Consider the following 95478-nt stretch of genomic DNA (forward strand, 5'->3'; position numbering starts at 1 on the left):
GCCTCCCGCCCCTCAGTTCAGCAGTTGTCCCCGGCGGCTCAGGAGGAATTTTTTGAAGGCCGCCACCGGGGGTGTGTCGACGTGGCCGTCGAGCCAGGCGACGCCGATCTCGCGGACGGCGCGGGGCGCGGTGACGGTGAGTTCGACGACGCCGGGGCGCGGTACCGGCGGGGGCGGCAGGAGGGCGACGCCGAGGCCGGCGGCGACCAGGCCGCGCAGCGTCTCGGCCTCCTCGCCCTCGAAGGCGACCTTCGGGGTGAAGCCGGCCTCGGCGCAGAGCGCGTCGGTGATGCGGCGCAGCCCGAAGCCGGGTTCGAGGCTGACGAACAGCTCGTCGGCGGCCTCGGCCAGCCGGATGCGCTTGCGCCCTGCGAGCGCGTGATCGTCGGGCACGACCAGGCGGAGCTTCTGCTCGTCCAGCCGGCGCGCGACCAGTTCGGGCGCGTCGGGGACCGGGGAGGTCAGGCAGAGGTCCAGGTCGCCGGCGCGGAGCCGGTCGAGCATGGCCTCGCCGTAGGTCTGTACGAGCTGGAAGCGGACCTTGGGGTGGTCGGCGCGGAAGGCGCGCAGCAGGCCCGGTACGGTCTCGGAGCCGAGGGTGTGCAGGAAGCCGAAGGCGACCTTGCCGGCGGCCGGGTCGGCGTCGGCGCGTACGGACTCCGCGGCGCGCTCGATGTCGCTCAGCGCGCGTTCCACGGAGGCGAGGAAGGCGCGGCCCGCGGGGCTGAGGGAGAGCGTGCGGCCGTGCCGGGCGAAGAGCGCGACGCCCAGCTCCTCCTCCAGGCGGACGATCGCGCGGCTGAGGGTCGGCTGCGGCATGCCGAGCTCGTACGCGGCGCGGGTCACGTGCTCGTGCCGGGCCACCGCCTCGAACTGGGCGAGGCGCGGGGCGAGGGCCAGCGCCCAGGACGAATCGAGAGTGTCTTTTCTGTTGCGAACCTGCAACAGAGGACGCTGTGAGCTGTGGTCATGCGGCATGGCATCGATTATGGCGTTTCAATGCATTGGACGCATGAACCGGCACGGCCGTACGTTCGAGACATGCCTCCTGCTGATACCAGGGCGTCCGCCACCACCCGCGCGGACGCCTCTGCCCAGTCGTCCACCACCGTCGATTCCGCCGCAACCGCTGCCGACCCCGAGGCCGGCAAGCTGCGGCCCGGGGGCCCCGGCTACCGCCGGATGAGCTTTGCGCTCTTCGCGTCCGGCATCTCCACCTTCGCCCTCCTGTACTCCACGCAGGCGCTGCTGCCCGCCATCTCCGACGACCTCGGGGTGACGCCGGACCAGGCCAGCTGGACCGTGTCGGCGGCGACCTTCGGCCTGGCGCTCGCGGTGCTGCCGCTGAGCGCGTGTTCCGAGCGGTTCGGCCGGCGCACGATGATGACGGTGTCGCTGTCCGTCGCCGCGGTCGTGGCGATGCTGGTGCCGTTCGCGCCCTCGCTCGGCGTGCTGATCGCCCTGCGCGGCGTCCAGGGCGTGGCGCTGGCGGGCGTACCGGCCTCGGCGATGGCCTTCCTGGCCGAGGAGGTACGGGCGAAGGCGCTGGTCGCGGCGGTGGGACTGTTCGTCGCGGGCAACAGCATCGGCGGCATGTCGGGCCGGATCGTGACCGGCTGGGTCGCGCAGGCGTGGGGCTGGCGCGCTGCGCTGGCCGCGGTGGGCCTGATGGCCGTGGTGTGTGCGGTGGTCTTCCGGCTGATGGTGCCGAAGCCGCGGCACTTCGTACCGAAGGCGGTCGGCCCGAAGGCGCTCGGCAGGACGATCCTGGGGCACCTCTCCGACCCGCTGCTGTGCCGGCTGTACGCGATCGGCGCGCTGTTCATGACGGTCTTCGGCGCGGTGTACACGGTGATCGGTTACCGCCTGGTCGGGGAGCCGTTCTCGCTGCCGCAGGGCATCGCGGGCTCGGTCTTCCTGGTGTACCTCGTCGGCACGGTCTCGTCGGCGGCGGCCGGACGCCTGGTCGGCCGCCTGGGCCGGCGCGGGGCGCTGTACCTGGCCGTCGGCACCACGGCGGCGGGCCTCCTCCTGTCCCTGGCCGACGTCCTGGTCCTGGTCGTCCTCGGCCTGGTCCTGATCACCGCCGGCTTCTTCGCTGGCCACGCGGTGGCGTCCGGGGCGGTCAGCCGTACGGCGAAGACGGCGCGTGCGCAGGCGTCGGCGCTGTACCAGAGCGCGTACTACGTCGGCTCCAGCGTGGGCGGCGCGCTCGGCGCCGCGGCCTTCCACGCCGGCGGCTGGGCGGCCACGGTCGCCCTCGGCCTGCTGGCCATGGTCGGGGCGGCGTCGGTCACCCTGTACGCCACCCGCAAGGCGGTCGCCGAACAGCGCGTCCTGCGCATGCAGAAGGCCGCGTAACGGCGCGCCGGCGCCGCATTTCAAGCCCGAAGGGGCCGCCCCGCCACCTGTCCTGGCGGGACGGCCCCTTCGTCTCAGCCGACGGGAAACAGCGACGTATCGATCGTGACGTCGAACGGCGCGGGCAGACGCAGCTGATCGCCGTACTTCACCGTGGCGAGTACCCGGTAGGTCCCCGCCTTGGGCTCCCCGTACAGCGTCGCGGTCGGTTTCCCGGATTGCCAGGGGTCGAGCAGCTACTGGGCGAGATGGCGGTGGGCGCAGCCGGTGCCGACGGCCTCGCTGCCGTGGGACTTCCAGGTGACCTTGTCGCCCTTGGCGAGGTCGTCCTCGCGCTGCCGCTGCTTCTTCTTCCGAGCCATGCGGCCAGGGAAACACCGGAGCGCGGGCGGCGCGCGGCGGGCGGCCCCGCTCGGAGCGCCCGCCGCCCGCCGCGCGGGGCTATGCGATGCGGTCCAGGACGATCGGGTCCGGGGTGAAGTCCGTACCGGGCGGGGCGATCAGTACGCCGCCGTCCAGCGCTTCGAGGGCCGCGGGGAACTTCTCGGGGGTGTCGGTGTGCAGGGTGAGCAGCGGCTCGCCTGCGCGGACCTCGTCGCCGGGCTTGGCGTGCAGCTCGACGCCCGCCCCGGCCTGCACCGGGTCCTCCTTGCGGGCGCGGCCGGCGCCGAGGCGCCAGGCGGCGAGGCCGACGGCGTAGGCGTCGAGGGTGGTGAGGACGCCGGAGGTGGCGGCGTTCACGACGTGCTGCTCGCGGGCGACCGGGAGGGGCGCGTCGGGGTCGCCGCCCTGGGCCTGGATCATGCGGCGCCAGTGGTCCATCGCGGAGCCGTCGGCGAGCGCCTTGGCCGGGTCGGCGTCGGGGAGGCCGGCCGCGGTGAGCATCTCGCGGGCGAGGGCGAGGGTCAGTTCGACGACGTCGGCGGGGCCGCCGCCGGCCAGCACCTCGACGGATTCGCGGACTTCGAGGGCGTTGCCCGCGGTCAGGCCGAGGGGGGTGGCCATGTTGGTGAGGAGGGCTGTGGTGCGTACGCCGTGGTCGGTGCCGAGTTCGACCATGGTGGCGGCGAGTTCGCGGGCGTCGTCGAGGTTCTTCATGAAGGCGCCGGAGCCGACCTTGACGTCGAGGACGAGGGAGCCGGTGCCCTCGGCGATCTTCTTGGACATGATGGAGGAGGCGATCAGGGGGATCGACTCGACCGTGCCCGTGACGTCACGGAGGGCGTAGAGCTTCTTGTCGGCGGGGGCGAGGCCCGCGCCGGCCGCGCAGATGACGGAGCCGACATCGTGCAGGACGGCCAGCATCTCGTCGTTGCTGAGGTCGGCGCGCCAGCCGGGGATGGCCTCCAGCTTGTCGAGGGTGCCGCCGGTGTGGCCGAGGCCGCGGCCGGAGAGCTGGGGCACGGCGGCGCCGCAGGCGGCGACGAGGGGCGCCAGCGGGAGGGTGATCTTGTCGCCGACGCCGCCGGTGGAGTGCTTGTCGGCGGTGGGCCGGGTGAGCGAGGAGAAGTCCATCCGCTCGCCGCTGTCGATCATCGCGGCGGTCCAGCGGGCGATCTCCTTGCGGTTCATGCCGTTCAGCAGGATCGCCATGGCCAGGGACGACATCTGCTCGTGGGCGACCTCGCCGCGGGTGTACGCGTCGATGATCCAGTCGATCTGCTCGCCGGTGAGTTCGGCGCGGTCGCGCTTGGCGCGGATGACGGAGATGGCGTCCATCGGCTTCCTTTCCACGAATGCAGCCTTTCCATGGCTGTCACCCCCATGTCTACACGCATAGAAAGGGTGCGGGAAACGGTTCAGCGGGCCAGGTGTTCCGGCCCGAACGCGTCCGGGAGGAGCGCGCTCAGCGGCCGGATCCCGGCCTCGGTGTCGACCAGCAGGTCCGGACCGCCGTGCTCGTACAGCAGCTGGCGGCAGCGGCCGCAGGGCACCAGGACCTTGCCGTGCCGGTCCACGCACGCGAACGCGGTGAGCCGGCCGCCGCCGGTCGCGAACAGGTCCGAGATCAGGCCGCACTCGGCGCACAGGCCGAGGCCGTAGGAGGCGTTCTCCACGTTGCAGCCGGTGACGGTGCGGCCGTCGGCCACCAGGGCCGCCGCACCGACGGGATAGCCGGAGTAGGGGGCGTAGGCCCGGGACATCGCGTCCCGGGCCCGTTCGCGCAGCTTCTCCCAGTCGGGAGCCTCGGTCACGTGCGCCGGCCCCCTCGCTGTACGTCGGTCACTTGCCCTGACCCCTTCGGTACGCCTTGCCGATGGCCTTCGGTGCCCGCAGCCGCTGGGCGGCGAGCGACAGGACCAGCAGCGTAGCGATGTACGGCGCGACGGAGACGATTTCCAGCGGGACCGTGTCGGTCGTGGCGTACCAGAGCGCGAGCAGCACGGCGACGACGATGCTGGCGATGCCCTGGAGGCGGTGGCCGCCGCGCAGCTTCCAGACCGCGAGGCCGACGAGCAGCACCGCGAGCAGGAGCAGCAGCGCGTGCACGGTCGTGCCGCCGCCGCGCAGCTGGAAGGCGTCCATGAAGCCGAAGAGGCCCGCGCCCATGGCGACGCCGCCGGGCCGCCAGTTGCCGAAGATCATGGTGGCGAGGCCGATGTAGCCCCGGCCGCCGGTCTGGCCGTCCTGGTAGATGTGCACGTAGATGGCGAGGAACGCGCCGCCGAGGCCGGCCAGCGCGCCGGAGACGACCACCGCAGCGTACTTGTACGTGTAGACGTTGACGCCCAGCGATTCGGCCGCGACCGGGCTCTCCCCGCAGGAGCGCAGCCGCAGTCCGAAGGACGAGCGCCACAGGACGAAGAAGCTGACGGCGAAGACCGCGACTGTGGCCACGGTCAGCCAGGAGACGTTGGTGACCAGCGAGCCGAGGATGCCGGCCAGGTCGGAGACCAGGAACCAGTGGTGCTTCTCCACGGACAGCAGCCCGTCGGAGAGGCCCGGCACGGTGAAGGTCGGCATGTTGTCCATCGGCGGGGACTGCTTGTCGTTGCCGCCCGCTGCCGCCGCGGCGCTGCCGTCCGCGCCGAACCACAGCTTGGCCAGGAACTGGGTGAGGCCCAGCGCCATGATGTTGACCGCGACGCCGGAGATGATGTGGTCGACGCCGAAGGTGACGGTGGCGAGGGCGTGGATGAGGCCGCCGAGCGCGCCGCCGAGGACGCCGGCCAGCGCCGCCGCCCAGGGCCCGTACTGCCAGCCGATCCAGCCGGCCGAGAACGCGCCGAGCATCATCATGCCTTCGAGGCCGATGTTGATGACGCCGGAGCGCTCGGCCCACAGGCCGCCGAGGCCCGCGAGGCCGATCGGCACGGCGGCGTTCAGCGCAGCGGTGTACTGGCCGGAGCCGGTGAGGTCCGTGGCGCCGGTGACGACGCGGAGCAGGGAGAGCAGGACGAGGGCGCCCGCGAGGATCAGCAGGACCTTGGGGTAGGTCAGCCTCGCGCGGGCCGCGGCGAGTTTGCCGCCCTTGCCGCCGGGGTCCTTCGCGACCGGGGCCGTGAGGTTCTGGCTCACGCGGACACCTCCGCCTTGTCGGTCCTGCCGGCCTGCGCGGCGAGTTCCTCGCCGACCCTGCGCTGCTGGAGCCGCAGGCCGTAACGGCGTACCACCTCGTAGGCGATGACCACGCACAGGACGATGACGCCCTGCATCACGCCGACGATCTCCTGTTCGTAGTCCTCGAACTCCAGCTGGGTGCCGGTGCGTTCCAGGAAGCCCCACAGCAGCGCGCCGGCGGCCATGCCGAGGGGGTGGTTGCGGCCGAGCAGCGCGATGGCGATGCCCGTGAAGCCGATGCCGACGGGGAAGTCGGTGCCGTAGTTGTACGAGACGCCGAGCAGGGTCGGCATGCCGATCAGGCCGGCCGCGGCGCCGGACAGCAGCATGGACGTGATGACCATGCGCTTGACGCTGACGCCGCCGGCCTGTGCGGCGGACTCGGACCGGCCGACGGTCCGCAGGTCGAAGCCGAAGCGGGTGCGGCCGAGCACGAACCAGTACGCCACGCCCGCGACGGCCGCGACGACGAGGAAGCCGTCGAGCGGGTCGGGCTGGGTCGGGATCGTGAAGAAGTGGCTGGACGCCGGGATGTCCGGGGTGTGGAAGAGGTTGCCGTCCTTCACCGCGAGCCGGCCTTCCTGGAGGAAGTAGCCGATGACGGCGGCCGCGATGGAGTTCAGCATGATGGTCGTGATGACCTCGCTGACCCCGCGGGTGGTCTTCAGTACGCCCGCGATACCCGCCCAGACCGAGCCGACCAGCATCGCCACGATGATGATCAGCGGGATCTGGAGGAACCCGGGGAGGGTGAGCGCGCCGCCGACGACCGCGGCGAAGAAGGCCGCGATGCGGTACTGGCCGTCCACGCCGATGTTGAAGAGGTTCATCCGGAAGCCGATGGCCACGGCCAGCGCGGACAGGTAGTACGGCACCGCCTTGTTGATGATCCAGACCTGGCTGTCGCTCTTGGAGCCGAAGTCCGCCATCACGGCGTAGGCGTGCAGCGGGTCCTTGCCGGTGGCCAGGATGATCACCGAGGTGATGACCAGCGCGGCGACGATGGCGAGCACCGGGGCCGCGATGCCCAGGGTGAGTTTGGTGCGGTCGATTCTCTTCACTCCCGGCCGCCCCCTTCCGCTTCCTCGTGCTCCAGGTGTCCGCCGGCGGCGCCTGTCATGGCCGAGCCCAGCTCCTCGGGGGTGACGGTGGCGGGGTCGGCGTCCGCGACCAGCCGGCCCCGGTACATCACCCGCAGGGTGTCCGACAGGCCGATCAGCTCGTCCAGGTCGGCGGAGATCAGCAGGACGGCCAGCCCCTCGCGGCGGGCCTCGCGTATCTGGTCCCAGATCTGCGCCTGCGCGCCGACGTCCACGCCGCGCGTGGGGTGCGCCGCGATCAGCAGCTTGGGGTGGTGGCTCATCTCGCGGCCGACGATCAGCTTCTGCTGGTTGCCGCCGGAGAGGGAGGCCGCGGTGACCTCGATGCCGGGGGTGCGGACGTCGTACTCGGCGACGATCCGGTCGGTGTCGGCGCGGGCCGCCTTGAGGTCCAGCAGCCGGCCCTTGGAGTTGGGCTTCTCGGTGACGTGGCCGAGGATGCGGTTCTCCCAGAGCGGGGCCTCCAGCAGCAGGCCGTGCCGGTGCCGGTCCTCGGGGACGTACCCGATGCCGTCCTCGCGCCGCTTGCGGGTGGGCGCGTGGCTGATGTCCGCGCCGTCCAGCGTGATGGTGCCGCCGTCCGGGTCGCGCATGCCCATGATGGCCTCGACCAGTTCGGCCTGGCCGTTGCCCTCCACGCCGGCGATGCCCAGGACCTCGCCCTTGTGGATGGTGAAGCCGATGCCGTCCAGGACGGCGCGCACGACGCCGTCGGGGTCGGTGGCGCTCAGGTGCAGCGCGTCGACCGTCAGCATCGGGGTGTCGGTGACGGTGGACTCGCGGGTCTCCGGCGAGGGCAGCTCGCTGCCGACCATCAGCTCGGCCAGCTGCTTGGGGGTGGTCTCCGCCGGTACGACGGAGGCGACGGTCGTGCCGCGCCGGATGACGGTGATGTCGTCGGCGACGGACAGCACCTCGCCCAGCTTGTGCGAGATGAAGAGGACGGTGAGGCCCTCGGCCTTCAGCTCGCGCAGGTTGGCGAAGAGCGCGTCGACCTCCTGCGGTACCAGCACCGCCGTCGGCTCGTCGAGGATGAGCGTACGGGCGCCGCGGTAGAGGACCTTGAGGATCTCCACGCGCTGCCGGTCGGCCACGCCCAGATCCTCGACCAGCACGTCGGGCCGTACGTTCAGGCCGTACCGGTCGGAGACCTCCAGGACGGCCGCGCGGGCCGCCGCGCCGATGCCGTGCAGCTTCTCGGCGCCCAGGACGATGTTCTCCAGGACGGTGAGGTTGTCGGCGAGCATGAAGTGCTGGTGCACCATGCCGATGCCGCGGGCGATGGCGTCGGCGGGGCTCGCGAAGGAGACCTGCTCGCCGTCGACCGTGATGGTGCCCTCGTCCGGCTTCTGCATGCCGTAGAGGATCTTCATCAGGGTGGACTTGCCCGCGCCGTTCTCACCGACCAGGGCGTGCACGGAACCGCGCCGGACGGTGATGTCGATGTCGTGGTTGGCGACGACGCCGGGGAACCGCTTGGTGATGCCCCGGAGTTCGACGGCGGGGGCGCGCTCCGCCGGGGGGCTGCTGGACGCTGTGATGGCGCACTCTCCTGGGAGAGAAGGAAAGAGGGAGGGCGGGGCGGCCGGGAGGCCCCGCCCTCGGACCGGGCTCGTGGAGCCCTGACGGGCGCTTACTTGGCGGGCGTCTCGGGGACCTTGACGTCCCCGGCGACGATCTTCTTCCGGGCCGCCTCGATCTTGCCCTTGATGTCGTCGATGTAGCCGCCGGAGGTGGCCAGGCTGACGCCGTCCTGCTTCAGCGTCAGGTGGACGGTGCCGGTCAGCGGCTTGCCGTCCTTGACGCTCTTGATCACGTCGTAGACCGCCACGTCGACGTTCTTCACCACGGAGGTGAGGATGTGGTCCTTGTACTTGGCCAGGCCGGGCTGCGCGTACTGGTCGGAGTCGACGCCGATGGCCCAGGCGCCCTTCTTGCCGGCGACCATCTCGATCGAGCCGGAGCCGGACTGGCCCGCCGCGGTGTAGATGACGTCGTTGTTGTTGTCGAGCATGCCCTTGGCCTTGCCCTTGGCGGCGGCCGGGTCGTTGAAGCCCTTGTCGTCGTTGGCGTAGAGGTACTGCGCCGTGACCTTGACCTTCGGGTCGGTGTCCTGGACGCCCTTCTCGAAGCCGGCCTGGAACTTCTGGATCAGCGCGTTGTTCACACCGCCGATGAAGCCGACCTTCTTGGTCTTGGTCTTCAGCGCGGCGGCCACGCCGGCGAGGTAGGAGCCCTCGTTCTCGGAGAAGTTGATGCCGTAGACGTTCTTGGCGGCGGACGGCGCGTCCACGACCGCGAAGGTGGTCTTGGGGAACTTCTTGGCGACCTTGTTGACGGAGTTGCCGTAGTTGAAGCCGACGCCGATGACGGGGTTGTAGCCGGCCTCGGCGAGGGAGGTGAGCCGCTGCTCGCGGTCGGCCTCCGTCTCGCCGTTCTTCGCGGTCATGAGCTTGGACTTCACGCCCAGCTCCTTCTCCGCCTTGTCGGTGCCGCGGGCCGCCGCCTCGTTGAACGAGTGGTCGTCCCGGCCGCCGACGTCGAACGCGAGGCCGACGCCCTTGTTCTTGCCGGCGGCCTCGGTGGAGGATTCGCCACAGGCGGTGAGCGAGAGAGCGAGAGCCGCGGAGGCTATGCCCGCGGCAGCGATCTTGGTTACCCGGCGCACGAGGGGTCCCCTTCGACTCGTAGCGCCTCCTACGGCGCTGATTCCGCCGCATCGTAACGCGCGTAGATGCGAGAAAAAGGGGTGTCCTGAAGCCGTTATCGGATCGTCGCGAAGCGGAGCCTACGGCTGGGTTTACAGCGCGTTCCGGTCGAGCAACGCGGCGGCTGTGAACAGCTCGACGCCCACCCGGATCGCCTCCTCGTCCACGTCGAAGTCGCCCTGGTGCAGGTCCCGCCCGGTCGGGTCGCCGACCGGCTTCACGCCCAGCCGGGCCATCGCGCCGGGCACCTTCTCCAGGTACCAGGAGAAGTCCTCGCCGCCGAGGGACTGCTCGGTGTCCTCCACGGCCTCCGGACCGCGCCGCGCCGCCATGGCGTTCTGCAGCAGCTGCGTGGTGAGCGGTTCGTTGACCACTGGCGGCACCCCGCGCACGTACGTGATCTGCGACTTCGCGCGGTGCAGCGTGGCCACCTCGTCGATCGCCGCGTACACCAGGTCCGGGGCCTGTCGCCAGGCCTCCAGGTCCAGGCAGCGGACCGTGCCGGACAGCTCGGCGCGCTGCGGGATGACGTTGCACGCGTGCCCGGACTCCAGCCGGCCCCAGGTCACGGCGAGCCCGGCGCGCGCGTCGACCCGGCGGGCGATCAGCGAGGGCACGTCGACCGCGACCCGGGCCGCTGCGGTCACCAGGTCGGTGGTCAGGTGCGGCCGCGCCGTGTGGCCGCCCGGCCCCTCCAGCGCGACCTCCAGCCGGTCGCAGGCGGAGGTGATCGCGCCGGTGCGCAGCCCGATCCGGCCCACCTCGACCTTGGGGTCGCAGTGCACGGCGAGGATCCGGCCGACGCCCTCCAGCGCCCCGGAGTCGATGGCGTCGGTGGCGCCGCCGGGCAGCACCTCCTCGGCGGGCTGGAACAGCAGCCGTACCGGGCCCGGCAGCAGCCCCTGCGCCGCGAGGTCGGCGAGGACCAGGCCGGCGCCGAGCACGACGGTGGTGTGCACGTCGTGGCCGCAGGCGTGGGCGCGGGCCGGCACCGTCGAGCGGTAGTCGACGGTCTTGGTGTCCGGGATGGGCAGCGCGTCGATGTCGGCACGCAGTGCCAGCATGGGGCGGCCCGCGTCCGGTGTCGTACCGGGGTCCCTGCCGATGTCGCAGATCAGGCCGGTACCGGTGTCCAGGACACGGGGGGCCAGACCGGCCTTCTCCAGCCGCGCCTTCAGTGCCGCCGTGGTCCGGAACTCCTGGTTCCCGAGCTCCGGATGCATGTGCAAGTCCCGCCGGAAGGCGATGAGTTCGGCGCGCAACTCCTCGGTGAGCGCTCCGGGCAGGGTCCCCCGTGCGGGGCTGGCATCGGCTTCGGGTCCGCGGGACATCAGTTGGTTCACCCGCTGAAGGTTACGGGGCCGGGCGGGGCAACTGTCCGTCGATCAACAAAAGTTCAGCCCGTTAGGGGAAGACAATCTAGGCCGCCCGGCGCATGGACAGGTCATCAAGGGGGTATGACGTAGGGTTTCACGCGGCGGCGAATCCCAAACCCCGATCTTGTGGACCGGCCCCCTGCGCGGCGGCCTCAGCCGGCTCCGGCGAAGGTGAGTCGCTGCACGTCACGGGCGGTGCCGGTGACGCCCGAGAGGAAGCCCTGGGCGCGCGGCGATGCCTTCGTGGTGAGCCAGGCGGGATCGACGTCGCAGACCGCGACCTTCACTCCGGTGCCGGCCAGCGCGAGCGGCAGGGTGTGCACCACGGTGGACGGGAAGCTGAGGATCGTCCGGCCGATGGGGCCGCGCCGGGCGATCAGTTCGAGCGGCAGGTCGGGCCGGACGATCTCCAGTCCGGTGACGGCCTCCAGCGCGTGCAGCTTCTCGGCGCTCTCCCTGCGGTGCGCGAAGTAGCGGGTGGCGCCGTGCGTACGGGCCAGGGCGCGGACGGCCGTGAGGTAGTGGTCCGGGTCGACGACGCCGGTCTCGACCAGGGACGTGCCCACGATGTCGGTGCCGCGGGTGAGCCTGGGCGGGCCGAAGCGGGCCCGGGTCCAGGCGAAGTCGTTGGCGGTGACGCGGACGCCCGGCGGGGATTCGACGGGCATGGAGGAGAAGACGCCGACGGTGCGGCGGTCGTTGTCGGGTACCGGGGTCAGCCGGCGGCGCGCGGCCGCGGAGAACGGCGCGAAGACCAGGTCGCGGGCGCCCCGGCTGCCGCCGCTGCGGTGCCAGCGCACCAGCCGCTCGCCGCGCGCCAGCTGGGAGATGAACTCCATGGTGGCCGTGCCGTCGTCGACGACGACCAGGTCGCGCGCCCGGGTGAGCGTCAGCAGCAGCTGGACGTAGCGCGAGAACGGGTCGCCGATGACGATGCGGCGGGCGCGGCGGAGCAGCGGGGACAGGCCCCCGATGGTCCGCAGGGGGGCGGCAGCGCCGCCGCGCGCCTCCTCCCAGCGGACCGTGCAGCCCTCGTCCCGGGCCAGCTCCGCCATCCGGCGCAGCTGGCCGCGGGTCATGGGGTCGTGCGGGGAGAGCACGACGACGGTGAGCGCGCCGGTCCGCCCGGCGTCCGACGTCCGCTCCAGGTACGCCCACTCCAGGACGTTGAGCAGCTGTACCGGGCTCTCGACGAAGGCGAGGGTGGTACCGGCGGTGTCCGGGTTCCGCCGGAACACCCCGCCGGGTCGGCGGGCCGGCCTCCGGGAGCCGGGGCCGCCCGCCGCCTGGGCCGGGCCCCCATGCCCGGCCTCGGGGACAGGGCGCCGGGCCCCGTCTGCTGCGCTCACGGTGTCGTCGCGCTTCCTGTTCAGACCGAGACCGGCTCGCGGTCGGCCTCGGCGGCCTCGGCCTCGGCGACGACGCCCGCGACGCGGCGGAGCTTCTTCATCGGGCCGAGCTCGCTCTCGTACACCTTCTTGACGCCGTCACCGAGGGACTCCTCGATGGTGCGGATGTCGCGGACCAGGCGGGTCAGGCCCTGGGGCTCGACGGAGGCGGCCTGGTCGGAGCCCCACATGGCGCGGTCGAGGGTGATGTGGCGCTCGACGAAGGTGGCGCCGAGGGCGACGGCGGCGAGGGTGGTCTGCAGGCCGGTCTCGTGGCCGGAGTAGCCGATCGGGACGTTCGGGTACTCGTCCTGCAGGGTGTTGATCATCCGCAGGTTGAGCTCCTCGGCCTTGGCCGGGTAGGTGGAGGTGGCGTGGCAGAGGACGATGTTGTCGCTGCCCAGGACCTCGACCGCGTGGCGGATCTGCTTCGGGGTGGACATGCCGGTGGAGAGGATGACCGCGCGGCCGGTGGCGCGCATGGCCTTCAGCAGCTCGTCGTCGGTCAGCGAGGCGGAGGCCACCTTGTAGCAGGGCACGTCGAACTTCTCGAGGAAGGCGACGGACTCCACGTCCCACGGGGAGGCGAACCACTGGATGTTGCGCTTCTTGCAGTAGTCGTCGATGGCGCGGTAGCCGTCCTCGTCGAACTCCACGCGGTGGCGGTAGTCGATGTAGGTCATCCGGCCCCAGGGGGTGTCGCGCTCGATGTCCCACTGGTCGCGCGGGGTGCAGATCTCGGGGGTGCGCTTCTGGAACTTCACCGCGTCGCAGCCGGCGTCGGCGGCGGCGTCGATGAGCGCGAAGGCGTTCTCCAGGTCTCCGTTGTGGTTGATGCCGATCTCGCCGGTGACGTAGACCGGGTGGCCCGGGCCGACGATCCGGTCGCCGAGGCTGCGGAGGCGGTTGTTGCTGGTCATGAGGAGAGTTCCTTCGTTGTCGGGTGTCTCTCGCAGAGACGGGGGACGGGTGTTCCGGAGCGGGTCCGGCGGGTGTGTCCGGGTCGGTTCCGGGACGGGGTGCCTCAGAGAGACGGGCCGAGGAGCCAGGAGGCGATCTCGCGGATCGCCCCGCTGCCCCCGGGAGTCGAGGTGACGGCGCGGGCTGCGCCGCGTACGACGTCGTGGGCGCTCGCGACCGCCACGGGCCAGCCGACGAGGCCGAAGCACGGGAGGTCGTTGGCGTCGTTGCCGACGTAGAGCACGCGCTCGGGCGCGATGCCGTGGTCCTCGCACCACTGCTTGAGCGCGAGGTCCTTGCGGTCGATGCCGTGCAGGACCGGGATCTGGAGCTTCCGGGCCCGGGCGGCGACGACCGGGTTCTGTTCCGTGGACAGGATGAGCAGCTTCAGCTCCGTCTTGCGGAGCGCGCCGATGCCGAGGCCGTCGCCGCGGTGCACGGAGACGAACTCCCGTCCTTCGGAGTCGATCAGCACCCGGTCATCGGTCTGGGTGCCGTCGAAGTCGAGTACGACCGCGTCCACGTCGTCCAGCGTGGGGAGCGCCCCCGGACGCGGGGCGTCCAGCAGCGGGGCGAGGGCGCGGGCGCGGGCCAGGTCGTGCGGGTCGTCGACCTCCAGCACGCGGGCCGGATCGGTGCGCACCAGTTCGGTACGGCCGAAGAAGCGGTGGCCGGCGGCACGGAAGCCGGCCGCGTCCATGGCGTAGGCGGCGCCGGTCTCCAGGAGGTCCTGGGGCCGGTCCTGGCGGCGCGGCCGGAAGGACTTGTCGTGGTTGACGCCGTAGCCGCCCTCCCGCGTGGCGGTGACGGTGGCCACCGGCGCGTCCGGCCCGTCCGCGGTGCGCGCGTCGCGGTCGGCGCCGATGCCCGAGGCGGCGTCGTCGGCCGCGTCGCGCCACACGAAGCCGTGGAAGGGGGCGACGGTGAGCGCGGAGTCGGCGCCCTGCTCGACGACGGCCGCTGCCACCCCGTCGATGTCCTCGCGGACGAGGAAGGGGCTGGTGCACTGGACGAGGAGGACGGCGTCGACGGCGGTGCCGTGCTCGGTCTCGTAGGCGTCCATGGCGTGCAGGACGGCGGCCTCGCTGGTGGCGGTGTCGCCGGCGATCGCGGTGGGCCGGCGGACGATCACCGCGCCGGCGCCGCGGGCGGCCGCGGCGATCGCGTCGTCGTCGGTGGAGACCACGACGTCGGTGATCAGGCGCGCCGCCAGGCACTCGCGCACCGCGCGGACCACCAGGGGCGCGCCGCCGACGGCGGCCAGGTTCTTGGCGGGCACGCCCTTGGAGCCGCCTCTGGCGGGAATGACGGCCACCACGGTGGGCCGGTCGGACTGCGGCATCTCAGGCTCCTTCCGGAGACCGGTCGAGGGGGGATTCACAGCTGTCCCCAGCGGCGGATGGCGGGGGCGACGCGCTGGACGCCGTGCCGGTAGGCGCCGCGGGCCGCCTCGCGGACGGTGTCCCGGGCCACCCGGCGCAGCCCGGTCGGCTCCGCCGCGCCGGGCTCGTAGCCGGGCAGCGGGTCGCCGTGCGGGTCCAGGCCGTGCCGGGCGAGGATGCCGGGCAGGTAGCCGGGGGCCGTGCGGGGCGTGTAGTACGGGGCGAGCGGCGGCAGCTCGGGGGCGTCGCACAGCTCGGTGACGCGGGCGCGCGCCGCGTCGAAGGCCTTCTCGTACGATCCGTCGGCGCACACGCCCTGGGCTGCGACCCACTCCGGGTCGGGCTCGGGCAGGTGGCCGGCGTCCAGCTCGTCCCAGGAGGCCAGGCAGCCGGAGCCGAGGAAGTGGTGGTTGCCGAGGGCCTCGCGGATGCCGAGGTCGGTGAGGACGGCGGTGGGGATGCCGCGGTGCAGGGACTCCAGCGCGGCGGTCGAGGAGACCGTGACCATCAGGTCGGTGCGGTCCAGGACCTCGCCCATGTTCCCGTACACCAGGCGGCAGTTGGCGGGCAGACCGCCGGGGACCTTCGCCGCCAGCTTCTGGTACGGCAGTTCCTCGATGTGCGTGGTGTGCTCGCCCGGCTTGCTGCGGAGCTTGATGAGCACCTCGCGCCCGGGGTGCCGGCGGGCGTGCTCGACGGCGCGGCGCAGCAGGTAGGCGCGGTCGTTGCGGTTGTCCGGCACGGAGGGCTGGACGGCGAAGACGACGGTGCGCACCTCGCTGCCGCCTTCGTGGCGGGCGCCGCCGAGGAAGGGCAGCGCGCACTCCACCACGCTGCGGTCGTCGGCGTTGACGCCCCGGTAGACCGCGCGGAAGCGGTCCGCGTCGTGCCGGGAGTTGGCGAGCACCACGTCGGCGCCGTGCCGCAGCAGCAGCCCGTCGGCGAGCTTTTCGTAGACCACGCCGACGTAGCCGGTGACGACGGCGGGGCGGCGGCCGCTGCCCTCCCAGGCGCGGGCCAGGCCGTGCAGCATCGCCTGCACCGCGCCGCCCACGCAGGACAGCAGCACCACGTCGTACGAGGTACGGTCGACGGACCGCACGAAGTCGACCCCGCGGATCTCGCGCAGCGCGTCCGCACGGGCCCCGACCTCGTCGAGCTGGCGGACGGTGGGCGTGGCACGGCCCCGGAGCAGGAAGCCGTCGAGCCGGCAGCCGGGCTGGAGGCGGTGCGCCGTGAGGGCGCCCCACTTCCACCGGGTGTCCGAGTCGGCGAGGACCGCGACCCGTGGCGTGGAAGGTGTACGTGATGGCACGTCGAAGACGCTAGGAAGGCATTTCGATTCGCGGGCCAACTGAGACGCAACAAAGGGTTAACAGCACGTCGACGAACGGGGAACCGGCAGGCCGGAAAGGGCGGTTAACCATTCCGCCATTCTTCGTTCACCCTGGCGCCCGCGCGCGGTAAAGACGAATGCCGGAGCCGCACCTAACGTCACGTGAGTGGTTAAGCTCTCCGTCATCGTGCCGTTCTACAACGTGCAGACATACGCGCCCGACACCCTGAGAAGTCTCGCGGCCAACGCGCGGGACGACTTCGAATTCCTTCTCGTCGACGACTGCTCGCGCGACGGGACGCCGCAGATTCTGGAGCGTGCCGAGCGTGAGCTGCCGGGTGCCCGGCTGCTGCGGCACGAGCAGAACGGCGGCCTGGCCACCGCCCGGAACACCGGCCTGGACGCGGCCCGCGGTGAATACATCACGTTCCTGGACGGGGACGACTGGCTCGCGCCCGGTTATTACGAGCGGCTCCTCGGCGCGATCGAGGAGCTGGGCTGCGACTTCGTCCGCACCGACCACGTGCAGTGCACCGCGCGGGCCCGCTCGGTCCACCGCGTGCCGCACGGCCGGCGCGACGTCGTCATGGACCCGCGCGACCTGATCCTGCCCGCCGACCGCTCGACCTCGGTGGACTACGCGTTCGCCTGGGCCGGGATGTACCACCGGCGGCTGCTGGACGACGGGGTACTGCACTTCCGGCACGGGCTGCGCACCGCGGAGGACCGCCCCTGGATCTGGCGGCTGCACCGCGAGGCGAAGTCGATGGCGGTCCTCGGCATGCTGGGCGTCTTCTACCGGCGCGGCGTGGCCTCGTCGCTGACCCAGATCGGCGACGTCCGGCAGCTGGACTTCATTCGCGCGTTCGACCAGGTCATCGAGGAGACGGCGCGGGACCGGGACGCGGCGGCGCTGCTGCCGAAGGCGGTCCGGACGTATTGCGCCATCATTTCCCACCACCTCGGTTCCATCGAACGGTTCGAACCGCAGGTGGCCCGTAAATTGCGTTCGATGAGTGCCGCGGCGTTGAAGCGAATGCCGCAGGACGTATTGAAGGAAGCTCTGGATTCCATGGATGTACAGCGTGCTTCCCGGCTGCGTCGGCTGCGCCGCAAGCCGGTTCCCGCGGAGGTGGCCGCCTGATGTCCGCCACCGGATTCTCCGCGCGTTCCGCGCGGCCGCGCACGCAGATCTTCTTCGCGTCCACGCTGTACGGCGCCGCCACGCTGGCCGCGGCCCTGGACGCGGACCGTTTCGAGCCGGCCGGCCGGCGGATCCTCCTGGTCAGCAACAATGCCGCCATTCCCGAGACCACTCCGGCGCTGGACACGATGCCGGGCTTCGAACGGCTGCGGGGGCGGTTCGACGAGGTGCGCTCCTGGAACGAGACGATCTCCCCGTTCCACCCCGGCGGCTGGTCCCCGCGCGGTGACGACGCGCCGCTGTGGGAGCGCCACCTCCGCCTCCTCTGGGACCTCGGCGACTCCCCCGTCGAGCTGATCGTGGAGTCCATCCAGGTCAACCCGGCCCTCGCCCTCTGCCAGATCTTCCAGGGCGCGCCGGTCGAGGTGTACGCGGACGGTCTGATGAGCTACGGGCCGACCCGCTCCAAGCTCGACCCGCTGGTCGGCACCCGCATCCGGCGGCTGCTCCACCTGGACCTGGTACCCGGGCTGAAGCCGCTCCTCCTCACCGAGTTCGGGGTGCCGGCCGAGACCGTGCCGACCGAGCCGTTCCTGGCCGTCCTCGCCGAGCTGGCCGAGTTCGCCGGCGAGCCGGGCGGTACGGCAGCGGTACCGGCCGAGGGCGGCGCCCTGCTGCTGGGCCAGTACCTCTCCGCGCTCTCCATCCTCACGCCCGAGGAAGAGGAGGAGCTGCACGTCCAGATGTTGCGCGGGGCCGTGGACCTGGGCCACCGCCAGGTGGTCTTCAAGCCGCACCCGACCGCGCCCGCGCGCTGGTCGCAGGTGCTGGAGCAGGAGGCGGAGCGGCTGGGCGCCGAGCTGACCGTGGTGGACACGCCGCAGCTCGCCGAGGTGCTGTACCAGCGCATGAAGCCCGCGCTGGTCGTCGGCTGCTTCTCCACCGCACTGCTGACCGCCACCGCGTTCTACGGGCTGCCCGCGGCCCGGATCGGCACCGACCTGCTGCTGGAGCGGCTGGCCCCGTACCAGAACAGCAACCGCATCCCGGTCACGATCGTCGACGCGCTGCTGCCGCCGCTGACCGACGCGACCGCGGTGGCCCGCTGGACGCCGCCCACCGAGGGCGAGGTGGCGCGCGACCTGACCGGCCTGGTCAAGGCGGTCGGGTACGCGATGCAGCACCAGATCTACCCGCACCTGCGCCCGTCCGCCGAGCGGTACCTCGCCGCGCATCTGGACGAGCACACCTGGCGCTACTTCAAGCGGCGCCGGCTCACCGCGCTGGCGCTGCCCGGCGGGGTCCCGGTGCAGCTCGCGTTCATCCCGCGCAACGCCACGGTCCGCCGGGTCGCCCGGCAGGCCCGTGCCGTCCAGCGCAGGCTCAAGAAGCGGGCCGCGTTCGGATGACGACCGCACCGGCACCCCCCACGCGCCCGGCGGCCGAGCGGCCGGGCGCGCCCGTGACCCTGCGCGCGGTCGGCCCCACCCGGCTGCGCGCCCTGGACGGACTGCGCCTGCTCGCCGCCCTGATGGTGGCCGCCTACCACTACGGCGGCCGGGACGGCGAGATCGGCGACGCCTGGGGCAGTTCGCCCGCCGACCAGTTCCCGACCGCCTCGGGCTTCTTCGCGTACGGCTGCCTGGGCGTCCAGATCTTCTTCGTCATCAGCGGGTTCGTGATCTGCATGAGCGGCTGGGGCCGGCCGCTCAGGGCGTTCTTCGCGTCCCGCGTCTCGCGCCTCTTCCCGGCCTACTGGGCCGCTGTCCTCCTGGTGACGATCGTCTTCGCGCTGCCCTGGGTGGCGTACGAGGCGGTCTCCCCCACCGACGCGCTGACCAACCTGACCATGCTGCAGATGCCGCTGGGCGTGGACCGCGTCCTCGGCGTGTGCTGGACGCTCTGGGCGGAGCTGCGCTTCTACGCGCTCTTCGCGCTCTGCGTCGTGCTGCCGGGCGCCACCCGCGGCCGGGTGGTGATGTTCTGCGCGGGCTGGACGCTGGCGGCGGCCGTGGCCGAGGCGGCGAACAGCTCCGTCCTCGACATCGTCCTCATGCCCGAGTACGCGCCGTTCTTCATCGGCGGCATCGGCTTCTACCTGATCCACCGCTACGGCTCCCGGGACACCACCGGCTGGGCGATCGTCGCGGTGAGCTGGCTGATCGGCCAGCACTACGCGGTCAGCCGGCTGTGGCACCCGGCGGACATGCCGGACGCGTTCTCCTACCGGCCGTCGTTCGGCATCATCGCCGTCGTCACCCTCGGCTACCTCCTGGTGGCCGCCGTCGCCCTGGGCAAGCTCCGCTGGGCGAACTGGCGCTGGCTGACCGTCGCCGGCGCGCTGACCTACCCCTTCTACCTGATACACGAGCACCTGGGCTGGGTCGTGGTCCGCTTCCTGCACCAGGACCTCGGCCTCCCCGCCGCGGCCACGTTCCCGCTGACCCTGGGCCTGATGCTGGCCCTGGCCTGGTCCCTGTACCGCTTCGTCGAACGCCCCCTGACCCCTCGGCTGAAACGATCCCTCATGGGGTGAACGGCCGGCCGGGGCGGCGGCGTGCGGCCGCGCCCGGCCGGTCTCAGGCGGTGTCGCCGCGCGGTACCGCTGCCTCGATGCCTGCGACCACGATGCGCAGGCCCGTTTCGAAGGCGCGGTCGAAGTCGCCGAAGAACGCGCGGCCCACGGCGGCCGCGAGCGGATACCGGTCACCGAGCCGGCGCTCGCGGTCGCCGAGGTCGTAGGCCGGGTCGCGGGACTCGGGGCCGCGGTCCTCCGGGGCGCCGGGCTCGGGGAAGACCGACTGCTCCTCGATGACCAGGCCGATGGTGAAGTTGTAGGCGGCCCACCAGGCGTGTGCCGCGTCGGTGAGCGTGAAGCCGGCGTCCGTCAGCTCCCGCAGCAGGGCGTCCATCGGCGCGGCGTAGCTGTCGTCGGTCATCCGGGTACCGGAGAAGACCTTGCCGCCGTCGCGGTAGGCCAGCAGCGTACGGCGGAGCGTGCGGCAGCTTGCCCGGAGCATCTCCTGCCAGGTCGCGTCGTGGCCGCCCGGCGGGCCGTCGGCGAACTCCGCCGCCATCCGCCGGAACATCTCGGTGGCCATCTCGTCCAGCAGTTCCTGTTTGTTCTTGAAGTGCCAGTACAGGGCCGGGGCCTGGACGTTCAGCTCCTTCGCGATGCGGCGCAGGGTGAGCCCGTCCAGGCCCACGTCGTTCAGCAGCCGCAGTGCGGTGTCGACCACCTGCGTCCGGTCCAGTCGGGTTGCCATGTTGACAATTTAACACCGTTAAGCCCATGCTCGGCGCGAGGCGACTTAACAACGTTAAGGACAGGGGTGCCGTCATGGACACAGCCGTGGACGTACTGATCGCCGGGGCCGGGCCGACCGGTCTGGCGCTCGCCGTCGACCTCGCCCGGCGGGGCGTGCGGGCGCTGCTCGTGGAGCGGCAGGACCGGCTCTCACCCGGCGCCCGCGGCACCGGGCTGCAGCCGCGCACCCTGGAGGTCTACGACGATCTCGGAGTGCTCCCGGCGGTGCGCGCCGCGGGCGGCCCCTACCCGCCCATGGCGACGTGGCGGGACGGCCGGATCGCGGAGACGTTCGAGATGGTCGAGCGGGTGGCGCCGACGCCGCACACCCCGTACGCGAACGTGCTGATGGTCCCGCAGTGGCGCAACGCCGAGCTGCTGCACGCGCGCCTGGCCGAGCTGGGCGGGAGCGCCCTGCTCGGCACGGAGCTGACCTCGTTCCGGCAGGATGCGGACGGCGTCACCGCCGAGCTGACCTCGCTCGCCGACGGCACGGTCCGCACCGTGCGCGCCCGGTACCTGGTCGGCGCCGACGGCGGCCGCGGCGTCGTCCGCCGCCGGCTGGGCGTCCCGATGAGCGGCCCGGACCTCGAGCCGGGCGCCGCACTCCTCGCCGACCTGCGCGTCGACGGCCTGGACCGGGACCACTGGCACCTCTTCCCGCAGCCGGACGGCGGCTTCGTCACGCTGCTGCCGCTGGCCGGGACGGACACCTTCCAGAGCATCACGGCGCTCTCCGGCGGCGCTCCGGACACCGATCCCGAGGCCGTGCGCGCGACCCTCGCCGCGCACACCCGTCTCACCGCCGGGCAGATCCGCGAGGTGCTCTGGACCTCGGTCTTCCGGCCCCGCGCCGGCATGGCCGAGCGCTTCCGGGACGGCCGGGTCTTCCTGGCCGGGGACGCGGCCCACATCCACTCCCCCGCCGGCGGCCAGGGCCTGAACACCAGCGTGCAGGACGCCTACAACCTCGGCTGGAAGCTGGGCCAGGTGCTGCGGCACGGGGCGCCGGACGCGCTGCTGGACACGTACGAGGCGGAGCGGCTGCCGGTCGCCGCGGGCATCCTGGAGACCAGTACCCGGCTGCACCGCACCCGCTCGCTCCGGCGCGGCCGCGACCTGCACCAGCTCACGCTGGCCTACCGCGACTCCCCGCTGACCGGCGAGCACCGCGCCGGTCTCGCACCGGACGCGCTGCGGGCCGGCGACCGCGCGCCCGACGCCCCGTGCACGGGGCCCGACGGCACGCCGTTCCGCCTCTTCGACGCCTTCCGCGGCCCGCACTTCACCCTGCTCGCCTTCGACGGCGCCGAACCGCCGCGCCCGGCCCCCGAGTGGGCCGCGCACGTCCGCACGTACCGGATCGGCGGCCCGTCCCCCGACCTGACCGACCCCGACGGCCACGCCCGCCGCGCGTACGGCGAGAACACCCTCTTCCTCGTCCGCCCGGACGGCTACATCACCACGGCCGCCACCACACCGGACCCGGTCACGACAGCGCTGACCGGCTACTTCCCCACAGCCGACGCGTCCCGGGCGGCGGCCTGAGCCCGGAAACCCGGGTGCGCGGCGGGCGGCCGTGCAGCAGAGTGCCGCACCATGGAGCGAACGGAAACGGAGCGGGCCGTACTGCGGAGGGCCGTGGCGGCGGACGCGCCGGCGGTGGCCGAGGTGTGGCTGCGGTCCTGTGCCGCCGCGCTGCCGGGCGTACGCCGCGCGCACTCGGACGACGCGGTACGGGCGTGGTTCCGCGACGTGGTCGTACCGGAGCGGGAGACCTGGGTCGCGGACGCGGACGGCGAGATCGCCGGGCTGATGGTGCTGCACGGCCCGCGCGAGCTGGACCAGCTCCACCTCGCCCCGGAACGGCGCGGCCAGGGCCTCGGGGACCGCTTCGTCGCACTGGCGAAGGAGCGCAGGCCGGGCGGTCTCGCGCTGTGGACCTTCCAGGTCAACCGGCCGGCGCAGCGCTTCTACCTGCGCCACGGCTTCCGCGAGCGGTGCCGTACGGACGGCCGGGACAACGAGGAACGCGAGCCGGACGTGCGGTACGTCTGGCTGCCGGAGGGCTGATCCGGTGGGCCCGGCGGGGTGGCCCGCGCCGCCTGCTGGTCGGCCTCCCGGTCGGTCTACTGGTCGGCTGTTACGTACGCCTCGGGCAGGAGGGACCGGATCGGCAGGGCGCGGGGGGTGTCGCGGGGGCCGAGGAGGACGGTGAGGGACGGGTAGTAGTCCAGGAGGACCTGGCGGCAACGGCCGCAGGGCGGGAGGATGCCGCGGCCCTCGTCGGCGACGGCGACGATCTGGCGCAGGTCGTACGCGCCCTGTGCGGCCGCTGCGCCCATGACGACCAGCTCGGCGCAGGGGCCGCCGGTGAAGTGGTAGACGTTCAGGCCGGTGACGATGCGGCCGTCGGCGGTGCGGGCCGCGGCCGCCACGGTGTGGTCGTCGCCGCGCGCGTACGCCGCCACGGCCTCCTCGGCCGCGTGCAGCAGGGCGTGGTCGACCGGTACGCCGCTGTCGGTGGTCATGGGTCCGCCTCTCGTACGGGAAGGGCCGTACGGACGCTATCCGTCCGTACGGCCCTTCCGCGATGCCCTGTGTCCCGGCGGGTTACAACACCAGGGACAGCAGCAGCACGCAGATGATCGAGACGACGGAGATGACCGTCTCCATCAGCGACCAGGTCTTGACCGTCTGGCCGACCTTCATTCCGAAGTACTCCTTCACCAGCCAGAAGCCCGCGTCGTTGACGTGGCTGAAGAAGAGCGAGCCGGCGCCGACGGCGAGGACCATGAGCGCCGCGTGGGTGGTGCTCATGTCGGCGGCCAGCGGGGCGACCAGGCCGGCGGCGGAGACCGTGGCGACGGTCGCGGAGCCGGTCGCGAGGCGGATGGCGACCGCGATCAGCCAGGCCAGCAGCAGCGCGGGCAGGCCCCAGTCCTTGGACAGGTCCAGGATCATGTCGCCGACGCCGACGTCGACCAGGGTCTGCTTGAAGCCGCCGCCCGCGCCGACGATCAGCAGGATGCCGGCGATCGGGGCGAGGGACTTCTCCACGGTGGAGGAGAGCCGGCCGGCGCTGAAGCCGGCGGCCTTGCCGAGGGTGAACATGCCGACCAGCACGGCCACCAGCAGCGCGATCAGCGGCGAGCCGATCACGTCGAAGACGCGCTGCACGTGGTCCTTCGGGTCATCGACGATGATGTCGACGAGGGCCTTGGCGAGCATCAGCACGACCGGCAGCAGCACGGTGGAGAGCGTCGCGCCGAAGCTGGGGCGCTTCTCCAGCTCCTCGGAGGGGCGCTGGGGGATCATCTTCTCCGGCGGGGCGATGTCCACCCAGCGGGCGGCGAAGCGGGAGAAGACCGGGCCGGCCAGGATCGCGGTGGGGATCGCGACGATCACGCCGAGGGCGAGGGTGACGCCGAGGTTGGCCTTGATCGCGTCGATGGCGACGAGCGGGCCGGGGTGCGGCGGGATCAGGCCGTGCATGACGGAGAGGCCGGCCAGGGCCGGGATGCCGATCCGCATGAGGGAGAAGTTGCCGCGCTTGGCGACCAGCAGCACGACCGGGATCAGCAGCACGATGCCGACCTCGAAGAAGAGCGGCAGACCGACGATCGCGGCGATCAGGACCATCGCCCAGGGCATCATCCGCCGGCTGGACTTGGCGAGGATGGTGTCGACGATCTGGTCGGCGCCGCCCGAGTCGGCGAGCAGCTTGCCGAGGATCGCGCCGAGCGCGATGAGCACGCCCACACCCGCGACGGTGGAGCCCAGACCGTTGGTGAAGCTGGTGATGGCCTTGTCCAGCGGCGCGCCCGCCACCGCACCGAGCACCAGCGAGCCGATGGTCAGTGACAGGAAGGCGTGCAGCTTGAACCGGGTGATGAGCAGAACGATGACGGCGATGCCGACAAGTACGGAGATGCCCAGCTGAGCGTTGCCGGCCGAGGTGATCGGCTCGGCCGCGTCCGCTGCCATCATCTCGACGCTGAGATGGGTCACGGCGTGTCCTTCGGTTGGAGCCCGGTCGCGTGATCGGAGCTCGGGGGTACGGCTCGGGACCGGGGCCCCGGGGGAAGGGGCGCCGGTTCAGAACTCGGGGAGAAGGCTCCTGATCAGAGCTCGGTGGTGGCCGGGGTGGTGCCTTCGTCGAGCCGGCGCAGCGCGGCGACGGCCCGCTCGGTGATCTCTTCCGGGGTGCCGGAGACGTCCACCGCCACGCCCCGCTCGTCGTCGGCGAGCGGCTGCAGGGTGGCGAACTGGGAGTCCAGGAGCGCGGTGGGCATGAAGTGGCCCTTGCGCTCCGCCATCCGGCCCGCGATCAGCTCGCGGGAGCCGGTGAGGTGCAGGAAGACGATGCCGGGCGCGGCGGCCCTGAGCCGGTCGCGGTAGATCCGCTTCAGCGCGGAGCTGCTGACCACCCCGCCCTTGCCGGCCCGCTCGTGCGCCCAGGCGCCGATGGCGTCCAGCCACGGTTCGCGGTCGGCGTCGTCGAGCGGGTGCCCGGCGGACATCTTGGCGATGTTGGCCGGGGGATGGAAGTCGTCGCCCTCGGCGTACGGCACGTTCAGCGCTTCGGCGACGAGCGGTCCGATCGTCGTCTTGCCGGTGCCGGCGACTCCCATCACGACGATGACAGGGGGGGTGCTCATCGCGGTCTACCTCGCTCGTTCGTCCTCATTGACTTGGCGTGACGAGCCACCTCGGTGGCTCGAATGCATCGCCCCACTGAAACCCATTAGGTACGACGTATTCAAGAGTCTGTGACGCAAACGTCATACTTAATATTCCCGAGACCCGGGAACGTAGGCTTATCGCATGGACAACGCGGGGCAGGGACTGCATGCGAAGGTGCTGGAGTCTCTCGGGCCGGAGATCGCAGCCGGCGAGCACCGGCCGGGCACGGTGCTGCGCACCGACGAGCTGGCCCAGCGCTACGACGTCTCCCGGACGGTCATCCGGGAGGCGGTACGCGTCCTGGAGTCGATGCACCTGGTCGAGTCCCGGCGCCGGGTGGGCGTGACCGTACGCCCCACCGAGGAGTGGAACGTCTACGATCCGCGGGTCATCCGCTGGCGGCTGGCCGGCTCCGACCGCCCCCGCCAGCTGCGCTCCCTCACCGTGCTGCGCTGCGCCATCGAGCCGGTCGCGGCCGGGCTGGCGGCACGCAACGCCACGCCCGAGCAGTGCGCCGACCTCACCGAGCGGGCCATGGGCATGGTGGCCACCTCACGCGGCCAGCAGCTGGAGGCGTACCTCGTCCACGACACGGCGTTCCACAAGATCCTGCTGACGGCCTCGGGCAACGAGATGTTCGCGCGGCTGCACGAAGTGGTGGCGGCGATCCTCACCGGCCGCACCCACCACCACGTGATGTTCACCGACCCCGACCCGGCAGCCGTCACCCTGCACGTCCAGGTCGCCGAGGCGATCCGGACCGGGGACGCGGCCCGCGCCGAGGAGCTGACCCGCGAGATCACCGTCGGCGCCATGGCCGAGCTGGACATCCTGGCGCCGTAGCGGCGGGCCGGGCGCACGGCCTCAGAACAGCGGCTGCTGGCCCGGGAACGGCGGCTCCTCCGGGTCGAACAGCTTCTCCGCCGGCGCCATCATGGGCGCCATCCGCCGCGACCCGGGGCAGGAGATCAGCTCCAGCCCCGTACGCCGCCCCGGCGGGTCGTGCCGGGCGAACCGCCCGCCGACCACGGCGATGTCTCTGGTGCACACGGGACAGGTACGACGCGGTGAGGACATGACACCAGTGTGACGCAGCGCGCGGACCAGGTTCCGCGCCCCGCGTCAGAACACGTCGCCGGGGACGTACGCGCCCCACACCCCGCGCAGGGTGTCGCAGACCTCGCCGACCGTCGCCTTCGCCTTCAGGGCCGCCTTCATCGGGTACAGCACGTTGTCGGTGCCCTCGGCCGCCTTCTTCAGGTCGGCCAGCGCCGTGTCCACCGCGGCCTGGTCCCGCTCGGCGCGCAGCTTCTTCAGGCGCTCGGCCTGCTGCGCCTCGATGGCCGGGTCGACGCGGAGCGGCTCGTACGGCTCCTCCTCGTCGAGCTGGTAGCGGTTGACGCCGACGACCACGCGCTCGCCGGAGTCGGTCTCCTGCGCGATGCGGTACGCGCTGCGCTCGATCTCGCTCTTCTGGAAGCCGCGCTCGATGGCGGCGACCGCACCGCCCAGCTCCTCGACCTTGCCCATCAGTTCGAGCGCGGCGGCCTCCACGTCATCGGTCATCTTCTCGACGACGTAGGACCCGGCGAACGGGTCGACGGTGGCGGTCACGTCCGTCTCGTACGCGAGGACCTGCTGCGTACGCAGGGCCAGCCGCGCCGACTTGTCGGTGGGCAGCGCGATGGCCTCGTCGAAGGAGTTGGTGTGCAGCGACTGCGTACCGCCGAGGACCGCGCCGAGGCCCTGGACCGCGACGCGCACGAGGTTCACCTCGGGCTGCTGGGCCGTCAGCTGCACGCCCGCCGTCTGCGTGTGGAAACGCAGCATCATCGACTTCGGGTTCTTGGCGCCGAACTCCTCCTTCATGATCCGGGCCCAGATCCGGCGCGCGGCACGGAACTTGGCGACCTCTTCGAGGATCGTGGTGCGCGCGACGAAGAAGAACGACAGCCGGGGCGCGAAGTCGTCGACGTCCATCCCGGCCGCGACGGCGGTCCGTACGTACTCGATGCCGTCAGCGAGCGTGAAGGCGATCTCCTGCGCGGGCGAGGCACCGGCCTCGGCCATGTGGTAGCCGGAGATCGAGATGGTGTTCCACTTCGGGATCTCGGCCCTGCAGTACTTGAAGATGTCGGCGATCAGCCGCAGCGAGGGCTTGGGCGGGAAGATGTACGTACCGCGGGCGATGTACTCCTTGAGCACGTCGTTCTGGATCGTGCCGGTGAGCTCGGCCGGGTCCACGCCCTGCTCCTCGCCCACCAGTTGGTACAGGAGCAGCAGCAGGGCGGCCGGCGCGTTGATGGTCATCGAGGTGGAGACCTTGTCCAGCGGGATGCCGTCGAACAGCACCCGCATGTCCTCGATCGAGTCGATCGCCACGCCGACCTTGCCGACCTCGCCCGAGGCGATCGGCGCGTCGGAGTCGTGGCCCATCTGGGTCGGCAGGTCGAAGGCGACCGAGAGGCCCATCGTGCCGTTCTCGATCAGCTGCTTGTAGCGCGCGTTGGACTCCTTGGCCGTGCCGAAGCCGGCGTACTGGCGCATCGTCCAGGGGCGTCCGGTGTACATCGTGGGGTACACGCCGCGGGTGTAGGGGTACGCGCCGGGCTCCCCCAGCTTCTCCGCCGGGTCCCAGTCGCCGAGGGCGTCCGGACCGTAGACGGGCTCGATGGGCACACCGCTCTCGGTGTGCCGGGAGCTGCCGGACTCGCGCGCCATGGTGCTGCCTCCCGCTGTGCTGCTGAACAGTCTTGCTGGGCTACTACCCGGTAATGACGGACCTTCGCGACGGACTGTAGTGGCGGGCGTGCGCGCCGTGGAGGGGCACGCCCTGGGACCTTGCTCACAGCATGACCGCAGGTTCGGCGGGCCGCAGCGCCGGGAACGAATGAGAGGGGCGGGTGAGACCACAGGGGTGGGATATGCGTCGCAGCAGGGCCTTCCGCACGCTGACCGGGACGCTGGCACTGACCGCGGTGCTGACGGCGGCCGCCGGCTGCAAGGAGATGCGGATACGCGTCGACGACGGCAAGGGCGCCGGGCACGCGGCGCCGCGCACGGCCGCCCCGGCGGCGCCGGCCGCGCCCGCGTCCTCCCCTCCCGCGGCGAAGCCGCCGGAGCCGTCGACGGCTCCGAAGCCGCGCCCGAAGCCGGTACTGGCGCCGGGCGCCCGCGGCGAGCAGGTCCGCGACCTCCAGGCCCGCCTGCGCCGCCTGAAGCACTTCGACCGGAACCCCACGGGGTACTACGGCTCCGTGACCGCCGCCGCGGTCTCCGCCTTCCAGCGCGACCGGGGCCTGCCGCGCACGGGCACGGTGGACGGGGCGACGCTGAGCGCCCTGCACGCGCGGACGGGCAGGCCCGCGCGGAGCGAGCTGTACCCGCTCACCACCCGGCCGGTCGCGGCGCCCGACAAACGGTGCCTGCGGGGCCGCGTGATCTGCATCAGCAAGACGAGTGACACGCTGGCATGGATGGTTGACGGCCGCGTCGTGTCGGCGATGGACGTGCGCTTCGGCTCGCAGTACACGCCCACGCGTGAGGGCACCTTCGCGGTGACGTTCAAGAGCCGCCACCACGTCTCGACGATCTACCACACGGCGATGCCGTACGCGATGTTCTTCAGCGGCGGCCAGGCGATCCACTACTCGGCGGACTTCGCGGCCCGCGGTTACTCCGGCGCCTCGCACGGTTGCGTCAACGTCCGCGACAGGAAGCAGATCGCAACACTGTTCGCGCAGGTCAGGCCGGGTACGAAGGTCGTCATATACAAGTAGCGCACAAGAAAGGGCGCGAGCGGGGCCGGGGGAACGTGCCCCGCTCGCGCCGACGCGCGGTGCCGTAGGTACGGGGGGAACCCCGGCTCCCGCGCAGCCGATGACCAGTCGGCTTCAGTACGTACAGCGTCACCGGCTCCAAAAACGTCACACCGGTTGGTCAGGAGGGGGGTCAGCCGGTCGGGGACGGTGTGGCGGAGGGGGTCGCCGCCTGCTCCGGCGAGGCCGTCTCCGACGGTGACGGGTCGGCCGACGAGTCCTCCAGCGGCGACGGGGAGACGCTCACGCCCGGCGCGTAGCCCTGGTGGCTGCCGTCGTCGTCACCGCCCTGGCCGCCCGAGCTCTGGTCCTCCCCGGTGCCCGCGGAGCCCCCGGTGTCTCCGCTGCCGCCGGAGCCGCCGTCCCCGGACGAACCGCCGTCGGACGAGCCGCCGTCGGAGGAACCGCCGGTCCCGCCGGTCGTCGTGTGGGAGCCGCCGAGCCCGCCCCCGGTGAGGCCGTTCTTCTGGACGTACTGCTTGCAGAGCAGGCGCAGCTTCTCCGTGCCGCCCGCCGCGCGCTCCAGTCCGCGCACCCGCTCGGGGTCGGCGGCCGGGGTGCGGCCCGCGGCGTAGTCGCGGCAGAAGGCGAGTGCGGCAGCGCGCCGTTCGGCCTTGTCGCCGCCGTCCAGCCCGCCCCCGCCGGGGGTGAGGTCGGGGACCGGCAGCCGTACGGTGCCGTCGCCGGGGCTCGGCCGGCCGCCCGTGGCGCCGGGTGACGCGGGCGTGGCCGGGTCGGCGGACTCCGGGTCGGCCTGCGGGGAGCGGGTGCCGCCGTCGGGTCCGTCGGTGTCGTGCGCCCGGCTCTCCAGCGGGCTCGGGGTGACGGCGGCCGAGACGCTGGGGGACGGCGCGGGCTCGCCGCTGTGGAAGGGGGTGGGGAGGACGCCGGTACCTGCGGCCACCGCCACGCCGCCGAGGGCGCAGCCGGCCAGGGCGACGGCGAGGCCGCGCCGGAAGGGGCGGCCGATGCGGGAGCGTTCGGTGCGGGACGCGCCGCCGGGCACGCGCCGCACCACGGGTATCCCGTCCTCCGCCGCTTCCTCGGCCACGTTTCCCGCCGCGGCAGTGTCGCGCGTAGACCGGCCCGCCGAAGCCTGCCGGAAGGCGGCGACGGCGGCCTCCTCGCCCGGGAGCGCCGTGCCGGGGGCGGGCGCCGCCGCGGTCATGGCGGCCGCGGAGAGCAGGTCGTCGAGCTCCCGTGCGCCGTGGCCGCGTCCGGCATCGACCCGTTCGCCACGCAGCAAGCGCTCCGCGGCGTCCTCGTCGAGCCAGCTGTACCGGTCGTCGGCCATCACATGTCCTTCTGCGTACGTGCGGCCGTTTCCGTCACACCGGGTACGCACGGTTCCGTTCCCCCGGACCGGCCCCCGCGGCGCTGCAGAGGCACCTCGCCCACGGGCCCGCCGGCCGGCCCCTTCCCTGGTGAAGGACGGTCGGGAAGGTGTTCGGGTTGCTCCGCCGGAACACCGGCTTCAGCGGCCTCCTGGCCCTCGCCCGGCCCGGTGATCAGCTCGGCGAGGCGGCGCAGTCCGCGGTGGGCCGCCGTGCGCACGGCCCCCGGGCGCTTGCCGAGGACGCCGGCCGCGGACTTGGCGTCGAGCCCGACGACCACGCGCAGCACCACCGCCTCGGCCTGGTCCTGCGGGAGCTGGGAGATCAGCCGGAAGGCGCGCCCCGTGCCGAGCGACTCCAGGGCCTCGCCGACCGTGTCTGACGGGCCCGGCTTGTCGGCCAGTTCGGTCTCGTCACCGCCGATGGCCGGGCGGCGGCCGCGCATGCGGATGTGGTCCAGGGCGCGGTTGCGTGCGATGCGGGCGGCCCAGCCGCGGAAGCGGTCGGCGTCACCGCTGAACCGGGCGAGGTCACGGGTGATCTGCAGCCAGGCCTCGGAGGCGACATCCTCTGCGTCCGCTTCGCCCACCAAAGTCCGTACATATCCGAGAAGACGCGGATGTACGGCTCGGTAGACGGTGCGGAAGGCCGCCTCGTCGCCGTCCTGTGCCGCCTGTACGGCGACCGTCAACCGGCTGTCGTCCGGCTGAGTGTCGTCCCCTTGCACGGGTCCATCCTGTCGCACGCGGAACATCCGCTGCCCGGTCGTTGCTGCCTGCGTCTGCTGCCGGCGCCCGGCTACCGCAGGTAAAGGAACTGCTGCTGGCGCCGACGGTATCCCGTGGTGCCCCGTACGCCGAAGTAAGTACGCCCGGCCGTCCGCCGGCCCCGCCGGGCCGCCGTATGACGCGCGACGGGCGCACCGACCGGCGCGGACCTGCACGTTACGGGCATCGGCCGCCCTGCGTCCAGAGTCGCCGGGATGCGGCCGTCCGCACGGCGCGTGACGCGGCTGTGACGCTTTCGGCGCCGTCGGCGCTGTAGAGGGTGAGGGCGCGACGCCGCCCTCCCTGAGCGACGGCCGGGGCCTCTCCTGTGGGGGGTGGCGGCCCCGGCCGTCCCCTTCCTCACTTCTCCCGGTGCCCGCGCCCGTTCTCCGGCGCGGCGGACCGCTCGGCGCCCGGAGCCTTCTTCCCGCGCTCGTCCTTCTCCGCCCCGCGCTCGTCCTGCTTCGTCGGGCGGTCCTGCTTCGGCCGGCGGGCCTGCCGGGCCTTCTTCGCCTTCGCCCGCCGTTCGGCCTGGGCCGCCTTCTCGGGCTGCTTCGCCGACTGCGGGTGCGCGGGCCCGTCCGGCTTCGTGTGGCCCTGGCTCCTGCCCGGCTCACCCGGCTGCTCGTGGCCGTGGCCCGTGCCCTGGCCGCCGTCCCGGCCCTTGCCCTGGTCGCCGTGGCTGCCGTCCCGGCCCTTGCCGTGCTTGCCGTGCTCCCCGTGGTTGCCGTGCTTCCCGTGGCCCTTCGCGCCGTGCTGCTTCTCGCCGTGCCCCGGCAGGTGGCCCGGCGGTACGGGCGGGGGCGAGACGAGCGGGATGACGGGGTCCGTCGACGAGTCGGGGCGCAGGGACGGTGGCGTGGCGCTGCCGGGCGCCGTGTGCGAGGGGCGGGGCCGTTCCGGCGTGCTGCCGGGGAAGGTGCCCATGGCCGCCGCCGCGACGCCGCCCAGCGTCACCGACGCCAGCAGCGCGCCGACCGCGGCGCGCACCGGCAGTCCGGCGCGCCGGACCGTACGCGGGCGCCAGTCGTCCCGCCGCCGGGTGCCCGCCGCCTGCTGCCGGGCCTCCTGGGCCGCGCGGAACGCGGCGACCGCCCGCCGTTCCCCCTCGGGCGTGACGGGGGAACCGGCACGCACCGCGGCGCCGAGCAGTTCGCCCAGCGCGGCGGGGCCGCCCCCGTCGTCGTCACCGGACGCCGCGCCGGCGCTCCTGGAACCGCCACCCATGCGTGGCCCCTCACCTTCTCCGTTTGTTCCTCGTACCGCTTCCGTCGCCCCCGTCCGCGCCGCCGCCCAGCTCCTCCGCCAGCCGCCGCAGCCCGCGGTGGACCGACGTCCGCACGGCGCCGGGGCGCTTGCCCAGGACGCGGGCGGCCGCCGGGCCGTCGAGACCGACGACGACGCGCAGCAGCACCGCCTCGCCCTGCTCGCGCGGCAGCCCCGCGATCAGTGCCAGCACCCGTTCGGTCGAGAGGGTCTCCAGGGCCTGCTCGAAGGTGCTGTGCGGCCCCGGCAGCTCGGCCAGCTCCGGTTCGAGCCCGGCCGCGCGCGGCCGTGCCTTCTGCCGGCGCAGCAGGTCCAGCGCCCGGTGCCGGGCGATGGTCGCGGTCCAGCCGCGGAACCCCGCGCCGTCCCCGCGGAACCGCCCGAGGTCGCGGGCGATCTCCAGCCACGCCTCGGCCGCCACGTCCTCGGCCTCCTCGCCGACGAGTCCGCGCAGGTAGCCGAGGAGTCCCGGCTGCACCAGGCGGTACGCGGCCGCGAAGGCGGCCTCGTCGCCCTGCTGCGCCCGTGCCACGGCCGCGCCCAGCTCCGCGTCGCGCGCCTGCGCGCGACGGGATTCCCCTCGGCCCAACCGCTGTCCTCTTCGTACGTGTGGGTCCGCGCCACCCGTGGGGGCATGACCCGGATCAGGGCGTCTGCGCCCCCGATGACATCAGCGTCGGGACAGACGGAAATGTCACAGTGTTACGCGTGCGACGCCGGGGGCCGACCGCACGGCCCGGCCGCACAGCATCATCGGACGGCGCCGCTCCGACAGCACGGTCGGACGGCGCCCGTCAACGGGACCGCACCGGTCGGCCGGACCACACCGGCCAGTCAGACGACGCCCGTCAGCCGAACAACACCGGTCAGCCGGACGGCACCCGTCAGCCGAACAACACCGGCCGGACGACGCAGGTCCGACGGCACCGGCCCAGCGGCGCCGGCCCGACGGCACCGGCCCGGCGGACCGGTCCGTCGCGGCACCAGGCAGGCGCCGCACCGCTCAGACGGTCCCGCGGGCCTGGCGGGAGCAGACCGCGCGCATGACCCGGCGGCCCTCGGCGGAGATCTCCACGGCCTGGCGCAGGCCGACGGGGTTCTCTCCGGCCAGCAGTTCCAGGATCGTCGTCTGGCGGCGCAGTTCGGCCTCGACCAGCGGGGTCATGCCCTCCGTACGGCCCGCGCGGCGGTCCTCCAGGGACGGCGCGTCCTCGTCCGCCCGGCCCGCGGGGTCCAGCAGGTGGTGGATGCGGAGCGCCGCGAGCGAGCAGTCCTCGGCCCAGGCGCGGAGCGCGGCCTCGTCGGTGCGGCTGGCCGGCGCGGCGTCCACCATGCGCTGGGCCAGCAGGGCCGGCTCGGCCTCGCCCGGCGCGGCGTCCGCCGGTCCGTCGGGCAGCAGGGCCCGTACCGCGGTCAGCTGGGGCCCCCACGCCGCGCCGTCGGCCGCGAGGCTCGCCCACAGCGGGCGCAGCGCGTCGTCGCCGGCGCCGAGGAGCGGCAGACAGCGGTCCAGGCAGGCGAGGCCGCTCGCCGCCAGCCCGCGCGCGTCCGCGCGCGACCAGTTCCACCAGGCTCATGACGTACGCCTTCCCCTTCGCCGGGCAGTCCCTTGCTGGGCCGTACTGCGTGCCGGGGCGCGGGAACGTCACAGCGGACCGTGACAGACCGGGAGGAAGGCGTACGTCCGTCTCCGCTCAGCGCGCGGGCGCCACCGTGGCGGCCCGTGCCTTGAAGTCCGGCCAGGACAGCTGCGGCTTCCGCGGGTCCCAGACCTTCTGGGCGAGCGCGGCGAGCGGCATCCGGATGCCGCGGGCGACCTGGTCGGCGGTCTGGGCCTGGGCGAGGTCGCACCAGACGCCGAGCCGGGCGCCGGGCACCCGGTCGGGCCCGGCGAGCGAGGCGGGCACGGGCTTGGTGCCGCGCAGCACCGCCGGGGTCCACTCCTTGTAGATCCGCTCGCCGGTCGGGTACGTGAAGTCGTTCGGCTGGCCGAGCACGTAGTAGAGGTACTCGTCGTTGAGGTTCACGACCTTGCGTCCCTCCTCGAGGAACGCGGCCGGGTCGTTCGCGCCGATCTCCTTGCCGGTCCAGTACGCCACCGTGCGGTCCTTGGCCGGGGTGGTCACCTTGCTGTCGTGGAAGCCGTCGTTCCACGCCTCGATCTGCCGCACGCCCGCCTTGCGCAGGGTCTTCTCGCGGTCGTTGAGCCAGCCGGTCGTCAGGTCCTCCACGGTCGCCTTCGCGCCGTACTTCTTCGTGGCGGCGCGGGCGAGCTGCGGGTAGGTGGTGCCGGGCGACTTCACGGTGAGGGCGCGGTACTCGTCGCCGCCCAGGTGCCAGTGCGGTCCGGGCACGCCCTCCTCGGCGAACAGCTTCGCGTACTCCCGCATCAGGTCGTCGACGATCCGGGCGGCCTCCGGCTCGGAGATGTCGATGGCGCCGCGCTGGGCGGTGCCGGCGGCGCTGCGCAGCTGGAGCGAGGGGTGCTTGTCGATCACCGCGCCGAGGTGGCCGGGCGAGTCCAGCTCGGGGATGACGGTGATGTGCAGCTCGCGGGCGAGCCGTACCAGGTGGCGGACCTGGTCCTTGGTCAGGTGGTCCTTGGAGACGATCTCCGGGTGGCTGGCGCTCTCGATGCGGAACGCCTGGTCGTCGGAGAAGTGCAGCTGCAGCTGGTTGAGCTTGAGGTCGGCCATCTCGCGGATGCGCTTCTCCAGCCAGTCGGCGGTGAAGTGCTTGCGCGCCGTGTCCACGAGCAGGCCGCGCTGGGCACGGTCGGGCCGGTCCTCGATGGTGCCCTCGGGGACGCCCTTGGTGGCGCGTACGGACTGCAGGACCGTGCGGGTGGCGTTGAAGACGCCGGTGTCGGTGGGCGCGGTCAGGGTGAGCCGGGTGTCCCTGGCGATGATCGTGTACGCCTCGTCGGCGGTGCTCGCGGGGGCCGCGTTGTTCTGTCCGGCGGCCTTGCCCTTGCCGGAGATCTCCAGCTCGATGTCGCCGGGCCGGGCGTCGTCCCGCCAGGACAGCCGCAGGCCGCCCAGCTCGGCGGCGAGCCGGCGGGCCTCGTCGGCGAGCGGACTGTCCTGGCCGGCGGGGACGACGACGCGGGCGTTCTTCGAGACCCGCCAGCCGCGCCCGTCGGCCGCCTTGAAGGAGCGGACGGCGGGGACGGTGCGCGGTGTCCCCTTGACCGGGGCCCAGCGTGGCGTGGGCGCGGCCGAGGACGCGGCGGACGTGGGCGACTTCGAATCCTGGCTGCCGCTGCCGCCGCGCTGTCCGGAGTCGGAGCAGCCGGTGATGGTCACAGCGGAGGCGGCCAGGGCCACCCATGCCGTCAACTTCCTCATCTACGCAAACCTCCCTTTCCAGGGCGAAGTATTGCCAGCCAGAGAAACGTCACGTCCACTACGCGCGCGAAAGCTCTCTCATCCGGGTGAAATTCGCGCATCCGTCGGACAAGGTCCGTCTCGCGTCGTTACGGTGACGACTCACCCGAACTCCACCCCCAGAAGCACCGTCAGTCTCTCGTTCCCCAGGGATCTCGCCACCCCCGGCGTGGCGTTCCCGGCGCGACGCGCCGCCCTGACCGCCCGAGGAGATCGCCCTGTCCGACGAGTCCCCGGCCCGGCCCGGCACCCTGCCCGCTCCCCGGTCCGGCATACCCTCGCAGACGTGCCGGCCGCCGCGGGTGGCACCGGACGGCGCGCCGGGGCTCGACCGCTTGAATTCGGCCGACGCCGGAGCCGCCGAGACCGCGCTGCTGGCCTGCTGCGGCAGCCGCCGCTGGGCCCGCAGGCTCGCCGCGCACCGCCCGTATCCCGACCTGGACGCACTGCTCGCCGCCGCCGACGAGGCCAGCTACGACCTCAGCCCCGAGGACCTCACCGAAGCCCTCGCCGAGGAGTCCGTCTCGCCGCAGCCGCTCGCGGGCGCCCGCGGCCGCGGCACCCTCGCGGCCCACACCGCGCTGCGCGCCGCGCACGCCGAGTACGAGCGCCGGTTCCGCCATGTCTTCGTGATCTGCCTGGACGGGCTGCGCGAGGACGAGCTGCTGGACCACGTGCTGAGCGGCATCCGGGACCGGCTGGCGCACGAGCCGGAGGAGGAGCGGGCCGTCGTGGCCGAGGAGCTGCGCCGGATCGCCCGGGGGCGCCTCGCCCATCTTGTGGGCCATCGTCCGTGATGGACTGTTTCCTCCCTGTCCGATAGCCCGTCCGTGCTTGTTTGATCACACCTGAGGACCCCGGCGCGAGTAACCGACAAGTCGTCGCTACGATGGCCAGGGCCGGTGGACCGTACCCGGCCGGGCCAGACCGACAGTGAAGCCGGCAGGCCCCAGTCCCCGCTCCCGGAGGGTTTTTCCGTGCCGGCTGGAACGCTGTATCGCGGCCGGGAAGGTATGTGGTCCTGGGTGGCTCACCGAGTCACCGGCGTCCTCATTTTCTTCTTCCTGTTCGTGCACGTGCTCGACACCGCTCTCGTTCGCGTCTCCCCCGAGGCTTATGACGACGTCGTCGCCACGTACAAGACGCCCCTCGTCAACGTGATGGAGTACGGCCTGGTGGCCGCCATCCTCTTCCACGCACTCAACGGCCTGCGCGTCGTCGCCGTGGACTTCTGGTCGAAGGGCACCAAGTACCAGAAGCAGCTGCTGTGGACCGTTGTCGGTGTCTGGCTGGTCCTGATGGCCGGCGCCTTCTACCCCGTGCTGCAGCACACCCTGCGCACGCTGTTCGGGAGCTGATGAAGCGCGATGTCCTCTGCTGAGACGACTCCTGTGAACGACTCCGTGTCCCTGTACGACGTGGACAACCCGGCTCCCGTCATCGAGCCGCCCCGCGCCCGTACCAAGAAGACCCCGCGGTCGACCCGGACCAACTTCGAGCTGTACGGCTGGCTCTTCATGCGGCTGTCCGGCATCGTGCTCGTCGTCCTGGTCCTCGGTCACCTGCTGCTCCAGCTGGTGCTGGACGGCGGCGTGAGCAAGATCGGCTTCGCCTTCGTGGCCGGTCGCTGGGCCTCGCCGTTCTGGCAGGCCTGGGACCTGATCATGCTGTGGCTCGCGATGCTGCACGGCGCCAACGGCCTGCGCACGGTCATCAACGACTACGCGCAGCGGGACAACACCCGCTTCTGGCTGAAGATGCTGCTGTACGCCGCCACGGTGTTCACCGTCCTTCTGGGCACGCTGGTGATCTTCACCTTCGACCCGAACATCCGCTAAAGCCGGGGCTGACTGGAACAATGAAGATCCACAAGTACGACACCGTCATCGTCGGCGCGGGTGGCGCCGGCATGCGCGCCGCCATCGAGGCGACGAAGCGCAGCCGCACCGCCGTCCTGACGAAGCTCTACCCCACCCGCTCCCACACCGGCGCGGCGCAGGGCGGCATGGCCGCCGCCCTCGCCAACGTCGAGGAGGACAACTGGGAGTGGCACACCTTCGACACGATCAAGGGCGGCGACTACCTGGTCGACCAGGACGCCGCCGAGATCCTCGCGAAGGAGGCCATCGACTCCGTCCTCGACCTGGAGAAGATGGGCCTGCCGTTCAACCGCACCCCGAACGGCACGATCGACCAGCGCCGCTTCGGCGGTCACTCCCGTAACCACGGTGAGGCCCCGGTCCGCCGGTCCTGCTACGCCTCGGACCGCACCGGCCACATGATCCTCCAGACGCTGTACCAGAACTGCGTCAAGGAGGGCGTGGAGTTCTTCAACGAGTTCTACGTCCTGGATCTGCTGCTCAACGAGGTCGACGGGGTCCGGAAGTCCGCCGGTGTCGTCGCCTACGAGCTGGCGACCGGCGAGATCCACGTCTTCCAGGCGAAGTCGATCATCTTCGCGTCCGGCGGCACCGGCAAGTTCTTCAAGGTGACCTCCAACGCGCACACCCTGACCGGTGACGGCCAGGCCGCCGCCTGGCGCCGCGGGCTGCCGCTGGAGGACATGGAGTTCTTCCAGTTCCACCCGACCGGCATCTGGCGGATGGGCATCCTGCTGACGGAGGGCGCCCGTGGTGAGGGCGGCATCCTCCGCAACAAGGACGGCGAGCGCTTCATGGAGAAGTACGCGCCGGTCATGAAGGACCTCGCCTCGCGTGACGTCGTCTCGCGCTCCATCTACACGGAGATCCGCGAGGGCCGTGGCTGCGGTCCCGAGGGCGACCACGTCTACCTCGACCTCACCCACCTGCCGCCGGAGCAGCTGGACGCCAAGCTGCCCGACATCACCGAGTTCGCGCGGACCTACCTCGGCATCGAGCCCTACACGGACCCGATTCCGATCCAGCCGACCGCGCACTACGCCATGGGCGGCATCCCGACCAACGTCGAGGGTGAGGTGCTGGCCGACAACACCACCGTCGTGCCGGGCCTGTACGCCGCCGGCGAGGTCGCCTGCGTCTCCGTGCACGGCGCCAACCGCCTGGGCACCAACTCGCTGCTCGACATCAACGTCTTCGGCCGCCGCGCGGGCATCGCCGCCGCGGAGTACGCCCACAAGAACGAGTTCGTCGAGCTGCCCGAGGACCCGGCCAAGCAGGTCCAGGACCAGGTCGAGCGGCTGCGCAACTCCAACGGCACCGAGAGCGTCGTCAAGCTCCGCACGGAGCTGCAGGAGTGCATGGACGCCAACGTGATGGTGTTCCGCACCGAGCAGACGATCAAGACCGCGGTCGAGAAGATCGGCGAGCTGCGCGAGCGCTACATGAACGTGTCCATCCAGGACAAGGGCAAGCGCTTCAACACCGACCTGCTGGAGGCCATCGAGCTGGGCAACCTGCTCGACCTGGCCGAGGTCATGGCGGTCTCCGCGCTGGCCCGCAAGGAGTCCCGCGGCGGTCACTACCGCGAGGACTACCCGAACCGCGACGACGTCAACTTCATGCGGCACACCATGGCGTACCGCGAGGTCGGCGCTGACGGCAAGGAGTCGATCCGTCTCGACTACAAGCCGGTCGTCCAGACCCGCTACCAGCCGATGGAGCGTAAGTACTGATGAGCACCCCCACGCTTGACAAGCACTCGGCGGCGCTGGACGCGGCCGAGAGCACCGCACTCCAGAAGATCACTGTGACCTTCCGGATCCGCCGGTTCAACCCGGAGGTCTCGGCGGACGCGTCGTGGCAGGACTTCCAGCTGGAGCTGGACCCCAAGGAGCGCGTGCTCGACGGTCTGCACAAGATCAAGTGGGAGCAGGACGGCACGCTGACCTTCCGCCGCTCCTGCGCGCACGGCATCTGCGGCTCCGACGCCATGCGGATCAACGGCAAGAACCGGCTCGCCTGCAAGACGCTGATCAAGGACATCAACCCTGAGAAGCCGATCACGATCGAGGCCATCAAGGGCCTGACGGTCCTCAAGGACCTGGTCGTGGACATGGAGCCGTTCTTCCAGGCGTACCGCGACGTGATGCCCTTCCTGATCACGAAGGACACCAACGAGCCGACGCGCGAGCGCCTGCAGTCCGCCGAGGACCGCGAGCGCTTCGACGACACCACCAAGTGCATCCTGTGCGCCGCGTGCACGTCCTCGTGCCCGGTGTTCTGGAACGACGGCCAGTACTTCGGCCCGGCGGCGATCGTCAACGCGCACCGCTTCATCTTCGACTCGCGTGACGAGGCGGGCGAGCAGCGCCTGGAGATCCTGAACGACAAGGACGGCGTCTGGCGCTGCCGTACGACCTTCAACTGCACCGACGCGTGCCCCCGTGGCATCGAGGTCACCAAGGCGATCCAGGAAGTGAAGCGCGCGCTGATCACGCGTCGCTTCTGATCCAGGTCCGCCTGCCGAGGGCCCCTGTCCGGAATTGGTTCCGGGCGGGGGCCTTCGCGTAGGTACGCCCGTCGTGCCGGGGAATGCTCTCCCGTATGACGAACGACACCACCCCCCTCTCCCCGCACCGGCCCCTGCCCCCGCTCTCCGCCACCGTCACCGGTTCCGGCCCGGGCGTCGTCCTGGCCCACGGCGCCACCGGCAGCATCGACGACAACTACGCCCGGCTGTTACCGGCACTCGCCGCCTCCGGCCACACCGTGGTCGCGCCCGACTACCCCGGCTCGGGCCGCACCCCGCGCGCCTCCGGCCCGCTCACCCTGGATGCCCTCACCGACGCGGTGGTGGACGGCGCGGTGGCGGCCGGGCTGGAGACCTTCTCGGTCGTCGGGTACTCGCTCGGTGCCGCGGTCGCGGTGCGCGCCGCGACCCGCTATCCGCAGCGGGTCAGCGGGCTGGTCCTCACCGCGGGCCTGGCGGCGCCCGACCGCCGTACGGACCTCTGGCTGGCCCTGTGGCTGCGGCTGCTGGAGCAGGACGACTACGCGGGGCTGGCGCTGGCCCGCACGCTCAGCGGCTGGTCCCCCGGCCACCTCGACGAGCTGCCGGACCGTGACGTCGACACGCTGCTGGACCCCTGCCCCGAGCTGGTGCCGGCCGGTTCGGCGGACCAGGCGGCGCTGGTGCGGACCCTGGACACGCGGGCGGATCTGCCGCACGTCGCCGTCCCCACCCTCGTCATCGCCACGCTCCACGACCAGCTGGTCGACCCCGCGCACTCCCGTTACCTCGCCGATCACATCCCCGGCGCGCGGTACGCCGGGCTCGCCGCCGGCCACGTGCCGATGCACGAGTGCCCCGAGGAGTGGGAGCGGCTGATCACCGACTTCCTCGCCGAACACGGTCTCTGACGCCCCGCGGCGCGCCCGCACTTGAACATGTTCAAGAACAGGTCTACGGTCAGCACAACGGGGATTTGAACACGTTCAGAAAGGCCGTCCCATGGACCTCACCGTCGTTGCCTACGCGGTCTACCTGCTGGTCAGCATCGCGCTGACCGTCTGGGTCGCCCGCACCCTCAGCCGGCACGGCCGGATCTTCCTGGCCGACGTGCTGCGCGGGAACGAGAAGCTCGCCGACGCCGTGAACCACCTGCTCGTCGTCGGCTTCTACCTGGTCAACCTGGGCTTCGTCGCGCTGTACCTGCGCGCTGCCGCCCCCGTCACGACCGCCCGCGCCCTCGTCGAGACACTGTCCGTGAAGCTCGGCGTGGTCCTGCTCGTGCTGGGCGTCCTGCACCTGGCCAACGTCTACGTCCTCGGCCGCATCCGCCGCCGCGGCGCCATGGACCGCGAGCCGCTGCCGCCGGTCGAGCCGCAGGGCTTCACCGCCCCGGCCGGAGCCTGAGGCCATGACGGCCACGGCGGCCATGACAGCCACAGCGGCCACGGCGGCGCGGGCCGGGGCTCCGCTGCGGAGCATCACCGTGCTCCACGACCCGGACTGCCCGCTCTGCGCCTCCGTACGGGACTGGCTGACCCGGCAGCGGCAGCTGGTCCCCCTGGTCCCGGTCCCGGCCGGCTCGGCCGAGGCCCGTCGCCGCTTCCCCGACCTGGACCATGCCGCCACCTGCCGCGAGATCACCTGCGTCGGCGACGGCGGCCAGGTCTACCGGGGCGCCGCCGCCTGGATCGTCTGCCTCTGGGCGCTGGCGGGCCACCGCGCGACGGCCCACCGCCTCGCCACCCCGGCGGGCGCCCCGCTGGCCAGGGCGGCGGTGCTGGCCGCTGCGAAGTACCGCGCCGCGCACCACCCCACCGGCCCCGCGCGGGAGCGGGCCGCAGGCTGGACGTACGACCGGGCACGGGGCTGGTCGTACGTCCCGGAGCGACGGGCCGACGGGAGCGCCGCGGTCCCCGGCTAAGGTCGGACCCTGTGAGCGACGAGACGACCGGGGCGCCCCGGCCCGCGAAGGGCGAACAGACCCGCACCCGCATCCTCCAGGCCGCGATGGCCCTGTTCGAGGAGCGCGGGTACGACAGGACCACCATGCGGGCGATCGCCCAGGAGGCCGGGGTCTCGGTCGGCAACGCCTACTACTACTTCGCGTCCAAGGAACATCTGATCCAGGGGTTCTACGACCGGATCGCCGACGAGCACCGGGCGGCCGCCGCCGAGGTGCTCGCCACCGAGAAGGAGCTGTCGGCCCGTATCCGCGGGGTGCTGCTGAGCTGGCTGGACGTGGCGGCCCCGTACCACCGGTTCGCCGCCCAGTTCTTCAAGAACGCCGCCGACCCCGACAGCCCGCTCAGCCCCTTCTCCGACGCCTCCGAAGGCCCCCGCGAGGCCGCCATCGCCCTGCACCGCGAGGTCCTGGCGGGTGCGGACGTGAAGTCGGCGCCCGAGCTGGCCGACCAGCTCCCCCGGCTGCTCTGGCTCCAGCAGATGGGCCTGGTGCTGTACTGGGTGCACGACCGCTCCCCCGACTGCGCCCGCAGCCGCGCCCTGGTCACCCGCACGGCCCCGCTCGTCGCCCGGCTGATCGCCGCCTCCCGCTTCCGCGTGCTGCGCCCGCTGGTCCGCGAGCTGACGGAGCTGCTGAACGACTTCCTGGTACCGGGTCAGGCGTCCGGCCCGGAGCCGGCGTCCGAGTCCGCTCCGGCGTCCGGCTCGGCGTCCGTGTCCGACAGCTCATCGGCTCCCGGCCGGCCCCGGTCCGGGTAGCCGCCAGCGCCCCTGCGGGTGACCCGCAGCATCTCGTGCACCGCGTCCGCCGTGCCGATGATGTCGTCGAACAGCGCGTGCATGGCCGCCCTGGTCTCCTCGAACCACGTCTCGAACGCCTTGCGGTCCGCCTTCGGCAGCTCGTTGTCGCGTAGCTGGGTCCGCGCCACCTGGTCGATGATGACCGACTCCAGCGCGGCGCCGCGGTACCGCTCGAGCGCCGCACCGCCGTTCCACTGCCGCGTGCCGCAGGTGCCCACCGCGGCCATCACCGCGTTCGACAGCTCCGAGTAGTCGCGGGAGTTCTGGTCACCGCCCGCGTCCTTCGCCGCGCCCTGCATCGCCGAGCGGAACCGTGGGTGGTCCCGCTTGGCCCCCGCCGCCTCCGCGTGGGTCCTCAGGTGCTCCAGCCGTTCCTTCACCCCGGTCTGCGCCTTCGCGCGGCCCGCCTGCTCGCGGCTCAGGGACTTGCTCTTCACCTGCTCGTTCAGCTCGCCGACGCGCCGCTCCCGCATGTCCTTCAGCGTCGTGTACACCTTCATGGCCAGCGCGTCGAGGGCGTTGAAGACGTGCTCCCCCTGCTTGGACGCACCGGCGCCCGCGCCCCGCACGCGCTGGACCGCACGGGACACGGCGGCGTTCCCGGCGGCCCGCTGGAGGGCGAGCACCGACGCCTCGGGCCCGGCGGCACGTACCGGGACCCGGCCGGCGGGCCGGGTGGGAGTGCCGTCGGTGGCCTTGCTGGTGTCCCGTGCGTGCATGGGGACCTCTCTCGCGAGTGGGCAGATCCTCCCTGCATACGGGGGCCGGCACCGTACGGCCAGGGTTGTCCGGGCAGAGATCGGTGAACGACCGGCCGCCCGAACGGCCACCCGGCGGGTCAGCCCTGCTCGCGCCCCTCGGTGACCTTCGCGAGGAAGGCGTCCAGGTTGGCGGTCATCCGGGCGACCTTCTCCTCGACCCCGAGCTGCTCCTCGTAGCGCGCGGCGAGGTCCGGCTTCTTCTTGCCGCGCAGGTAGAGCGAGCAGGCCAGGTCCGCGCAGACGTACGCGCCCACGGTGTTGCCCTGCCGGCCCGCCGCCCCCGCACGGGGCGCGGCGAGCAGGCTCACCCCCGAGCCGCCGTGCCCGGTCAGGCAGAACGAGCAGACCGTGGTCTTGGTGAACGTCCGGCGGATGTTCTGCGGGCGGCGCAGCGCCACGCCGAGCGGCCCGCCCTCCCGCGGCGCGACGAGATAGGCCCGGTCGGGCGCCTGCGGGTCGCGCCAGCCGAGGAAGTCCAGGTCGTCCCAGGGCAGCCCGTCCAGTCCCGCGGGGATGTTCAGCCGCCGCGCCTCCCCCTTGGAGCAGTTCACGAAGGATGCGCGGATGTCGGATTCGGACAGAGGTTCCATGATTCGGAAGCTAACAGCCCGGCTGACCTGGCGTCGCGCGATTTTCGTGCGCCTCGCGGTGGTGGTGGCGCAGCAGGACCCGGGCGTCCGTCTCCCGGCTCCGGTCGTGGGCCGCCCGGGCGGCCCGTTCCATCCGCGCCAGCCGCTCGCACTCCTCGCAGTCGGGCAGGGGCGGCGGGGACGGCAGGGGCAGGGACGAGGGGGGTTGTACGGCCAGCATGCGGAACTACTCCTTCGAGGGGTGGAGCCGGACTCTCACCCCCCAGCCTGGCCCGGCGTCCCTACGCTCAGTAGCGGGTGACACGTGACAACGGGTCCGTCACCGGAGGGGGTTGGCCACATGCTGGGTGAGGGGATTCCGGAGTCGCGTTCGGCGTACGGCACGGAGCTGAGGCAGCGACGCGAGGCAGCCGGACTGACGCAGGAGGCACTGAGCCAGCGGGCGATCATGTCCCGCACGCACATCGCCCACATCGAGGCGGGACGTCGTAAGCCGTCGCTGGAGGATGCGCGGCGGTTGGACCAAGTCCTGGACACGGGTGGGTTCTTCGAGCGGTTTCTGCCGACGTTGAGTCCCCGGTCGCTCGCCGACTATTTCGCGGAGGCGGCCGGGCTGGAACAGCAGGCCCTGATGATCCGCGCGTACGAGTCGTCGCTGGTCCCCGGCCTGTTGCAAACCGAGGCGTACACGCGGGCCGTGCTGCGTACGTACTACCCGCGCAGAACCGACGAGGCGTGTGACAAGGTCGTGGTCACACGGCTGGAGCGGGCCCGCATCTTCGACGACCCCGTGCGGCCGGTGATGTGGTTCCTGCTCGACGAAGCCGTACTGCGGCGCCCGGTCGGCGGCCCGGCCACCATGGCCGCCCAACTTCGGCACATCGCCGAGCTGGGCAGCCGCGAGCGCATCCGCGTGCACGTGCTTCCGTTCGCGGTCGGCGCCCATCCGCTCCAGGAAGCGAGTTCGGTCATGCTGATGTGGTTCGAGGACGCGGCACCCATCGTCTATGCCGAGGGCCTGCACACTGGGAACATCGTCGACCTCCCCTTCGCCGTGCACCAGTGTCAGACGTTGTACGACCAGGCCCTGGGGGACGCGTTGTCGCACAAGGAATCGCTGGCCCTCATAGCGGCTGTGACAGAGGAGTACGCACATGTGGCGTAAGTCGAGCTACAGCGGCGCCGACGCGGGCAACTGCCTTGAGGTCCACGACAGTTACGGGCCCGGCGTCGTCCCCGTGCGCGACAGCAAGAACCCGGACGGGCCGGTGCTGATATTCGGGGACGCCGCCTGGGCCGCGTTCCTGGCCGCCGTTCGCGAGGGCGGTGCGGTCAGTCGATCGTTCCCCAGGCCCGGTACGGCCGTTGCGGCGCCTGCGGGGAGGCGGCCTGCCCCGCGCCCGTCGCCGGTGGCCCGGAGCGCTGCCCTCGCAGGGTGAGCATCACCGCGAGGAAGATGACTACGGGAAGAAGGAGCACGGTGGCGAACACCAGGCTGAAAACCGCCGCCGCCGTCTTCCCGTCCTGCACGGCGCCGATGCCGGTGACGGCGAAGACGACGGACAGGACGACGGGCGGCAGCGCCCAGGGCCACGGGTGGGGCTCGGGAACGGGCCGGGCGGACCGCCCCTCCTGGAAGGCCGCGTACCAGTAGCGGGCGCTCCACCAGGCAACGGCGTACGCCGAAAACGCAGCCGAACCGAAACCGAGCAACGGCCCGGGTTGCCCGGACACACTGATGGCCGTGGCACTCAGCGCCACGCCCACCAGGGTCAGGAACGGCGTGAGGATCGACCCCACGGCCAGGCGGTGCCGACGGCTGCCGCTGAGAGCGCGGGAGGGCAGGAACATGATCAACACCCTATCCGCGTGCGGCGAGTTGGACGACCGTGACGTCCGGCGGTGCGCCGACGCGTACCGGTGGGCCCCAGGCGCCCGCGCCGCGGGTGACGTAGAGCTGGGTGTCGCCGTAGCGGTCCAGGCCCGCGACGGTGGGGTTGGCCGCCGCGGCGACCAGGTTGCCGGGCCAGAGCTGGCCGCCGTGGGTGTGGCCGGAGAGCTGGAGGTCCACGCCGTGCCGTACGGCCTCGTGGATCATCACGGGCTGGTGGGCCATGAGGACCGAGGCGCGGGCGGGGTCGCGGTCGCCCAGGGCGCGGGCGTAGTCGGGGCCGTCGGCGTGGTTCTCGCCGGAGATGTCGTTGACGCCGGCGAGGTCGAAGCCGGGCAGCTCGACGCGGGCGTTGCGCAGCGGGTGGACACCCAGCTCGCGTACGTGGTCCACCCACTCCTGCACGCCGGAGAAGTACTCGTGGTTGCCGGTGACGAAGAAGGAGCCGTGCCGGGCCTCCAGCCGGCGCAGCGGTTCGGCGGCCGGGCCGAGGTCGGCGACGGTGCCGTCCACCAGGTCGCCGACGATGGCGATCAGGTCGGGGCCGGTGCGGTTGACCGCCGCGACGACCCGCTCGGTGTGGGCGCGGCCGAGGATCGGGCCGAGGTGGATGTCGCTGACGACGGCGATGCGGTAGCCGTGCGCGGCGCGCGGCAGCTTGGCGAGGGGGACGGTGATCCGCTTGGTGCGCGGCCCGCTGAGCACGCTGTACGTGCCGTAACCGACGGTGGCAGCGGCGGCGGCCGACGCGCCGACGGCCACCGAGCGGGCGACGAAGAGGCGGCGTGAGGGGGACGCGGCCGGGGACTCCTCGGCGGCCGGGGACTCCTCGGCGGCCGGGTGGCGCTCGGCGCGCGGTGCCGCCCCGGCGGCCGGGGACGCGGCCGGAGATGCCCCCGCTGCCGGGGGCGCCGGCGCGACGGGCAACGCGGCCCGCTCCCCCGCGTCCGCGCGGCGGGCCGGCAGCCGGAGCCATACCGCGCGTACGGCCTCGCCCGCGAGCAGCGCGAGCGTGAGGTAGAGGACGAGGGCGAGCCAGAGGTAGCCCGGCCAGGCGAAAGCCTGCTGGAGGGGGAACGGGGCGCCCGCGCGGGGCGCGACGAACGCGGCGAGGACCAGCAGCGGGAGCACGACGGCGAGCACCGTACCGGTCCGGCGCGCGGCCCCGCCGGGGGCGGTCGTGTCGCGGACGAGGCGGCGCCAGAGGTACCGGTGCACCGCGCCAAGCAGCGCGAAGATCGCCGCGATGACCAGGACGAAGATCACGTAGCGGACTTCTCGTCCGCCGGGGCCGCGGCCTCGCGCCGCAGGGCCCGTACGCCACGGAACCCGATCACCCCGATTGCCGTCCCCAAGAGAAAGGACGTCACGGCGAGCGCCAGATGCACCCAGAAGTAGGCAGTCGGGTCACCTGCGTCATCGAAGGCGAGACCACTTCCGTCCTTGACCAGATTCTTGACGAAAGTGATCCAGATGAACCAGCTCCAGACCCCGAAGGCGAGCAGGAACCAGGAGACGGGGCGCGAGAGCTTCATGCCTTCCAGTATGGGCGGCGGGTCCGTGGCGCCGTCGGCAGGGGCGGTGTCACCCGGGTCGGCGACTGCGGCGCAGGCCGCTGCGGGTACGTTCACCGACGTGCCGACGACTTCCCCCTCCCCCGCGCTGTCCCCCGCCGCCCGTCCCCTCTCCCCCGCCGCCCGCCGCCGCACCGGGCGCCGGGCAGCGGCCGCCGCCCTGGTGTGCGCCGCGCTGACCGCGCCGCTGGCCGTGGCGGCGCCCGCGTACGCCGACGACAAGAAGCCCACGAAGCAGCCCGAGCCGCCCGCCGTGATGTCCCACGTGGGCGGGGACCGGCTCGCTGAGCCCGGTACCCAGGTGCAGCTGAAGGACGGCGCCCCGAAGCTGCCGAAGGGGCTCTCCGCGCGCTCGTGGATCGTCTCCGACCCGGAGTCCGGCGACGTGCTCGCCGCGCACAACGCGCACTGGCCGCTGCCGCCCGCCTCCACCCTGAAGATGCTCTTCGCCGACACCCTGCTGCCGAAGTGGCCCAAGACCGAGAAGCACACGGTCGAGCCGGAGGACCTGGCGGGCATGGGCGAGGGCAGCAGCCTGGTGGGCATAAAGGAGCACCAGACCTACACCGTCCACGACCTGTGGCTGGGCGTCTTCCTGCGCTCGGGCAACGACGCGGTGCACACCCTCGCCGCCATGAACCACGGCGTCGAGCAGACCGTCCGGGACATGCAGAAGCACGCGGACGAGCTGAACGCGCACGACACCCACGTCGTCACGCCGGACGGCTACGACGCGAAGGGGCAGGTCTCCAGCGCGTACGACCTGAGCCTCTTCGCCCGCTCCGGGCTGCAGAACGCCGACTTCCGGGAGTACTGCTCGACGGCGTTCGCGCAGTTCCCCGGCGAGGCGAAGAAGGGCAAGAAGCGCCCGACCTTCGGCATCCAGAACACCAACCGGCTGCTGACCGGCGTGTACGGCGGGAAGCCGTACAAGGGCATCGCCGGCGTGAAGAACGGCAACACCACCAACGCGGGCGCCACCTTCACCGGCGTCGCGCAGCGCGGCGACAAGGTCCTCCTGGTCACGGTCATGAACCCGCAGAAGAAGGAGGCGAACGAGGTCTACAAGGAGACCGCGGCGCTCTTCGACTGGGGCTTCGCGGCGCGCGACAAGGTCGAGCCGGTGGGCCGGCTGATCGGCCCGCAGAGCAAGGAGGGCGACGCGAGCAAGCACAGCCCGGCCAAGGCGGGCGGCAAGCACTCCGCCGCGCACCTGGCCGCCACGGACGGCCCCGGGGACGGCGGCGGCGCGTGGACCGCGCTGGGGATCGCGGGCGGCGCGCTGATCGTCCTGGGCGGCGTGGCCGTCGCGGTGCACCGCCGCTGGCCGCTCCCCGACCTGGTCCGGCGGCGCGGACGCTGAGCCGGCGGGCGGGGCCGGGAGCGCCCGGGGCAGCCGGGGAGCGCGCCGGGCGGCCGGGAGCGCGCAGGCGGCCGTGGGAGGCGTCAGGCGGCGTCCTCCGCGGTCCCGGCCCCCGTGCCGGCCGGCGGGACGTCCGGCACCTCCACCGGCTCGTCGGCCGGCTCCTGGGTCGCCGTCCACGCCGCGCAGAAGACCAGCAGCTTCGCGGTGAAATTGATCCACAGCAGCAGCGCGATCGGGGTGCCGAACGCGCCGTACATGCTCTTCGCCGCGACACCCTGCAGATAGCCGCTGAGCGCGTACTTCAGCACCTCGAAGCCGACCGCTCCGATCAGTGACGCGACGACCACGGCGCGCCGCGGCGGCTCGGCTCCGGGCAGCTGCGTCAGCACGTACGCCAGCAGCAGGAAGTCGGCGAGCACGGCGATCAGGAAGCCCAGCAGCTTCAGCAGGAGGCTGCCCGCGCCGTCCTCCGGGATGCCGAGCCCGTGCGCCACCCGGCCCACAGCGGCCGAGGCGAACGCCGAGCAGCCCAGCGAGACCACCGCAACGCCGCCCAGGCCCAGCAGCAGCGCCCCGTCCCTGGCCTTGGCCAGGAAGAAGTTGCCGTCCTCGTCGTCGGTCTCCCAGACCGCGCGCAGGCAGTCCCGCAGCGACTGGACCCAGCCCACGCCGGTGAAGAGCAGCGCGGCGGCGGCGATCACCCCGACGGTGCCCGCGTTGTCCACCAGCTTCCCGATGTCCAGCTGCGCCGCGATGCCCGGCACCTGCTCGGTGAGCTGGTGCTGGAACTGGCGCAGCTGCGCGTCGCTGAGCAGCGCGGCGCCGATCGCCGCCGACACCGTGAGCAGCGGGAAGAGCGCGACGAAGCTGGTGAAGGTGAGGGCGGCGGCGAGCCGGGTCCAGTGCACGCGGTCCATCCGCTGGTAGGCCCGCCACAGGTGGGTGCGCATCAGCCACACCACGGCAGGACCGATCAGTGGCAGCCTGGTCAACCACTCCATGAGCCGCGTGTACCCCCTCCGGCCGGCGTCCCGTCCGGCGGAACACTATCCTCCGGATGGCGGTACGCCCGGGACGACGCGCGCGGGGCGGCGCAGGCCGGGAGGGGCTAGCGGGACGGGGCCGGCGGCCGGGTCAGGTCCGCCTGCCGGGGCACCCCCGCCACCGGGGCGCCGAAAGGGTAATTGCGCTCCAGCCGCCACACCCCGTCCGGGCCCTGCTGGTAGAGCGCGAAACCGCCGATCGTCCAGGCGGCCTCGAAGTCGGCCAGCTCCCGCTGCGCCCGGTCCATCGCCTCCTCGGAGATGCCGTGCGCGACGGTGACGTGCGGGTGGTACGGGAACTGCAGCTCGCGGGCGCAGGGCCCGGACGCGGCGCGGATGCGTTCCTGCAGGGCCGTGCAGCCCGCCTTGCCGTCGACGAGTCTGACGAAGACCACCGGCGAGAGCGGGCGGAAGGTGTCCGTGCCCTTCAGGCGCAGCGTGAAGGGGCGGAAGTCGGCCGCCACCTCGGCCAGGTACTTCTCGACCCGCGGCAGGTCGGCGGGGTCGGCCTCGGTGGGCGGGAGGAGGGTGATGTGCGTGGGGATGGCGTGCGCGGCCGGGTCACCGAAGCCCGCGCGCTGCTCCTGGAGGAAGCGGCCGTACGGCTCCGGGACCGCGATCGAAACGCCGAGCGTTACGGTCCCCACTGCGTTCTCCTCCCTGAAACGGATGGTGTCCCCGGATGCCAGTGTGCCGGGTGCGCCGCCTTTACGGCGAGCGTCGTCGGTCCTGCCGCCGCCGGGACCTCCGGCCCCCGCGCGGGGGCCGGGACGGTCCCGTGCGGACCGTCAGTGCTTGGCGGGCAGGAAGCCGATCCGGTCATACGTCGTGGCCAGGGTCTCGGCGGCCACCGCGCGCGCCTTCTCGGCACCCTTGGCCAGGATCGAGTCCAGCGTCTCGGGGTCGTCCAGGTATTCCTTCGTACGGTCCCGGAAGGGTGTGACGAAGTCGACCATGACCTCGGCCAGGTCCGTCTTCAGCGCGCCGTACATCTTGCCCTCGTAGTCCTTCTCCAGCTGCGGGATGTCCGTGCCGGTGAGGGTGGAGAGGATGCTCAGGAGGTTGCTGACGCCCGGCTTGGCCTCGCGGTCGAAGCGGATCACCGTGTCCGTGTCGGTCACCGCGCTCTTGATCTTCTTGGCCGTGACCTTGGGCTCGTCGAGCAGGTCGATGATGCCCTTCGGCGAGGACGCCGACTTGCTCATCTTGATCGTCGGGTCCTGAAGATCCTGGATCTTCGCGGTCTCCTTGACGATGTACGGGTTCGGGATCGTGAAGGTGTCGCCGAAGCGCTGGTTGAAGCGGTCCGCGAGGTCGCGGGTCAGCTCCAGGTGCTGGCGCTGGTCCTCGCCGACCGGGACCTGGTTCGCCTGGTACAGCAGGATGTCGGCGACCATCAGCACGGGGTACGTGAACAGGCCGACCGTCGTCCGGTCCTGGCCCTGCTTGGCCGACTTGTCCTTGAACTGGGTCATGCGGGAGGCCTCGCCGAAGCCGGTGAGGCAGTTCAGCACCCAGCCGAGCTGTGCGTGCTCCGGCACGTGGCTCTGCACGAAGAGGGTGCACCGCTCGGGGTCCAGCCCGGCCGCGAGCAGCTGGGCCGCCGCGACGCGGGTGTTCGCGCGCAGCTCCTTCGGGTCCTGCGGCACGGTGATCGCGTGCAGGTCCACGACCATGTAGAACGCGTCGTGGGACTCCTGGAGCGCTACCCACTGGCGGACGGCGCCGAGGTAGTTGCCGAGGTGGAAGGAGCCGGCGGTGGGCTGGATACCGGAGAGCACACGCGGACGATCGAGAGCCATGGCACACATTCTCTCAGGTCCGCGGGGCGTCCTGGCCGCCGGTGGGAATTCCCGCAGCGCGGCCGGGCCCGCCGCGGGAAGCGGGGGTCAGCGGCCGCCCGCGACCCGGAGGACCGTTCCCGTGGTGTACGAGGCGTCCGGGGAGAGCAGCCAGGCGATGGCGGCGGCGATCTCGTCGGGGGCGCCGGGGCGGCGGAGCGGGATGCCGGGGGCCGACTGCGCGGCGCGGTCGGGGGCGCCCATGGCGGCGTGCATGTCGGTGTCGGTGATGCCGGGCGCGACGGCGTTGACGCGGATGCCGTCCGGGCCGAGCTCCTTGGCGAGCCCGACGGTCAGCGCGTCGACGGCCGCCTTGGAGGCGGCGTAGTGGACGTAGTCGCCGGGGCTGCCGAGGGTGGCGGCCGCCGACGAGACGTTGACGATCGCGCCGGTCCCGTGCGCCGCCATGTCCTGTGCGGCCCGGCGGCAGCAGAGCAGGGTGCCGAGGACGTTCACGTCGAGGACGCGGCGCAGCACGTCGGTGCCGGTGTCGGCGAGCCGGCCGAGCGGGCCGGAGACGCCGGCGTTGTTGACGAGCCCGGTGACCGGCCCGAGCTGCTCGGCCGCGGTGTCGAACAGCCGGTTGACGTGGGCCTCTTCGGCGGTGTCGGCCCGCACGGTGACGCAGCGGGCCCCGGCCTCGCGTATCGCCTCGGCCGTCCGCTCGGCGGCCTCGGCGTTCTGTACGTAACTCAGGGCGATGTCGTGGCCCAGGCCGGCGAGCCGGCGGCAGGTCGCGGCGCCGATGCCGCGGCTGCCGCCGGTGACGAGCGTGACGGGACGAGTGGTGGTCATGGGTCTCCTCGGAAGGCGGGCTGAGCAGGTCAGGGGGCCGGCGGCAGGGCCTTGAGCAGGGCGCCGAGCGCCCCGGAGAAGGCGTGGTCCGGCGGGTGGCCGTAGCCGACGACCAGCGCGTCGCGCAGCTCGGCAGGCCGCGTCCGCTCGGCCCCGGCGGGCTGTCCGGGCGCGGTGAAGGCCGCCAGGCCCTCGACGGCGAGGCCCTCGCGGCGGGCGGCCTCCAGGGTCGCCGGTTCGGTGCCCGGCGGCAGGCCGATCACCGCGTGCAGGCCCGCGGCGAGGCCGGTGACCCGGATGTGCGGCGCGTGCGCGGCGAGCGCGGCGGTGAGCTGGTCGCGGCGGCGCCGGTAGCGCAGCCGCATGGTGCGGACGTGCCGGTCGTAGGCGCCGCCGGAGAGGAATTCCGCGAGGGTCAGCTGGTCGAGGCCGGCGGTCTGCCACTCGCCGGTGCCCTTGAGCGCGAGCAGCGGCGCGACGAGCCGCTCCGGCAGGACCAGCCAGGACAGCCGGAGCGCGGGCGCGAGGCTCTTGCTGGCGGTGCCGAGGTACACGACGTGGTCCGGGTCCAGACTCTGCAGGGCGCCCACCTGCCGCCCGTCGTACCGGAATTCGCCGTCGTAGTCGTCCTCCAGCACCAGCCCGCCGGTCCGCCGCGCCCAGTCAACGGCGGCGGCCCTGCGGTCGGGGTGCAGCGGCACGCCGGTGGGGAACTGGTGCGCGGGGGTGAGCAGCACGGCGCCGGGTCCTGGCCGGGCGGCGAGCGTGTCGGTGCGCGCGCCGTGCGCGTCGACCGGGAGCGGTACGGGGCGCAGCCCGGCGCGGGCCAGGACGTCGCGGTGGAAGGGCAGCCCGTAGGACTCCACGGCCGCCTCGCGGGCGCCGGACTGGCGCAGCAGCCGGGCGAGCAGCGCCAGGCCCTGCATGAAGCCGGTGCAGAGGACGATGCGGTCGGGGTGGGCGTGCACGCCGCGGGCGCGGGCGAGGTAGTCGGCGAGGACGGCGCGCAGTTCGGGCCGCCCGGCCGGGGTGCCGTAGCCGAACGCCTCGGCCGGAGCCGCGGTGAGCGCCGTACGGGCGGCGGCGAGCCAGGCGGTGCGGGGGAAGGCCGAGACGTCAGGGGTGCCGGCGGTGAGGTCGTAGGCCGGCGGGGGTGGCGCGGCGGGCGGCTGCGCCCGCGTGCGCGCCGCCGCGGGGGCGGCCGGGCGGCGTGCCACGCGCTCCGCCACTCGGGTGCCCGATCCCTGCCGGGCGGTGAGCCAGCCCTCGGCGACCAGTTCGGCGTAGGCCTCGGCGACGGTGTTGCGGGCCAGACCCAGGTCGGCGGCGAGGGTGCGGGAGGACGGCAGCCGGGTGCCGGGCGCCAGCCGCCCGGTGCGCGCCGCGTCCCGCAGCGCGTGCACGAGGGCGGCACGTTTCCCCTGGGTACGCGGGAGATCCAGATACAGATCAGGCCCGAAATCGGCCCAGGAATCGCTCATGGAAATGGACCATACCCAGCGGCCCGCACCGTCGTAGCGTCGAACCCATGACGACGAACACCACGACCGGCGACGGCGCCGGCACGCACGGTCCCCGCCTGAACTGGTCGGAGCACGCCCCCGAGGTCTTCAAGGCCATGCTCCGGCTGGAGACGGCGGCCAAGAAGGGGCTGGACCCCGCACTGGTCGAGCTGGTCAAGATCCGGGCCTCGCAGCTCAACCACTGCGCGTACTGCATCGACATGCACATCACCGACGCCCGCAAGGCCGGCGAGACCGAGCAGCGGATCTACTTCCTCAACGCGTGGGAGGAGGCCGCCGACGCGTACAGCGAGAAGGAGCGGGCCGCGCTCGCGCTCACCGAGGCGGTCACGGTGCTGACGGACGGCTTCGTGCCGGACGCGGTGTACCAGCAGGCCGCGGCGCAGTTCGAGGACGCCGAGCTGGCGCAGCTCATCGCCCTGATCACCACCATCAACGCCTGGAACCGCTTCGGGGTGACCTGCCGGCTCACGCCGGAGTCCCTGAAGTGACCGCGGCGCGGCTGCGCGCCCTGCACCACGGCCGGGCGCCGGGCGATCCGCTGGTGCTGCCCGGCCCGTGGGACGCCGCGAGCGCGCGGGTCTTCGCGGAGGCCGGTTTCGAGGCGCTGGCCACGCCCAGCGAGGGGATCGGCGAGTCGCTGGGGTACGGGGACGGGCACACCCCGGCGGACGAGATGTTCGCCGCGGTCGCCCGGATCACCCGGGCCGTGGACGTGCCGGTCACCGCCGACGTGGAGGCGGGGTACGGCCTGCCCGCCAAGGAGCTGGTCGACCGGCTGCTGGAGGCGGGCGCCGTGGGCTGCAACCTGGAGGACTCGGACGCGGCGACCGGCACGCTGCGGGATCCGGAGCGGCAGGCGGACTGGCTCGCGGAGGTGCGGGCCGCCGCCGGGGACGCGCTGGTGATCAACGCGCGGATCGACACGTTCCTGCGCGGCGTCCCGGGTGCCGAAGCGGCCGTGGAGCGGGGCCGGCGGTACGTCGCGGCGGGCGTGGACTGCGTGTACCCGATCCTGGCGCCGCCGGAACTGCTGGGCGAGCTGGCCGCCGGCATCGGCGCGCCGGTCAACGCCCTCGCCCGGCCGGGCGGTCCGGCGCCGCGCGAGCTGGGGGCCGCGGGCGCGTCCCGTGTCACCTTCGGCGGCGGGCTGCACCACGGGGCGGTGGCGGCACTGCGCGAGGTGGCCGCGGCGCTGCGCGCGGGCTGAACCGACTGACTCGGGCCGGACCGGGCTGACCCGGGCCGATCGCACGCGGTGGCCGCTTCCGTACTGGTCGTACGGAAGCGGCCACCGGGCCTGTTATCGCGGCAGGCCGTACGTCACTGGCCGGCGAACTTCTTGCTGATCGCGTCGAAGACGCCCTTGGCCTCGGCGCCGAGGTGCGGCCCGGCCAGCCAGGTGTGGTCCAGCGAGCCGATGGAGCTGTTGGAGACCAGGGACAGCTTGCCGTCGTGGTCGGCGAGCCAGCCGCCGCCGGAGGTGCCGCCGGTCATGCTGCAGCCGATCCAGTGCATGGCCGGGGTGCTCTGAGCCATCGTCAGCCGCACGGGCCGGTCGAGGCAGTTCATCATCTTCGCGCCGTCGTAGGGCGGGGCCTGCGGGTAGCCGATCGCCTTGACGCCGTCGAGGCCGGTGACGCCGCTGCCCTGGGGCGCGCCGAACCAGACCGGGACCGAGGCGCCGACGGTCTCCTCCAGGGACTTGCCGCCGCCGTTCTCCGGCTTCACGTGCAGCACGGCGAAGTCGTAGGCGGACGCGGCGTTGCCGCTGTGCGCTCCGCCGTCGATCCACTGCGAGGAAGTCTGCGACCAGTCGGCCCACCAGGTGCCGTACGGGGTGACGTTCTGCTGCGAGGAGGCGGAGACCTGGTTCGCGGGCAGCCCGTTGTCGTTGTACGAGGGCACGAAGACGATGTTGCGCATCCAGCCGCCGCTCCTGCCGGAGTGCACGCAGTGGCCCGCGGTCCACACGAGGTTGGACTTGCCGGGGTTGGCCGGGTCGGAGACGACGGTGCCGGAGCACACCATCGGGCCGTCGGGGCTGTCGAAGAAGATCTTCCCGATGGGCGCCATGTGCTGGTGGTACGGGCGCTCGACCTGCTGCGCGGTCACCGGGCGCGGCTCGGGGTCGGTGGTGCCGGGCCCGCCGCCGGAGCCGGCGCTCTGTGCGGTCACCGCGGGGGCGGCCTCGGCCTTCGCCATCCGGGACGGCTTCCACAGGTCCTTGATGACCGGGTTGGCGAAGTCCTTCGCCTTGCGGGCCCAGGTGTCCTTGTCCCAGTTCTTCCAGCCGCCGTTCTCCCACTTCTTCAGCGAGTCCAGGCTCTTGGGCAGGCCGTTGGGCAGCTTGGCCGCGTCGGACGGTCCGGTGCTCTCCGCCGCGCTGTCGGCGCCGGCGGCCTTGGTGTCCTCCGGTCCGCAGGCGGTGGCGGTGACGAGCAGCGCGGCGACCGCCACGGCGGCTGCTGCGGTACGACGTATGGATGGCATGTGCCCTACTCCCCGTTATGAACTGCAATGCGACTGCCAAATTGTCATGACCCCATTCAGGGCCCGCCCTACTATGCCGCCAACAAGGGGTTGACGCGCGAGTAGGGGACTGTGATGCACGTCTTACTGGAGACGGAACGGCTGCTTTTGCGCGCATTTACGCGGGCGGACCTGGACGATCTGCGTGAGCTGCACGCGGATTCCGAAGTCATGCGATTTCTGGACAGCGGGCACCCGGAACCCGAACTGCTCGTCACGGAGTACGCGGACCCCGGCTCATTCGGCTACTGGGCCGCGGCGGAAAAGGCCGGCGGCGGGTTCCTCGGCTGGTTCGAATTCCGGCCCGTGCGGGCCGGCCGCCGGGACGAGGTCGAGCTGGGATACCGGCTGCGCCGCTCCGCCTGGGGAAAGGGATACGCGACGGAAGGCGCCCTGGCGCTGCTCCACGAAGGGTTCACGGCGTGGGGCGTGCGGCGGGTCGTGGCCACGACGATGGCCGTGAACACCGCTTCCCGGCGGGTGATGGAGAAGTGCGGACTGCGGTATGTCCGCACGTTCCACGTGGAATGGCCGGACCCGCTGCCGGGCGCTGAGCACGGTGAGGTGGAGTACGCGCTGACGGCCGCCGAACGGGCGCGGCCGGACACCCCGTGAGGGATGTCCGGCCGCGTCGTCGCCCGGCGGGCCTCACTACTTCGGCAGCCACTTCCGCCAGGTGTCCGGGTGGCTCTTCACCCAGTCGGCGGCCGCGTCCTCCGGGGCCATGTGCTTGTCGGCGATGCGCTCCGAGACGTAATTCTGGTCCTTCACGGTCCACTTGAAGTTCTTCAGGAACTTCGCTGCCGAGCTGTTGCCCTTGGCGAAGTCGGCGTTGAGGAACTTCTGCAGCGGCGTGGTCGGATAGGCGCAGTCGATCGACTCCGGGTCCTTGGTGCCCTTTTCCGCACACTCATCGGTGTACTTCGGGAGCTTGACCTCCTTCAGCGGCAGCTGGTTGAAGAGCCAGTGCGGTGCGTACCAGTACGTCAGGAAGGGCTTCTTCTCCTTGGCGAACTGCTGCATCTGCGTGATCTGCGCCGCCTCGGAACCGGCGAAGACGACCTCGTAGTCCAGCTTGAGGTTCTTCACCAGCGCCTTGTCATTGGTGACGTAGGACGGCGAGCCGTCCATCAGCTGGCCCTTGCTGCCGCTCTCCGCGGTCTTCAGCTGCTTGGCGTACTTGTTGAGGTTCTTCCAGTTCAGGACGTCCGGGTGCTTGTCGGCCCAGTACTTGGGGACCCACCAGCCGATGTGGCCGTCCACGCCCAGGTCGCCGCCGTTGACGATGGTCTTCTTCTCGTCGACGTACAGCTTCTCCTGGGCCGGGTGGCCCCAGTCCTCCATGATCGCGTCGACCCGGCCCTGGCTGAGCGCGTCCCAGGCCGGGGTCTCGTCCACCTGGACGGTGTCGACCCGGTAGCCCAGCTCGTGCTCCAGCAGGTACTTGGCGACCGCCACGTTGGACTGCGCGCCCACCCACGTCTGCGTGGACAGGGTGACCGTCTTGGTGCCGGCCGCCGCGGCGAACGGCGACGTCTGCTTGGTCATGTCGGCCTTGCCGCAGCCGCTGAGGGCCAGCAGCAGGGCGCCGGTCAGCGCGGTCGCGCCGACGGCCGTGGCCGTGGTCCGCATGCGCGTACGGGTACGAGTCATGGTCAGGCTCCCTTCCCCGCGCGGCGGTCCGTCGGCTGCGTCACCCGGTCCAGCATCAGGCCCAGGCAGACGATGGCGATACCGGCGATCATGCCGAGGCCCAGGTCGCCCTTGGACAGGCCGGTGACCACGTCGTAGCCGAGCGCGCCACCGCCCACCAGGCCGCCGATGATGACGACGGCGAGGACCAGGACGACGCCCTGGTTGACGGCCAGCAGCAGCGCGGGCCTGGCCAGCGGCAGCTGCACCTGGCGGAGCTGCTGCCAGCGGGTCGCGCCGAGCGACTGCGCGGACTCCATGGCGGCCGGGCTGACCTGGCGCAGGCCCTGGGTGGTGATGCGGATGACGGCGGGCAGCGCGTAGACCACGGCAGCGGCGGCGGCCGGGGCGCGGCCCACGCCGAACAGCGCGACCACCGGGATCAGGTACACGAACTGCGGCATGGTCTGGCAGACGTCCAGCACGGGCCGGAGGATGCGCTCCATGCGGGCGCTGCCGGCCGCGAGCACGCCCACGCCGATGCCGACGACGAGCGTGACGACCAGCGCGGCCAGCACCTGCGACAGGGTGTTCATGGACGGCACCCAGACGCCGAGCACGCCGATGACGGCGAGCGCGACGGTCGCGGTGAGCGCGGTGCGCCAGGTGCCGATGATCCAGGCCAGCGCGGCGACGATCAGCAGCGCGCCCCACCAGGGCAGCGCGGTGAGCCCGTCGCGCAGCGGGTTGAGCACCCAGGAGGTGAAGCCCGCCGCCCAGTCGGCGGTGCCGCCGATGACGGGGATGCCGGAGTAGAGGTGGTCCACCATCCACTCCTTGAAGTGGTTGACCGGCGGCGCGATGTCCACGACGGCCGCGGTCGGCCAGACCGGCGAGCCGGCGGCCCGGCCGGCGACGGCCAGGACGGCCGTCACGACGGCGACCGCGGGCCAGACGAACCGGCCGCGCAGCCACGCGGGCCCGCCGGCCTGCTCGGCGCCCAGCCGTTCGCCCGCCTTGGCGGTGGTGCGGTCCATGACGATGGCCAGCAGCACGATCGGGATGGACGCGGCCAGCGCGGAGCCGACGTCGACCGAGGCCAGCGCCTGGTACACGCGGTCACCGAGACCGGCGGCGCCGATCATCGAGGCGATCACGACCATGGACAGCGCCATCATGATCGTCTGGTTGACGCCGAGCAGCAGCTCCTTGCGGGCCAGCGGCAGCCGGGCGGTCAGCAGCCGCTGCCGGCCGGTGGCGCCGAGCGAGGAGACGGCCTCCAGCACGCCGGCGTCGGCGCCGCGCAGGCCGAGCGCGGTCAGCCGGGCCATCGGCGGGGCCGCGTAGATCACGGTGGCCAGCAGCGCAGCGGGGACGCCGATGCCGAAGACCATGACGAACGGCAGCAGGTACGCGAAGGCGGGCAGCACCTGCATGGTGTCCAGGACCGGGCGCAGCAGCCGGAACATCCGGTCCGACAGGCCGCCGGCGAGGCCGAGGGCCGCGCCCACGACGATCGAGACGAGGACCGAGACGACCATCAGGGCGATGGTCTGCATGGTCGGCACCCACATCCCGAGCACGCCGCTGACCAGCAGCGAGACCAGCGCGGTCGCGGCGATGCGGAGCCCTGCGACGCGCCAGGCGACGAGCGTGACCAGCGCGGTCACGCCGGTCCAGCCGAGCGCGAGGAGGCAGAGGTAGACGGCGCGTACGGAGACGACCACGCCGTTGGAGAGGTGGCCGAGGAAGTAGACGAAGAACCAGTGCGAATCGCGGTTGTTCACGATCCAGGTGCTGGCGTCGCCGAACGGACCGGAGAGGTCGACGGTCAGCGCGTGCGGCCAGACGCCGCTCGCCCACTTGGCGTTGACGAGGGGTACCAGGACGGCGGCCGCGACGGCGAGCACGAGGAGCTTGCCGAGGGCGCCGTGCCGCAGCGAGGCGGCGACGCGCGAGGGGCCCTGAGAAGCGGTGCCCGGCGCGGTGGCGGTGGGGCTGGTCGTGGCGGCGCTCATACGCGCCCCCGCTTCGCGGTACCGGTCGGCACGTTCAGCGCGGCGGCGCGCTGGGCCTCGTGCCAGTACCGGCGGGCCGCTGCGCGCAGCCCCCGCAGGGTCAGCGGCCGGGCGGCCGCGGCACGTGCTCTCGGGTCCAGTGTCACGGGGACGGTGGGAACGGTACGGGGATGCATCAGGCGGCCGCCTCTTCCTCGGCGGGGCCGCCTTCGTCGAGCCGGGCCACCACGTTGAGCAGGCAGGCGTGGTCCACGACGCCCAGGCAGCGGCCGTCCTCGACGACGCGCGCCGCACCGCCGGAGCGGGCCACGGCCTCGATGGCGTCGGAGATCAGCGTGTCGGGGGCGAGCGCGGCGCCCTCGTCGGCCTCGCCGGACTCGGCGGGCCGCATGGCACGGCGTACGGTCAGCACCTGCTCGCGCGGCACGTCGCGGACGAAGTCGCGGACGTAGTCGTCGGCCGGGGAGCCGACGATCTCCTCGGGGGTGCCGAGCTGGACGATCTTCCCGTCCCGCATCAGGGCGATGCGGTCACCGAGCAGCAGGGCCTCGGCGAGGTCGTGGGTGATGAAGACCATCGTGCGGCCCTCCTCCTTGTGCAGGCGGATGACCTCCTCCTGCATGTCGCGCCGGATGAGCGGGTCCAGCGCGCTGAAGGGCTCGTCGAAGAGCAGGATCTCGGGGTCGACGGTGAGCGCGCGGGCCAGGCCGACGCGCTGCTGCTGACCGCCGGAGAGCTGGCCGGGACGGCGCTGCTCCAGTCCGCCGAGGCCGACCTTCTCCACCATCTCCATGGCCCTGGCGCGGCGTTCGGCCTTGCCGACGCCCTGGATCTCCAGCCCGTACGCCACGTTGTCCAGCACCGAGCGGTGCGGCAGCAGGCCGAAGTGCTGGAAGACCATGGCGGCGCGGTGCCGGCGCAGCTCGCGCAGCGAGGACTTGTCCATGCCGCGCACGTCCTCGCCGTCCATCTCCAGGTCACCGCTCGTCGGCTCGATGAGCCGGGTCAGGCAGCGCACGAGGGTGGACTTGCCGGAGCCGGAGAGGCCCATGACGACGAAGACCTCGCCCTTCTTGACGTCGAAGGAGACGTCCCGGACGGCGGCGGTGCAGCCGGTCTTCTCGCGCAGCTCCTGCGCGGACAGGTCGGTGAGGGAGGCGTCCCCCGGGACCTTGTCGGCCTTGGGCCCGAAGACCTTCCACAGCTTGCGGACGGCGAAGACGGCGTCCTGCTCGGGCGCCGAACCGGCGGACTCGGCGGGGGACTTGTCGCTGGCGGATGCGTCGATGACGGTGCCGGCCATCACGCATCACCTCCCTGGGTCGGGGTCTCGGTGAGAATTTCGGCGCACTTCTCCCCCACCATCAGCACGCCGATCATCGGGTTCACGGCCGGCATCGTCGGGAAGACGGAGGCGTCCGCGATACGGATACCGCTCAGCCCGCGAATCCTCAACTGCGGGTCCACAACGGCGAGTTCGTCGTCCGCTGCACCCATCTTGCAGGTGCCGGCGGGGTGGTAAACGGTGTGCGCGGCCTTGCGGACCAGCTCGCTGATCTCCGCGTCCTCGGTCACGTCCGGACCGGGGAAGACCTCGCGCTTGAGCCACTTCTTGAACGGCTCGGCCTCGGCGACCTTGCGCGCCAGCTTGATGCCGTCGACGAGGGTCTGCCCGTCGTAGTCGCCCTCGTCCTCGAAGTACTTGAAGTCCAGGGCCGGCTTGACCTCGGGGTCGGCGGAGGTCAGGTAAAGACGGCCGCGCGCACGGGACTTGGGGATGTTCGGGGTCATCGACACGCCGTGCTCGGGGCGTTCGTAGCCCAGCCGCTCGGGGTTGTCGGTGAAGGGGATCTGGTAGAAGTGGAACATCAGGTCCGGACCCTTGTGGTCCGGGTCCCGCTTCACGAAGAGGCCCGCGTCGGAGTCCATCGCGGAGTTGCCCGGGATCGGCCCGTTGGTCTCCCAGACGATCACCGACTCGGGGTGGTCGATCAGGTTCTCGCCCACGCCCGGCAGGTCGAGCTTGCACTCGATGCCCAGCGCCTCCAGGTCCTTCTTCGGGCCGATGCCGGAGTGCAGCAGCAGCCGCGGGGTGTCCACCGCACCGGCGCAGACCAGCACCTCGCGGCCGGCCTCCAGGTAGATCTCCTCGCCGTCCTTGGTGCGGACGTGCACGCCCTTGGCGACGGTGCCGTCCAGCTCCAGCTGGTACGCCCAGGTCTCCAGCAGCAGCGTGAGGTTCGGCCGGTCACCGGCCTCCATGTGCGGGTGCAGGTAGGCGACCGAAGCGGAGGACCGCTTGTTGTTCTCCGGGTGGTAGGAGAGGTCGAAGAAGCCGACGCCCTCCTCGAAGGGCTGGTCGTTGAAGCCGACGACCTCGGGCACGCCGAGGGCGGTCTTGGCGGCCTCGATCCAGTCGGTGGCGATCTCGTTCTGGTCCTTCTTCGCCACCCGCACGATGTTGTTGCGCAGCTTGCCGAAGTACGGGTCCATGGCCTTGGCGTTCCAGCCGGTGGCGCCCGCGGCCTCCCACTCGTCCCAGTCGGACGGCAGCGGCTTGAAGGAGATCAGCGTGTTGTGCGAGGAGCAGCCGCCGAGGACCTTGGCGCGGCTGTGCAGGATGTGCGAGTTGCCGCGCGGCTGCTCGGTGGTCGTGTACTCGTAGTCCAGCTCGCCGCCGAGCAGGCCGAGCCACTTGCGCAGCGTCAGCACGTCCTCGCGGTCGATGTCGGACGGGCCGCCCTCGATGACGGCGACGGTGACGTCGGGGTCCTCGGTCAGGCGGGAGGCGATCACCGAACCTGCGGTGCCGCCACCGACGATGACGTAGTCGGCGGACATCTTCTTCGCAGCGGGAGGCATGGGTAGCTCCTTGTTTTTTCCAAAGTGCGAGCGGATGCGCAGTGCTTCGGAGCGGGTGTGCTCGGCGGGGCTGCGGATCCGCTGGGCCGCTTCCTTGCGGCGGGGGAGTCCAGAAGGGGGGAAGGGGGCGGGCCTGCGAGGGGGTGGGGGGTGCGGCCGGGCCCCGGGGGCCGGGCGGGCTGCACGGTGCGGCGGCCCGCCCGGTCGTGGCGGGCGGGTCAGCCCGCGAACCAGCGCACCGGCTCCGGGCGCAGGTTCTCGTAGATGTGCTTGCTCTCGCGGTACTCGTCCAGGCCGGCCGGGCCCAGCTCGCGGCCGATGCCGGACTTGCCCATGCCGCCCCACTCCGCCTGCGGCAGGTAGGGGTGGTAGTCGTTGATCCAGACGGTGCCGTGGCGCAGCCGGGCCGCGACCCGGCGGGCGCGCGCGGTGTCACCGGACCACACCGCGCCGGCCAGGCCGTACTCGGTGTCGTTGGCGAGCGCGACGGCCTCGTCCTCGGTGGTGAAGGTCTCCACCGTCAGGATCGGCCCGAAGGTCTCCTCGCGGACGACCTTCATGTCGCGGTGGCACTGGTCCAGGATGGTCGGCTGGTAGAAGTAGCCGCCCTCGGGCCGGACGTCGGACGGCTTGGGGCGCGAGCCGCCGCAGCGTAGCCGGGCGCCTTCCTTGAGCGCGGACTCGACGTACGCCTCGACCTTCTCCAGCTGCTGCTGGGAGACGAGCGGGCCGCACTCGACGCCTTCCTCGGTGCCCCGGCCGAGCTTGATCCGCTCGGCGCGGCGGGCCAGTTCGGCGACGAACCGGTCCTTGACCGACGCCTGGATGATCAGCCGCGCACCGGCGGAGCAGACCTGCCCGCTGTGAATGAAGGCGGCGTTCAGCGCCTGGTCCACCGCGGTGTCGAACTCCTCGTCGGTGGCGCACGCGTCGGCGAACACCACGTTCGGGTTCTTGCCGCCCAGCTCCAGCGCGATCTTCTTCGCGCCCGACACCGCGGCCGCACCGGCCTTGGTACCGCTGACCAGACCGCCCGTGAAGGAGAACAGGTCCACGTCCGGGTGTTCGGCCAGCCGCTGCCCGACGGGCACGCCGGCGCCGGTGACGATGTTCGCGACACCGTTCGGCAGCCCGGCCTCCACCAGCAGCTTCACCAGGTGCACGGTGGACAGCGGCGTGACCTCGCTGGGCTTGATCACGAAGGTGTTGCCGGCCGCCAGCGCCGGGGCGACCTTCCAGCTGGCCTGCAGCAGCGGGTAGTTCCAGGGCGTGATCATCGCGCACACGCCGACCGGCTCGTACACGACGACGCTGTGCACGTCCTCGCTGCCCGCGTCGACGACCCGGCCGCCGCTCTCGTTCATCACGAGGTCGGCGAAGTACCGGAAGGCGTTGGTCACGTCGTCGACGTCGACGCGCCCCTCCTCCAGGGTCTTGCCGGTGTCGCGGCTCTCGATGAGCGCGATCTCCTCGCGGTCCCGCTGCAGGAGGTCGGCGACGCGGCGCAGCAGCGCGGCCCGCTCGGCCGCCTGCGTACGCGGCCACTCCCCCTGCCCGCCGTCAAAGGCCCGGGCGGCCGCGGCGACCGCCGCGTCCACGTCCTCGACGCCGCCTTCCGACACGGTGGCCAGCACCGTCGCATCGGCGGGGTCGAGGACCTCCCGCGTGGCGTCGGATGCGGCAGCCCGCCACACCCCGTCTACGTGAATGGTCTCGATTGCCGACACGTCCGCTCAGCCTTCCACTTTCCTAGCCGTCCTGTGCCTGCCGGTTCACACCAGCAACATCGACCCCTCCCCCCTTATCCGGCCCTCATGCCTAAAACTTCACGGAAGGTGACGGGGGTCACGAAAGTGCGAGCATTACGTCCGAGTTTGCGGTGTTTTCGCGGATAGGTGGGGTCTACAGAGGGGTGTCATGAGCGTCGGCCGGGACACTCCACGCACGGAGACCGGCGTGCGTCTCCGCCGCCCGCGCGATGTCCAGGAGCAGGTGCTCGCAGCCGTGCGCGGCCACGATATGGAGACCCACCGGACAGCCGTCCGCGCCGAAGCCCGCCGGAATGCTCACCGCGGGGTGGCCGCTGAGGTTGAACGCCCACGTCAGCGCCGTGCTGTACCGATCACCCGGTCCTTCGTGCCCATGCGGCTGATTCGGGGTGACCGGGGTCAGCAGGAGCCGGGCCCGCGCGAAGACCGCCGCAAGACGACGGTCGTTGCCGGCCCGGACCGCTTCCGCGGCGGCCGGGTCGGCGCCGGGCGTCCGCAGTGCGAGCCAGGCGTCCGCCGGATCGGCGAGCGCCACCGTCACGTCCTCCACCGGCCGCACGATCCCGGCCGCGGCCAGCCGGTCCGCCGCACGCCGGGCGACCGCCACCGGCTCCGGGTCCGGCGCGGCGAAGCCCAGGTCGGCGGACCAGACGGCGGGGACGGGAGACTCCGTACCGGCCCCGCCGTCCCGCGCCCCCCGCACGCAGCGCCAGTACGCCGCCGCGTCGGACGCGCACCGCGCGAGCACGCCCGGAGCCGCGAGCCCCGTACGGTCCGGCGAGGAGAGCAGACCGTTGGTGGCCTTCAGGCCGAACACGCCGCACCAGGCGGCCGGGATGCGTACCGAACCCGCACCGTCACTGCCCGTGGCCAGCGGTACCAGCCCCGCCGCCACCGCGGCGGCCGAGCCGGCCGAGGACCCGCCGGGCGTCCGGTCCGCGCGCCAGGGGTTGCGGGTACGCCCGCCCCGCCCCAGGCCCCAGGTCTGCCAGGGCGTGCCCGGCCCCGGCACCGACGTCGCCCCGACCGGCACACAGCCGGCCGCCGTCAGGGCCCGGGCGGCGGCGGACCGCGCGCCCCGGACACCCTTGACGCCCAGCGGCACCCCGGCGAGCGGCAGCCGCGCCCCCTCGGCCACCAGCCGGTCCACCTCGCGGGCCCGGGCGAGCGCCTCGTCCCGCCACACCTCGGTGAACGCGTGCAGCTCCGGATCGGCCTCCTCGATCCGTGCCAGTGCCGCGGCCACCACCTCGGACGCGCCGAGGTCGCCTGCCTGCACGGCCGCGGCGACCTGCCCGGCGGTGAGCGCGGCGTACGCTGCCGGTTCCATCAGCGGCCGGGCCCGCCGGACGGCCCGGACGGCGGGCGGGGAATGTGCGGCCGGGCCGGCGCCGCCTGCGGGCGCGTGGCCTGCTGCCCGACCGCCGGTCCGGCCTGCGGTCCCTGCGCCGACTGGCTCCTGAGCCGCGCCGCCTGGGCCACCGGGGCCTGCTGCCCCTGCGCCGCGCCGGGACCGGCGGTGGACAGGGCCCGGCCGGACTGCTCGCGGGTCAGGTACGGCTTCGGCTGCACCTGCCACGGCGTGACGTGCGGATCGACCTCCTTGCGCACCACCCGTTCCATGAGGGTGGCCATCTCCACCGGTCCGATGCCGCCGGGCACCGGCGTGAGGTGCTGCGGGATGTCGTAGGCGTCGCGCCGCACGTCACCGCGGACGCTGCCGTCCGGCTGCGGCACGAAACCGGAGTCGACCACCAGCCGGTGGTGCGGCCGCAGGTGTTCGGGGCCGAGGATGCCGGGGTTGCCGGTGACCGAGACGACGATGTCGGCGTCCCGGACGCGGCGCAGGTCGTCCCCCGCGTCGAGCTCGACGGGGCGGTGGCCCATCTCCTTCAGCTGCGTCACGACGCCCTGGCCCACGAAGCCCTTGGCGCCCACCACCGCGATGGCCGGGTTGTCCTGCGCGAAGGGCTCGACGACCCGGCTGATGCCTTCCGCCGTGGCGCAGGCCCGGTACGGCGACCGGTCCTTCAGCAGCGCGTCGATGTCCTTCTGCGGGTCCATCCGCTGCACCAGCGGCATCAGGTGGGCGGGCGGCGGGAACTGCACGATGACCGCGCGGGTGCGGTCGTCCTGGTTGCACCGCTCCAGCACGTCGGCGAACTGCGCACGGCCGGCACCGGGCGGCAGGACGATGTGGTCGGCGTGGAAGCCCAGGTGCTCGAAGCTCTTCACCTTCTGCTCGGCGGAGACCCTCGATGCCTGGAGGCGCGCCTGCCACTCGGGCGGATCGGTCGCGGCGGGTTCGAAGCGGATGATCGCCACCCGCTTGCCGGTGGGCGCCACGGCGTCCCGGTAGTGCTGGTACAGGGAACGGGCCTGCCCCAGCACCTCCCTGCCGGATACGTGTTCGGTCATCTTCAGCCGTCAGCCCTGGCGTCCCAGCGCGGTCAGCACCTGCGGAACCGGGTCGAGCCGCCGGCCCTTGAGCAGCGCTTCCACCTCCTGCGCCGACAGTGCCCGGTCGCCCCGCAGGTCGTCCTGGTGCCCGCTGCCGGCGTCACCGGTGACCTCGATGCGGTGGAAGGTCTCAGGACCGGTCGGGTCGTCGTAGGAGAACTCCCCGAAGTGGGCGATCCACACGACGGTCCCCAGGTCCTGCGCCAGCTCACCGCGGAGCACGGGCACCACGGCGTCCGCCACGCTGCCGAAGTCGTCGGTGATGCCCCGGTCGGCGGGGTTGCTCGCCAGTTCCGAGACGACGACGACCGTCTGCCGGGCGGCGGGGTCGTGGACCGCGCGGACCAGGGAGTGCGCGGCGCCCGCCCGGCGGTGCCGCCAGTCGACGACGCCGGTGAAGTGGGGGAAGGACGCGTGATTCATGAGTGCTCCCGTTGACACGTGCTTCAGTACTTCTTGAGGGCGGTGACGAGCAGTCCCGCGCCATTGTTCCGCGTGACGAAGAGCCCCGAGTCCTTCAACGGCTGCAGGGGCAGCTCCGTTCCGGCGGGAAGTGCCTCGGCCCTTCCGTCCGCGACCCGCACCTGCGCGACGGTGCCGTCCGTGTCGGCGGCCGGCACGGTTCCGTACGCGATGCCGTCGTCGCGTACGGCGCTGACCAGGATGCCCTTGCGCTGCGTGTCGCCCGCCAGGCACACGCCCTTGTGCTCGCGGAGGTCGAAGACCACGGAGCCGTAGGCCACGTACCGCCCGTCGGCCGAGGTCGCGACCCGTGGCCCGCCCCGGCTGCCCTGGGAGTCGACGTCGGCGGGGGAGCAGGAGGTACTCGCCTGCACCCGGCCGGTCGCCGAGTCGTGCACGGACCAGACCCGGTCCCCGCCCTGGTCCTCCCCCTTGGGCGTCCATTCGGCGACGAGGTGCGTGCCGGCCGTGCCGACGACGTCGCCGTTGAGCTTGTCGTTCGAGCGCAGGTGCCCGGTGGCGGCCCCGTCCGGGGTGACGTCCTGGCTGCTCCACCGCTTCGGCACCCCGAAGCCGCCGTTCAGCGTGCTGACGGCGACCGGGCCCCCGGCCGTGGTCGCGGCGACCCACGCCGTGCACGTGCCGGTGTCGCACTCGGTGCCCAGCTTGCTCCCGTTGCCGTAGCTGGTGACCTTCCCGCTCGCCATGTCCACCGAGGCGCTGTACGTCGCATAGCCGTCCCAGTGAAGGACGAGCCCCGCGCCGCCGTCGCTGACCTCGAGGTCATCGGGGTCGGCGTTGACGGAGGTGGAGCCGTCCTCGTCCTTGAGGGGCACCGCGACCCGGTGCGCCGGGGCGACGTTCTCACCGGAAGCGTCGAGGGGGAAGATCTGCAGCTCCACGAGCTCCTTGCCGCTGTTCAGTTCGTCCTTGCCCCGGACGCCGTGCGCCCAGGCGACCACGTAGTCGCGGCCGTCCTGGTGCACCGTGGTCACCCCGGGCAGCTCCGGGTCGTCCGACTGGAAGGAACTGGCCTCGGTGACTTCGGACAGCGGCGTCGGCGGGACCCAGGGCTTGCCCGTCCACTCGATCCTGCCGGTCGCGGCATCCCTGACCTGCACGGCGTATCCGGCCTCGGCCACCGTGGTCAGATAGGCGACCTTGCCGGCCGGGACCGACGCCGCGACGGGGACCGTCCGGGCGTTCTCCGGCAGCCAGGTGAGCTTCTGCTGCCAGCCCTCGGTGGCGCGGTAGCCGGACGGCGCGGAGATCTCCGTCAGCGGTGCGGCCGTGGGGCTGCTCCGCTTCTTCTTGGCGGGTTCCCCGTCCGCAACGGGGCCGGTGCCGCTGCATCCGGTGACGAACGCGCCCGCCAGGAGCAGGCACCACAGCGCCTTCGCATTACGCACGTGCTTCCTCACTTCTGCGCAGTATTCGGGTCAGCGCGACCGGGTGGGGCCGCGGTCGGGCCCCTGGGAGGGCCGGGGTGGTGCCGGGGGCCGTGCCGCACGGCGGGGTGCAGGGTTCACCCGCTGGGGGTTCGCCACCGCCCGCCGGGGCTCCCTCGCCTCTTCCTCCGTGGCCCGCAGCAGCCGTACGGCGGCGGCGAGCGCTTCGTCGAGGGTGGCGAAGAGGACCGCGGGAGCGGTGGGACCGGCGGGGGTGATGCCCACGGTGACCCGCCACAGGCCGTGTACGTGCTTCACCACGACGGTGCGGCCTTCGTGGCGCAGCCTGATGACGGCTTCTCCGCCGGGCTCCGCCCGCACCTCGAGGTCCAGGTCCGCGTCCCCGGCCGCTTCGGCGGCCTCGCGCAGCCGCCGGGCCTCCGAGTGCTCCACCGTTCCCCGCTCCCCTGCCCGGTCAGCCGTCGTACGCGTCGACCTCCGGCGCGGCCTTGGGGCGGTGCGCCCCGGCCTTGCAGCCGGCGAACGGGCCGGACGGGTCGCGCAGTTCGAGCATGGCCGGCCCCAGGTGGTCGCGGTGCCACACGGCGGGACCGCTGGCCCCCGACGCCGGGTCGGTGAGCTCCTGCCAGGCGAGCCAGAGGGCGTGCAGCCGGGCCACCGCCTCCTGGTGCTCCCACCAGCGCGGGCACCAGGGCGCCTGGGAGCGCGGCTCGCGGCCGTAGACCGGCACCAGCAGGCCGTTGACCCACATCGCGAGATTGCGCAGCTCCTCGGCGTACTCCTCGCCGTCGAGGTAGAGGATGAAGGGCGGCGCCTGCATCTCGGCGCCGCCGTCGAAGGTCTGTGCCGTCACGGTTTCTCCATCACTGTCCGCGCCGCGCGCGCCGTCATCGCCTCTGTCTCCGCCCGGGCCGCCGCCTGGATGCGCTCGGCCCCCGGCTCCTTGAACCAGGGCCGCAGCCGGATCAGCGCCGGCCGGATGCCGGTCGCCAGCAGCAGCGCCGTGCCCTTCGGCAGTGCGCGGATGCGGTCCACCGGCATCACGCGCTCCTGCCGGTACGACGTCGAACGCGTCCGGCCGTCCTTGCTGCGGGAGACGCTCACCGTGCTCACGTCGTGCTCGCCGACCAGCTTGGAGACCTTCTCCACGAAGTCGGCGTCGTCCAGTCCGGCACCCAGCAGCTTGATCGTCGCCGCGCTCCACAGCGCGTCCATGCCCGCCTCGCCCCACACCCGGCTGCCCTGCCGGTAACTCTGCAGCAGCGTCACGACGTTGATGCCGCGCGAGCCGAAGTGCGAGTACAGGTCCGGCAGGTCGGAGATGCGGCAGACGTTCGCCGCCTCGTCCAGCACCGCGGTCATCGGCGGGTCCAGCCGGCCGCCCTGCCGTTCCGCCGCCACGGCTCCCGCCCGCATCACCGAGTCGGCCAGGGCCGCGATGACGCCGGCGGCCGAGCCGCCGCCGTCCTTGGAGAGCAGGTACAGCGTGTCGCGGCTCAGTGCGTGCCGCTGCGGCGAGAACTGCGCGACCTGCGGGTCCGGCGTCACCCATGCGGCGATCCTGGGGTCCAGCAGGCAGGACACGCACTGCCGGGCGGTCTCGTAGATGCCGTCGCGCGTCTCCACCGCGCCCTGGATGGTGCCCTGCAGCTGCGCAGCGAGCGCCGGCATCTGCGCGTCGTTGAGCAGGTCGATCGGGGTGCGGTCGGCCGGGTCGGCCAGCCAGCCCAGCAGCTCGGTCACCTGCCGCTGCCCGCGGTTCGCGGCGTGCAGCAGCGCGGTGAGGGTGTTCTGGGCCGCGGAGATCCAGAAGTCCTTCTTCGAGGCGTCGTCGTTGACCGCGCCGACGAAGTGGCCGGCCAGCCGCATGGCCCCCTCGATGGTCGACGCCTCCGCCAGCATGTCCCACCACATGGTGCGGGGGGTGTGGGCGATGCCCTGCGGGTCGAACGTCCATACCGTTCCGACGCGCTCCCGCTCGGCCTTCGTGACCGTGTAGACGTCGGCCTTGTTGGACGTCAGGATCACCGGGCCCCGCGCGCGCAGGGTGCGGGGCACCGCGACGCCGGTCGACTTCCCGGACCGCGGCGCCATCAGGTGCAGCTCCACGTCCTCGTACGAGGAACGCAGCTCCGGCCCGTTCGGTTCGAGATTGCCCAGCAGATTGCCGGTGTCGTCGGGGTCCAGCCGGCCCGTCCTCGGGAGCGAGGGGCGCAGCGAACGGGCCTTGGCCGCCGCCTCCTTGGGCAGCAACACCGCCAGTTCCCGCTTTCCGGCCAGCCCCTTGGGCTTGGCGGTCCGCCGGCGGATCGCCGTGATCACCACGACGAGCAGCACGATCGCGAGCAGGAAGAGCACGACGATGCCCGCGACGACCGCTCCCACCGGGGCGTCCGGCCACAGCGCCGACGGTCCCTGCTGCACGAGGTCGGCCATGGACCGCAGGGAGAACGGCGGCGGGTTCCAGCCGGCGCCGGACACGGCGGCACCCAGCGTGCCGCCGAACCATGCGCCGAAGAACGCCAGGAAGCAGAAGGCGGCAACGGCGACGATCAGCCACGGGAGCACGTCGTCGGCTCCCGTACCGCCCTTCCGGCCCCCCGTGTACGGCTTGCTGCTCATCCCCGTGCCCCTATGTCCTCCACCGGATTACCGGCCCCGACCCAGCGGGTGTTGGTGTTGTGCAGCTCGCGCTCGGTGTCGGTGATGGCCACCCGGATCGGGATGCCGGGCCGTCCGCCCACCTTGATCAGGAAGCGGCCGCGTCCCGGCGGCTCCTCGTTCCCGCCGGTACCGGCCCAGCCCGGCGGCGAGGACCAGGACGACACCAGGTCGATCTCGCGCTCGGAGAGCCCGACGATGTTGCTGAGGTCCTGCATCTCCGCCTTGGGGAGACCCGCGCAGACCACCATGCCCGCGCGCTCGACGAAGCCACGGGCCTTCGCCCGGTCGGACTCGCTGCCCAGGGCCTCCGCGTCCTTCAGCGTGTGCGTGATCTTCGCGTCGCCGAGGCCCAGCGAGCGGTTGAGGCGGGTCAGCGCGTCGATCCGCTCGACGATGCCGGACGCCGCACGGAGCGGACGCCACAGCTCGTCGAGGACCGTGAAGAACCAGCGCCGCGGCGCGAGTCCCGCATCGGAGAGCGCATGCGCGGCGGCGACCGTACCCAGCCCGTCCGACCAGGCCGCGAGCATCGCCGCCGCGGTCAGCTGGGTGTCGGCCTCACCGATCCGGGAGATGTCGATGCACACGGCCGGCGCGTTGGGGTCGATACGGGTCGAGGTCTCGGAGGCGAAGGTGGAGCCCAGCGGACCGTCCAGGATGCCCAGCAGCGACCGGTGCAGCGGGTCGACGGCCTCCCGGTACCGCGCCATGTCACCGCGGTCCAGCGTCACGGCACGCACCCGGTCCGGCCCCTCGTCGAGGACCCGCAGCAGGTCGGGCAGGAGCGGCGCGCGCCCAGCGGGCGTGCGCTCCCGCAGGTGGTGCAGGCACGCGGAGACCACCGACATCTCGTGGTCGCCCATCGGCTGCCCGCGCACGATGGTGATCAGCGCGGCGACCATGTTCAGGACGCGGCCGTGCGCCTCGGACGTGAGCGCCCGCCCGGCCTCGCCGCCCAGCCGCTCCGCCGCCTCACCCATCGCACCGGGGTCGAGGACGTTGATGCCGCCGACACCACGGCCGATGGAGATGACCTGGCCGCCCAGGGCCCGCACCGTGTCGGCGTAGTCCGGCTTGAGGTCACCCAGCACCAGCGGCACGACGCCGGTCGCGGCGAGACCGATGAGCATCCGGTTGACCAGCGTCGACTTCCCCAGGCCCGGCATGCCGAGCATGAAGAGGGACGGGTTGGAGATGTAGCGGGCGCGGGTGAACCACGAGATGGGGTCCCCGCAGACGGTCGCGCCCGTGTGCAGGTGCTGGCCGAGCGGTACGCCGGTCATGGGCGCACCGGACCCGGCGGCGAACGGCCACAGGCCGCAGGCCTGCACCGTGGTGGCACGCCACATCGTCGGCGGGTCGAGGTGCGCGACCTGGCCACCGCCGGGTCCGTACCAGCCCCGGGCCGGAGCCACGGGGACGCGGGGCGCCGCCTTGCGCGCCGGGGGCTTCTTCTTGCTCACAGCGCCTCCCGGATCTCACGCGGCATCAGCGTGTGCTCCCACGGCAGGATGCCGACGGGCAGCGTGCAGGTGAACGCCGACGCCTGCATGCGGTCCGCGGGCCGCATCAGCACGCGGGACGACGCCTGGAGGTTCCGTACGGTCGTGGCGGCGTCCGCGAGCTGCTCCTCGCTGTCGACCGTCACCGTGAGCATCAGCGAGAACTCCACCAGACCGGCGCCCGCGGCCTCCTCGGCGGCCGTCTGCTCGGCGGCCCGCATCTCACTGGACGCACGGGCCTGGACGAGACCGCGCCCGGAGGAGGCGGTGAAGTGGGCGTTGCGCCGGTCGGCCTCGACGATGCGGGCCGAGGTGGCCGGGTCGATCGGCCGGTAGACCAGGCACACGCGCTTGCGCCGGGTACCGGGGGCCGGCTCCAGCAGGCCGCGCAGCACGTTGGAGCGCACGGTCCCGCGCGGCGCCAGGGTGAGCAGCCAGCTGCGGGAGACGCCCGAGTCGTGCTGGTAGGAGGTGACCGACTCGATCGCCGCGGCCGGCCCGGCGTCCTCCCATTCCAGCCCGGTGGACTTGTTCTCGGCCCGCGCGGACAGCACGTCCGGCGCGATCGCCGGGTCGTACGCGACGCGCACGGTCTCCGCGATCTGCTCGGCGGAGAGCGGATACGCGGCGCCGCCGCCCGCCGCGATCAGGCCGGACAGCAGGCCGGGCAGGCGGATCGCCAGGTCGGTGACGACGGTCTCGGGGTCGCGGCGGGTGCCCACCGTCCCGTACGTCAGAGTGACGTAGGTGTGCATCTCCGAGGACGCGGACGGGTAGCGCTCCACGACCTCCTCCATCACCGCGCGAGCGGCGGCCGGGGCGTCCGGCGAGAGCCGGGGCAGCACCTCGGCGGCCAGCCGGGTCCCCGTGTCGGGCGCCGTCTCCACCACCACGGACGCGCCGCGCAGCCCCGGTTCGTGGGACAGCCGCGCCAGCCAGTCGCCCCACGAGGCGACCCAGATGTCGACCTGTTCCCCGTCGATGAGCGAGCCGCCGTCGGGCTCACAGGCGAGCACGACCGTGTACAGGTTGCGCCCGGGGTGGTGCAGCACGCCGAACGGGCGGTCGTACGCGTCCCTCCCCTCGCGCATCTTCACCCGGGCCAGCAGCCCGGGCGGGGAGAACCGTCCCCCGGGCCGCTGCGAGAGCGGGCCGGAGACGTAGATGTGTGAGCCTTTGGACTTCCTGCGCATCCAACCGATCCGAACTGCGAGCAGCTGATAGATGTTGCGCCCGTCCACCGTGCGGACGGCCACGGGTGCGACGAGCAGAAACAGCGGTACGAGCACGGTGATCGCGGCCATCAGGGAGATCAGGGAGGCCAGCAGTACGACCACCAGTCCACCGAAGGTGGCGACCGTGCCGAGCAGGCCGAGCGGTCCCAGCCCCGGCCGTCTGGGGCGTCGCCAGTTCCCGTACGTGGGACGCGCGACTTCGGAGGCCATGCGATTCCTTTCAAAGAGTCCCTGCGACGCCGGGCGGCGCCGGTGCGCCGCCCTTTCCGCCCCGGCCGGCAAGACGCCCGCACCCGGCGGCCGGGGCGGCCCGCGTCACGGGCCCGCTATTCGTTGTGACCCTTGTTTCCGTCGTTGTCGCCAAGGGAGTTGACCACTTCGCTGGCTGCCTGGACGCCGGTCTGCACGGCAACTGCGGCTGCCTGCACGGCTGTCGCAGCACCGGCCGTCGCGGCCCCGCCGGCAGCCCCCGCACCGCCCCCGGCAGCCCCCGCACCGCCGCCGGCCGCGCCACCGCCACCGGCGGACGCGCCGGCGCCGCTGGAGGGCGAGCCCTTGGGCGCGCTGGAGGCACCACCGCCGCCACCGCCGCCCGCTCCGGCACCGCCGCCACCGCCACCACCGCCGACGCTGCCGCCGGCGATGCTGACGGCACCGGTCGCGATGTTGTTGGCGGCATTGATCGCCACGGACCCACCGGATGTGTCACCGAGCGCCGCGGTCGCCGGCACGACGAGCTTGAGGAGGGCGGGGAGCGCGAAGATGCCGAGCAACAGGACACCCAGTCCGGCGATGATCTGGTTCAGGTCACTCGTGTCCTTGGTCATCGCCGTACCGGCATAGAAGATGAGCGCGGCGGCCGGCTTGTACAGCAGCCAGGCAGCCAGCCATCCGATGTGCTTCTTCCACCAGCCGCCGCCCCACCCGGTCATCGACGCCGCTGCGGACAGCGGCAGGGTGCCCACGAGCATGACGAGGACGCCGATGCGGAGGTACATGAGGATGACCTGCACCACGATCGCCAGCACGCTGAGCAGGCCCAGGATGATCACGATTCCCGGACTCGTGGCGGCCATCGGAACCAGCGCACCGACCAGCTGTGCGCCGTTCTTCCCGATGTGCGCCTGCTTGTAGATGTACTCGGCGTACCTGTCCGAAGCGGTCGTGAGGGCCTGCATCGCGGTGACCGACACGGCGGACACCAGGACGACCCGCCACATGCCGTGGAAGGCCTGCTGCATCGACTGGCCTTTTCGGTCCAGCGCCATCCGGATCGCAGCGATGAGCAGGGAGGCGACGGCGACGTACCCCACGAGCCAGTTGAGCTGGCTCTGGATCGCATCGATCGGACTGTGGCCCTGGTAGACGCCGTCGGCGTCCACCTTCATCCACATGCCGTTCAGGGTGTGCATGACCGCGTCGACGGCCTTGCCGATGGCCTCGGCGAAGGCCCGGACGGCACCGCCGAAGGCGGACTTCGCTACGGATTCGGCGCCCCCGGAGATCTTGTCAGCGCCCCAGCTGACGGCTTCTTTCCCGCAGTTGATGGGATGTTTGATGCAGTCCCCGACGCCCATGTCAGCTGCCCCACTTCACGAAGCCTTCAGGCCCGGAGGTCTGCGAGAAGCCGCTGTACGGCGAGCCGTTCGGCTGCGGATCCACCTTCCAGTCCCCGTCGAGCCACTTGAGGGAAACGGAAGCAGTGGCGTACTCCTCACCCACCTTGAGAAGGATCTGGACGGTCGCCTGCTCCTTGGCGTAGGTCAGGACCGAGAAGCCGTAGAAGTTGCCGCCGGACTCCTGGGTGCTGTTCCGGGGGTCGTCCTTTTCCTTGGCGCGCTGCTTGATCAGCTTGTCGCGCGCCGCCCCGGGCACGAACTGCTTCTCGACGACGTCGCGCCAACCGGGGTAAGGCAGCTTGTCCGTGATGGCGTTGACGGCCAACGCCGCACCCATCGGGGTGTGCGCGTAACACGACCAGATGTTGCCGTCGAACTTCTTCGGACCGTAGGTCGCGGAGACCGGGACCGGAACAGTGCCGTAGGTCTTCCACAGCATGTCCGCCGGCGCCTTCGTCGGCTTCTCCTGGTCGCTGTCGTCCGTCTTGCAGCCGGCCGGCCGGTCGTCGGCCTGCGAGTCGTCACCCTGGGACGCCGACGGCGAAGCCTTCGGCCTGGTGTCGTCCTGCGCCGGCGGCTCCGACTCCCCACCGCGCACCACGAGCGCGACGGCGGCAACCACGACCACGGCCAGCAAGAAGACCGCTGAGACGATCCATCCCCGCTGCTGCCAGAACGGCTTCTCCCACTCGCCGCTGGAATCAGAGCGCTTACCCATCGGTTAACTCCCTTTTCGCTTCGTCAGAAGACGAAGTTGACCAGCGGACCGGCGGTGGCGACCAGGACGCAGCCGCCCAGCACCATGCCGAGCCGGCCCATGTGCTCGGAACCCTCGCCCCGGCGCAGCGACATCGCCATCATCGCGCCGGTGATCAGTACGCCGGCGACACCGGCCGCCGTGCCCGCCCAGGCCACGATTCCCAGCACCGTGTCGACCTTGTCGGTGAGCGCCTTCGGGGCATCGCTCTTGGGCTGGGGGACACCCCCATCGGCGAGATAGCGGTAGATGTCTGCCTTCTTCACGGCCTTCTCCTTATTACGTTTTTGGGGCTGCTCGCCCACGATTTCTTCGAATCGGTATCGGTGACGGACAGGAATCCCTCTCCTGTCCGCGCGTCCACAGCCCACCAGCAAGTTCACGCACTCGCGGTGGAGTTGGGGTGGCTAGAGGATGAAATTCACGACGGGCCCCGCAGTGGCCGCGATGATGCAGGCCCCGAGCACGGTGCCGAGCTGGACCAGGTGTTCCTGTCCCTCGCCCTGGCGGATCGACAGCGCCATCCTGGCCCCGACGATCAGCAGCCCCATGACACCCGCCGCGGTCGCCACCCAGGCGACGATTCCCATGACTTCGTTGAGCGGGTCCGTCACGTACGAGGGCGGCGCCCCCGCCATCAGAAATGCCGTCACAGTTGCTCCACTCCTACTGAACGGGGTGCCCGACCAGCCGGGCGAGGGCCAGCAGTTCGCGCGGTATCGAACCGTCCAGCTTCGCGCCGGTGCGCCAGGCCGCGACCCACGGCACCCGGTGCACGGCGACCGCGGACCCGAGGATCTTGATCCGCTGCTGGAGCTCCCGCGGCAGCCGGCCGGGAGCGTCCGCAACGAGCACAACGGCCGCGATCTGCAGTCCGGCGGGCTGCTCGCCACGTCGGAACAGGTCCAGCGTCTGCGACACCCCACGCAGCCCGACCGCGTGCGTACGCGCGACGAGCAGGAGCGTCGACGGTTCGCCGCGCGCCGGGTCGGGCCATCGCTGACCCACGTCCGCGCCACCGAACAGCGTCGCCAGCGTCGTCGCTCCGGCGCCTCCGTGGACATTCACCCAGGAGAACTGCTGTGGAGTGGCTTGCTGTTCGGCTTCGGACTGACGTTCCGCGAGCGCCGTGTCTCCCCCGCCACTCACCGGCCCTCGGACCCAGATTTCGGGCCCAAAGGGCGTTTCCCCCGCATTCCCCCGCACAGTTCTTCTCTCCCCCGATAACCAACCTTCCCGCCCAACTGGGCGGTTGCCGCTCGCTAGTTGATCGAGGCGGCTGTGTAACGGGATGACGTTGGTTCAGTCGATACCCGCGCGATGCATGATGCCAGCCGCGCTAAGGTGTGCGCTACCCAGGGATCTGGAAGTGCACGGGGGGATGCATGGCTCGGGGCGGGGGTGCGGCTGCATGGCTCATCGGCGGAGCGGTCGCAGTGGTTTTCGCGCCTATTGTCCTGTTCATGGGCATTGCGGGTGGCGACGGAGGGGATTCCGATCTGCCGTCCGACGGCACCGGTTCCCTCAACAGCAAGCACGTACCGCCGGAATACGTACCGTGGGTGCTGAAATCCGGCGCGCAATGCCCCGAGATCGGCCCGGCCGTGATCGCAGCGCAGATAGAGGCGGAATCCGGCTGGAATCCCAAGGCCGTATCCCCGGTGGGGGCCCTGGGCCTTTCGCAGTTCATGCCCGGCACCTGGAAGACCTGGGGCCGGGACGATGACAAGAACGGCACCATATCCCCGTACGACGCGGGTGACGCCATCATGGCCCAGGGGCGTTACGACTGCGCCCTCGCGGACCAGATCAGGAATTACGCGAAGAACGGCAACGTCCTGGATCTTGCGCTGGCCGCCTACAACGCCGGCCCCGGCGCGGTGCAGAAATACGGTGGCATGCCGCCGTACGACGAGACGACTGCATACGTCGCGCGCATCAAATCCTTGATCGCGAAGTACGAGGAGGCCACCGGCGGCGGCGCCGAGATTCCGGCCGGGCAGAAGCTGGCGATGCCGGTACGCGGCAACCCGCCCGTCACCTCGCCCTTCGGCATGCGCATGCACCCGACGCTGCACGTACGCAAGCTCCACACCGGCATCGACTTCGGCGCCCCGATGGGCACTCCCATGCGCGCCGCGCTGAAGGGCAAGGTGACCTTCGCCGGCTGGTCGACGGGGTACGGCAACCGCGTGGTCATCTCGCACGGAACGATGGACGGCAAAAAGGTGTCGACCACCTACAACCACATGTCCGCCATCAACGTCCATGTCGGGCAGGAGGTCAATACTGGTGAGCAGGTGGGTGCGGTGGGTTCCACCGGGTTCTCCACCGGTGCACACTGCCACTTCGAGGTGCAGGTGAACGGTCAGTACGTCGATCCGGCCCCGTGGCTGGGGCTCAAGAAGTGACCTCGGCAGACGGGGGTCGTAACGGTGGGAAACGGGGGTTTCGGGCGGTGAAGACCACGACCGTGCGAGTGGGTGGCGCGCGGCGAGCGGGCCTGGCTGCGGCCGTCGCCGCGAGCCTGGCCGTGCTCGCGGGCTGCGGCCTCCCCGGCCTGGAAAGCCCGGACGAGAAGCCGAAGGCGACGCAGCCGTCGTTCGCCGAGAAGGCCCCGCTGCCGTCCGCGAAGCCGCTCGGGCCCGATGCGCACGTGCCCGAGGCGCCGAAGCCGGACCGCCACGACGCGACGGCCGTGGCCAAGGCGTGGGCGCTCATGGCCTACAGCTACGACACGAAGTACGACATGAGCCCGCACGACGCGATCCTGCGGACCGTCCCCTACCTGACCAGCAAGAAGGCCAAGGACGAGCGCAGCTACCGCCCCGCGGCCGGCGCCGGCAACGAGTGGAACACCTGGGCGAAGCACAAGGCGTGGACCAAGGTGAAGCTTCACCTGGAGGTGGACGGCGACGCCCCGGCCGACACGCCCACCAAGGCCCACCGGCAGATCTCCGTCTCCGGCACGGCGACCGGCCGCGACGGCTGGAAGGGCGTCGGCCCACGGGTACAGGCCTTCGTCACGCTCGTCCGCACCGACGCGAAGGACGACTGGCAGGTCAGCCGCGTCGACGCGGTCCCAGCAGCGGTCGTCCCGAGCGCGCCCCCGTCCTCCGAGAAGCAAGACTGAGGACTATCCACTCACTTTACGAAGACGATGGAGCAAAGAATGACGGCAGAGTACGAGTACTTCATCGCCACCGGTGAAGACATGGAGACCCACCGAACCACCGAGGACCTGTGGCGGCGGCCTCTCGGCAGCGAGGAATGGGAGTTCTTGTCCTTCTTCGACTGGGAGTGGCACCGAGCCGGGCCGGGTCACAAGGTCTCGAACGGGCCGAACCCGGATGCCCTGACGCCGGTCACGCCCGAGCGGGCGATGGAGTTGGCGGCGGACCGCGGACGGTGGGCCCTCTACTGGGCTGTCTACCGTGACGAGCCCCGGCCCGGCGAAAAAGCACGCGGTGTCGTACGCCGTAAGTACAGCCTGGAGACCGGTCGCGACGAGGCGTTCGGCCGCGACAAGACCTGGGCTCGCACCACGGCGATCTTTGACTTCCACAGCGCAGGGCCGCACGATCCGCCGCATCTGGTCCCCATCACCGCGGAAGAGGCGGATCAAATCCTGTTCAGGATCCTGGGCGTACAGGGCGCCACAGCGCTGTGAACGATCAGATCGGCTGGCGGGGCAACGCCGAGAAGGGCGAGTCGCATCTGACGCTGACGGTCGCGGACGATGCCCTGGTACAAGCTGCTTGGAAGCAGGCCGAGGCCGCGCGGCCCGCTTTCGACGCGATGATGCGGGAGATTCGCGACCGGACGAACGGGCAGGGGAGCCAGCTCCCCGGCGACCGTCTGTCCGAAGGAGTGGCCGAGGTCGACTACTCGCTGAAAACGCTCGAATCTCTGCGCGGCAAAGTGGCTCGCGAACTCCGCAAAGACCTTGAGGCCACCACGTCGGAGATTCTCGCCGACATGAAGGACCTCAATCGGTACACGCTGCTTTTCGAGGCGGAGTCGTACACCCACGGAGTACAGGAATCGTTCAACGAATTGCGGGCTCGCGGCTTCGACGAGATCAAAGTTCAGAACACCTGGACCGACCCTGTCTACAAGGGGATCAACAGCGCGTGGGAACATCGCGAGACCGGCCAGCGCATTGAGCTGCAGCTGCACACTCCGGACAGCTTCGACGTAAAGATGGCCAACCACAAGCTCTTCGAGCTGGCCCGGTCGGGAGCGCTGGTCGAAGAGTTCGGCAGGGAAAAAGCAGGCCCTTATATCGACGCAGCCAACCAGCTGATGAACGAGCGGTACCAGACGTGCCGCGAGGTCAACGGTGAGAAGCTGCCGATTGTGGAGCCGGCCAACCACGAACAGTTGGCGAAGCCTTTTGCCCGGGTCGAACTGCAGGGAATCGCCGAGGAGAAGCACTTCGCCGCCGTGCGGGAGCGCGCCGGTGAGCCCGCGCCGGCTGTCGTGCCGAATCAGTCCACGCAGCAGAACATGTCCGTCGCCCAACTCGCGGAACTGAAAGGGGGAGTGAAGAACACGCAGACCCAGTCGGCGGCGAGTACGCAGTCGGGTACGCAAGCGGCGGGGCAGGCGGTCAATCCGATCGCCGGCGCGGCGCGGCAGCGGTCCGTCCGGGGGAACGCGCAGAGCACCGGGAACACCGCGGCGCAGGGACCCGCCGCACAGCAGAACGCCGTACGTCCCCGGCAGTTGCCGCAGCAGAACAACAACCCCGGCCGCGGCCGCGGTCAGTGACGCACCGCTGCGTACCAACCCGATGAAACCCATTGCTGCCCGTGGTCACAATGGCCGAGCAGGCGCGGCCGGTCTCCCGTCCGAACGGCGGGGGCACGGAAGATCACGTCCACAGCGAGACCCTGAGTGAGTGCGATATGCCAAGATTCCGCCGCAGTGAGCGGAAACCGGCCGCTGATCAAAGTCAGCAGCCGGCGCCGACTCCGTTCGAAGTGCTGATCACCGAGAACGGTGACTGCACGGTCGGCGGTATGCCCGTGTCCCCCTCCGGGGACGAGGCGCTCCACGATGCGGTGCTCAACTACCTGTACCGACTGGCCATGGCCACCGGGCATCCCGTACGGGCCTCGGTGCACGACGCGCGCAGCGGCTACCTCACCCCTATCGAGGTGCAGACCGACGGGTCCAGCCAGTTCGCCGGGACGCCGGAGCAGGTGGCCCCGCCGGCAGCAACACCGGCCGCGGCACCGGCCCCCCCTCCGGCACCGGACCCCGCACCCGCACCCGCACCGGCCCAGAGCCCCGCGCCCGCACCCACTCCCGCGCCCGCGCCGTCTGCCCAGCCGGCGCCGTCCCCCGCTCCCTCTCCGGCCGCCTCGCCCGTGTCCTCCCAGGACGCAGCGCCATTCACGGGCCCGGCGCCGTCGCCGGAGCCGGTTCCGGCGGCGGAGCCGCAGGCGCGGCCCCATCCGCAGCCGATCGAGCAGCAGGGCGCCCCCGCGGCGCAGCCGGCGCCGCACATACCGGAGCCGGCCCCGCACGCCCCGACGGCCGATCCGCGTACGGCGCCGAGCGGACAGCCCGCGCCGGCCGCGTACGCGCCGTCGTCAGGGCGCGGCGCGCCGGCTCCGCAACCGGCCCCCCGGCCGGGTGCCACCGCCCCGCCCAGCATCCCGCCCGCCCTCGCGGACGCCGTCACCCGGATCAACGACGCCGTCCAGCTGGGCCGCCTGGAATTCGCCGCCGCCACCGCGAACAGTGCGCTCAGCTCCGCGGTACAGGAGTTCGGCGTCGGGCATCCGTACGTGCTCCACCTCCAGGAGCTCTTCGCCCACATTGCGTACCTGGCGCACGACACCGTGAAGTCCGTGGCCATCTACCTCGACGTCTTCCACTACCGGCACAAGCAGAACGACCCGACCGCCTACGACACGTTCCTGCGCGCGGCCAAGGTGTGGCTGGCGATCAAGGACCCGCAGCAGGCGCTGGTGTACGGACAGCAGCTGATCCATACGTGGGTCGAGCTCGCCCGGCCCGGCGGCCCGGCCGCGGCGGACGGGGACAAGATCGAGGCGGCCCGGAAGAGGCTCGCCCGGCTCGCCCAGCACGCCGGTCCGCCCGGGCAGTCCCCGGTCTAGGCCGCGGGCCCCACGGCCCGGCGCCACGGACCGGGCACCGCGGATCGGACCACCACGGCTCGGCCCCACGGCGGCACGTTCGACGGCCGCTTCCCTCACCAACCCGCCATCGCTGCCGCGGAGGACAGGCATGGACCCCAGGGCGTACCCATCCCAGCACGGGCACCGGCCCGCGGACGACGCGTCGCGCACGAGGCGTCTCGGGCAGCAGGAGCGCGACCGGGCCGAGCAGCCGGCCAGGGTGGAGCGCGAGCGCGCGGCGGCAGCGCGCCGGCGCCCGCCGCGCGCCAAGGTCGACCTCTACGTGAACGAGTACTCCGGTACGGTCACCTGGCGCACGCGCATGACGCCGGCCGAGAAGCGGTACCGCTCCGCCTCAGGACCGGGGACGCGGCAGCGGTCCTCGGCCGACGACCGGCGACGGGCCGAGGCCGCGGCACTCCGCTCGGTCGGCATCGATCCCCGGCGCAGCAGGGGAAGCGGCGCCGCGCCCATCCCCACGCATCCCGCCACCGTGCTGGCCGCCACCCACGTGTCCGTGGCCGACATGACGCCCGGCCAGTTGAACGCCCATGCGGCGCGGGTCAGCGCCCTGCGCTCACAGCTGCAGGGCGACACCGCGCGGGCCGGCCGGATGCCGATGAGCAGCGCCGCCCGGCTGCGGTCGGGCCTGGACGCGGCGCGCGTCCACTCGTTGCGCGTGGAGCGCTCCGCCTCGGCGCGGGAGCTGGCGCAGCGCCACCAGCAGCCGCGCCCTCTGCGGACCGAGCAGCGGCAGCGGGGAGCGGGGCCCGCCCAGCGCTGAGCCCCGGGCCTCCGGGGCCACGGGCGGCACCGGCTACGGCGTCGCGGAAGGGGCGGCCACGCCCCACGACCGAGGCCGGGCACGGCCCACGGCCCACGCCAGGAGGCCGGATACGGCAAGGCCGTGCGGCCCACCCCCATGAGGTGGACCGCACGGCCGCAGGGTTGCCCGTAGGTGCCCGGGGGGGCGCCCGTCAGGTCAGATCAGGCCCAGGCCGCGGACCGCTTCGCGCTCGTCGGAGAGCTCCTGGACGGAGGCGTCGATGCGGGTGCGGGAGAAGTCGCTGATCTCCAGGCCCTGGACGATCTCGTACTTGCCGTCCTTGCAGGTGACCGGGAAGGAGGAGATGAGGCCCTCCGGGACGCCGTAGGAGCCGTCCGAGGGGATGCCCATGGAGGTCCAGTCGCCGGCGGCGGTGCCGTTGACCCAGGTGTGGACGTGGTCGATGGCGGCGTTGGCGGCCGAGGCGGCCGAGGACGCGCCGCGGGCCTCGATGATCGCAGCGCCGCGCTTGGCGACGGTCGGGATGAACTCGTCGGCCAGCCACTTCTCGTCGTTGACGACCTCGGCGGCGTTCTTGCCGGCCACCTCGGCGTGGAAGATGTCCGGGTACTGGGTCGCGGAGTGGTTGCCCCAGATCGTGAGCTTCTTGATCTCGGAGACCGGCACGCCGGTCTTCTTCGAGAGCTGCGAGAGCGCACGGTTGTGGTCCAGGCGGGTCATCGCGGTGAAGCGCTCGGCCGGTACGTCCGGCGCCGCGGCCTGCGCGATCAGCGCGTTGGTGTTGGCCGGGTTGCCGACGACCAGGACCTTGATGTCGTCCGCCGCGTGGTCGTTGATGGCCTTGCCCTGCGGCTTGAAGATGCCGCCGTTGGCCTCCAGCAGGTCACCGCGCTCCATGCCCTTGGTACGGGGGCGGGCGCCGACCAGGAGGGCGACGTTCGCGCCGTCGAAGGCGACGTTCGGGTCGTCGGTGATCTCGATGCCCTGCAGCAGCGGGAAGGCGCAGTCGTCGAGCTCCATCGCGGTGCCCTCGGCGGCCTTCAGGCCCTGCGGGATCTCCAGGAGCCGCAGCTTGACCGGCACGTCGGCGCCGAGCAGGTGACCGGAAGCGATGCGGAAGAGGAGTGCGTAGCCGATCTGGCCGGCGGCGCCGGTGACGGTGACATTGACGGGAGTGCGGGTCATGGCGATCTCCTGCGGCGAGTTTCTTCTGGGGGCAAGCCCCAGAGCCACCATGGAAGCGGTGGGCGGTGGGTGTTCCTGCCCATGTATACGGAGTCTCACGATGCCTCGATGTATCTCGGTATCAAGAGACCCGGGCGTCAGGCTATCGGACGGCGGCGCGCGTCCGATGACAGGCCGGTGTGTGACTCCTCACCGGCCGTCACCCCTCGACGGTCGCCGGCCGTGCGCCCGGAGGCGTACGGCCGGCTCGCGGCAGGGGTGGACGGCCGTTCGCGACAAGGAGGGGGAGCACGAACGGCCGCCGGGTGGTGCCACGCCCGTGGGGGGCCGACCGGTCGCCTGCCCCGAAACCGCCGGGCCATGCCCCCGGTTCCGCGGTACGCCCCGAATGGCGCAATGGGGTGATGGGGAGCGGGAGGGCGGTGCGGTGGGAGGTGACGGCTGGGGCTTCCGTCCCCTGGGGGGCAGAACCTGCCGGGCCTCCCCCACGCCCCCCTACGGCCCGGCTTTCCCTAAGGTCCCGGCTTCGTGCAGCTCTGGTAGCCCGCGTTCGTCGTGCCGCACGCCTTGACCTTCTCCGGGGCCCCGGTGACCGGGACCATCGCGGTGTACGCGGAGCCGTCGCGGGCCGCCCGCGCCTGCTCCGTGTGCCCGCCGGACGTGACGCTGGCGCGGTCACCCTGCGCGGCCCCCGTGAGGCGGGCCCAGGCGGCGCCGCACACCTTGCTGTACCGGACCTCGATCAGCGCGCTGCCCATGACGCCGCGCGAGGGCGTCGTGGCCTGGTCGCCGCCGCAGCCCATCTCCTCGGGGTCCTTGCCGACGCAGCCGGCACCGGCGCACTTCACGCCGGACGGCAGTGCGGACTGCTGGGACGGGGTGGGCGCGGCCGGCGCGGGCTTGGCCTGCTGTCCGCCGTCCCCGCTGCCGAGCAGCAGTACGGCGGCCGCGATGAGCAGCAGCGCCCCGACGACGCCGGTCACGAACATCGTGGCGCGGCGACGGCGCTCCGGGTCGGGTCCGGCGGCGGGTCCGGCAGCGGGGGGCCGGTGGCCGGGTACGGACGGAGGGACGGGGGGCGCGGGGGACGACGGCGGCGCGGCGGACGCGGACGCGGGCGCGGCATGCGCTGCCGGAGCCGGGGCCTCGACGTCGGCCGCGGAAGGCGCTGAGGAGGCCGGGGGCGCTGAGGCGGCCGAAGGGGCCGAGGAGGCTGCCGGGGCCGGCGCCTCGCCCGTCTCGGAGGCGCGCTGGTGCGGTACCTGCGTCGCGGCCGGTGCCTCGGACGGCGTCGCCCGTACGTACGCCTCCGGCGGCGCGGTGGCCGCCCGGCCGGCGCCCTTGGTGCCGGAGCGCTTGCCGGGGCCCCGCGCGGTGTCCGGTGCCGGGCCGAACTCCCCCAGCGCGGCCCGTGCTTCGGCGACCCGTATCGCCTCCATGGTGACGTCGTGCCGCATCTCGGCGCGGCTCCAGGCGCGTTCGGCCAGTTCCCACATCGTGGTGAGGTGGCCGGCGTGCGCGCCCGTCACCTCGGCCAGCGCGAGCACCGCGCGGCGCGGCGCCAGCAGCCGTCCGTTGAGATACCGCTCCCAGGACGTCTTGCTGTAGCCCGTGCGGTCGGCGACGGCCGATATGCTCAGGCCGCTGCGGTCCACGAGTCTGCGTAACTGATCGGCGAACTCCCTCACCTGCGGGTCGAGTTCGTCCGGTAGCGCCCTCCAGCGAGGCATTGCCTCCCCCTATCCCCCCGAACTGCTGCGGCTATCCGTTGGGATGCCAGTCGTCAGGATGCCAGTTCCCGTGGAGAGGGCGCAGGAAAGCGTTCATGCTTTGGACACGCGCCCCGCACGCCGGACACGTGCGGGGGCGCCGCCTCCGCGCCCCCGGCCGTCCACGTCGTTACGCGTACCGACGCCCCTGTGGGCGCCGCCCGGACAGCCCTCTCGTGGACGCCCGTACCGGCGCCTCTACGGAAGGCGTCCGGTCAGCGCACCGTGAAGTGGACGATGTCGTCCAGGAAGGGCAGCGACAGCCAGGGATCGGGCTGGATCATGAGGCCCAGCATCACGATCACGAAGCCGAGCCCGCCGTACGTCGCCATGTCCGTGAAGCGCGACCGTACGGCGAGCATGCCGACGGACGGCAGGATGCGCCGCAGTACGGCGCCGGCCAGCAGCGCCAGCCCGATCAGCAGGGTGCCCACCCGGAAGGCGTCGAACGCGATCACCAGCAGGCCGAGCGCGACGCCGCCGATGACCGTGAGCAGCGGCCACTGGCGGACCGGCGCGGGCGCGTCACCGGGCGCCGCGCGCCCGCCGCCCTGCGGACGCGCCGTGTCCTTCGTGATCAGCGGAAAGCGCCGGGTGAGGCGCTGCGGCCTGGACACCCCGTCCGAGTGCGCTCCGGCGTTCATGCGGCTCGCTGCCCTTCTGTCGTCCGTACGTCGTCGCCGCGCGGTGGCTCAGCCGGCCGCGCGCTCGGCGGCCTCCACCACGTTCACCAGCAGCATGGCGCGGGTCATCGGGCCGACGCCACCGGGGTTGGGGGCGACGAAACCGGCCACCTCGCGCACGCCGGGATGCACATCGCCGACGATCTTGCCGTTCTCGTCCCGGCTGACGCCGACGTCCAGGACGGCCGCGCCCTCCTTGACGTACTCCGGCTTGATCAGGTGCGGCGATCCTGCCGCCGCCACGATGATGTCGGCTTCCTTGAGGTGCTTGGCCAGGTCCCGGGTGCCGGTGTGGCACTGGGTCACGGTGGCGTTCTCGGACTTGCGGGTGAGCAGCAGCGGCATCGAGCGGCCGATGGTCACGCCGCGGCCGACCACGACGACCTCGGCGCCCTTGATCTCGACATCGTACTGGCGCAGCAGGCGCAGGATGCCGTTGGGCGTGCAGGGCAGCGGTGCCTGCTCGTTGAGGACCAGGCGGCCGAGGTTGGTGGGGTGCAGGCCGTCGGCGTCCTTGGCGGGGTCGATCAGCTCCAGGACGCGGTTCTCGTTGATGCCCTTGGGCAGCGGCAGCTGGACGATGTAGCCGGTGCAGGCCGGGTCCTCGTTCAGCTCGCGGACGACCGCCTCGATCTCCTCCTGGGTCGCGGTGGCCGGCAGCTCGCGCTGGATGGACGCGATGCCGATCTCGGCGCAGTCGCGGTGCTTGCCCGCGACGTACTTCTGGCTGCCGGGGTCCTCGCCGACCAGGACGGTGCCCAGACCCGGCTGGACACCCTTCGCCTTCAGCGCCGCCACGCGGGCGGACAGGTCGGACTTGATCGCGGCGGCGGTGGCCTTGCCATCGAGAATCTGGGCGCTCATGGCTCCTATCCTCCCGGATGACGGGCCCGGCGTACCAATCAGGGCGGGCTTCGGGACGTGACGCGCGTAGAAGCGCCGGGGTTGTCGCGAGCGCACCACAAAGCCGTCCAGTCTCGGTAACAGGAAGAGCACATATCGGGATCGACCGGTGACCAGTGCCCCTCGTCGGCTGGACAAAGTCTTTATCCGGACTTCACGATGTTGCGCACGTGCCGCATTCGCAGGAGGGGCCGAATGCGACGGCGGCACGCTCGGGGGAGAACACCAGGCACTCTTCACGGCTCGCGCGGCCCCGCCGCGGGGGCGGTGCGGTGGCTTCCCGTCGTCAACGTCGGCCCGCCACAGTCCCCGCCCGAAGGAAGCCTTCCGTGAGTTACCCTCCGCCGCCCGCCGGCGATCCGAACAACCCCTACGGCCAGCAGCCGCCCCAGGGCCAGCCCGGTTACGGCTACCCCCAGCAGGCCCCCCAGGGCGTCCCGCCCCAGCAGGGCTACGGCTACCCGCAGCAGGGCGCCGGCGTGCCGCCGCAGCAGGGTTACGGCTACCCCCAGCAGCAGCCGCCGGCCGGCACCGTGCAGGCCAACAACGGCTACATCAACCTCGTCACCGGCCCCGTGCTTCTCGCGACGATGGGCCAGCGCTTCCTGGCGCGCCTGGTGGACGGCCTGATCGTCGGCGTGATCATGACGATCGCCATGGTCGCGGGCATGGGCAGCGTCGTCGGCATCGCCGGCAACGCGGCCGACGACTGCGGCAGCTACATGGACCCGGGCTACGACGCCTGCATGAACGAGGCGGCCGCGCAGGCCGGCAGCGGCTTCGCCGTCATGTTCGGCATACTCGGCATCTTCGCCCTCTTCATGCTGCTCTACGAGTGGCTGATGATCGGCATCAAGGGCGCCACCTTCGGCAAGATGGCGCTCGGCCTGCGGGTCGTCCGCGAGTCCACCGGCCAGGTGCCGGGCGTGGGCGCGGGCTTCATCCGCTACATCATCCCGATGGTCGGTGCCTTCCTCTGCTACATCGGCGCCGCGCTGGTCTACCTGTCGCCGTTCTTCGACAGCACCGGCAAGCTCCAGGGCTGGCACGACCGCGCCGCCGGCACGGTGGTCATCAAGAAGTGACACCCGGCCGTGCGCCTGAGCGCACGGCGCACGCAGGACAGGGCCCGTACCCCGGTGGGTACGGGCCCTGTCCGTTTCCCCGGCAGGCGGTCAGGCGCTCAGCGAGCGCGCGTAGTTGACCTGCTGCGTGACCTGGAACGCCACGCTCTCGTGCGTCGCCGGGATCATCGTCGCGTGGTACTTCCCGCCGCTGTTCACCGCCACCTGGACGTACCCGGTGGTGGTCTTCTCCTTCATGAGGAGGAAGAGCAGGCCGAGGAAGCAGAAGAGGAAGAAGACGACGGCCAGCACGATCGCGTGCGTCGGCAGCTTCTCCTCGGTGCGCGACATGTCCTGGACGGTCCACACGGCGCCCTTGAGCGGCAGTTGGCCGGCCGGCGTGAGGATGCCGTCGGGGGTGACGGTGATGTCACCGAGCACCAGGAGGGGCTGCACGTAACCACCCTGGGCGGCCCCCTGTCCTGGCACACCGCCCGCCTGGGGGTAGCCGTACCCGGGCGGGCCCGGTGGCGGAGCGGCAGGCCCCGGGTAGCCGTATGCGGCGCCCGGCGGCGGCCCCGCCGGGGGCGGCGGCGTTCCCCCTGGTGGTGGCTGGTCCGCAGGGCCGAAGCCGCCGTGCGGTGGCGTGTTTCCGTCACTCATGCGGCGGAGTATGCCGCATGCGCAGGAGACGCGTCGCCCGTACGGCCGGGGCCGCCCCACCCGTGGGTGCGGCGGCCCCGGCCTTCGTACGTGCGGTACGCGCTCAGTGGAAGAAGTGGCGCGTGCCCGTGAAGTACATCGTGACGCCGGCCTTCTTGGCGGCCTCGACGACCAGCTCGTCGCGGACCGAGCCGCCGGGCTGGGCGACGGCCTTGATGCCGGCGGCGGTCAGGACCTCCAGGCCGTCGGGGAACGGGAAGAACGCGTCGGAGGCGGCGTACGAGCCGCGCGCCCGCTCCTCGCCCGCGCGCTCCACCGCGAGCTTCGCGGAGTCCACGCGGTTGACCTGGCCCATGCCCACGCCGACCGTCGCGCCGTCCTTGGCGAGCAGGATCGCGTTGGACTTCACCGCGCGCGAGGCGCGCCAGGCGAAGGCCAGCTCGGCGAGCTCGGCCTCGGAGAGCGCCTCACCGGTGGCGAGGGTCCAGTTGGCCGGGTCGTCGCCGTCGGCCTGGAGGCGGTCGGCGACCTGGACGAGCGCGCCGCCGTCGATGGCCTTGACCTCAACCTCGGCCTTCGGGGCCTCGGGGGCACGCAGCACGCGGATGTTCTTCTTGCGGGCGAGCACCTCGACGGCGCCGTCCTCGTAGTCCGGGGCCACGATGACCTCGGTGAAGATCTCGGCGACCTGCTCGGCCATCGCCACGGAGACCGGGCGGTTCACGGCGATCACGCCGCCGAAGGCGGACAGCGGGTCGCACTCGTGCGCCTTGCGATGCGCCTCGGCGACGTCCGCGCCGATCGCGATGCCGCAGGGGTTGGCGTGCTTGATGATCGCCACGCAGGGCTCGGCGTGGTCGTACGCGGCCCGGCGCGCGGCGTCGGTGTCCGTGTAGTTGTTGTACGACATCTCCTTGCCGTGCAGCTGCTCGGCCTGGGCCAGGCCGCCGCCCTCGGCGCCGACGTACAGCGCGGCGCCCTGGTGCGGGTTCTCGCCGTAGCGCAGCACGTTCTTGCGGGTGTAGGTGGCGCCGGTGAAGTCGGGGAAGCCGCTGTCGTCGGCGGCCGCGTAGTCATCGGCGAACCAGGACGCGACGGCCACGTCGTACGAGGCGGTGTGCTGGAAGGCCTCGGCCGCCAGCCGCTTGCGGGTGGCGAGGTCGAAGCCACCCCCGGAGGCGGCCTCGAGCACGTCGTCGTAGCGGGCCGGGTTCACGACCACGGCCACCGACGGGTGGTTCTTGGCGGCGGCGCGGACCATGGAGGGGCCGCCGATGTCGATCTGCTCCACGCACTCGTCCGGGGTCGCGCCGGAGGCGACGGTCTCGCGGAACGGGTAGAGGTTCACGATCACCAGGTCGAACGGCTCGACGCCCAGGTCGGCCAGCTGCTTCCGGTGGTCGTCCAGGCGCAGGTCGGCGAGGATGCCGGCGTGCACCTTCGGGTGCAGCGTCTTCACGCGCCCGTCCAGGCACTCGGGGAAGCCGGTCAGCTCCTCGACCTTGGTGACCGGGACGCCGGCCGCGGCGATCCTCCCGGCGGTGGAACCGGTGGACACGAGCTGGACGCCCGCCGCGTGCAGCCCCTTCGCCAGCTCTTCCAGCCCGGTCTTGTCGTAGACGCTGACCAGCGCGCGGCGGATGGGCCGCTTGGTGCCTTCGGCGGTCTCGGTCACGGGATAACTACCTTTCGTCCCTCAGTGCGGTAGCCGTTACGGGCCAGACGCCCCACGACATCGACGAGCAGCGAGCGCTCGACTTCCTTGATCCGCTCGTGCAGCGCGGATTCGTCGTCCTCGTCCCGGACCTCGACCACGCCCTGGGCGATGACCGGACCGGTGTCGACGCCGTCGTCGACGAAGTGGACGGTGCAGCCGGTGACCTTCGCGCCGTACGCGAGCGCGTCGCGCACGCCGTGGGCACCGGGAAAGCTGGGCAGCAGGGCCGGGTGGGTGTTCACGGTCCGGCCGCCGAAACGGGCGAGGAACTCCTTGCCCAAGATCTTCATGAAGCCCGCCGAGACCACCAGGTCCGGCTCGTACGCGGCGGTCGCCTCGGTGAGCGCCCGGTCCCACGCGGCGCGGTCGGCGTGGTCCTTGACCCGGCAGACGAAGACCGGCAGCCCGGCGCGCTCGGCGCGCTCCAGGCCGGCGATGCCGTCCCGGTCGGCGCCGACGGCCACGACCTCGGCGCCGTACGCCTCCGTGCCCTGCTCGGCGATGGCGTCCAGCAGCGCCTGGAGATTGGTGCCGGAACCGGACACCAGCGCGACGATCCGGGCCGGGCGGCCGGGACGTGCGGGCGCGGGGACGGTGAGTGGGGAGGAAGCCACGGCGGTTCTTTCTCGGTCTCGCGAGCTTTGTGTGGTCGTACAAGGCCATGGGTACCGGAAATCCGGGGAACCCTACGAAGGCGCCGACCGTCAGCAACGATACCGGCACACCGCGCGGCCCCCACGGGACGGGGGCGGACGCGGAAGGTAGCGTCGGGCGTGGAAGCGCATGTGATCTCCCGGAGAACGGGGTGGATCACATGGGATTCGTGGTGACCCGCCGCCGGACTGACGGCCCGGCGGGCGGACGAGACAAGGGGAAGACGCACCTCAGATGACGGACCGACGCCGCCCGGCGGCCCACCTTCTCCTCCCGATGCCCGCCACCGCTCCCGGGGCGGTGCTGCTGCCGCGCGAGCAGAAGCCGTCGTCCTCCTCGGAGGGAGCGGAGGGAGAGGACCGGGGCCGCGACGGCCGGGACCGCGACGACCGTGGCCGCGAGGACCGGGACAACCCCTTCGCCGCACCGCCCGCCGGCACGCCCGACCAGGAGTGGCGTCCCCGGCACGCGCACTCCGGTCAGCACGGCGACGACGCCGAGGGCTCCTCGGGCGAGCACGACGCCGGTACGGGCTGGGGCAGCCAGTGGAGCAGCCGCCAGCCGGGCCGGCAGAGCGGCGGGTTCGGCAGCCGACCCGGCCGCGGCGGCCCGGAGGGCCCGAACGGCACCGGCGGTCCCGGCGGCCCCGGCCAGACCGGGCTGCGCTGGGACCCGACCGATCCGGCCCAGCGGCGGGCGCGCTACGCCCTGCTCTCGGGCATGTGGGCGTTCTTCTTCGCGCTCTTCAGCCTCCCCGAGCTGGCCCTGCTGCTCGGCGCGCTGGCGCTGTACTGGGGCATCAGCTCGCTGCGCGCCAAGCCCCGCGCGGCCAAGCAGGGCACGGGCAGGCCGGGCCGCGCGAAGGCCACCGCTGCCGACGTCGCGGGCGGCGGTCCGCCGCACGTCAGCACCACCCCCACGGCGGGCCCGCCGCACGCGACCGCCGGCAACACCGGCACGCCCCCGGCGGTGTACGGCGGCGGTCGGCCGCAGACCACCGCGGCGCTGAGCGGGCTGGTCACGGCGTGCCTGGCGCTGGCCATCGTGGCCGCGGGCTTCACCCTGCAGCTCGTGTACAAGGACTACTTCACCTGCGTGAACGACGCGCTGACCCAGTCGGCGCGGCACTCCTGCGAGAAGCTCCTGCCGGAGCAGCTGCGGCCGATCCTCAGCGTGCAGGAGTAGCGCGCCCAGGAGCAGCCGAGCCGAGGGGCGGGTTCAGCGCGGGCGCGTGCGCCCTGACCGGACCCGTGCCGCGGGCCCGTACGGATGATCAGTCCAGGCCCGGACCGCCCAGCCCGCCCGGCCACTCCGGTGCGGGGCCCGAGCCGGGCCGCGGCGCCTCGGGCGCAGAACCGGCCGGGCCGTCCGGCCGCTCGCTCCCGTCCGGTGCGACCGGTGCGCCCAGACCGCCCGAGACGCGGCGCAGCTCGGCCCAGCGGGTGCGGCGGGAGCCCGTCTCGTGCCAGGGGTGCGCGGCAGCGCCGGCAGCCGTACGCCGCCGCAGCCGCAGGCGCCGTACCCACTCGCTCCCGGCCCCGCGGTCGCGCTCCGCGCGGTGCGCGCCGCCGCTCCGCCGGGCCACGCGCGCCGTGCCGTCCCGGCGCGCCTTCCGCTCGGCGCGGGCCACCGCCCGTTCCTGCGCGGCGGCCCGGCCCCGCGCCGCCGTCCGTTCCCTGTGCTCGGCGCGGGCCTCCCGCCGTGCCGCGCGTGCTTCCCTGCGCTCCTCCCGGCCGGACCAGTACGCCCGGAGCCCGGTCACCGGGGAGCGGCCGAGCCGGCGCCAGAGGTACCACTCGCGCAGGAGCAGGGCGCCCGGTACGGCGACGGCCGCCGTCCAGCCGGCCGCCGCCGCGCCCGTGAGCAACCAGGCCGGGCCGACGTGCCGGAGCGCCGCGGTGCCGAGCGCGCCGCCCGCGAGGCCCGCCAGTACGGCGGCGCCCGCCCCGCACCAGAGCGCTGCCAGCGCGGCGACCGTGGCGGTGGCCCGGCGGTTCCAGCGCAGCAGCCGGGCTTCCGCCGCCCGCGCGTGCCGCCGTCCGGCCGGTGACGGGTCGTCCGCCCGCCGCTCCGCCAGCCGCACCCCCTCCACCGCGGCACGCGCGGGCCGGGCCGCGTACCAGGCGGCGGCCGCGCCGGCGGCGACGGGCCCCACGGCGACCGCCCAGGTCAGCGGCGATCCGGCACCCTCCGGCGGGACCGCGCCGAGCAGCGGGAAGGGCGGCAGCCCCGGCGGGTGGGCGGTGGCCCCGAGCGGGCCCACCGTGCTGCCGGCGCCGAGCGTGAAGCCCGGGCCCAGCGCGTACGCGGCGCCCCAGACGGCCGCGTTCGGCAGCAGCAGGAGGCAGACCAGCAGGACCGTGCCGCGGCCCGGCCAGTCCTGGGTGAGCTGGAGCAGGCCGTCGCGTACCGCGCCCGCGTGCCACGCCAGGCCGGTCAGCACGAGCAGCGCGCCGGTGGCGAGCAGCACCGCGCCGGCCGCGCAGGCCGCCCGCAGCGCCGCGGCCCGCCGGGGCCGGGCGAGTGCCGCGCGCATCCCGGGCGGCAGCGCGGCCCGGATC

At 72.4% G+C, this 95478-nt stretch carries 96 protein-coding genes and 1 pseudogene; 31 read left to right on the plus strand and 66 right to left on the minus strand.

The annotated features are described in order from the left end of the window. Positions 1–12: 12 nt before the first annotated feature. The gene (locus tag C3486_RS11555; RefSeq protein WP_258052713.1) at positions 13–978 is read right to left on the minus strand and encodes a LysR family transcriptional regulator; all 966 of its coding nucleotides are present in this window, start codon (positions 976–978) and stop codon (positions 13–15) included. 63 nt (positions 979–1041) lie between these two features. Between C3486_RS11555 and C3486_RS11560 the strand changes: the two genes are divergently transcribed. After that, entirely contained in the window at positions 1042–2361 is a 1320-nt protein-coding gene (locus tag C3486_RS11560; protein ID WP_103832542.1) for an MFS transporter, read from the plus strand. A 74-nt stretch (positions 2362–2435) separates the two neighbouring features. Here C3486_RS11560 and C3486_RS37965 read toward each other — a convergent pair. The 13 genes and pseudogenes from C3486_RS37965 to C3486_RS11625 form a co-directional block, all read right to left on the minus strand. Next, positions 2436–2597, minus strand: a pseudogene (locus C3486_RS37965) (Uma2 family endonuclease); the annotation flags it as partial. Then, positions 2598–2723: a hypothetical protein gene (locus tag C3486_RS37970; RefSeq protein WP_258052714.1), complete on the minus strand. Its 126-nt coding sequence runs from the start codon at positions 2721–2723 to the stop codon at positions 2598–2600. It abuts the pseudogene before it with no gap. Between the two features lie 79 nt (positions 2724–2802). Continuing rightward, on the minus strand, positions 2803–4080 hold the full coding sequence (locus C3486_RS11575; protein WP_103832543.1) for a thymidine phosphorylase: 1278 nt from the start codon (positions 4078–4080) through the stop codon (positions 2803–2805). Positions 4081–4160: 80 nt separating this feature from the next. Beyond that, the gene (locus C3486_RS11580; protein WP_258052726.1) at positions 4161–4505 is read right to left on the minus strand and encodes a cytidine deaminase; all 345 of its coding nucleotides are present in this window, start codon (positions 4503–4505) and stop codon (positions 4161–4163) included. A 79-nt stretch (positions 4506–4584) separates the two neighbouring features. Continuing rightward, entirely contained in the window at positions 4585–5880 is a 1296-nt protein-coding gene (locus tag C3486_RS11585; protein ID WP_103832545.1) for an ABC transporter permease, read from the minus strand. After that, on the minus strand, positions 5877–6983 hold the full coding sequence (locus tag C3486_RS11590) for an ABC transporter permease (RefSeq protein ID WP_103832546.1): 1107 nt from the start codon (positions 6981–6983) through the stop codon (positions 5877–5879). Before C3486_RS11590 ends, C3486_RS11585 begins: the two co-directional genes overlap by 4 nt. Beyond that, entirely contained in the window at positions 6980–8563 is a 1584-nt protein-coding gene (locus C3486_RS11595; protein WP_103832624.1) for an ABC transporter ATP-binding protein, read from the minus strand. Before C3486_RS11595 ends, C3486_RS11590 begins: the two co-directional genes overlap by 4 nt. Positions 8564–8655: 92 nt before the next feature. Next, positions 8656–9690, minus strand: a complete 1035-nt coding sequence (locus tag C3486_RS11600) for a BMP family protein (protein ID WP_103832547.1) — start codon at positions 9688–9690, stop codon at positions 8656–8658. 132 nt (positions 9691–9822) lie between these two features. Continuing rightward, positions 9823–11061 carry an amidohydrolase gene (locus C3486_RS11605; RefSeq protein WP_103832548.1) on the minus strand — a complete coding sequence of 413 codons (1239 nt, stop codon included), beginning with the start codon at positions 11059–11061 and terminating at the stop codon, positions 9823–9825. 197 nt (positions 11062–11258) lie between these two features. After that, the gene (locus C3486_RS11610; protein ID WP_374936853.1) at positions 11259–12479 is read right to left on the minus strand and encodes a hypothetical protein; all 1221 of its coding nucleotides are present in this window, start codon (positions 12477–12479) and stop codon (positions 11259–11261) included. Further along, positions 12476–13414 (minus strand): N-acetylneuraminate synthase family protein, encoded by a 939-nt coding sequence (locus tag C3486_RS11615; RefSeq protein ID WP_103832550.1) that lies wholly within the window; start codon positions 13412–13414, stop codon positions 12476–12478. Before C3486_RS11615 ends, C3486_RS11610 begins: the two co-directional genes overlap by 4 nt. Positions 13415–13518: 104 nt before the next feature. Then, a complete protein-coding gene (locus tag C3486_RS11620; RefSeq protein ID WP_103832551.1) occupies positions 13519–14796 on the minus strand; it encodes an acylneuraminate cytidylyltransferase in 1278 nt (425 codons plus the stop codon). Positions 14797–14831: 35 nt separating this feature from the next. Then, a complete protein-coding gene (locus tag C3486_RS11625) occupies positions 14832–16151 on the minus strand; it encodes a DUF6716 putative glycosyltransferase (protein WP_103832552.1) in 1320 nt (439 codons plus the stop codon). A gap of 187 nt (positions 16152–16338) precedes the next feature. On the opposite strand from C3486_RS11625, the gene C3486_RS11630 reads away from it, so the two are divergent. Genes C3486_RS11630 through C3486_RS11640 form a run of 3 tightly spaced genes read left to right on the plus strand, consistent with a single transcriptional unit; the run spans position 16339 to position 19852 of the window. Beyond that, positions 16339–17316, plus strand: a complete 978-nt coding sequence (locus tag C3486_RS11630; RefSeq protein ID WP_103832553.1) for a glycosyltransferase family 2 protein — start codon at positions 16339–16341, stop codon at positions 17314–17316. Beyond that, positions 17316–18725, plus strand: a complete 1410-nt coding sequence (locus tag C3486_RS11635) for a polysialyltransferase family glycosyltransferase (protein WP_103832554.1) — start codon at positions 17316–17318, stop codon at positions 18723–18725. Before C3486_RS11630 ends, C3486_RS11635 begins: the two co-directional genes overlap by 1 nt. Next, the gene (locus C3486_RS11640) at positions 18722–19852 is read left to right on the plus strand and encodes an acyltransferase (RefSeq protein ID WP_103832555.1); all 1131 of its coding nucleotides are present in this window, start codon (positions 18722–18724) and stop codon (positions 19850–19852) included. Before C3486_RS11635 ends, C3486_RS11640 begins: the two co-directional genes overlap by 4 nt. A gap of 43 nt (positions 19853–19895) precedes the next feature. Here the strand turns inward: C3486_RS11640 and C3486_RS11645 are convergent, their stop codons facing one another. Continuing rightward, a complete protein-coding gene (locus C3486_RS11645; RefSeq protein WP_103832556.1) occupies positions 19896–20582 on the minus strand; it encodes a TetR/AcrR family transcriptional regulator C-terminal domain-containing protein in 687 nt (228 codons plus the stop codon). A 74-nt stretch (positions 20583–20656) separates the two neighbouring features. On the opposite strand from C3486_RS11645, the gene C3486_RS11650 reads away from it, so the two are divergent. Continuing rightward, a complete protein-coding gene (locus C3486_RS11650) occupies positions 20657–22171 on the plus strand; it encodes an FAD-dependent monooxygenase (RefSeq protein WP_103832557.1) in 1515 nt (504 codons plus the stop codon). Between the two features lie 51 nt (positions 22172–22222). After that, positions 22223–22696, plus strand: coding sequence for a GNAT family N-acetyltransferase (locus tag C3486_RS11655; RefSeq protein WP_103832558.1), 474 nt, complete (start codon positions 22223–22225; stop codon positions 22694–22696). 56 nt (positions 22697–22752) lie between these two features. Here C3486_RS11655 and C3486_RS11660 read toward each other — a convergent pair whose 3' ends face one another. The 3 genes from C3486_RS11660 to C3486_RS11670 form a co-directional block, all read right to left on the minus strand. Continuing rightward, positions 22753–23154 (minus strand): cytidine deaminase, encoded by a 402-nt coding sequence (locus C3486_RS11660; RefSeq protein ID WP_103832559.1) that lies wholly within the window; start codon positions 23152–23154, stop codon positions 22753–22755. A gap of 82 nt (positions 23155–23236) precedes the next feature. Then, a complete protein-coding gene (locus C3486_RS11665) occupies positions 23237–24634 on the minus strand; it encodes a gluconate:H+ symporter (protein ID WP_103832560.1) in 1398 nt (465 codons plus the stop codon). A 113-nt stretch (positions 24635–24747) separates the two neighbouring features. Next, on the minus strand, positions 24748–25284 hold the full coding sequence (locus tag C3486_RS11670; RefSeq protein ID WP_103832561.1) for a gluconokinase: 537 nt from the start codon (positions 25282–25284) through the stop codon (positions 24748–24750). A gap of 166 nt (positions 25285–25450) precedes the next feature. Here C3486_RS11670 and C3486_RS11675 point away from each other — a divergent pair, with 166 nt between their 5' ends. Next, a complete protein-coding gene (locus tag C3486_RS11675) occupies positions 25451–26152 on the plus strand; it encodes a FadR/GntR family transcriptional regulator (protein WP_103832562.1) in 702 nt (233 codons plus the stop codon). A gap of 21 nt (positions 26153–26173) precedes the next feature. Here the strand turns inward: C3486_RS11675 and C3486_RS11680 are convergent, their stop codons facing one another. Next, the gene (locus tag C3486_RS11680) at positions 26174–26386 is read right to left on the minus strand and encodes a hypothetical protein (protein ID WP_103832563.1); all 213 of its coding nucleotides are present in this window, start codon (positions 26384–26386) and stop codon (positions 26174–26176) included. Positions 26387–26431: 45 nt separating this feature from the next. Next, positions 26432–28030 (minus strand): methylmalonyl-CoA mutase, encoded by a 1599-nt coding sequence (locus tag C3486_RS11685; protein WP_103832564.1) that lies wholly within the window; start codon positions 28028–28030, stop codon positions 26432–26434. Positions 28031–28233: 203 nt separating this feature from the next. Between C3486_RS11685 and C3486_RS11690 the strand changes: the two genes are divergently transcribed. After that, entirely contained in the window at positions 28234–29088 is an 855-nt protein-coding gene (locus C3486_RS11690) for a L,D-transpeptidase family protein (protein WP_103832565.1), read from the plus strand. Between the two features lie 172 nt (positions 29089–29260). Here the strand turns inward: C3486_RS11690 and C3486_RS11695 are convergent, their stop codons facing one another. The 6 genes from C3486_RS11695 to C3486_RS11720 form a co-directional block, all read right to left on the minus strand. Next, a complete protein-coding gene (locus C3486_RS11695) occupies positions 29261–30421 on the minus strand; it encodes a hypothetical protein (protein WP_103832566.1) in 1161 nt (386 codons plus the stop codon). Beyond that, a complete protein-coding gene (locus C3486_RS11700) occupies positions 30421–31215 on the minus strand; it encodes an RNA polymerase sigma factor (protein WP_103832567.1) in 795 nt (264 codons plus the stop codon). The genes C3486_RS11695 and C3486_RS11700 overlap by 1 nt, the downstream gene beginning before the upstream one ends. Positions 31216–31588: 373 nt before the next feature. Beyond that, on the minus strand, positions 31589–32455 hold the full coding sequence (locus C3486_RS11705; RefSeq protein WP_103832568.1) for a hypothetical protein: 867 nt from the start codon (positions 32453–32455) through the stop codon (positions 31589–31591). A 10-nt stretch (positions 32456–32465) separates the two neighbouring features. Then, positions 32466–33083, minus strand: coding sequence for an RNA polymerase sigma factor (locus C3486_RS11710; RefSeq protein WP_103832569.1), 618 nt, complete (start codon positions 33081–33083; stop codon positions 32466–32468). 414 nt (positions 33084–33497) lie between these two features. Beyond that, complete coding sequence (locus C3486_RS38525; protein WP_308461235.1) at positions 33498–33827, minus strand: hypothetical protein; 330 nt, start codon at positions 33825–33827, stop codon at positions 33498–33500. 361 nt (positions 33828–34188) lie between these two features. Beyond that, positions 34189–35841: a glycoside hydrolase family 20 protein gene (locus C3486_RS11720; RefSeq protein ID WP_103832571.1), complete on the minus strand. Its 1653-nt coding sequence runs from the start codon at positions 35839–35841 to the stop codon at positions 34189–34191. A gap of 311 nt (positions 35842–36152) precedes the next feature. Here C3486_RS11720 and C3486_RS11725 point away from each other — a divergent pair, with 311 nt between their 5' ends. The 9 genes from C3486_RS11725 (at position 36153) to C3486_RS11765 (ending at position 42993) form a co-directional block, all read left to right on the plus strand. Further along, complete coding sequence (locus C3486_RS11725; protein WP_181138520.1) at positions 36153–36677, plus strand: 2-oxo-4-hydroxy-4-carboxy-5-ureidoimidazoline decarboxylase; 525 nt, start codon at positions 36153–36155, stop codon at positions 36675–36677. A 180-nt stretch (positions 36678–36857) separates the two neighbouring features. After that, on the plus strand, positions 36858–37238 hold the full coding sequence (gene sdhC, locus C3486_RS11730; protein ID WP_030609578.1) for a succinate dehydrogenase, cytochrome b556 subunit: 381 nt from the start codon (positions 36858–36860) through the stop codon (positions 37236–37238). A 9-nt stretch (positions 37239–37247) separates the two neighbouring features. Beyond that, a complete protein-coding gene (locus tag C3486_RS11735) occupies positions 37248–37718 on the plus strand; it encodes a succinate dehydrogenase hydrophobic membrane anchor subunit (protein WP_031060017.1) in 471 nt (156 codons plus the stop codon). A gap of 20 nt (positions 37719–37738) precedes the next feature. Next, positions 37739–39493 carry a succinate dehydrogenase flavoprotein subunit gene (sdhA, locus tag C3486_RS11740; RefSeq protein ID WP_103832573.1) on the plus strand — a complete coding sequence of 585 codons (1755 nt, stop codon included), beginning with the start codon at positions 37739–37741 and terminating at the stop codon, positions 39491–39493. Continuing rightward, positions 39493–40269, plus strand: coding sequence for a succinate dehydrogenase iron-sulfur subunit (locus tag C3486_RS11745; RefSeq protein WP_103832574.1), 777 nt, complete (start codon positions 39493–39495; stop codon positions 40267–40269). Before sdhA ends, C3486_RS11745 begins: the two co-directional genes overlap by 1 nt. Before the next feature lie 95 nt (positions 40270–40364). Then, positions 40365–41180 (plus strand): alpha/beta fold hydrolase, encoded by an 816-nt coding sequence (locus C3486_RS11750; RefSeq protein ID WP_103832575.1) that lies wholly within the window; start codon positions 40365–40367, stop codon positions 41178–41180. A 91-nt stretch (positions 41181–41271) separates the two neighbouring features. Next, positions 41272–41676 (plus strand): hypothetical protein, encoded by a 405-nt coding sequence (locus C3486_RS11755; protein ID WP_103832576.1) that lies wholly within the window; start codon positions 41272–41274, stop codon positions 41674–41676. A gap of 4 nt (positions 41677–41680) precedes the next feature. Next, positions 41681–42193: a DUF393 domain-containing protein gene (locus tag C3486_RS11760; protein ID WP_258052716.1), complete on the plus strand. Its 513-nt coding sequence runs from the start codon at positions 41681–41683 to the stop codon at positions 42191–42193. 11 nt (positions 42194–42204) lie between these two features. Continuing rightward, positions 42205–42993, plus strand: coding sequence for a TetR/AcrR family transcriptional regulator (locus C3486_RS11765; RefSeq protein ID WP_258052717.1), 789 nt, complete (start codon positions 42205–42207; stop codon positions 42991–42993). Here C3486_RS11765 and C3486_RS11770 read toward each other — a convergent pair. From C3486_RS11770 to C3486_RS11780, 3 genes are all read right to left on the minus strand, one after another. Beyond that, positions 42891–43754, minus strand: a complete 864-nt coding sequence (locus C3486_RS11770) for a hypothetical protein (protein WP_103832577.1) — start codon at positions 43752–43754, stop codon at positions 42891–42893. The two genes, C3486_RS11765 and C3486_RS11770, sit on opposite strands and share 103 nt — an antisense overlap. Before the next feature lie 119 nt (positions 43755–43873). Next, entirely contained in the window at positions 43874–44386 is a 513-nt protein-coding gene (locus C3486_RS11775; RefSeq protein ID WP_103832578.1) for an FBP domain-containing protein, read from the minus strand. Positions 44387–44396: 10 nt separating this feature from the next. Beyond that, positions 44397–44606, minus strand: a complete 210-nt coding sequence (locus C3486_RS11780; protein WP_258052718.1) for a hypothetical protein — start codon at positions 44604–44606, stop codon at positions 44397–44399. Positions 44607–44726: 120 nt separating this feature from the next. Here C3486_RS11780 and C3486_RS11785 point away from each other — a divergent pair, with 120 nt between their 5' ends. Together C3486_RS11785 and C3486_RS38530 are read left to right on the plus strand one after the other, a co-directional pair. Further along, a complete protein-coding gene (locus tag C3486_RS11785; RefSeq protein ID WP_103832579.1) occupies positions 44727–45551 on the plus strand; it encodes a helix-turn-helix transcriptional regulator in 825 nt (274 codons plus the stop codon). After that, positions 45541–45825 (plus strand): DUF397 domain-containing protein, encoded by a 285-nt coding sequence (locus tag C3486_RS38530; protein WP_103832580.1) that lies wholly within the window; start codon positions 45541–45543, stop codon positions 45823–45825. The genes C3486_RS11785 and C3486_RS38530 overlap by 11 nt, the downstream gene beginning before the upstream one ends. Here the strand turns inward: C3486_RS38530 and C3486_RS37225 are convergent. From C3486_RS37225 to C3486_RS11805, 3 genes are read right to left on the minus strand one after another with little or no spacing between them, the layout of a single operon-like run. After that, positions 45719–46237, minus strand: a complete 519-nt coding sequence (locus tag C3486_RS37225; RefSeq protein ID WP_181138521.1) for a hypothetical protein — start codon at positions 46235–46237, stop codon at positions 45719–45721. The genes C3486_RS38530 and C3486_RS37225 overlap by 107 nt on opposite strands. 10 nt (positions 46238–46247) lie before the next feature. Continuing rightward, positions 46248–47543, minus strand: a complete 1296-nt coding sequence (locus C3486_RS11800) for a metallophosphoesterase (protein WP_103832582.1) — start codon at positions 47541–47543, stop codon at positions 46248–46250. Next, on the minus strand, positions 47540–47812 hold the full coding sequence (locus C3486_RS11805; RefSeq protein ID WP_103832583.1) for an SCO4848 family membrane protein: 273 nt from the start codon (positions 47810–47812) through the stop codon (positions 47540–47542). Before C3486_RS11805 ends, C3486_RS11800 begins: the two co-directional genes overlap by 4 nt. Between C3486_RS11805 and C3486_RS11810 the strand changes: the two genes are divergently transcribed. Continuing rightward, positions 47811–49214: a D-alanyl-D-alanine carboxypeptidase family protein gene (locus C3486_RS11810; protein ID WP_103832584.1), complete on the plus strand. Its 1404-nt coding sequence runs from the start codon at positions 47811–47813 to the stop codon at positions 49212–49214. The two genes, C3486_RS11805 and C3486_RS11810, sit on opposite strands and share 2 nt — an antisense overlap. Positions 49215–49297: 83 nt before the next feature. Here the strand turns inward: C3486_RS11810 and C3486_RS11815 are convergent, their stop codons facing one another. From C3486_RS11815 to C3486_RS11835, 5 genes are all read right to left on the minus strand, one after another. Then, a complete protein-coding gene (locus C3486_RS11815) occupies positions 49298–50218 on the minus strand; it encodes a YihY/virulence factor BrkB family protein (RefSeq protein ID WP_103832585.1) in 921 nt (306 codons plus the stop codon). A gap of 107 nt (positions 50219–50325) precedes the next feature. Continuing rightward, positions 50326–50907 (minus strand): 2'-5' RNA ligase family protein, encoded by a 582-nt coding sequence (locus C3486_RS11820; RefSeq protein WP_103832586.1) that lies wholly within the window; start codon positions 50905–50907, stop codon positions 50326–50328. A 141-nt stretch (positions 50908–51048) separates the two neighbouring features. Continuing rightward, on the minus strand, positions 51049–52062 hold the full coding sequence (trpS, locus tag C3486_RS11825) for a tryptophan--tRNA ligase (RefSeq protein ID WP_103832587.1): 1014 nt from the start codon (positions 52060–52062) through the stop codon (positions 51049–51051). 87 nt (positions 52063–52149) lie between these two features. Beyond that, the gene (locus tag C3486_RS11830; RefSeq protein ID WP_103832588.1) at positions 52150–52896 is read right to left on the minus strand and encodes an SDR family NAD(P)-dependent oxidoreductase; all 747 of its coding nucleotides are present in this window, start codon (positions 52894–52896) and stop codon (positions 52150–52152) included. A 29-nt stretch (positions 52897–52925) separates the two neighbouring features. Further along, on the minus strand, positions 52926–54377 hold the full coding sequence (locus tag C3486_RS11835) for a PLP-dependent aminotransferase family protein (RefSeq protein WP_103832589.1): 1452 nt from the start codon (positions 54375–54377) through the stop codon (positions 52926–52928). Between the two features lie 47 nt (positions 54378–54424). On the opposite strand from C3486_RS11835, the gene C3486_RS11840 reads away from it, so the two are divergent. Then, a complete protein-coding gene (locus C3486_RS11840) occupies positions 54425–54910 on the plus strand; it encodes a carboxymuconolactone decarboxylase family protein (protein WP_103832590.1) in 486 nt (161 codons plus the stop codon). Continuing rightward, a complete protein-coding gene (locus tag C3486_RS11845; RefSeq protein ID WP_103832591.1) occupies positions 54907–55629 on the plus strand; it encodes an isocitrate lyase/phosphoenolpyruvate mutase family protein in 723 nt (240 codons plus the stop codon). The genes C3486_RS11840 and C3486_RS11845 overlap by 4 nt, the downstream gene beginning before the upstream one ends. Positions 55630–55742: 113 nt before the next feature. Here the strand turns inward: C3486_RS11845 and C3486_RS11850 are convergent, their stop codons facing one another. After that, positions 55743–56912 (minus strand): serine protease, encoded by a 1170-nt coding sequence (locus tag C3486_RS11850; RefSeq protein WP_103832592.1) that lies wholly within the window; start codon positions 56910–56912, stop codon positions 55743–55745. A 114-nt stretch (positions 56913–57026) separates the two neighbouring features. Here C3486_RS11850 and C3486_RS11855 point away from each other — a divergent pair, with 114 nt between their 5' ends. Beyond that, on the plus strand, positions 57027–57566 hold the full coding sequence (locus C3486_RS11855) for a GNAT family N-acetyltransferase (protein WP_103832593.1): 540 nt from the start codon (positions 57027–57029) through the stop codon (positions 57564–57566). Between the two features lie 36 nt (positions 57567–57602). On the opposite strand, the gene C3486_RS11860 is transcribed toward C3486_RS11855, so the two are convergent. The 20 genes from C3486_RS11860 to C3486_RS11955 form a co-directional block, all read right to left on the minus strand. Beyond that, the gene (locus tag C3486_RS11860; RefSeq protein WP_103832594.1) at positions 57603–58604 is read right to left on the minus strand and encodes an ABC transporter substrate-binding protein; all 1002 of its coding nucleotides are present in this window, start codon (positions 58602–58604) and stop codon (positions 57603–57605) included. Between the two features lie 2 nt (positions 58605–58606). Continuing rightward, positions 58607–60601: a proline/glycine betaine ABC transporter permease gene (locus C3486_RS11865; RefSeq protein WP_103832595.1), complete on the minus strand. Its 1995-nt coding sequence runs from the start codon at positions 60599–60601 to the stop codon at positions 58607–58609. Next, positions 60598–60777: a hypothetical protein gene (locus C3486_RS37230; RefSeq protein ID WP_103832596.1), complete on the minus strand. Its 180-nt coding sequence runs from the start codon at positions 60775–60777 to the stop codon at positions 60598–60600. The genes C3486_RS11865 and C3486_RS37230 overlap by 4 nt, the downstream gene beginning before the upstream one ends. Continuing rightward, positions 60777–61904 carry a glycine betaine/L-proline ABC transporter ATP-binding protein gene (locus C3486_RS11875; protein ID WP_103832597.1) on the minus strand — a complete coding sequence of 376 codons (1128 nt, stop codon included), beginning with the start codon at positions 61902–61904 and terminating at the stop codon, positions 60777–60779. The genes C3486_RS37230 and C3486_RS11875 overlap by 1 nt, the downstream gene beginning before the upstream one ends. Then, positions 61904–63463, minus strand: a complete 1560-nt coding sequence (locus C3486_RS11880; protein ID WP_258052719.1) for a GMC family oxidoreductase — start codon at positions 63461–63463, stop codon at positions 61904–61906. Before C3486_RS11880 ends, C3486_RS11875 begins: the two co-directional genes overlap by 1 nt. Positions 63464–63681: 218 nt before the next feature. Continuing rightward, positions 63682–65190, minus strand: coding sequence for an aldehyde dehydrogenase family protein (locus C3486_RS11885; RefSeq protein ID WP_103832598.1), 1509 nt, complete (start codon positions 65188–65190; stop codon positions 63682–63684). Positions 65191–65365: 175 nt separating this feature from the next. Next, positions 65366–66562, minus strand: coding sequence for an amidase (locus tag C3486_RS11890; protein ID WP_103832599.1), 1197 nt, complete (start codon positions 66560–66562; stop codon positions 65366–65368). Then, positions 66562–67650, minus strand: coding sequence for a tetrahydrofolate dehydrogenase/cyclohydrolase catalytic domain-containing protein (locus tag C3486_RS11895; RefSeq protein ID WP_103832600.1), 1089 nt, complete (start codon positions 67648–67650; stop codon positions 66562–66564). The genes C3486_RS11890 and C3486_RS11895 overlap by 1 nt, the downstream gene beginning before the upstream one ends. A 9-nt stretch (positions 67651–67659) precedes the next feature. Then, a complete protein-coding gene (locus C3486_RS11900) occupies positions 67660–68115 on the minus strand; it encodes a hypothetical protein (protein ID WP_103832601.1) in 456 nt (151 codons plus the stop codon). Positions 68116–68138: 23 nt separating this feature from the next. Beyond that, the gene (locus C3486_RS11905; protein ID WP_103832602.1) at positions 68139–69563 is read right to left on the minus strand and encodes a hypothetical protein; all 1425 of its coding nucleotides are present in this window, start codon (positions 69561–69563) and stop codon (positions 68139–68141) included. Between the two features lie 30 nt (positions 69564–69593). After that, the gene (locus C3486_RS11910; protein ID WP_103832603.1) at positions 69594–69995 is read right to left on the minus strand and encodes a hypothetical protein; all 402 of its coding nucleotides are present in this window, start codon (positions 69993–69995) and stop codon (positions 69594–69596) included. A gap of 22 nt (positions 69996–70017) precedes the next feature. Further along, on the minus strand, positions 70018–70383 hold the full coding sequence (locus C3486_RS11915; RefSeq protein WP_103832629.1) for a DUF4913 domain-containing protein: 366 nt from the start codon (positions 70381–70383) through the stop codon (positions 70018–70020). Positions 70384–70412: 29 nt separating this feature from the next. After that, positions 70413–72185 (minus strand): type IV secretory system conjugative DNA transfer family protein, encoded by a 1773-nt coding sequence (locus C3486_RS11920; RefSeq protein WP_103832604.1) that lies wholly within the window; start codon positions 72183–72185, stop codon positions 70413–70415. Further along, positions 72182–73690 carry an ATP/GTP-binding protein gene (locus C3486_RS11925; protein WP_258052721.1) on the minus strand — a complete coding sequence of 503 codons (1509 nt, stop codon included), beginning with the start codon at positions 73688–73690 and terminating at the stop codon, positions 72182–72184. The genes C3486_RS11920 and C3486_RS11925 overlap by 4 nt, the downstream gene beginning before the upstream one ends. Continuing rightward, positions 73687–75174 (minus strand): SCO6880 family protein, encoded by a 1488-nt coding sequence (locus C3486_RS11930; RefSeq protein ID WP_103832605.1) that lies wholly within the window; start codon positions 75172–75174, stop codon positions 73687–73689. The genes C3486_RS11925 and C3486_RS11930 overlap by 4 nt, the downstream gene beginning before the upstream one ends. A gap of 116 nt (positions 75175–75290) precedes the next feature. Further along, positions 75291–76541 carry a hypothetical protein gene (locus C3486_RS36920; protein ID WP_146074986.1) on the minus strand — a complete coding sequence of 417 codons (1251 nt, stop codon included), beginning with the start codon at positions 76539–76541 and terminating at the stop codon, positions 75291–75293. Position 76542: 1 nt separating this feature from the next. Then, positions 76543–77301, minus strand: coding sequence for a hypothetical protein (locus C3486_RS11940; protein ID WP_103832606.1), 759 nt, complete (start codon positions 77299–77301; stop codon positions 76543–76545). A 23-nt stretch (positions 77302–77324) separates the two neighbouring features. Then, complete coding sequence (locus C3486_RS11945; RefSeq protein WP_103832607.1) at positions 77325–77606, minus strand: hypothetical protein; 282 nt, start codon at positions 77604–77606, stop codon at positions 77325–77327. Between the two features lie 141 nt (positions 77607–77747). Next, positions 77748–77993, minus strand: a complete 246-nt coding sequence (locus C3486_RS11950) for a hypothetical protein (protein ID WP_258052722.1) — start codon at positions 77991–77993, stop codon at positions 77748–77750. Positions 77994–78006: 13 nt separating this feature from the next. After that, entirely contained in the window at positions 78007–78408 is a 402-nt protein-coding gene (locus tag C3486_RS11955; protein WP_308461236.1) for a hypothetical protein, read from the minus strand. A gap of 395 nt (positions 78409–78803) precedes the next feature. On the opposite strand from C3486_RS11955, the gene C3486_RS11960 reads away from it, so the two are divergent. From C3486_RS11960 to C3486_RS11985, 6 genes are all read left to right on the plus strand, one after another. Then, the gene (locus C3486_RS11960; RefSeq protein WP_258052724.1) at positions 78804–79751 is read left to right on the plus strand and encodes a peptidoglycan DD-metalloendopeptidase family protein; all 948 of its coding nucleotides are present in this window, start codon (positions 78804–78806) and stop codon (positions 79749–79751) included. A 47-nt stretch (positions 79752–79798) separates the two neighbouring features. Beyond that, entirely contained in the window at positions 79799–80473 is a 675-nt protein-coding gene (locus C3486_RS11965) for a hypothetical protein (protein WP_146074987.1), read from the plus strand. Between the two features lie 39 nt (positions 80474–80512). Beyond that, positions 80513–81010, plus strand: a complete 498-nt coding sequence (locus C3486_RS11970; protein ID WP_103832611.1) for a hypothetical protein — start codon at positions 80513–80515, stop codon at positions 81008–81010. Then, positions 81007–82113: a hypothetical protein gene (locus C3486_RS11975; protein WP_103832612.1), complete on the plus strand. Its 1107-nt coding sequence runs from the start codon at positions 81007–81009 to the stop codon at positions 82111–82113. The genes C3486_RS11970 and C3486_RS11975 overlap by 4 nt, the downstream gene beginning before the upstream one ends. Positions 82114–82364: 251 nt before the next feature. Next, a complete protein-coding gene (locus tag C3486_RS11980; protein WP_146074988.1) occupies positions 82365–83471 on the plus strand; it encodes a hypothetical protein in 1107 nt (368 codons plus the stop codon). 130 nt (positions 83472–83601) lie between these two features. Then, the gene (locus C3486_RS11985; protein ID WP_103832614.1) at positions 83602–84276 is read left to right on the plus strand and encodes a hypothetical protein; all 675 of its coding nucleotides are present in this window, start codon (positions 83602–83604) and stop codon (positions 84274–84276) included. Positions 84277–84474: 198 nt separating this feature from the next. On the opposite strand, the gene C3486_RS11990 is transcribed toward C3486_RS11985, so the two are convergent. The 4 genes from C3486_RS11990 to C3486_RS12005 form a co-directional block, all read right to left on the minus strand. Further along, positions 84475–85464, minus strand: a complete 990-nt coding sequence (locus tag C3486_RS11990) for a malate dehydrogenase (RefSeq protein WP_103832615.1) — start codon at positions 85462–85464, stop codon at positions 84475–84477. A gap of 512 nt (positions 85465–85976) precedes the next feature. Further along, entirely contained in the window at positions 85977–87194 is a 1218-nt protein-coding gene (locus C3486_RS11995; protein ID WP_103832616.1) for an XRE family transcriptional regulator, read from the minus strand. A 254-nt stretch (positions 87195–87448) separates the two neighbouring features. Then, positions 87449–87877: a DUF3017 domain-containing protein gene (locus tag C3486_RS12000; RefSeq protein WP_103832617.1), complete on the minus strand. Its 429-nt coding sequence runs from the start codon at positions 87875–87877 to the stop codon at positions 87449–87451. 48 nt (positions 87878–87925) lie between these two features. Then, entirely contained in the window at positions 87926–88780 is an 855-nt protein-coding gene (locus C3486_RS12005; protein ID WP_103832618.1) for a bifunctional methylenetetrahydrofolate dehydrogenase/methenyltetrahydrofolate cyclohydrolase, read from the minus strand. Positions 88781–89148: 368 nt separating this feature from the next. Between C3486_RS12005 and C3486_RS12010 the strand changes: the two genes are divergently transcribed. After that, positions 89149–89904: an RDD family protein gene (locus C3486_RS12010; protein WP_103832619.1), complete on the plus strand. Its 756-nt coding sequence runs from the start codon at positions 89149–89151 to the stop codon at positions 89902–89904. Between the two features lie 90 nt (positions 89905–89994). Here the strand turns inward: C3486_RS12010 and C3486_RS37980 are convergent, their stop codons facing one another. From C3486_RS37980 to purN, 3 genes are all read right to left on the minus strand, one after another. Further along, positions 89995–90546 (minus strand): hypothetical protein, encoded by a 552-nt coding sequence (locus C3486_RS37980; protein WP_374936852.1) that lies wholly within the window; start codon positions 90544–90546, stop codon positions 89995–89997. A 103-nt stretch (positions 90547–90649) separates the two neighbouring features. Next, positions 90650–92221, minus strand: coding sequence for a bifunctional phosphoribosylaminoimidazolecarboxamide formyltransferase/IMP cyclohydrolase (gene purH / locus C3486_RS12020; RefSeq protein ID WP_103832620.1), 1572 nt, complete (start codon positions 92219–92221; stop codon positions 90650–90652). Continuing rightward, a complete protein-coding gene (gene purN, locus C3486_RS12025) occupies positions 92218–92877 on the minus strand; it encodes a phosphoribosylglycinamide formyltransferase (protein WP_103832621.1) in 660 nt (219 codons plus the stop codon). Before purN ends, purH begins: the two co-directional genes overlap by 4 nt. Positions 92878–93151: 274 nt before the next feature. On the opposite strand from purN, the gene C3486_RS12030 reads away from it, so the two are divergent. After that, positions 93152–94102, plus strand: coding sequence for a hypothetical protein (locus C3486_RS12030; RefSeq protein WP_103832622.1), 951 nt, complete (start codon positions 93152–93154; stop codon positions 94100–94102). 88 nt (positions 94103–94190) lie between these two features. Here the strand turns inward: C3486_RS12030 and C3486_RS37235 are convergent. Further along, on the minus strand, positions 94191–95478 hold a 1288-nt coding region (locus C3486_RS37235; RefSeq protein WP_258052725.1), incomplete at its 5' end, for a DUF6350 family protein.

Origin of the sequence: Streptomyces sp. Ru73 (assembly GCF_002920575.1) — a bacterium.
Lineage (GTDB): Bacteria > Actinomycetota > Actinomycetes > Streptomycetales > Streptomycetaceae > Streptomyces.

Bases quoted from the DNA above. Each gene is read 5' to 3' on its own strand.
- C3486_RS11555 (WP_258052713.1), bottom strand. From the start codon at position 978: ATGCCGCATGACCACAGCTCACAGCGTCCTCTGTTGCAGGTTCGCAAC.
- C3486_RS11560 (WP_103832542.1), top strand. From the start codon at position 1,042: ATGCCTCCTGCTGATACCAGGGCGTCCGCCACCACCCGCGCGGACGCC.
- C3486_RS37970 (WP_258052714.1), bottom strand. From the start codon at position 2,723: ATGGCTCGGAAGAAGAAGCAGCGGCAGCGCGAGGACGACCTCGCCAAG.
- C3486_RS11575 (WP_103832543.1), bottom strand. From the start codon at position 4,080: ATGGACGCCATCTCCGTCATCCGCGCCAAGCGCGACCGCGCCGAACTC.
- C3486_RS11580 (WP_258052726.1), bottom strand. From the start codon at position 4,505: ATGTCCCGGGCCTACGCCCCCTACTCCGGCTATCCCGTCGGTGCGGCG.
- C3486_RS11605 (WP_103832548.1), bottom strand. From the start codon at position 11,061: ATGTCCCGCGGACCCGAAGCCGATGCCAGCCCCGCACGGGGGACCCTG.
- C3486_RS11615 (WP_103832550.1), bottom strand. From the start codon at position 13,414: ATGACCAGCAACAACCGCCTCCGCAGCCTCGGCGACCGGATCGTCGGC.
- C3486_RS11620 (WP_103832551.1), bottom strand. From the start codon at position 14,796: ATGCCGCAGTCCGACCGGCCCACCGTGGTGGCCGTCATTCCCGCCAGA.
- C3486_RS11635 (WP_103832554.1), top strand. From the start codon at position 17,316: ATGTCCGCCACCGGATTCTCCGCGCGTTCCGCGCGGCCGCGCACGCAG.
- C3486_RS11640 (WP_103832555.1), top strand. From the start codon at position 18,722: ATGACGACCGCACCGGCACCCCCCACGCGCCCGGCGGCCGAGCGGCCG.
- C3486_RS11645 (WP_103832556.1), bottom strand. From the start codon at position 20,582: ATGGCAACCCGACTGGACCGGACGCAGGTGGTCGACACCGCACTGCGG.
- C3486_RS11650 (WP_103832557.1), top strand. From the start codon at position 20,657: ATGGACACAGCCGTGGACGTACTGATCGCCGGGGCCGGGCCGACCGGT.
- C3486_RS11655 (WP_103832558.1), top strand. From the start codon at position 22,223: ATGGAGCGAACGGAAACGGAGCGGGCCGTACTGCGGAGGGCCGTGGCG.
- C3486_RS11660 (WP_103832559.1), bottom strand. From the start codon at position 23,154: ATGACCACCGACAGCGGCGTACCGGTCGACCACGCCCTGCTGCACGCG.
- C3486_RS11670 (WP_103832561.1), bottom strand. From the start codon at position 25,284: ATGAGCACCCCCCCTGTCATCGTCGTGATGGGAGTCGCCGGCACCGGC.
- C3486_RS11675 (WP_103832562.1), top strand. From the start codon at position 25,451: ATGGACAACGCGGGGCAGGGACTGCATGCGAAGGTGCTGGAGTCTCTC.
- C3486_RS11680 (WP_103832563.1), bottom strand. From the start codon at position 26,386: ATGTCCTCACCGCGTCGTACCTGTCCCGTGTGCACCAGAGACATCGCC.
- C3486_RS11685 (WP_103832564.1), bottom strand. From the start codon at position 28,030: ATGGCGCGCGAGTCCGGCAGCTCCCGGCACACCGAGAGCGGTGTGCCC.
- C3486_RS11690 (WP_103832565.1), top strand. From the start codon at position 28,234: ATGCGTCGCAGCAGGGCCTTCCGCACGCTGACCGGGACGCTGGCACTG.
- C3486_RS11695 (WP_103832566.1), bottom strand. From the start codon at position 30,421: ATGGCCGACGACCGGTACAGCTGGCTCGACGAGGACGCCGCGGAGCGC.
- C3486_RS11700 (WP_103832567.1), bottom strand. From the start codon at position 31,215: ATGTTCCGCGTGCGACAGGATGGACCCGTGCAAGGGGACGACACTCAG.
- C3486_RS11705 (WP_103832568.1), bottom strand. From the start codon at position 32,455: ATGGGTGGCGGTTCCAGGAGCGCCGGCGCGGCGTCCGGTGACGACGAC.
- C3486_RS38525 (WP_308461235.1), bottom strand. From the start codon at position 33,827: ATGGTGGACGCCGCGCCGGCCAGCCGCACCGACGAGGCCGCGCTCCGC.
- C3486_RS11720 (WP_103832571.1), bottom strand. From the start codon at position 35,841: ATGAGGAAGTTGACGGCATGGGTGGCCCTGGCCGCCTCCGCTGTGACC.
- C3486_RS11735 (WP_031060017.1), top strand. From the start codon at position 37,248: ATGTCCTCTGCTGAGACGACTCCTGTGAACGACTCCGTGTCCCTGTAC.
- sdhA (WP_103832573.1), top strand. From the start codon at position 37,739: ATGAAGATCCACAAGTACGACACCGTCATCGTCGGCGCGGGTGGCGCC.
- C3486_RS11745 (WP_103832574.1), top strand. From the start codon at position 39,493: ATGAGCACCCCCACGCTTGACAAGCACTCGGCGGCGCTGGACGCGGCC.
- C3486_RS11750 (WP_103832575.1), top strand. From the start codon at position 40,365: ATGACGAACGACACCACCCCCCTCTCCCCGCACCGGCCCCTGCCCCCG.
- C3486_RS11755 (WP_103832576.1), top strand. From the start codon at position 41,272: ATGGACCTCACCGTCGTTGCCTACGCGGTCTACCTGCTGGTCAGCATC.
- C3486_RS11760 (WP_258052716.1), top strand. From the start codon at position 41,681: ATGACGGCCACGGCGGCCATGACAGCCACAGCGGCCACGGCGGCGCGG.
- C3486_RS11770 (WP_103832577.1), bottom strand. From the start codon at position 43,754: ATGCACGCACGGGACACCAGCAAGGCCACCGACGGCACTCCCACCCGG.
- C3486_RS11775 (WP_103832578.1), bottom strand. From the start codon at position 44,386: ATGGAACCTCTGTCCGAATCCGACATCCGCGCATCCTTCGTGAACTGC.
- C3486_RS11780 (WP_258052718.1), bottom strand. From the start codon at position 44,606: ATGCTGGCCGTACAACCCCCCTCGTCCCTGCCCCTGCCGTCCCCGCCG.
- C3486_RS11785 (WP_103832579.1), top strand. From the start codon at position 44,727: ATGCTGGGTGAGGGGATTCCGGAGTCGCGTTCGGCGTACGGCACGGAG.
- C3486_RS38530 (WP_103832580.1), top strand. From the start codon at position 45,541: ATGTGGCGTAAGTCGAGCTACAGCGGCGCCGACGCGGGCAACTGCCTT.
- C3486_RS37225 (WP_181138521.1), bottom strand. From the start codon at position 46,237: ATGTTCCTGCCCTCCCGCGCTCTCAGCGGCAGCCGTCGGCACCGCCTG.
- C3486_RS11810 (WP_103832584.1), top strand. From the start codon at position 47,811: ATGCCTTCCAGTATGGGCGGCGGGTCCGTGGCGCCGTCGGCAGGGGCG.
- C3486_RS11805 (WP_103832583.1), bottom strand. From the start codon at position 47,812: ATGAAGCTCTCGCGCCCCGTCTCCTGGTTCCTGCTCGCCTTCGGGGTC.
- C3486_RS11815 (WP_103832585.1), bottom strand. From the start codon at position 50,218: ATGGAGTGGTTGACCAGGCTGCCACTGATCGGTCCTGCCGTGGTGTGG.
- trpS (WP_103832587.1), bottom strand. From the start codon at position 52,062: ATGGCTCTCGATCGTCCGCGTGTGCTCTCCGGTATCCAGCCCACCGCC.
- C3486_RS11830 (WP_103832588.1), bottom strand. From the start codon at position 52,896: ATGACCACCACTCGTCCCGTCACGCTCGTCACCGGCGGCAGCCGCGGC.
- C3486_RS11835 (WP_103832589.1), bottom strand. From the start codon at position 54,377: ATGAGCGATTCCTGGGCCGATTTCGGGCCTGATCTGTATCTGGATCTC.
- C3486_RS11840 (WP_103832590.1), top strand. From the start codon at position 54,425: ATGACGACGAACACCACGACCGGCGACGGCGCCGGCACGCACGGTCCC.
- C3486_RS11850 (WP_103832592.1), bottom strand. From the start codon at position 56,912: ATGCCATCCATACGTCGTACCGCAGCAGCCGCCGTGGCGGTCGCCGCG.
- C3486_RS11855 (WP_103832593.1), top strand. From the start codon at position 57,027: ATGCACGTCTTACTGGAGACGGAACGGCTGCTTTTGCGCGCATTTACG.
- C3486_RS11860 (WP_103832594.1), bottom strand. From the start codon at position 58,604: ATGACTCGTACCCGTACGCGCATGCGGACCACGGCCACGGCCGTCGGC.
- C3486_RS11865 (WP_103832595.1), bottom strand. From the start codon at position 60,601: ATGAGCGCCGCCACGACCAGCCCCACCGCCACCGCGCCGGGCACCGCT.
- C3486_RS37230 (WP_103832596.1), bottom strand. From the start codon at position 60,777: ATGCATCCCCGTACCGTTCCCACCGTCCCCGTGACACTGGACCCGAGA.
- C3486_RS11875 (WP_103832597.1), bottom strand. From the start codon at position 61,904: ATGGCCGGCACCGTCATCGACGCATCCGCCAGCGACAAGTCCCCCGCC.
- C3486_RS11880 (WP_258052719.1), bottom strand. From the start codon at position 63,463: ATGCCTCCCGCTGCGAAGAAGATGTCCGCCGACTACGTCATCGTCGGT.
- C3486_RS11890 (WP_103832599.1), bottom strand. From the start codon at position 66,562: ATGGAACCGGCAGCGTACGCCGCGCTCACCGCCGGGCAGGTCGCCGCG.
- C3486_RS11895 (WP_103832600.1), bottom strand. From the start codon at position 67,650: ATGACCGAACACGTATCCGGCAGGGAGGTGCTGGGGCAGGCCCGTTCC.
- C3486_RS11900 (WP_103832601.1), bottom strand. From the start codon at position 68,115: ATGAATCACGCGTCCTTCCCCCACTTCACCGGCGTCGTCGACTGGCGG.
- C3486_RS11915 (WP_103832629.1), bottom strand. From the start codon at position 70,383: ATGCAGGCGCCGCCCTTCATCCTCTACCTCGACGGCGAGGAGTACGCC.
- C3486_RS11920 (WP_103832604.1), bottom strand. From the start codon at position 72,185: ATGAGCAGCAAGCCGTACACGGGGGGCCGGAAGGGCGGTACGGGAGCC.
- C3486_RS11930 (WP_103832605.1), bottom strand. From the start codon at position 75,174: ATGGCCTCCGAAGTCGCGCGTCCCACGTACGGGAACTGGCGACGCCCC.
- C3486_RS36920 (WP_146074986.1), bottom strand. From the start codon at position 76,541: ATGGGCGTCGGGGACTGCATCAAACATCCCATCAACTGCGGGAAAGAA.
- C3486_RS11940 (WP_103832606.1), bottom strand. From the start codon at position 77,301: ATGGGTAAGCGCTCTGATTCCAGCGGCGAGTGGGAGAAGCCGTTCTGG.
- C3486_RS11960 (WP_258052724.1), top strand. From the start codon at position 78,804: ATGGGCATTGCGGGTGGCGACGGAGGGGATTCCGATCTGCCGTCCGAC.
- C3486_RS11970 (WP_103832611.1), top strand. From the start codon at position 80,513: ATGACGGCAGAGTACGAGTACTTCATCGCCACCGGTGAAGACATGGAG.
- C3486_RS11980 (WP_146074988.1), top strand. From the start codon at position 82,365: ATGCCCGTGTCCCCCTCCGGGGACGAGGCGCTCCACGATGCGGTGCTC.
- C3486_RS11985 (WP_103832614.1), top strand. From the start codon at position 83,602: ATGGACCCCAGGGCGTACCCATCCCAGCACGGGCACCGGCCCGCGGAC.
- C3486_RS11990 (WP_103832615.1), bottom strand. From the start codon at position 85,464: ATGACCCGCACTCCCGTCAATGTCACCGTCACCGGCGCCGCCGGCCAG.
- C3486_RS11995 (WP_103832616.1), bottom strand. From the start codon at position 87,194: ATGCCTCGCTGGAGGGCGCTACCGGACGAACTCGACCCGCAGGTGAGG.
- C3486_RS12000 (WP_103832617.1), bottom strand. From the start codon at position 87,877: ATGAACGCCGGAGCGCACTCGGACGGGGTGTCCAGGCCGCAGCGCCTC.
- C3486_RS12005 (WP_103832618.1), bottom strand. From the start codon at position 88,780: ATGAGCGCCCAGATTCTCGATGGCAAGGCCACCGCCGCCGCGATCAAG.
- C3486_RS37980 (WP_374936852.1), bottom strand. From the start codon at position 90,546: ATGAGTGACGGAAACACGCCACCGCACGGCGGCTTCGGCCCTGCGGAC.
- C3486_RS12030 (WP_103832622.1), top strand. From the start codon at position 93,152: ATGACGGACCGACGCCGCCCGGCGGCCCACCTTCTCCTCCCGATGCCC.